Source organism: Burkholderia sp. MSh2, from assembly GCF_000731655.1.
Classification (GTDB): Bacteria; Pseudomonadota; Gammaproteobacteria; order Burkholderiales; family Burkholderiaceae; genus Burkholderia; species Burkholderia paludis.
In genome coordinates this window covers 1-111,307 of record NZ_JPGM01000034.1, presented here as the reverse complement: position 1 = coordinate 111,307, position 111,307 = coordinate 1, and the positions used below count along the sequence as shown (strand labels likewise).

Below are 111,307 nucleotides of genomic sequence, written 5' to 3'. Positions count from 1 at the left end.
CTGAGAGGTTCCATTCGAATTTCCTGAGGGCGGCGTAGCAGTACGTCTCGACGGTGGATCACGCTGATATCCGCGGATTGGCTACCGCATTACAGAGGTCCGCCCGATGAGCCTGCCGCTATCTAGCGTCGCAAGTCGAATCGGATTCGTTGCGTAGCCGTGGCGCGGGTTACTCGTGTGCCGGGCTACGCCGCCTTCAGGGAACTCCTTGCTCGGTGATTGAGGACTCGCGCTCGCCTGCTCAAGCCGCGCGCCTCTGCGGTTGCGAAGCAAGCGACATGGCAAGCTGGCTAATGTCCCAGATAAACCCGCTCAGTTCACGGGCAACCGCGACCACTGCAATGTTCTTCTGCTTGCCGCGTGCAACGAGCGTTCGATAGCGTCGGCACAGGCGTACCTGCGCGTCCCACGCTCGATCCACGATGGGTTTGGGAATCCCCTCGTGGCGGCGTTGAATCTCCGGACTGACACGGGCCGGATGCTGATAGCTCCATGCCGACTCGACGAGCAGCTTTCTCGCATAACTGTTGCCATTCTTGGTGATACTGCCCTGACGGCGCTTCTCGCCGGACGAGTGCTCGCTCGGCGTTACACCCAACCACGCCATCAATTGGCGGGGATGCGTGAAGCGTGACAGATCGCCCAACTCGGCAAGCATGCCGACCGCCGTGGTGAACTGCATGCCGCGCATCGTTTGCAGACCCAGTACTGCCGGATAAAAGCGCCAGGCAACCACTGCCTCGCGCAGTGCAGCTTCCAGTCGATCGCATTGCGCAAGACGATCCTCGATCGTGCGTCGATGTTCTTCGAACGCCAACTGCTGCCATGCGCTGTCGAACGCAAACGTGCTCAACCAGCGCCGGTGTGCTGCCCTCCAGTCGGCTCGTCCGGTATAGCTGACCCCGTGCGAAAGCAGAAAGGACTTCAGCCGCTGCCGCGCACGCTTCAGATCATCCTTGGCACCCACCCATGCCCGCGCCAGATCGCGAAACGCTTCGTCTTCGACGGTAGGGACATAGACTTCCGACAGGTCGTCAGCCCTGAGCGAACGCGCCAGTTTGATCGCGTCGCGCCGATCGGTTTTTACGCGCTCTCCCGGCTTCCTTGGAATCAGGGACGGTGCACACACCATGCAGTCGATCCCCTTCTGCTGAAGTTGACGGTAAAGCCCGTAACCACATGGGCCCGCCTCGTAGACAATACGGATGCGCGACGCCTTCGATTGCAGGCGCTTGCATAAGCGATCGATATCCGTCTTCGTGGTGCCGACCTTGCCGAGCAGTTCAACCTCGCCCATACCGAGCGCATAGGCGGCCGTGATCGACTCCTTATGGACATCGAGCCCGACGTACAGCGTGCTATCGTGTTCCATGCTGGCCTCCGTGCTGGAAATCGCCGGGTGCGGCCCTGTCCGCACCGTGCGGCTCTGGCAGCCATGCTAACCCGCGTTTGATTCCTCACGGCAGGCCAGCCTTTGCCCCACGGGAGTCATACTGACTAGCCCGCGCTCCGGTTGAACCGTGCGATCACGTCATCCGATGTCGTGACCTCGGCGTATTCGCCGTCGAGTATCGCCAGCGTCAGGCCGTGGACAGTCGCCGCATCCCACGATCGCCCGTCCTTTCCGGCCACCGGCACCGCTGTCGTGGTATCCGACGGCAGGATGATGCCGAATCCGAGTGCCTTGCCGGCGCGAACCGTCGCGTCGATGCTGTGGTGGACCACCACCCCCGTCAGTACCAACTGGCTCGCCCCCATGCCGCGCAGCACGCGCTCGAGATCGGTGCCGACGAACGCGCAGTTCTGGTGCTTGACGATGACGGGTTCGCCCGCAAGCGGCGCGACTTCCTTCTTGATGGCGTTCCACGGGCCGTGCGTGTGATAGCTCGAGGTGGGCGTCGGCTCGTCATGCTTGACGTGAAGCACCGGCCAGCCGTTTTGCCGCCAGTGCGCGAGGAGGCGCCGGATCGCGGCCAGATAACCGGGATGGCTCTTCCCTTCCCAGTTCGGCCGGTCGATCGCGTCCTGAACGTCGAGGACGACGAGGGGAATGGGGTGAAATTGATCGTTCATCGGTTGGTTGGCGATGGATGCGCTGGCGAAGGAATGCCGATCCGCGGACGCCGATTCGCGTGCCGGGCGGCAGGAACAACGACTGGATTTCCGGTTCGGCACCCACGATAGCAGATCGAACCGCAGGGCGATTGTCCGCGACGGGTACGACGCCGCGACGATGCCGGCGCGATCATCCGCGCCCGTCATCGAGCGGCGCAAAGCATTCGTCGTCGACGCTCAGGCAGCCGATACGCTGTACGGCGCCCTGCATGACGACTTGCCAGTCGTCGCCGATCCGCACGCGCAGGCGCCCGCCCGCCGTGTGCACGACGACGTCCGCCTCGCAGAAGCCGTGCAGGCGGGATACCGCGGCGGCCGCGCAACTGCTGGTGCCGGACGACAGCGTGTACCCCGCGCCGCGTTCCCAGATTTCGATCCGCAGATTATGTCGATCCAGCACTTTCACGAACTGCACATTGGTGCGCCGGGGAAACAGCGCATGCCGCTCGATCTGGGGGCCGAGCAGCCGGGCTTGCTCGCTGCTGACGTCATCCAGGAACACGACGCAGTGCGGATTTCCCATCGACACGGCGTTGATGCGCAGGTTCATGCCATTCAACGCCAGCGGCCAATCAATCGCTTCGGCGGCGGGCACGCTGACCGGAACGGCTTGCGCCGCGAAATCGGCTCTGCCCATGCGGACCTCGACGGATCGCATGTCCTGCGCGACGCGGGCCCCCACCAGGCCGCCCGGAGTCAGGATATCGAACCATTCGTCCTGAACCCACGATCGGTCGCGCAGGTAGCGCGAGAAAATTCGCAGCCCATTGCCGCTCTTCTCCGCATCGGAACCGTCCGGATTGACGATCCGCAGCTTGAATTGCGTCGACGTGCGCGCTTCCAGTACCAGGATGCCGTCGGAACCCAATCCATGGTGCCGGTCGCAGACGCGGCGGATTTGCTCGGTATTCAGCGCGAACTTCGCGTCGTCGGCATAGACCAGATAGTCGTTGCCGAGAGCGTGGTATTTGACGAATTGCATATGGAAATCCGTTAGCCGGCGCTGGCCGGTGGGGCCACCCAGACCGTCTCTCCCGGCAGGCGTCACGCACCTTCGGCCGGGCAGCGGCCACCGCGTAGCGCAAGCGTCGGAACAGGCATTGCCGTCCTGCCCGGGGGGCCGGCAAGTATCGCGGCCCGGTGGTTTGCGTACGCGCGCTTGCTGCCTTGCGCGTCGTGGTGGCCGGCTCGGCGAGAAAAGGCGTATCCGGGAGTCTATCGCGAAGCCAGCCAGACCGTGATTCAGGACGTGCGCGCAGCGCCCCGGAATCCGGGTTTGTCGCGACGGGCGTTCTTGCGTGCGTGGTTGAAGCCGGTCACGAGGAAACGCAGCAAGCCGTCCGCCTCGCGTCGCGGCATGCGCCGTCTCGATGCGGCGCAACCGATCAGGTCGGGCCCAGGTCGCGGCCGTCGCGATCGACGCCCAGCCGATCGCGAAAATCGTCGAAACCCGCGCCGAAGAAACCGAAGAACCGCGCCGTCGGCCGGTTCCGGTCGTCCAGCAACCCGAAATGCCGGCCGACGCCCCGCCCGACCGACATCAGCGTGCCCGCCGAATGGTTCGTGCCCGCGAAACCATTGCGGATCAGGCGTTGCTTGCGTGCGTCGGGCGTCGTTTCGACCAGCTCGCAATATCCGGTCAGTCCCGCGCAAACGAAACACACCTGTTCGCGCTCGTCGCCGGCGACGAATTCAGGCTCCCCATGGTTCGCCGTCGTCAGGTCGCCCTCGCCCTCCGCATCGGCCGCGATTGCCCGAATCTCCTCGAGCGAGCGCTCATGCAGATCGAGTTCGCGCTCGCCGAGCGGAAAACAGTAAGCCTGGAAATTCCGCCTGAAGGCATCGTCCAGTCCGGCCTGTGCCGGCTCGTTCAGCCACTGCTCGAAATCGGCCGGATCGGGATGCGCCGGCTCGGTTTCGCGATAGACGCGATAGGCGCGCAACACACGGCCGAACGGATGCCCGGTCGGCACCCAGTTCCCCCCTTCGTCGCGCACCATCGGCATGTCGTCGGAAACGGCGGCGGCGGCGGTGCCACCGCCGCTTCCGCTGGCATGGGCCAGGCTCCGGAGGTCGTACCCGATCATGAAGAGCGCAGCCTCGAACGCATGACACCGCGCCGCCATCGGGCTCACGCCGTCAACCTGCGGCTCGTCGTCAAACCACGCCGTGCGCCCGAGCACCTCACGGAGGATCCAGCCGGTGCGCACCTGCCAGCGCGCCCAGCATGCCCGCGGCACCTGGTTCGTATAAAACTGCGGCGCCCGCGCAAAACCGAGCGCGCCCGGATCGCGGATCTGCGCGCCGCGCGCTTGTCCCGACGGGAACCCGAGAAGCTCGTGCCGGATGCCGGTGCTCTCGGCATCCCGCCGGAACAACTCGTACAGCATGGCCAGTGCCGCGCCGACCCGGCTGTCGTAGATCGGCGATCCCGTCACGTCGAATAGCGCATGCACCTTGGTCATCCCGGCATCGAAGCGCTCGACGTTGCGGGCGTGCAGGTCGTCCGTCTTCTGCGAACCCGCCAGCGCGAACAGCGGCGCAAGCGACTGCAGGTACGTGCAGAACGCGCGTCGCCGAACCTTCGACCGGATGAACGGAATCGCGCTGTGGACACCGCCCCAGCGCAACACCTCGCGCGCCGCCGCGCCGGCCCGCGCGTCGTCGCCATCGGCAACGCTCGTGCGCAGCAGGACGCTCAACCGGTGGAGGGACGACCGCGTCGTTGCCCAGTCCTGCGACGCAACCCGTCGCCCCGTGCCGGGATCGAGCCATTCGTTGCGCCAGCAGTAATGCGCGAGAACGTCCTCGATACCGTCCACGCGTACGTCGAGCCCGCCCGGCACGAACTTGCTGCGGGCAAATCGCAGGTGTACGGGCAGCGTCGGCAGATGCTCGACGAGCCAGGACACGAAATCCGCTACCGGACGTTGTTCCAGAAATGCATGGCGGTCCATCGATTCTCCGGGTTCGACGATCGGGACGGTTTTCATCGAGTATCGAATCCGGCCGACGCGCCGGTTGCGAGATCTCTCGCCAGACGAAGCGCGACGGCGACGGCAACGACAGCCACGCGGTGGCGCACCCTGCGCGAATGACGCGTGGTCGCGAATCGGCGCCCCGCGCCGTCCGCGCTCTCGTTGCGGGTCGATGCGCTCGACTGCCGGCAACCGCTGGGCGCGCGTTGCGTCATGCCGCGGCCGGCCCGCCGAACTGCTGCCGGAACTGCTGCGGCGTGCTGCCGAACGCGCGCTTGAACATCACGGTGAAGGTGCGCACGTCCGCGTAACCGAGTTCCTCGGCGACCTGCGCGACCGGCACGCCGATCGAGAGCCGCGACATCGCTTCCGCGAGCCGCAGTTGCTCGCGCCATTTGCCGAAGCTCATCGACGTCTCCTGCCGGAACAGCCGCGCGACCGTGCGCGAGCTGGCGCCGATCCGCTCGGCCCAGCGCTCCAGCGTATCGGCGCTGGCGGGCTCGGCGATCAGGTTGTCGCAGATCTGGCGCAGCCGCGCGTGAGCCGGCAGCGGCAGGCGCGCCGCCGACGGCTCGTGCTTCGCGTCCTGCAGCAGCCGCAGGATCAGCGGCACGATCAGCTCCGCGCGGTTCTCCTCGGCGTCGTCGGCGCGGGCGTCGAACAGGCCGAGGATCAGCGCGCGCAGCAGATCGCCGACGGGAATCGCCCGGCACTCCTGCTCTTGCGGCGCGAGCACGTCCGGATCGATGTAGAGCGTGCGCATCGCGACCTGTCCGACCATATGCAACGCATGCTCGACTTGCGAACCGATCAGCAACGCATTGCCGGGCGTCAGCATCCAGAGGCCGAGCGGCGTGACGACCCGCACGATGCCGCTGGTCGCATACACGAGCTGCGCGCGGTGATGCACGTGCGCGATTTCATGGGTGCCGTCGACGTAGTCGATCGCCTGCGCGATCACCTTCCGCGTGGCGAAACCGTCGCCGAAGGTCTGTAACACGGGCTTGCTCATGGCTCAATCAGCTACTCTTTTCGAGATAATCCATCAAACCGGACAAAAATGTCCATTCTTGTGCCGAAGTTGTCCTGACTGACGACAAGACCCCGGATTATAGTGGCGGCTGGTCCGGTTCAGGACCGCGCGTTCCGCGCTCAGCAGTCATACCCCCACCCGCGTTTCCACCCTGCCGATGGCCGTCAGAGCCCTGGCAGTGCAACACCTTGAAAGTTAGTGCGAATCATTCGCGCCATCATTTACCAACGATTGAAGGAAGCAACATGAGCACCGGGGTGTATCGAGCCGTCGCGTTGAACAACGCTTTATTGATCTGTCTGCTGGGCGGCCTCTCGGCCGCGCATGCGCAAACGCCGCCGAACGAGGCGCCCGGGAACGACGGAACGCTGCCCGCCGTGCGCGTGACGGGCCAGCGGGCCGCGTCGCAGACCGGCGACGCCGCCGGCTACGTGCCCGTCACGGCGGTGACGGCGACCAAGACGGACACCCCGCTGATCGAGACGCCGCAGTCCGTGTCGGTCGTCACGAGCGACCAGATGACCGCCCAGGGGGCGCGCAGCGTCGCCGAGGCGCTGCGCTACACGGCCAGCGTGCTGCCGGAAATCTACGGCGATTCGTCGGGCGGCTCGCCATACCTGTACAGCCGCGGCTTCGTGCTCGAACAGTTTCTCGACGGCACGCGCATGCCGAGCGACTCCGGGTACGGCTACGCGATCCCGAACTTCGATCCGTACGGGCTCGAGCGCATCGACGTGCTGCATGGCCCGTCGTCGGTGCTGTACGGGCAGGCCAACCCCGGCGGCCTCGCGAACCTGGTCAGCAAGCGGCCGACCACGACGCCGGTCCACGAGGTGTTCTTCTCGACGGGCAGCCACAATCGCGCCGAACTCGGCTTCGATCTCGGCGGCGCGCTGACGGCCGACGGCAAGCTGTCCTACCGCCTGACCGGCACGGGGCTCGACGCGGACACGCAGGTCAACGGCGTGAAGCAGCAGCGCATCTACATCGCGCCGGCGCTCACGTGGAAACCGGACGCGGACACCACGCTGACCGTGCTCGCGAAATACCAGCACGACCCGAGCGTCGGCTACTTCAACTACGTGCCGGCGATCGGCAGCGCGCTGTTCAACCCGAACGGCAGGATCTCGAGCCACACGAACGTCGGCGATCCCGATTTCGATCACCATACGCGCACCCAGTATTCGGTCGGCTATACGTTCGAACACCGCTTCGATCCCACCTGGACGTTCCGCCAGAACCTGCGCTACACGGTGGTGAGCGACGATCTCGCGAACGTGTTCCCGTTCCCGAACGGCTACGTTGCCGGCTCGACCACGACCATCAACCGTTACGCATTCAGGAACGAGGAAACCGGCAAGTTCTTCGACGTCGACAACCAGGCCCAGGCCCGGTTCTCGACGGGGCCGCTGGCCCACACCCTGCTGTTCGGCTTCGACTTCCAGCGCGTGCTGTACAACGAGACGGTGGGCTCGAACTTCGTCGAGCCGTCGCTGAACCTGTTCAACCCGGTGTACCTGCCGATCACCGCGCCCAAGACCACGTCCGACGACATGGTGCGCATGAAGCAGTTCGGCACGTATGCGCAGGACCAGATCGCGTACGGCAAGTGGCGCTTCCTGGTCGGCATGCGCGAGGACTGGACCTCGTCGGAAGACAACAACCCGCTGCAGGGCTACGACATCGCGCAGTCGTCGCGCGCCTTCACCTGGCGGACCGGCGTCGTCTACCTGTTCGACAACGGCCTCGCCCCGTATGCGAGCTACGCGAAATCGTTCGATCCGCAGATCGGCCTGACCTACGCCGGCGGCCCGTTGCGACCGCGAACCGCGCAGCAGTACGAAATCGGCGTGAAGTTCCAGCCGCAGAACTACAACAGCTTCGTGACGGCGGCGCTGTTCGACCTGCGCGAGCGCAACGTCGCCAGCAGCGATACCGACCACCCCGGCTACAGCCTCCAGATCGGCGAGGTCCGCGCGCGCGGGCTCGAACTCGAAGGCCATGCGAGCCTGAGCGACAACCTCGACATCGCCGCGTCGTACACGTACCTCAGCAGCGTCACCACGGAATCGAACCTGACCGGCACGACGCTGGCCGGCGCGGCCGTGTCGCTGCAGGGGCTGCAGATGTGGGGCATTCCGCGCCACGTGGCCGCCGCCTGGTTCGACTACACGCTGCATGGCGGCACGTTCCGCGGCCTCGGCTTCGGCAGCGGGCTGCGCTACATCGGCGGCAGCTACGACCAGACGAACACGGTCCACGTCGGGGCGCGCACGCTGGTCGACGCGACGGTTCACTACGACACCGGCACGCACTGGCTGTTCTCGCTGAACGGCAAGAACCTGTTCAACCGCACCTACGTGGCGTCGTGCCGCACGGGCACCATCTGCCAGTACGGCGACGGCGTGGAAGTCCTCGCCACGGCCCGCTATCGCTGGTGAGCAGGGAGAATCGAACGTGCTGACCGACATGCGCGCATCGTCGCCCGAACGAACGCCGGACCCGCGCGCGGCGCCTGCGGGCGCCGCCGCCGCGCCCCCGCTGTACCGGCTCGACGGCGTATCGTTCCGGGCCGACGGCCGCGTCCTGCTGCAACCGCTCGACCTGACGCTCGGCGCCGGACGCATGATCGCGCTGATCGGCCACAACGGCTCGGGCAAGAGCACGCTGCTCAAGCTGCTCGCCCGCCAGCAGCGGCCGTCGGGCGGCTCGGTGCGGCTGCACGGCACCGGGCTCGACGCATGGCCGGCGCGCGATTTCGCGCGGCAGGTCGCGTACCTGCCGCAGCATCCGCCGCTGGAAACCGGCATGACCGCACGCGAACTGGTGGCGCTCGGCCGCTACCCGTGGCGCGGCCCGTTCGGCCGCCTGCGCGCCGACGACCATGCGCGGATCGACGAGGCGCTGCGCGTGACCGACACGCTGCGCTTCGGCGACGCGCCCGTCGACCACCTGTCGGGTGGCGAACGGCAGCGCGTGTGGCTCGCGATGCTGGTCGCGCAGGGCGCATCCTGCCTGCTGCTCGACGAGCCCACGTCGGCGCTCGACATCGCGCACCAGATCGAGGTGCTGCGGCTGCTGCGCGAGCTGACCGACGCCCAGCGCCTGACCGTCGTCATCGTGCTGCACGACATCAACCTCGCCGCCCGCTTCTGCGACGAACTCGTCGCGCTGCACGGCGGCCGGCTGCTCGTCAGCGGCACGCCGGCCGAGCTGATGCGCGGCGACGTACTCGAATCGATTTACGGTATTCCCATGGACATCGTCATGCATCCGCATAGCGGCAGCCGTCTCGGCGTGGCGCGCTGACATGCGGCGCCGCCCTTTCCTGAGCACCGCGCTGCTCGCGCCGCTGCTCGCCGCGACGTTGCCGGCGGCGCGCGCCGCGCTGCCCGCGCGCGAACCCCGGATCGTCGTGCTCGACTGGGGCCTCGCGGAAACGCTGCTCGCGCTCGGCGTCACGCCGGCAGGCGTCGCCGAGATCGACGCGTACAACGACAGCGTGGTCGCGCCGCGCGTGCCGGCGCGGGTGCCCGACGTCGGCCTGCGTCTCGCGCCCGACCTCGAACTGCTTCAGCAGCTCGCCCCCGACCTGATCCTGATCAATTCGAGCCAGGAATCGCAGCGCGCGATACTCGAACGCGTCGCGCCGGTCCGTGCGTTCGCGGTGTATACGGATGCCGGCGCGCCCTATCGCCACTCGGAAGACATCACGCGGCAGCTCGCCGCGCTGTGCGGCCGCGCGAGCGCGGGCCAGGCGCTGATCGATGAGGTCGCAGGCGCGATCGCGGCAGACCGCGCGCGCCTCGCCGCGCACCGGCGCACGCTGCAACCGACGCGCGGGGCGCCGCGGCCGCTCTACCTGATCCGCTTCTTCGACAGCCGCCACATCGGCATCTACGGCGCGCGCAGCCTGTTCCAGGACGTGCTGGACGCGCTCGGCGTCGCCAACGCGTGGCGCGGCCCGACCGACTACTGGGGGATCGGCGTGGCCGGCATCGAGCGGCTGGCCGCCACGCCCGACGCCGACGTGCTGTGGTTCGATCCGCTGCCCCCCGGCGTCGCGCGCACGCTGGCGGCCAATCGCCTGTGGCACGCGCTGCCGGCGGTAAGCGCCGGGCGCGTCGCGTCGCTGCCGCCGTTCTGGGGCTTCGGCATGCTGCCGTCGGCGGCCCGCTTCTCCCGCGTGCTGACCGCGTCGCTCACGCGCCCGGGCGCCTCCGGCGCAGGGAGCCGCGCATGAACGTCGTCAGTGTGCGCGCGCCGCGCCTGCCGTCCCGCGCGTGGCTGCCGGTGCTGGGTACCGCGATCGCGCTGGCGCTCGCCGTCTCGCTCAGCCTCGCAAGCCTGTCGGCGCTGCTGCCGCCCGCGCTCTGGTGGCGCGCGCTGTGGTCGCCGGACGCGCATGCGCTGCCGCAGATCGTCGTGCACGACAGCTGGTTGCCGCGCCTGCTCGTGAGCTGGCTGTGCGGCGCCGTGCTGGGGCTGGCCGGCACGGTGTTCCAGCAGGTGCTGCGCAATCCGCTGGCCGAGCCGATGACGCTCGGCGTGTCCGCCGGCGCCCAGCTCGCGCTGACCGCGGCGACGCTCTGGGCCCCCGTGCTGCTCGCAAGCGCGCAATGGGTCGCGTTCGGCGGCGCGCTGCTGGCCGCGCTGATCGTGTTCGGCCTGTCGTGGCGCAGCGGCTTCGCGCCGGCCGGCGTCGCGGTCGCGGGGCTCGTCGTCACGCTGTACTGCGGCTCGATCGTCGTCGCGTTGCAGCTGTTCCATGCGCCGTACCTGCGCGGCCTGTTCATCTGGGGCGGCGGTTCGCTCGTCCAGCAGGACTGGAGCAACGTGACGCTGCTCGCGTCGCGCCTCGCGATCGGCGGCCTGTGCGCGTTCCTGATGCTCAAGCCGATGACGCTGTTCGGCCTCGACGACGCCAACGCCCGCAGCCTCGGCCTGCCGCTGCAGCACATGCGGCTCGCCGCGCTCGCGCTGGCGGTGGCGTTGAGCGCGGCCGTCGTGGGGGCCGTCGGCGTGATCGGCTTCGTCGGTCTCGCGGCGCCCGCGCTCGCTCGCCTGTCCGGCGCGCGGCGCCTGCCGCAGCGCCTGCTGAGCGCGCCGCTGTACGGCGCGCTGCTGCTCTGGCTCGCGGACCAGGCCGTGCAGCGCCTGTCGGGCGCGATGGGCGACCTGTTGCCGACCGGCGCCGCGACCGCGCTGTTCGGCGCGCCGCTGATGCTGCTGCTGCTCGCCCGTGTGCATCGCGCGACGCATCTGTCTGCCCGCCCGGAGAACGCGGGCCGTGCTGGCGTCGTCGGTACGCGGGTGCTGCGCCGGCGCGCGCTCGCGCTCGTGCTGCTGACGATCGCGGCGGGCGCGCTCGCGCTGGACTTCGGCCGCGGCGTGCAAGGCTGGCACTTCAGCACGCTGGACGAACTGTCCCGCATCGCCGTCTGGCGCGTCCCGCGCGCCGGCGTGGCCGCCGCCGCCGGCGCGATGCTCGCGGTCGCGGGCACGCTGATGCAGCGCCTGACCGGCAACCCGCTCGCGAGCCCCGACGTGCTCGGCGTCAGCAGCGGCGCGGCGCTCGGCCTCGTCGTGCTGGTGCTCGCCGGCTGCGACACCGGGCATGCCGCGCGTCTCGCCGCGACGTCGGCCGGCGCATTGACGGCGCTGGTGTCGATCCTGTGGTTCTCGCGGCGCTCGCGATTCGCGCCGGACCGCGTGCTGCTCGCCGGCATCGCCGTCGGCGCGCTGTTCCAGGCGGTCGTCGCCGTCGCGATCGCGGGCGGCGGCGAGCGCGCGGTCGCGCTGCTGCAATGGCTGGCCGGCTCGACCTACACGGTCACGCCCGGCGACGCGCTGCATGCCGCGGCATTCGCGCTCGTGCTGTGCGCGCTCGCGCCGCTCGGCGATCGCTGGCTGCAGATCCTGCCGCTCGGCGACGCGTCCGCGCGGGCGCTCGGCGTCGCCACACGCGGCGCCCGCCTCGCGCTGCTGATGCTGATCGCGCTGCTGACCGCGGCCGCCACGCTGATCGTCGGGCCGCTGTCGTTCGTCGGCCTGACCGCGCCGCATTTCGCGCGCCTGCTGGGCGCGCGCCGCCCGCGCCAGCAGATGCTGATGGCCGCGCTGATCGGCATGCTGACCGTCGTCACGGCCGACTGGCTCGGCCGCGTGCTGCTGATGCCGCGCGAGCTGCCGGCCGGCCTCGTCGCGACGCTGATCGGCACCCCTTACCTGATATGGCTGCTGGGCCGGCGCCGCTGAACGCGGAAGCCGGCGGAAACGAGGAACCTTCGATGCTTGTGCAACTTTTCAGACTGCTCAAACGGCTCTGGCCGATCTGCGTGCTCGCCACCACGATGGGCGCGGCGAGCGGCATCGCGACCGCGGCGCTGCTCGCGCTCACCAACCGCTCGCTGCACGAGGGCGGCGCGGCGCTGCCCGGGCTGCTGTGGGGCTTCACCGGCCTGTGCGCGCTGGCGCTGGTCGGCGAGATCGTGTCCGACATCGGCAACAACCTCGTCGGCCAGCGCGTGATCGCCGCGCTGCGGCGCGATCTGTGCGGCAAGATCATCGCCGCGCCGCTGCGCCAGATCGAGGCCTCCCGCACGCACCGGCTCGTCACCGCGCTGAACCAGGACATCGATACGATCAGCGCGTTCGCGTTCCTGTTCTCCAGCCTGGCGATCGCGACCGCGACGATCGTCGGCTGCCTCGGCTACCTGTGCGTCCTGTCGCCCGCGCTGCTGGGCGTCGCGCTGGTCGCGCTCGCGCTCGGCTCGGTCGTGCAGGCGCTGGCCCGGCGCGTCGGCATCCGCCGCTTCGGCGCCGCGCGCGAGGCCGAAGACCGCCTGCAGAAGCACTACCGCTCGATCACCGACGGTGCGAAGGAACTGCGCCTGAACCGCCCGCGCCGCCGTTTCGTCTACGAACACGAGCTGTCCGGCACCATCGACGCGATCAGCCGCCTGCGGGTGCGCGCCGCCAACGTGTTCGTGAGCGCGAATGCGTTCGGCTCGCTGCTGTTTTTCGTCGTCGTCGGCCTGATGCTCGCGCTGCAGCGCTGGACGCCCGGCGCCGACCGCGCGGTCGTCACGGGGTTCGTGCTGGTGCTGCTGTACATGAAAGGACCGATCCAGGAGATCGTCTCCGCGTTGCCGTCGATCGGCCGCGCGCAGGTCGCGCTCCAGCGCATCACGGAACTGTCCGCCCGGTTCTCGACCCGCGAGCCGTCGCTCGTCGACAGCGCGCCGGCGGCCGACGCGGCAGCGCGCGCCGACGCCTTCGGCGCGCTGTCCCTCGACGCGGTCCGCTACCGCTTCGCGCAGCCGCAGGACGAACGCGACATGCCGGCCCAGGGCGGCGGCGGCTTCGAACTCGGGCCGCTCAGCCTGACGATCGAGCGCGGCGAAACGCTCTTCATCATCGGCGAAAACGGCTGCGGCAAGACGACCCTGATCAAGCTGCTGCTCGGCCTTTACCGGCCCGACGCCGGGCAATTGCGGCTCGACGGCGAGCCGGTGGGCGACGCGCAGCTCGACGCCTATCGCCAGCTGTTTTCCGCCGTGTTCTCCGACTACTACCTGTTCGATACGCTGCTGCCCGGCGAAGCCGACCTCACCGCCGAGGCGCGGCGCTACCTGGAGCGGCTCGGGATCTCGCACAAGGTCGCGATCCGCGACGGCGCGTTCTCGACCACGGACCTGTCGACCGGCCAGCGCAAGCGGCTCGCGCTCGTCCATGCGTACCTGGAGCGCCGCCCGGTAATGGTCCTCGACGAATGGGCGGCCGATCAGGACCCGACGTTCCGGCGCATCTTCTACACCGAGATCCTTCCGGACCTGAAACGCCAGGGCAAGACGCTGATCGTGATTTCCCACGACGACCGCTATTTCAGCGCCGCCGATCGCTATATCCGCCTCGACGAAGGGCGCATCGTCGAGGACGTGCGGCTTCGCCCGGTGGCGCCCGCCGCGCCGGCGGCGGTGCGTGTGTCGTAACGGGGGCGAGCGGCGCGGGCGCACGCTTCGGCGTTGCGCCGGGCCTGGCGCGACGCTGCCTCGCCGGGGCGGCCCGGGCCGTGTTCCGCACGCCAGCGGGCCGCGTCCGCCACGCTCGCGTGACGAACATGGCCGGCGACGGCGCGAAAGGCGCACGTCGCCGCTCGCGCGGCGCCCCCGTCAATCGCCCGCCCGCCGATACCGGAAATACTGCTTGTCCACCCACTCGACGCCACGCCGCCCTTCGCTGAGCATGTCGTTCGGCACCTTCACCGACCCGAACGGCTCGAACCCGAGCCGCACATAGAGCCGGTGCGCGGCGAGCGCATTGCCGTTGCTGCGCACGATCACGTCCCGGCAGCCGGGCGCCGCTTCGTCGACACAGCGCCGCACCAGCGCTTCGCCGAGCCCGCGCGAACGCCAGCCCGGCGCAACCGCCAGTTCGGCGATCGACCTCACGGGCCCGTCGCCGAGCGTCGCGCGCAACGACGCCGGCAGCTTGCGGTCGTAACCCGAATCGGCCGACAGCAGGAACCCGGCGAGCGTGTCGCCGGCCAGCCACAGATGGCAGCGCGCGGCGTGCTCGTCGAACAGCCGGTAGATCCAGCCGCGCTCGCCCGCCTCGTCGAGATAGTGTCCGGCGTACGCGCCGGTCGTGAACGCCTCCATGTACAGGGCGAGCACCGGCCTCTCCCACGCATGGAACAAGCCGATCCCGCCGGAGTGCAGCTCGCACGTCGTCATCCCGCCCTCCTACCGTTCGAGCGCATAGGCCGTGCTCACCAGCAGCGACGAGCACAGCGACGCCAGCCGCACCAGCGGCAGCCCGGCCGCATCGAAGCCGTAGTTCGGATAGAAGTACTGCCCGAGCCCCTGCACCTGCCGCTCGATCACGATCACGCGACGATCGCGCGGCGCCGTCTCGACGATCCGTCTGACGATCTCCACCTTGTTCTCGATGTGGATCGACAGGATGACGATGTCGCACGCGCCGTAGTCGTACGCCGCGCCGTCCGCGTGGACCATCGCGATCGCATCGCGGCGATAGCGCGCCGGGTGCAGCGCGCACAGGTGATCGACGAAACGCTCGCCGGTCCTGAGCGATTCCTCGCTGAGATCCAGCCCGACGATGCGCGCGCCGCTGAACGACTGCATGAACAGCAGCGACAGCGGCATCCCGCCCGAGCCGACCATCGCCACCGTCGCATCCGCGGACATGTCCGACAGGAACATCTCGGTTCGCGCGAGCAGCCGGTAAATTTCCGCGTAGTACTCCTTGATGATCAGCAGCAATCCCTCGCTCGACGGCCCGGCGCGCAGCACGTCGCTCATCTGCCGCTCGAAGCGCACCTCGTTGTCGAGCGACAGCGCCTGGAAGCGCTTCATGTACTCGCGCACCGTCGCGTCGCGCAGGAAGCGCTCCGTCTCGTGTGCATCGAGCAACGGGGACAGCAGGTAGTTGCGGATCAGCAGCGTCTTCGCGAAACACGCGCGCAGATCGTGCCGGTCCGGCGACTCGAACAGCTCGTCGATCCAGCGGTGGATCTGGGTCTTCACGAAGTCGATGCGGTGCTGGGTATCGTTGGCCGCGCAACGCGGCGCGAGCGGCAGGGTGGTCGGCATGTCGGTGTCGATCCGGTCTCGGGTTGAGGGGTGCCGGCGGGCCGGCGTCAGATCCAGGCTTTCGGCAGCGCGGCCAGGCGCTCGCGCGCCATCGGGCGGGTCTGGCCGAACGGCGGATGGGCCTTCTTCTGCAATGCGTGCGCGAGCATGGTCGGCATGCGTGCGAACAGGAATACCGGCGTGGCCAGCACGGCGGGCACGCCCAGTTCGAGCAGGATCGCCGCGGCGGCCGCGTCGATGTTCGGCGGCAGGCCGCGCAGGTCCCGCATCGCCTCGCACACCGCCCGATACGCATCGAACGCCGCGCCGTCGACCCCCAGCCGCGCGGCATGGCGCTCGAGCGCGGCCGGCCGAGGATCGCGCTCGAGCAGCGGGTGGCCGAAGCCGGGAATCCGGTCGCCCGCTTGCACGCGCTGCGCGATGCGCTCGCGGATCGCCGCGGGCGCCTGGCCGACGAAGCTCGCGAACAAGCGCGTCGCGTCGCTGCAGGCGCCCACGTGCGCGGGGCCGCTGCCCGTCAGGCCCGCGATCAGGTTCAGGTCGACGCTCGCATAGGTGCTGGCCGAGAAGCGCGGCAACGCGATGGTCGGCGCGACGAGACCGAAGCCGCCGTGCAGCGCAACCAGCAGGACGTCGAACAGGCGGGCGTGCGCATCGCCCGGCGCACGGTCGACGAGGCAGTCCAGCACCGCCGCGCTGAAACCGCGCGCGGCGTCTGCCGGCGGCGGCCCGGCCGTCGCGCCGCCGGCGCCCTCGCCGGCCGCCGCGCGCCACACCGCCAGCAGGCGCGGCAGCGCGGCGACGATGCCCAGGCCCGCCGCCACGTCGTCGGCCTGCCCGATGCCGCGCAGTGCATCGGGCAACGCGACCGGCCGCGCCTGCGGGCCGGCGGCGAGCCCGGCCGCGATCGCCGCGACGAGAAACGCCTCGGGCCGGCGCTGACGGCCGGCCAGTTGCGCGACGAGCCGGCGGTCGTCGGGCGGACCGTCGTCGGCCAGCGTCGCCGCCAGCGCGCGATCGAGCGCGAGCACGTCGCCGGCGTCCGGCATCCGGCCCGCGAGCACGTGCAGGATCGCGGCGGTGAAATCGACGGAATCGATCAGTTGCAGCAGATCGACGCCGCGCACGGCAAGCCGGTCGGGCGCGATCGATACGGCGTCGATCTCGCCTTCGTCGGGCGCGGCGCGCGGGCGGGTAGCATCCCGCACCGGCAGGTCGTGGTCGGTTCGCATCGGCGCGCCCCGTTTATTGTCGCGCCGGCTTCGCGATCAGCACCTCGAAGCCGATCGCGAGCATTCCCGAGCCTTTCGACACGGTGGCGTACTCGCCGATGCCGGCCTCGCGCAAGTGCTCGACCGACTCCGCGACCGTGAACTTGCCGTCGAGGTGGACCGGGTGCACGCCCGCGGCCGCGCGCCGCTCGTTGAAGAACGCGAGCGCTTCCGGATCGGGATCGCTGCAGGGCTCGTGAATCAGTGCGAAGCCGCCGGGCGCGAGCGTGCGGAAAATCTCCCGGTATGCGCCGACGGGATCGGCCCAGTGATGCACGACCGAACGGCCGATCACCGCGACGAACGTCCCGTCGTCGAACGGCAGCGCGTGCACGTCGCCCGCGCGGATCTCGATACGCTCGCCGAGCCCTTCCGCGCGCACGTTCTGCTCGGCGCGCCGCACCATGTCGTCGTAGTAGTCGACCCCGACGAAACCCAGCGGCGCGAGCGACGGCACACGGGCCAGCTCGATCAGCGTGCGCGCGGTGCCGGTGCCGACGTCGAGCAGCCGCCCCGACGCGATGCGCCGCTGCGCGAGTTCGTGCTCGACGCGCTGCACGAGGTTACGGTTCCATTCGAGCGTAAACGTGTCGACGTAGTGATCGTAGGTATCGGCGTTGACTTCGGCGGGGGTGTTGGTGCGCATGCGGGTCTCCAGTCGTGAGGTCGAGGGGTAAAGCGGTCGCGGCATCATCCGGCCGCGGGTCGCGCGCCGGCCGGGGCGGCGCCGGGCGCCGCGCCGAGCCTGCGCATGAGCCGCAGGAAGATCGTCAGGTACACCGCCTGGCGCACGACGCTCACGCCCGCCAGCAGCGCGAACAGCTGCGCGAGCGCGAGATGATGCGTGACGCCGAGGTAGATCGCGCCCGGCGTGACGGCCCAGGAAAAGAACAGCCCGAGCGCCATCGCGCGCGCCGGGCGCTCGAGGATCTGGAAGCAGCCCGTCACGAGGTTCGTCAGCAGGTAGCTGAAGACGAACAGCGGCACATAGTCGAGCAGCGCGGTCGCCACCTCGATCACGCCGGCGTCGGACGCGAGAAAGCGCAGCGCGAGCGGGCGCAGCAGGAAGAACGCGACGCTGATCGCGGCCGTGAACAGCACGCCCAGCAGCATCACCGACTGCAGCGCCGCGCGGGACGGCGCCCGGCTGCGCACAAGATGGCCGATCCGGATCATGAACACCATGCTCAGCCCCTTGATGAGGATGAAGCCGATCGTCATCAGCTCGAAGCCGATGCCGTAGCCGCCGATCGCGCGCACGCCGTAGCGGGCGATCATCGAATAGACGGCCGTGTTCGCGAGGAACGTCAGCGATTCGAGCGCGGCCGACGGCAGGAAGATGTTCAGCAGCCGTCGCTGCGTCGGCCATTCCAGGCCGGGACGCGGCAGCGCGACCTGTTCGCGGCGCAGCCGCGGGCGGATGCAGCGGATGCTCCAGCCGAGGTACAGGCTCTTGGTGATCCACGAGGTCAGCGCGAGGCCGAACAGTTGCAGCGACGGATGCTGGCCGAACAGGCCGAACACGAGCAACGGATCGAGGAGGTTGTTGACCACGCCGCATGCGATGCTGATGCGCGCGGGCGACTTGGTATCGCCATACGTGCGCATCGCCGCCGACAGCGCGGTGCTGAGCAGCGTGAGCGGGAAACTGCCGACCACGAGCGCGTAGTAGCCGAACATGCGCGCGTCGCGGAAATGGCCGCCGGAAATGAAGGTCATCAGCGGCGCCCGCGTGCCGATCAGCACCAGCACCACCAGCACGCCGACGCCCGCCGCGAACACCAGGCTCTGCACGAACAGCCGCCCCTGCTCCTCGCGCGGCGCCTTCGCGAACACCGCGACGAACGACTCCTCGAAACTCTTCGCGAGCAGGAACAGAAAGGTGGCCACGCTGCCGTTGACGAGCGCGAGCAGCGCCATGTCCTCCGCCGGCAGGTCGCGGATCCATCGGTAATCGAACAGCGTCATGCAATAGCCGAAGATCGACGACAGCACCATCGGATAAAGCATCAGCCAGGTCGCTCGCACCTCGGCCGCGAACAGCCGCATGCGCTCGGCCCGCGATGCCGACGCGGTGCTCGCGGTGCTCGCGGCGGTCGCGGCGGTCGCGGCGGGCAGGACGGTCGCGCGATCGTCAGACATCGGCATGCCTCTCGTCAATCAGGCGCGGCAGCTTCTGGCGCACCGAGAAGCGCAACGCGTCGCGGCCGAGCACGTCGATGCGGCCCTCGCCCTTGTCGATGCACTCGCGCACGTCCTCGATCTCGCACAGCGCACCGGCCAGCAGCGGCGCGAGCGGCTCGAGTTCGTCGTCGCCCAGGTCGACGGCGACCGTCAGGCAATCGCGCCCCTGCGCGTCGGCGTGCAGGCGAAACTGGCAGTCGAGCGGCCGGCCGGCGCGCGCCGCGAGTCGCCCGGCCAGCAGTTCGACGCTGACGAGATTGCCGGCGAACTTGAAGCGCTGATCCGCGCGGCCTTGCAGCACGACGACCGACCCGCCCTCGCCGCACGTGCAGCGCACCGACGGCCCCACGCGCACGCGATCGCCGACACGGTAGCGCAGCATCGCGAGGCCCGGGTTGGCGCGGCTGGTCACGAGCAATTGCCCGTCCTCCTCTTCGAGGAAGAACCAGTCGTCGAGCACGTGGTAGTGCCCGTGCGCGCAACGCGGCGTGTGATAGCCGAGAAACCCCGTCTCGGTGGTGCCGTACAGCCCGTGGAACGCGGCATCAGGCCAGCGCCGCAGCACGATCGCGCGCTTGCGCTCGGCAAACGCCTCGCCGGTGTAGAGGATCTTCGTCACGTCGAGCGCGAGGCCGTGCGCGTCGAGCAGCCGCAGGCACTGCAGCACGCTCGTCGGCGTGCCGACCAGGACGTTGGGGCGGGCGCGGCCGAGCAGGTTCAGCATCGCCGGCAGGTCGGCGCCGTACGCGTCCAGCCGCCCGACCGGCAGCACGTTCGCGCCGATTGCTTCCAGCAGCCGGTTCACGCCGTCGTACAGCGTCGAGAAGCCGCCGGCCGTAAACAGGTTCGCCACCCGGTCGGTCGGCGCGATCGCCCGGCCCGCCAGCGCGTTCGCGAGCGCCCGGCCGTACGTCGCGTCGGGCCGCTTGCGCGCCGGCGCGCTGAGCAGCAGCTTGACCTCGCCGCTCGTGCCCGATGTGGTGTAGAACGTCGCGCCGGCAAGACCGTCGTGGTCCAGGCGATCCAGCACGCGCCGCTTCAGGTCGTCGGCCGTCTCGATCGCGACCTGCGCGCGGAACGCCGCGTAGCTGGCCACGCCGGCCGGCAGCAGGCGCGCATAGCGGGCATCGTACGAAAGCGCCTCGCTCACGGCGGTCGAATCGAAGCGGGTCGTGCGGTCGGACATCGTGGGCTCCAGGTTCGGGCAGCGGTCACGCGCTTGCGCGCAGGAGACGCAATGAGATCTTGCCGGTGCTCGTGACGGGCAGGTCGTCGACGAACTGCACGTCGGCGATGCGCGGATACAGCGGGAACGCGGCGCGGTAGCGGCTCAGGATCCGCGCCTTGAAATCCACGTCGGCGCCGGCCGGCGCCTGGCAGGGCACGACGAACACGGTCAGCGCGCCGGTCTGCGGATCGGCGAGGAAATAGCTTTTCGCGATGTCGTCGAACGCGTCGAAGTACTGGTGCAGCAGGCTGACGTTGATGAGCCGGCCGTTGCACTTGACCGTCTCGTCCTTGCGGCCGACCCAGAACACGATGCCGTCGTCGCGGCGAAACACCAGGTCGCCCGATTCGAGCGTCGAGAAGCGCTGCAGGCTGCCGTCGGGCAGCAGGTAGCCGTGCATCGCATATGGCGTGCGGTAATGCAGATGGCCGGTCTCGCCGGGGGCGCACAGCCGGCCCTGCGCGTCGACGATCCACAGCTCGATGCGCGGATCGATCGGACGACCCGGAGCGAGCACCCCCTCGAAGCAATACGAATCGAGACGCGGCAGATCGTCCGGCGTGAGCGGCAGCGCGAAGATCCGCGGCCCGGACTCGGTCTGGCCGAAGTTGTTCCACACGCACGCGCCGAGCGCGAGCAGGCGGCGCACCTGCGCGGCGTAGATGCGGTCGGACGCGTTGAGCACGACGATCCCGTCGAGCCGCATCCCGCGCGTCGCCTCGACCAGGTCGCACACGCGCTCGGCAATGCTGCGGATCAGCGGCACGAAGCGGATCCGGCCGCTGCCCAGGTAGCCGAGCACCTCCGGCGCGGTCAGCGACACCCGTTCGAGCCAGACGGTCGCGCCGGCCAGCAGGCCGTTCATCATCGTCGAGAAGCCGTACATGTAGTGCGTGGGGAACATGCACAGCACGCCGTCGCCGGGCCGCACGCCCAGATAGCGGCCCACCGCCAGCGCGTTCTCGACGAGCTGCGCCTCGTCGTAGACGACCAGTTTCGGCGCGCTCGTCGTGCCCGACGTCATGAACACGATCTGCGCGCGCGGCGCGTCGGCGCCGGCCCACGCGGCCGCGTCGGGTCCGGGCGCTTCGGCGTCGGCCGCCGCCGGGTCGAGCACGACGACCGGCAGCGCGTCGCATGCGATCGAGCGGGTCGCGACGACCGCGAGCGCGTCGAGCCGGTACTGGCGCAGCGCGGCGGGCAGCATCTTCGGGTCGCACAGGACGATCCGGCAACCGAGCGTCGACGCGAGCAGCGTGAACAGGAAATAGTCGAACCCCGAGAACCCGACCGCGATCAGGCAGCCGCGCCCGAGCAGTTGCGGCTCCAGCACGCCGAGCGCGCGCCGGGCGGCCCTCAGTCGCGCGCGCAGGTCGTGCGCCGTGAGGCGCGCTCCATGCAGCACGATCTGCCAGTTCGCATCGCGGGCAAGCAGCGACGTGAACTTCATGCGTCCGCTCCTTCCAGCACGAGCGAGGCCGCGAGCCCGCCCATGCCGAACGAGTTCTTGAGCACGCGCCGCGCGTCGCTCGGCGTTGCGGTGCGCACCACGTTGACGGGGCACTCGCGGGCCTGCTCGTCGAGGTTGATGGTCGGGGGAATGAAGCGCTCGCGCAGCCCGATCGCCGTGTTCAGCACCTCCATCGCGCCCGCCGTCGCGATCAGGTGGCCGTGCTGCGACTTGTTGGCGGTAACGGGCATCTCCGGCTGCATCGGGAAGATCGCGCGGATCGCCTCCGACTCGTGCCTGTCGTTGAGGATCGTCGAGGTGCCGTGCGCATTGACGTAGTCGATGTCGGCCGGCGCGCATCCCGCATCGTCGAGTGCGCGCTGCATCGCCAGCCGCATCTCGAGCGACTGCAGGTGCGGGATGACGATGTGCTCGGCGGCCAGGCTGGCGCCGTAGCCGGCGACGCGCGCGAGCGGCGTCTCGCCGCGAGCGCGCACGGCCGATTCGCGCTCGATCAGGAACAGCACCGCGCCCTCCGCCAGCACGAAGCCCGAGCGGCGCACGTCGAACGGCCGCGAGCGATGGCGGGGATCGAGATTCAGGTCGGTCGAGATCACGTCGAGCGATTCGAGCCGCGCGAGGTTGAGCGGATTGACCTTGCCGGACACGCCGCCGACGATGGCCGCGTCGACGCGCCCCTGGCGCAGCGCGAGCATGCCCATCCCGATCGCCTGCAGCGACGCGGAGCACAGGCCCACGTGCGCGAGCGCGCAGCCGCTGAACGGAATGTGCCGGTGAATCGCGCCGAATACGGAAGTCGCGTCGCCGCTCACGAACTCGCTCATGCGCATGTGCGACACGAGCACGCGGATCAGCGCATCGCGCGACTTGTCGCCGTTCACCCGGTCGACCAGTTCGAGCGCGCTCTGCACGTCGGTGGCCGGCACGTCGACGCCGACCAGGCAGCCGATGCGCTCCGGCGCGTAGTCGCGCACGACGAACGGCGCCTGCTCGAGCAGCCGCGCGGCGGCGAGGTCGCCGTAGAGCTGCTCGGCCGGAATCCGCCGCGCGGCGGGCCAGCGCACCCGCTCGTTGCCTTCCTCGGGCACGCCGGCGTGGCGGGTCGTATAGGTCGAGCAATCGAACTTCTCGATCGGGCGAATGCCCGAGCGGCCTTCGCGCAACGCGGCATGCAGTTCGTCGTAGCTGCCGCCGAGCGGCGTGACGGCGCCGAAGGCGCTGATGACGATGGCGTCCGATCGCGGCTTCATCGCCCCACCCCGCCCAGTTTGCGCACCAGGATCGCGCCGAGGCCCGACGACACGCCGATGCCGTTCACCAGCACGGGCGCGCCGGCCGGAATCGCCGGATCCGCAAGGGCCAGCACCAGATCGATCAGGTTGTTCGCCCGGCCGGTATAGCCGACATGCGGCTTGTACGCATGCAGGACGGCGTTCGGCCAGGCCTGCTGCACGGCATGGCGCTCCGCCCTGCCCAGCGACGGCTCGCCGTTCTGGTACAGCACGACGTGCGGCACGCCCAGCGCGGCCTCGCCGGGGAAGCGGGCGAACAGCCTCGACCAGTCGCCGCTCGACACGGACGTGTCGGGCTTGTACAGCGAATGGACGTCGAGCACCTGCGCGCAGGGTGCGACGCCGTCGCGCGGCGCGCGTTCGACGATCGCGCCGGCGGCCCCGAATGCGGGAATGATGCCGACCGGGTGCGTCGCCGTGCGCAGCAGGCCCATCTTCTCGAACGCGCCGAGATTGTCGGCGGACGTCATGTCGCCGACGGCCGCGATGACCGCCCGGTCGATCGCGCCGCCCTCGATCTGCCGGTGCGCCTCCTCGAGCGCGCACAGGCTGGTGAGCGACATCCGCTGCAGCGGATAGCCTTCGCCGCGCAGCCCGTACAGCTTCGAGATCTGGTACAGCGCATTGGTCGTCAGGAGGCGCAGCATGTCGAGCGGATTCAGGTGCGTCTTGACCTCGCCGAAGTATCCGCAACTGTCGAGGCCGCGCCGCTCGTGCAACGGCGCGAGCACGGCCATCGTCGCGTCCTCGCCCTCGACGCCGGTAAACACCGCGAACCGTTCGCGCTCCCCGGCCGTATAGGGCCGGCCGGCCGACGCCGCGTCGAACGCCTCGGCCGCGACCTGCAGCGCGAGGCGCGAACCGGGGTTCAGCAGCGAACGATCCTCGCGCGCCATGCGCTGCACGAGCGGAAACGGCAGGTTGACGCGCGCATAGTCGGCGGCCCGCGCGGCCGGCGCGAGCGGCGCGCGCGCCGCGAAGTCGACGCCCTGCAGCGACGCGATGTCGGGAAAGACGGCCGTCGCGATGCCGAGGCCGGTGATGTACGACATGGCAAGTCCCCCTTCACGTGAGTCTGAAACCGGGCGCGCGCGGTCGCGCCGCGCGGCGTGCCTGCGAGGCGGCGTAACGGCGCGGCTCAGCCGAACTGCGCGATGCGGCGCTCGATGTAGTTCACCGAGAAGTGCTCGTAGAGATCCTGCAGGCTGCACTTCTCGTGGCCGTTCCAGCTCATCACGTCGCACACCTGACGCCAGCCGTCGTCGGTCCATTCGGTGCCCGTGTGGCATTGCGGGTCGAGCAGCATCCGGTTGAACGGCCACAGATTTTCGAGGCTGATGCGGTTGTCGACCTTGTCCTTGAGCTCGTAGCACAGGTCGACGTAGTCGATCGAGCTCATGTTCAGTTCGCGGAACAGCGACGCGGAGTCGGCCACCTGCTCCGGACCGCTCAGATAGAGGATTTGCGCGACGATGTTCTTGATGTCTTCCTTCATGATCCACTCTCCTTGAGTCACGGGTTCAGCCACTGATGTTTTCGCCATTGCCGAGATCGATCACGCTTCCGGTCGTTTCGAGCGAGCCGTTCGCGAGCAGGACGACCGCGCGCGCCACCTGGTCGGGTTCGAGGATCTTGCGCATCGGAATCTGGCGGTAGAACGCCGCCGCGTCCTGCGACGCGAGAAAGCGCTCGAACAGGTCGGAGCGCACGAAGCCCGGCGCGACCGCGTTGACGCGCACGCCGAAGCGCGCCATCTCGAGCGCGAGAGTCTTCGTGAAACGCTCGATGGCCGCCTTCGACGCGCCGTACGCGCCGTTGCCGATCTTCGGCTTGCGCGCGGCAATCGACGACACGTTGACGATCGCCCCGTGCCGGCGCGCCTGCATCCCTTCTCCGAACGCATGGCAAAACGCCATCGTCGCGCCGAGGTTGATCCGCAATGCTTCCCAGTAGCGGGCGAACGGGCTGCCGAGCAGCATCGCGTCGTCGTTGATGCCCGCGTTGTTCACGAGCACGTCGACGGCCGCCTCCGCGTTCACGCGATCGGCGAACGCCTGCACGGCTTCCCAGTCGCCGCCGTCGACGCGAAAGCCGCGCGCCGCGCCGTCGTGTGCGTGCGCCAGCGCGTCGGCCAGCTCGGGATTCGATCGATAGGTGAAGTAGACGGTATGGCCGTCGGCGATCAGCGCTTCGACGATCGCGCGCCCGATCCCGCGGGTGCCGCCCGTCACAATGGCGAGTTTGCTCATGCGCGGTGCTCCCAGCTGAGGATGCCGTCCATCACGCTCTGGCCGTTCGCGTTGCGCAACTCGACGTGCGCGGTCGTGCGCGCGCCGTCCTGCTGCAGGCGCCGCAGGCGCGCACTCAGGCGCTCGCCCGGCCGCACCGGGCAGATGAAGCTGACCTTGCGCAGCGTGAGCGGCGGATGCGGCCGGTCCGCCGCGAGACCGAGCGCGTCGAACAGCATCGCGATCGCGAGGCTCAGGCTGAACGAACCGGGCAGCACCGGAAAGTGCTCGAAGTGCTCGTCGAAGAGCGGCGCCTCACTCGCCACGTCGATCACGCCGAAGTGTTCGCCGGCGATCGTGGGCGCCGGCGTCGCGGTGGCGGGCATCACGGCCGTTCTCCCGGCACGGCGGACGCGGGCAGGCGAGCCGGCATCAGCGCGACGAACACGGTGCCCGACGCGACGGCCGGATACGCACCGGCGCCGGCGCCGGCGTCGGCGTCGGCGTCGCGCGCCGATACCTCGACACGGTATCCGTCGCCGTGTTTCGCGACGGTGCCCGCCAACGCGAGCCGCGGGTAGCCGTCGACGCGGCCGAGCGCCAGTTCGCGCAGTTGCGCGGGCACCATCAGCGCCGGCTCGCCGTGCATCGCACGCGCCGCCTTGACCGCGAACTGATGCAGCGCTTCGATGACGAGCAGCGCAGGCCGTGCGCTCGACCAGTCGCGATAGCGCCGCGGATCGGCATCGCCCGCGAAGCGTGCGGGATCGGACGGATCGCGGATCACTCGACAAAGGGCAAGAAAGCCAGGCCGCGCCGTCTCGCTCCCCCTCTCAAACCTGGTATGTCTCATTGTTATGCCTTGTTATGTCTGTGTCTTGGCTTCCCGGCATCCGGCGACCGCTCTCACATCGGCCGGTGTCGTGCGGATCGACTGCTGATCGGCTGCGAGTGTATCGATTCGTCGCGGAAAGAAACGATCATGCGACCAATTGCAGAAGCGGGCGACGAACCGCGCATGGAGCCGATGGAATGCAGCGCGGGGCACCCGGCCGCGCGCCGAGCCAGTGCGCGCCGGTGCGCGCCGGCGGGCGCGGCCGGCCGCCGTTCGTCGCGGAGGAATACCGTTCGTCCGCGCGTCCCGCCATTCGTCGCACCGCGTCATGCCGGGTGGCGGATCCCGCTAAGGTGGCGGCATGGAACAGATACCCCGGGAGGTGCCCGTGTTGGCGGCCAGCTTGAGTCATGTCACGAAAACATATGGAAGCGGCGCGCTCGCCATCCCGGCGGCCGACGACGCGTCCCTCGATATCGTCGCGAACCGCTTCACGGTGCTGTCGGGCCCTTCCGGCAGCGGCAAGACGACGCTGCTCAACCTGCTCGGCGGCATCGATCGCCCGACGCGCGGCGTCATCGCGGTCGCGGGCGAGCGGATCGACACGATGAGCGAAAACGCGCTGGCGGATTTCCGCGCGCGTCACATCGGGTTCGTGTTCCAGTCGTTCAACCTGCTGCCCGTGTTCAGCGCGTTCGAGAACGTCGAATATCCGCTGACCCTGCTCGGCGTCGCCCGTGCGCGACGCCGCGAACAGGTGCTCGCGCTGCTCGACGCCGTCGACATGGGCGACAAGGCGCATCGCCGGCCCGGCCAGTTGTCGGGCGGCCAGCAGCAGCGCGTCGCGATCGCGCGCGCGCTCGTCACCGAGCCGGCGCTCGTGCTGGCCGACGAGCCGACGGCCAACCTCGACAGCGCGACCGGCGCCGCCATCATCGGGCTGATGCGCACGATGCAGCGCGAGCGGGCGACGTCGTTCGTCTTTTCGTCGCACGATCCGCAGGTGATCGCCGCCGCGGACGACGTGGCGATGATCCGCGACGGGCGCGTGGTGGAAGTCCGCTCGATCGCACCGCGCGAGGAGGCCTGCCAATGAGCCTCTGGGTACTCGCGTTCCGCAACCTGCTGCGCAACCGCCGCCGCTCGGCCACGACGCTGCTCGCGATGATCGTCGGCCTGACCGCCATCCTGCTGTTCGGCGGCTATGCGCGCGACATCAACTACGGACTCCAGACCAGCTACGTGCGCCAGGGCGGCCATCTGCAGATCCAGCACCGCGACTATTTCCTGTACGGCAGCGGCGACCCCGTCTCGTACGGGATCGGCAACTACGGGAAGGTCATCGATACCGTGCTCGGCGACCCCGCGCTTGCGCGCATGGTCACGGTCGTGACGCCGGTGCTGACGATCAACGGGATCGCCGGCAACTTCGGCGCGGGCGTGTCGCGCACCGTCTCGGGCAGCGGGATCGTCGTTGCCGACCAGAACCGGATGCGGCAGTGGAACGACTACGGTTTCGCCGACCGGCCGACGCCCGTCGCGCTGACCGGCAGCGCGCCGGACGCCGCCGTGATCGGCACGGGCGTCGCGCGCGTGCTGCGCCTGTGCGACGCGCTGCGGGTGCCCGATTGCCGCGATCCGGCCGCCGCCCCCGCCGGCGCATCCGACGCGTCCGACCTGCCCGACGACATCGCGTCGCTTTCCCGCGCCGAGGCCGCCGCGAAGCCCGTGCGCCGCGCCGGCCTCGCGCGTCTCGAACTGCTGACGTCGAATGCGTACGGCGCGCCGAACGTCGCCGAACTGTCGGTGATCGCGGCGCAAAAGCAGGGCGTCAAGCAGATCGACGACATGTTCGTGCAGGTGCACCTGCCGCAGGCGCAGCAGCTCGTGTACGGCAGCGGCCCGAACGCGAAGGTGACGTCCATCGTCGTGCAGCTCCGGCATACGGCCGACCTGCCGGCCGCGCGCGCGCGGATCCAGGCGCTGCTGCGCACCCGGCTGGCCGGCGAGCCGCTCGAGGTGCTCGGCTTCGCGACGCTCAATCCGCAGTACGGCCAGGTCACCGGCATGTTCGGCGCGATCTTCGGCTTCATCGCGGTGCTGATCGCCACGATCGTGCTGTTTACGGTCGGCAACACCATGAACATGGCCGTGATGGAGCGCACGCACGAGATCGGCACGCTGCGCGCGCTCGGCCTGCGCGGCGCCGGCATTCGCCGCCTGTTCGTCTGCGAAGGCTGCCTGCTCGGCCTGTGCGGCGCGGCCGCGGGCACCCTCCTCGCACTCGCGGCGGGCGTCGCGATCAATCGCGCCGGCCTGCACTGGACGCCACCCGGGCAGACCGATCCGGTCGCGCTGTCGGTGCGCGTGTGGGGCGAATTCGGGATGATCGTGCGTTATGCGCTCGGCGTGACGGCGGTCGCGACGGTCTCGGCGTGGCTGCCCGCGCGCCGGGCGGCGCGCCTGCCGATCGTCGATGCGCTGCGCTTCGCCTGACCGGAGACCGCCATGACCTCGCCCCTCCGGATCGCACGCGCCGTCGCGCTGCTGCTGGCCCTCGCCGCCGCCACCGCCGCCGTCGCGGACCCCGCGGCGCAACAACTGCTCGAGCAAAGCGACGCCGTGCGCAACCCCGACAAGCCGTTCGGCCTGACGACGACCCTGCTCGAATTCCGCAACGGCCAGCAGACCGACGCCGAGACGCTGAAGGTCTACTCGAAGGCCGACCCGGCAACCCGCCAGTTCCGTACGCTGGTGCAGTTCGTCGCGCCCGCGCGCGACGCGAACAAGCTGATGCTGAAGAACGGCAACGATCTGTGGTTCTACGACCCGTCCAGCCAGGCCAGCGTGCGGATCTCGCCGCAGCAGCGCCTGCTCGGCCAGGCCGCCAACGGCGACGTCGTGACCGTCAACTGGGCGAGCGACTACGACGCATCGCTCGCGGGCGAGGAAGACGTTGCGGACGGCGAGCATCAGACGCGACACTGCTACCGGCTGCACCTGACGGCGCGCGCACCGGACGTCACGTATCACGCGATCGACCTGTGGATCGCGAGCGACACGAAGCGGCCCGTCAAGGCGCGCTTCTTCGCGGCGAGCGGCAGCGTGCTGAAAATCGCCTACTACCGGCACTACCAGGAGCAGCTCGGCGCGGCGCGGCCGACCGAGACCGTGATCATCGACGGCCTCGATCCCGGCTGGGTCACGGTGATGCGCTACGCCGACTACGCGTGGCGCGACATTCCGGACGCGTGGCTGCAGCGCGCGTACCTGTCGCGCTTCAAGGCCGACTAGGCGATGGCGCGGCACCGGGTCGCGGCGCTGGTCTGCGCGGCGGGCCTCGCGGCCGCGCAGACGGCCGTCGCGGCCGACGACGCCGACGGCGACGCGCTGCGGCTCGCCGATACGGCGACGGCCGCGCCCGTGACGCCGGGCAACTGGCGCGGCACCTTCGAGGCGGCCGTCGCGAATTACACGGCGGCAAGCCAGACCGGGCCCGTGACGCTCGACGACAACGCGCGCGTCTCGAACACGCTGTCGTACGACGGCACGTCGGGCAACTGGCGGGCGATCCTGTCGAACCGCTTCGACGCGGGATGGCGCGCGGGCACGTCGCAATACAACGCGGTCGACACGCTGAAGCAGGCCTACGTGAGCTGGCAGGCGAGCCCGAACGCGCTCGTCGACGTCGGCCGCGTGAACCTGCGCGAAGGCGTCGCGTCGGGCTTCAATCCCACGGATTTCTTCAAGGCCGGCGCACTGCGCTCGGTGGTGTCGATCGATCCCGAGAGCCTGCGCGAGAACCGGCTCGGCAGCGTGATGGCCCGCACGCAACTGTTGTGGAGCAGCGGCTCGGTGACCGCGCTGGTGTCGCCGCGGCTCGACACGCACCCGAACGACGCGACCTTCAATCCCGACCTCGGCGCGACGAACGCGCGCACCCGCTACATGCTGAGCGGATCGCAGCGCCTGTTCGGCAACTTCTCGCCGCAGTGGCTGCTGTACGGCGGCGAAGGCATCGCGCCGCAACTGGGCGTGAACGCGACCACGCTGATCGACGACGCGACGGTCGGGTTCGTCGAATACGCGATCGGACGCGGCAGCGCGATCGCCGACTTCTCGCAGGCGACCTCGTCGTGGACGTCCAGGCTCGCGACGGGCGTCACCCATACCTTCGCGAACAAGCTGTCGCTGACGCTCGAGTACGACTACGACGGTGCGAGCGCCAGCGCCGCCGCGTGGCGGGCGCTGCAGAACGACCCGTCGCGATACTGGCGCTATCGCGACACGGCGAGCGTCGCGCAGGAACTGATGACGCGGCGCTCGCTGTTCGTCTACGCGTCGATGCCCGACGTATTCGTCCAGCACCTCGCGCTGACCGCGATGGCGCGCTACAACCTCGACGATCACAGCTACTTCACGTGGCTCGAGGCGCGCTATCACTGGCCGCGCACCGATTTCGCGGTGCAGTGGCAGAGCAACCACGGTGCGGCGCGCAGCGTGTACGGCGCGCAGGCGCAGAGCGAGATCGTGCAGGCGATCGCGACGTTCTTCTTTTGAGCGGCTGAGGGTGGAACGCGGGCGTCCGGCATGACGCGCCCGGCGCGATGCGGCGGGCGCGAAAGGTGGGCTGGCGGCTTGTGCAGGGATTGGCGGCGGGAGCATGCGACAACGGGACAAGCCCGGCTCGCCGGCTCGCCCGGCGGGCGGCCCGCCAGGCCCGCCCTCGCCGCCCGGCGCCCGGGCTCAGCGCGACTCGAACGCGGAGCCGGCGTCGTCTTCGGCGGCGCCGTTCGCGTGACGGATGCCGCGCATGACCACGTTGAGCGCGCGTCCGAGCGGCATGCCGACCAGCAGGCCCCAGACCGCGAACGACAGGATCGCGAACGCGCCGGTCGCGGCCCACGGCCGCGCGGCGGCGATCGCGTAGTGAATGAACGTTTCGGCGACGAACGTCAGCAGCAGCGTAACCAGCAGGCTCGCGTCGCCCGGCAGGCGCACGAGCAAGCCTTGCGGCCCGTTGCGGAACTGCAGGCGCCAGCGGCGCGCATGGAACCAGCCGCCCGTCGCGCCGATCACGAGCGCCGCGAGCGCCGCGGCAAAGGCATCCGCTCCCGCGTGCGGGAACAGGCGCCCGAGGCTCGACAGGCCGAGCCCGACGAACACGAGGGGAAACAGCAGCGGGCGCACGGGCCGTACTTCGCGCGCGAAGCAGCGCTTGATGCCGATATAGACGAGCGCGCAGAACAACACGTAGACATAGGTCGGGAGATGTTGCATGGGGTACCTGTTCGGAAGTGCCGCGTACGGCGGCCATGTCGGCGACTATAGCGGCCGGACGGGGCACGCGCCGCCCGTTGCGACGAACGGTGGAAATCGGCCGACGAACGGCGCTTGCGTCCGGCGAACGTCGATGCGGGCCGCCGACGCCCCGGCGCGTCCGCGCCGCCTCGCCACCGCCCGGCGACGCGGCGCTCGGGCCGCGCGACCGATCGACGATGGCATTGCCGGCGCGAATTACGCTACCATCTGCGCAATCCGCCCCCGCTCGCTGCCATGCCAAGCAAGCCGCTCTCCTTCCTGTCGTCCGCGCCCTCCTTCGGCCCCGCGCATCGGGGCCGGTCGCTGCTGGGGCTGTTCTGCTTCAACTCCGTGGTCGGGCTGATCTTCTGGGCCACGCGCCGCAACGAGGCGTTGCTGCCGTACCTGGTCGTCGCGAACGGCATCGGCTTCAGCGCGACGCTGCTCAGCGTCGCCGCCGACCGGCTGGTGCGCGGCAAGCTGGCGCTGGTGCCGAAGATCCTGATCGTCGCGCCGGCCAGCGTGTTCATCGGTTTCGAGGTCGCGGCGTCCACGATCGGGCACGTCCCGCACCTGATCGGGCGGGCGGGCGTCAAGGTCTGGCTGGCCTACGGCTCGTCGTTCGTCGTCGCCGGCGCGGCCTGCGCGTTCGTCTCGGTGTTCGTGCAGGCCGCACGCATGCGCGCGTCGCTCGAAACGCAGCGGCGCGAGGCCGCCGAGGCGCGCCAGGCCGAAACGGCCGCGCGGCTCGCGCTGCTGCAGGCGCAGATCGAGCCGCATTTCCTGTTCAACACGCTGGCGAACGTGCAGAGCCTGATCGAGCGCGATCCGACCCGCGCGACGACGATGCTCGACAGCCTGAACCGCTATCTGCGCGCGAGCCTGGGCCGCACGCGCAAGGCCACCGCCACGCTGGAGGAGGAACTGGAGCTGGTCGAGGCGCTGCTGAAGATCGCGACGCTCCGGCTCGGCGAGGAGCGCCTGCGCTACGCGATCGACGTGCCGGACGCGCTGCGGGCCCTGCCGCTGCCGCCGCTCCTGCTGCAGCCGCTGGTCGAGAACGCGCTGCTGCACGGCATCGAGCCGTCGGTCGACGGCGGCGACGTGCGCATTCGCGGCACGCGCGACGGCGACCTGCTCGTGCTGAGCGTGAGCGACACGGGAGTGGGGCTCGGCAACGCCGGCACGAAGCTGCACGGCGGCGTGGGGCTCGCGAACGTTCGCGCGCGGATGATCAGCCTCTATGGCGAGCGCGGCCGCGTGTCGGTCGGCGCGAATGCCGACGCCATGCGGGGCGTGACCGCAACCTTGCAGATCCCGATTCCCTGACATGCCGACCGCCCTGATCGCCGACGACGAACCCAACCTGTCCGCGGAACTCGCCGCGCGCCTCGCCACGCTGTGGCCCGAGCTCGAGATCGTCGGGATGCCGCGCAACGGCATCGACGCCCTCGCCGAGCTGAATGCGAAACGCCCGGATTTCGCGTTTCTCGATATCCGGATGCCCGGCCTCGACGGCCTGAAGATCGCGGGCCTCGTGCCGCACGTGCACGTGGTGTTCGTGACGTCCTACGACGAGTACGCGGTCCAGGCGTTCGACCAGTCGGCGATCGACTATCTGCTGAAGCCGGTGACCGACGATCGCCTGCTGCGCTGCATCGCCAAGCTGCAGCGCGGCGGCCCGGCGCCCGCCGACACCGCGCTGCTGGCCAGCGCGGGCGAGCAGCGCGACGCCGCGCCGATTCGCTGGCTGACCGTGGGCCTGCGGGACACGACCCGGCTCGTCTCGGTCGACGAGGTGCTGTATTTCCAGGCGGCGGACAAATACACGGAGGTCGTGACCGCGAGCGAGCGGCACGTGATCCGCACACCCCTCAAGGAAATGCTGCAGCGGCTCGATGCCGAGCGGTTCGCGCAGGTCCATCGCGGCGTGATCGTCGCCTATGCCGCGATCGATCACATCGAACGCGATCTGCTCGGCCGCCAGCGCATCCATTTGCGCGGGAGCGACGACGTCCTGCCCGTCAGCCGCACTTGTGCGGGCCTCTTCAAGCAGATGTGATGGCCGGGGCGGCGCATCCCGATGCCGCCGCCGCGAACCCGCAAGGCGCGACTCCGGTCCCGCCTACCGGCCCATGACCTTCAGCCGCACCACGAGCCACGTCAGCGCCCCCAGCACGAACACGGCGAGCGTCCACGTGCCGCCGTGATGCTGCAGCACGGCGGCCGTCGCGGCGATGCCCGCGAGTCCCTGCTGCAGGAAGCCGCACAAGGCCATCGCATGCGCGCCATGTTCATGCGCGTCGCTGACGGCCGTTGCCATGCTGTTGGGAAACAGCACGGCCTGGCCGAAGATCGCCAGGCAGTACAGCGCGATGAAACTCCACAGGCCGGCGAAATGGGTCAGCAGGCCGCCCAGCCACGACGCCAGCATCAGCGTGGTCGCGAGCGCCAGCAACGCCGCGCCGCCATGCATCAGCCGCACGCCGCCGAGCCGCCTCACGAGGCGGTTCACCAGCATCGCGCCGCTGAAATAGGCGAGACCGAGCAGCAGGCCGATACCGCCGAAGCTCGTCACGGCCAGCCCGAAATGCGACTGGAACACGAACGGGCTCACTTCCTGCAGCGTCACGGTCGTCGCGAACCCCAGGCCGCCCGCGCAGGCCGGCCACAGAAAACCCGGCCGCCGCAGCAGGAGCCCGTAGGTGCCGGCCATGCCCGACGTGGCGGCGGTGCGGTTTCCCGCCTTCAGCGGCAACGCGTACGACAGGCCGATCGCCAGCGCGGCCGTGACGGCCATCAGCACGAAGCCCGCCTGCCAGTGGCTGTAACGGCCGATCAGCCCGCCGATGAACTGGCCGCCGCCCAGCGCCGTGATGAAGGCGATCGACAGCACGGAGAGGCGCCGCGCCAGTTCGTCGCCGCGCCAGTTGTCCCGGACGACGATGCGCGCGATGATCGCCGCGCCGCCGCCCGCGATGCCCTGCAGGCCGCGCAACGCCAGCAGCGCCGGCGCGAACGTGCAGACGGCGAGCAGCAGGCTGCTGGCAATGAACAGCAGCAGCGAGATCAGCAACGGGCCGCGCCTGCCCCAGCGTTCCGCGGCCGCGCCCCAGAACGGCACCGGCAGCGCCGCGCCGATCACGTAGGCGGAAATGGAGAATTCGGCGCCGCCTTGCGTCATCCTCAATTCGCGCATGACGACGGGCAGCGACGGCAGGTACACCGTCGTCGCCATTTGCGCCATGAAGACGATCAGGCACGCCAGCGCCATCAGGGAGAAAGTCGACGCGGCGGGTTCGCGCGGCGCGCCGGCGGCAAGCGCGGATTTGTCGCTCATGCGGCGCCTCCATGTGCCCGGGACGCGCGAACGGCCCCTGCCCGTTCAGCCCCGCACGACGGAATTCCGCCACGGCCGTCACCCGTGTGCATGCCCGCCCCCGATCCCGGTTTGGTCGCCATCGCTTCTCTCATTCGATCTCGTTATCGTTCGCCGCGGCAGCAGGCTGCCCGACCTTTGCGCCAGATTGTACAAAGCGCGAAACAGGTCTGCACGAGACCCTGCCGATATCGTTGCCATCGCATCTGTTACGCGTGCGGAAACGACGTCGCAACGTCGCGCATACCGTCGGATCGGGACAGGAAAGATCCGGGCGCGCCCCGGCAGTGACGCTACAACGCTGCGTGACGACCGGGAAATGCGGGAAAGGCCGATCCGCGGACTGCGCGAATCCGTCAGAAGACGCCGCACGGCCGCGCGGCATCGGGCACAATACGCGGCCTTCAAATTCGATCGCGGTCAAACCCATGCGCTTCGTCGTCGTCGGAACCAGCGGAGCGGGCAAGTCGACCTTCTCCAGCGCGCTGGCGGCTGCCGCCGGCTGCCCGTACGTCGAGCTGGATCGGCTCTACTGGGGCCCCGGCTGGACGGCCGCGCCGCCCGAGGAATTCGAGCGCGGCGTGCTCGCCGCGACGGCCGGCGACCGCTGGGTCGCCGACGGAAACTACAGCGCGGTGCGCGACGTGCTCTGGTCGCGCGCCACGCACGTGATCTGGCTCAACTTCGGGCGCCGGACGGTGTTCTCGCGGGTGCTCTGGCGCACGTTGCGCCGCGGGCTCATGCGCACCGAGCTGTCCCACGGCAACCGGGAATCGCTGCGGATGGCGTTCTCGCGCGACTCGGTGCTGGTGTGGTCCTTCACCACGTTCGCCAGGAACCGCGTCAAGTTCGCGAACCTGCGCGACGACCCGAAATACGCGCATCTGCACTGGACGGAAATCACCCGGCCGTCGCAGGCCCGCGCGGTGATCGACCGGCTGGCCCGCGCCGGCGGCTGAACGCGGTACGACACGCCCCGCTGCGGTCGTCGAACGCACCGCGACATGCAGACGCGCCGTCCGGGAGAGATGCAGAAAAGATACGGACGCACGGCAGGCGACACCGCCACGCCACGCTTCATCACGCATCGAACGACAGCGGCCCGGGGTCGATAAACGCACCCCGGACCGCGGATTTCCTGCCGAGGCCGGGCAACGCACGCGCTGCCCGGCTCGCCGGTCGACCGACCGGCGCGAACGACGTCAGAACTGGTAACCGGCGCCCACCACCGCGCCGAAGTCCGAACGCGTGTTGCCCGTCACCGACGCCTTGACGACCCAGCGGTTGCTCTCCGTCACGTACGAATACCCGGCGGCGAAACCTTGCTGGCCGTGATAGTTCGACGTGGCCGCCGAGACCATCGAGCGGCCCGCGCCCGTCGGTTGCGGCAGGCCGGCCACCGCCATCGCCGATGCCACGCCGCCGTACATGTCCTTCTTCAGGTCGTTGAACGAGTTGTACACCTGGCCGATGCGCTGGTCGGTGTAGCCGTTCGCCTGCGAGGACGCCGCCGAGATGTTGTCGTTCAGCTGCTGCACGTTCACCGCGTCGGTCGGCGCCGAACCGGCCGCGACGTTCGTGACCTGGCGCTCGCTGCCCTTCGCGCCGACCGAGAACGAATTGTCGCGATCCGCCACCGAGCCCGGGCCGACCGCTACCGAGTTCTTGCCGGTTGCCGACGCCGTCGTCCCGATCGAGCCCGAATCGGCACGCGCGATCCACGTCGTGTTCGCGTCGGTCGCCGCCGTGCGGATCTGGTCGTTCGCCGCCGCGTTCTTCAACGCGCTGTTGAACTGGCCCATGTTGACCGCGTCGTTGTCGTTCACGCCCGCCGCGACACCGGTCAGCACGCGGTCGCCCGCCGTGCCGGTGAAGCTCACGCTGGTGCCGCCGGTGGTGCTCCCGACGGTGATCGCGCCGTTCGGATCCTGCTGCTGCACGAGGCCGGCCTTGCCGTTCGCGATGTTGGTCACGCTGCCCTGCAGGTTCGTGATGTCGGTCGTGTTCTTCGACACCTGCTGGTTGGTCGCGTAGAGCTGCGAGCCGTTCACCGCGTCCGTGCTGGTGGCGCTGAGCGTGCCTGCCTGCACGTTGGTGATGCGGGTGCCGCCGGCGCCGCCGCCAAGCGTGATCGTGCTCTTCGAGCTGTCGTCGTACTGCACCGCCAGCGCACCGAGCTGGTTGAGGTTCGCCTGCACGCCCTTCAACTGCTTCACGTTCACCGCATCGGTATCGTCGGTGCCCGCCGCGACGTTCTTCAGCACGACGGCCGCATTCGCGTCGCCGCCGACCAGCGAGACCGAATTCAGCCGGTTGCCGTTCGTGTCGACGTCGTACTTGACGACGTTCTTCACCGCCTCGCCCGCCTGGTTGGACACCTGCGTGATCTGCTGTTCGAGCGACGATTGCACGCCCGACAGCTGGCCGCCGTTCACCGCGTCCGTGCTGCCCGCGGCGACATTGCCGTCCGCCACGTTGGTCAGCTTGGTCGGCGCACCGTCGCGCGCCGCGTTGTAGGCGCCGACCGTCGGGTCGAACTGCAGCGCGTTCTGTTGCAGCCCGGTGATCGCGACCGTATTGCCGGCAATGTTGGTTTCGGCGTTGGTGATGCGCGTTTCGTGGTTTGCGAGCGTCGTCGTGTTGCTGCCGACGCGGCCGTCGAGGTTCGTGAGCGCGTCGCCGACGTTGTTGTACGAGCCGCCGCCGACCTTGTAGTCGGGCGCGCCGATCGAGCCGTCCGGATTCGCCGTCGCGCCGCCGCCCAGTGCGGCCGCGGTGCCGTCGGCCGCGCGGCGCAGCTGCGCACCGTTCACCGCATCCGTGCTGCCGGCCGCGACGGTGCCTTCCGCGATGTTGGTCAGGCGCACCGCGGTCCCGCCGTTGCCCGCGCCGAGCGAAACCTGCCGCTTGCTCGCGTCGTCGTACTTCACCGCGAGCGCATCGAGCTGGCTCGTGCCGTCCTGGACCGCCGCGTTCAACTGGTCGACGTTGACCGCATCCGTACCGTTCTTGCCGGCCGCGACGTTGCCGATGCGTTGCGGGCCGTTGCCGCCGTGGCTCGCATCGTAGGTGCCGAGGTTCGCGTTCCACTGCAGCGCGTCCTGCTGCAGCGCCGCGATGTTGCCCGTGTTCGTCGTCACCTGGTTGCCGATCGTGGTGACCTGGTTGCCGAGCGCCGTCACGTTGTTGCCCACGTTCGTGATCGACTGGTTCAGCGTGTCGGTCGCCTTGCCCAGTTGACCCACGTTCACGGCGTCGCCCGCGGCCACGCCGTCCGCGACATTGCCGATGCGCTGCGGGCCGTTGCCGCCGTGGCTCGCATCGTAGGTGCCGAGGTTCGCGTTCCATTGCAGCGCGTTCTGCTGGAGCGACGTGATGTTGCCCGTGTTCGTCGTCACCTGGTTGCCGATCGTCGTGACCTGGTTGCCGAGCGCCGTCACGTTGTTGCCGACGTTCGTGATCGACTGGTTCAGCGTGTCGGTCGCCTTGCCCAGTTGACCCACGTTCACGGCGTCGCCCGCGGCCACGCCGTCCGCGACATTGCCGATGCGCTGCGGGCCGTTGCCGCCGTGGCTCGCATCGTAGGTGCCGAGGTTCGCGTTCCATTGCAGCGCGTTCTGCTGGAGCGACGTGATGTTGCCCGTGTTCGTCGTCACCTGGTTGCCGATCGTCGTGACCTGGTTGCCGAGCGCCGTCACGTTGTTGCCGACGTTCGTGATCGACTGGTTCAGCGTGTCGGTCGCCTTGCCCAGTTGACCCACGTTCACGGCGTCGCCCGCGGCCACGCCGTCCGCGACGTTGTGCAGCGCGACCGGCGCCTGCGCACCCTTGCCGCCCAGCGTCACGCCGCTGTGCGCGTCGTCGTCGTATTGCACCGCGTTCTTCGTCGCGCTGCCGATCTGGTTGCTGATCGACGTGCTCAGGTCGCCGATCGTCGTGCTGATGTTGTTCGTCACGCTCGTGCTGAGCGACGCCAGCCCGCCGTTCAGTTGACCGACGTTCACCGCATCGGTGTTCGCGACACCCGCCGCGACGTTGTGCAGCGTCGTGCCGTTCGGGCCGGCGAACGTCACCGAATCGAACCCGCTCTGGCCGTCATACTTCACGTTGCGTGCGTCGGCCGCCTGCAGGTTGCCGATGTTCGTCGTTGCCGTGCTCAGCGATGTGTTGATGCCCGTGACGCTCGTCTGCAGGTTCGTGATGTTCGACGCCGCCGTCGAAATCGACGTCTGCAGCGGCGCAACGCTGTCGTTCAGTTGACCGACGTTCACCGCATCGGTATTCGCGACGCCGGCCGCGACATTGCCGATGCGCTGCGGACCGTTGCCGCCGTGGCTCGCGTCGTAGGTGCCGAGGTTCGCGTTCCATTGCAGCGCATCCTGCTGCAGCGCCGCGATGTTGCCCGTGTTCGTCGTCACCTGGTTGCCGATCGTCGTGACCTGGTTGCCGAGCGCCGTCACGTTGTTGCCCACGTTCGTGATCGACTGGTTCAGCGTGTCGGTCGCCTTGCCCAGTTGACCCACGTTCACGGCGTCGCCCGCGGCCACGCCGTCCGCGACGTTGTGCAGCGCGACCGGCGCCTGCGCGCCCTTGCCGCCCAGCGTCACGCCGCTGTGCGCGTCGTCGTCGTATTGCACCGCGTTCTTCGTCGCATTGCCGATCTGGTTGCTGATCGACGTGTTCAGGTCGCCGAGCGTCGTGCTGAGGTTGTTCGTCACGCTCGTGCTGAGCGATGCCAGCCCGCCGTTCAGTTGACCGACGTTCACCGCGTCGGTGTTCGCGACACCCGCCGCGACGTTGTGCAGCGTCGTGCCGTTCGGGCCGGCGAACGTCACCGAATCGAACCCGCTCTGGCCGTCGTACTTCACGTTGCGTGCGTCGGCCGCCTGCAGGTTGCCGATGTTCGTCGTTGCCGTGCTCAGCGACGTATTGATGCCCGTGACGCTCGTCTGCAGGTTCGTGATGTTCGACGCCGCCGTCGAAATCGACGTCTGCAGCGGTGCGACGGTGCCCTTCAATTGCCCGACGTTCACCGCATCGGTATCGGCCGCACCGGCCGCGACGTTGTGCAGCGTCGTCCCCTTGGTGCCGGCGAACGTCACCGAATCGAACCCGCTCTGGCCGTCGTACTTCACGTTGCGCGCGTCGGCCGCCTGCAGGTTGCCGATGTTCGTGGTCGCCGTGCTCAGCGACGTGTTGATGCCCGTAACGCTCGTCTGCAGGTTCGCGATGTTCGACGCCGCCGTCGAAATCGACGTCTGCAGCGGTGCGACGGTGCCCTTCAATTGCCCGACGTTCACCGCGTCGGTATTCGCGACGCCGGCCGCGACGCCGCCGATCGTCGTGCCGTTGCTGCCGTCGAGCGCGATGGCCGCATGCGAATCGTCGGTGTACTTCACGACGTTCTTCGTCGCCGACACGATGCTCGTGCTGAGGCTGCTGCCCACGTTCGTCACGCGCTGGTCGACGTTCGAGATCGAGGTCGACAGCGAATTGCCGACCGACGTCACGCGCGCATCGACGTTGGCGATGCTCGTGCTGAGCGTGCCGTTCACGTTCTTCAGTTGCTGGACGTTGACCGCATCCGTATCCGCCGCGCCCGCCGCGACGTTCTTGAGCTGGCGTTCCTTGCCGAGCGAACCGAACGACACCGCGCCGCCGACCGGCGCGGCCGTGCCGCCGAACACCGGCGTGCCGCCGTTGTTCGCGCCGACGCTGCCCGAGCCGATCGCCACCTGGTTGTTGTCGCTCGTCTGCGCGCCCGCGCCGATCGCCACGGATTGCGAGCCGGCCGCGCGCGTCTGCGACGCCGCGTCATAGGCCGCGCCGCTCGACACGCCGTCGCTGGTCGTCGGGTTGGCGCCGCCGATCGCGACCGAGCGATCGCCGCTGGCGAGCGCCGAGTGGCCCAGCGCGATCGAGCTCGTGCCGTGTGCATCGGCGACGTTGCCGAGCGCCATCGAGAAATCGCCCACCGCCGCCGACTGGCGACCGACGGCGAGCGAGGTATTGCCTTGCGCGAGGGCCACCGTGCCGATCGCGGTGGCCGAGTTCGCCAGCGCCTGCGAGCCGATGCCGATCGCAATCGCGCCGCCGCTGCTGTTGCCGCCCTTGCTGCTCGCATTCGACTGGTCGCCGATCGCGATGCCGCTGGTGCCGGCCCGGGCATTCGTCCCCATCGTCACGTTCGTGGTGCTGACCGCCACGTAGCTCCCGCTCTTCGTGGCGACGCAGAGCGGGTTCGTGCCGTCGATGCACTGGCCGCTCAGCGCGTTGTCCGGGTTGCCGCGATCGACGAAATTGTCCGCCTGCGCGGCCCCCGAGATCAGGACGCCCGCACCCGTGAACATCGCGGCGGCCAGCGCCGAAATCTGCTTCCTCTTCATGGTCTTCTGCTCCGTTATTAGCGTGGTTTGAATATGGACTACTTACTTTTATTGAAGACTTCAGATGCGACTGCGATAACGACTTCCGTGCGGAACCCGCTTCCCGTGTCAGGCCATGCCGTATCGAAGGCGATACGCATCGAACGCCTGCCGCGACAGGACGTACGACATCGCCGGCACGCCGCGATAGCGCGACCGTTCCGTCAATCCGGGCGATACATTAGGAATGCATACTGTTTTCCATGGGCGAACACGCCCCGCGCCGGAATCCGGAGATTCAACGCGCTTTATCTGGATACCCCTGATTTGATGTCGCGCCGACCGCGACCAACCCCGCTCTTTTATTTCATCTTCGACAACCGCATTTCCACTTTCGCGTGACGGACATATGCCCGGATGTGCATCTATCGATGCCCCCGAATCCGGATCGCACAATTCCTGTCACATTCCGCCGCGCCTGGCGTCGCCCTGCGCGGCCCTGTATTCAAAGTTCGGACGAATTATGAGACACGATGAAAAATTATCAAAGGCAACATTCTTTATAGATTGTAAAATTCCATGAATTCATGTAGTTACGTTAAAAAAGGCCATCTCGCAAACGATTTCGCCACGCTTGATTTATTCGAAATGTTTTGCCGGGAGGACAATTTCTTTGATGGAGCGGATTAAAATTAAATGTGCAAAGTTCGGCCACATCCGTAAAATTGTCGGGAGCGGCGATTGAGAATCGAATGCAAAATGAAAATGGCGGAATTGGACAGGATTTGATCCTCAACCCTGTTGCACAAACCGCAATTCCCGGCGGGAAACTTGAAATTCAGGAAAACGGAGTTCCGTGAATCGAGTCGATGCGTCTGGCGTGAATTGAAATATACCCCTACAATTCGGCTCGCATCGATACCCGGCGGCCGCGTAGATTTCAGCGCGTAACGGCGACAGCGCTTCGCGTCGTTGCCGGCCCGGCGATCGGGACTACCCACGTCCCGCATGACGCCTGCCGGTTGCCTGCCGTGCATGCCGGCGAAATCCGAATATCGATGCGAATATGCGCCGTCGTCGTACGGCATCCGTCGATTATTCCGAACCGGGCCGGACGCCCGCGGGAACGCAGCCAGCAGCCATTCCAGGACAGGTGCACGATGCCTTCACCGATCTCCGCATTGGGCGACGCCCATATCCTGATCGTCGACGATCAGCCCGACCAGCTTCATTTGCTGATCGACATCCTGCGCGGCACGGGGTGCCGGATCAGCATCGCGTCCGACGGGGTGCAAGCGTGCCAGCGCGCGCAGGCGCTCATGCCCGACCTGATCCTGATGGACGTCCGCATGCCGCGGATGGACGGCTTCACCGCGTGCGCGCTGCTGGCCGCCGATCCGCAAACGAGCGCGATCCCGGTCATCTTCCTGACCGTGGCGGGCGCATTGCACGAGCGCCTCGAGGGGTTCGACATCGGCTGCGTCGACTACGTGGTCAAGCCGTTCGAGCCCACCGAAGTGCTGGCGCGGATCCGCGTGCAGCTCGCCCGGACCCGGCGCGACCCGCCCGTCGATACGGACGGCCCGCTCGTGGCCGGCAAGGACGACGACATCATCGTCCGCGCGGCCATTCGCCATCTGGCGCGGACGCTGCACGATCCGCCGACGGTCGAACAACTGGCGCGCGCGGTCGGCACGCACGAAAAACGCCTGTCGCGCGCGTTTCGCGACAATCTCGGCCAGACGGTGTTCGAGTATCTGCGCCAGGAGCGGCTGCGCGTCGCCCAGGATCTGCTGGATTCGACGTCGCTGAGCATCGCCGGCATCGCGAAGGAGATCGGCTTTTCCACGCCGGCCAATTTCGCGACCGCATTTCGCGAGCGCTTCGGCCTCACGCCGACCGAATGGCGGCGCAAGAGCCGGCACCAACGCCAGCGCCAGCCCGGCGGACAGGCCGCGAGCCGGGAGCCGCAGCGCGGCGCGTAACCCGCGCGACCCCGTCGCATCGCGCGCCGGCCGGCACGGTCGGCTCGTTGCCGAACCCGCGCGCGCGCCCCGGCGGCGAATGCCGCGCGACCCCGATCCGCATGCAGGGGCCGAGCGGCCGCGCCGATCCAGCCATGGCTGCAGGGCACCGGGAACGCCGCACGAACCGCAGCCGTGCTGCGGCACCCGACGCCGCGCGAACCGCAGCCGCGCTGCGGCACCCGTTGCGGCGCCGCAGCACGGAGCGATGCCGGCACACCTCGCCGGCATGCGGAGCAGCGGTAGGGGGCCGCCGGTGCGGCGGTGGACTACGGCTCGTTCCATGGCCGACCATGCGTCCAGGACGCGTTGACGCCGCTATGGTCGACCTGTCTCGCGGCGCCGCCTGGGAAGGGAGCCTTCATGAAGCCGGTTGCCGTGCCGGCCGGCGGTCGTCCGGCACGCGGAACCCTGCGGGGCGATCCCGGCGCGACGCCGGTCCGCCGTTCACGGCGCGATGCCGACGAACGTCGGCAGCAGCACGCGATAGACGTGGATCAGCGCCGGCCCGAGCAGCACCATCATCAGCGCGGGAAAGATGCAGAAGATCAGCGGGAACAGCAGTTTCAGCGCGATTTTCGCGGCGCGCTCCTCCGCGCGCATCCGGCGTCGCGTGCGCAGCAGGTCCGACAGCACGCGCAGCGATTCGCTGATGCTCGTGCCGAAGCGGTCGGCCTGGATCAGCATCGCGCAGAACGATTCGACGTCCTCCACACCGGTGCGCAGCGCGAGATTGCGCAGCGCCGTCTCCTTCGTGAAGCCGGAGCGCATCTCGAGCAGCAGCAGGTCGAGTTCGCTCGAAACCACCTCGCTGCCGAAGCGCAGCTCCTCGCTCACCTTCATCAGCGCCGCGTCGAGCCCCAGCCCGGCCTCGACGCACACCGTCAGCAGATCGAGCGCATCCGGGAAATCCTCGAAGATCTTCTGCTGGCGCACCTTGACGCGCTGCGACAGCACCGCGTTCGGGATGTAGTAGCCGATCCCGGCGAGCGCGACGAGGATCACCGACAGCAGGACGCGCTCGTCCCCGAGCCGGGTCGTGACGAGCCCCAGCAGCGCGGCGCACGGCAGCGCGAGCGCAAGCGCCGTCTTCGCGGTGAAATACAGCGCGGCCGCGTTCTGGCCGCGCCAGCCGGCATTCATGAGCCGGATGCGCAGCGGCGAATTCTCCCAACCCTCCTTCGGCACCGACAGCTTCGAGATCGGGGTGGACATCGCCACCAGCTTCTCGACCCAGCGCGACGCGACATCGTCGCCCGGGCCGGAGCCCGCGACGGCCGCCGCACCGGCCCCGGCGCCGCCGGCCTGCCGGACCCGGCGCTGGATGCTGCGCGGCGCGAACAGCAGCATCGCGACCAGCGCGCCGCCGGACACGAAGATGAACAAGCCGCCCAGCATCACGGCCTGGACCACGCTCAGGTTTTGCATGACAGCCTCGCAACGGTTCGTGATCGGGTTCGCGCGTCAGACGCGAATCCGGACAATGCGGCGAATCCACAGCACGCCGAATATCATCGACACCAGCATCGTGCCGACCATCCTGACCCCGGCCGGATCCTCCCAGAGCACCGACAGGAACTCGCGGTTCAGCAACACCATCGCCCCCGCGGTGCCGAACGGCAGCAGCCCGAGGATCCACGCCGACAGCCGCCCTTCCGCCGACAGCACGCGCACCTTGTCGAACAGCTTGAAGCGCTCGCGGATCAGCGAGGCGATGCTGTCGAGCAGCTCGGCCAGGTTGCCGCCGGTCTCGCGCTGGATCAGCACCGCGATCACGAAATAGCGCAGGTCGTGCACCGGCACGCGCGTCGCGAGGTTCATCAGCGCGTCGTGCAGCGACACGCCGTAGTTGACCTCGTCGAACGTGATCCGGAATTCGCCGCCCATCGGCTCGGGATACTCGTCGCCGATCATCCCGAGCGTGCTCGTGAACGAATGACCGGAGCGCAGCGCGCGCGCGATCATGTCGCAGACGTCCGGCAACTGCCGCTCGAGCTTGCGCAGGCGGCGCCGCCGGCAGCGCAGCACGTATGCGGTCGGCGCGCATGCGGCCAGCCCCGCGACCGGCAGCACGGCCAGTTGCGGCAGCGCGGCAAAGCTCGGCGCGAGCCACGCGAACGCCCCGAACGTCAGGCTGAGCACGATCAGCTTCGGGATCGACCAGTCGAGCCCCGACTGCTGGATCACGAGATCGAGCGTCTGCACGCGCGGCACGCGCAGCAGCAGGCGGTCGAACGGCTTCGTGTCGTCGAGCATCCGCTTCTTGAGGATCGACAGCCGCTCCTGCTGCACGTTGCCGCCGGCCGACATCGCGCGAATGCGCGACTCGATCCGGCGCGCGGCGGCGCCGTGCCGCGCGTTCCACCATTGATAGGCGCCCTCGATCGCCAGGACCACCGCGACGAAGGTGAGAATCAGAAAAGCGTAAAGGACCGTGTTCATGAAACCTCCCCGGGTTCGGGCGGCGGCAGGCCGTCAGTTCGGTTCGTAGCGCCGCGACGGGTCGTAGAGCGCATCCGGCAGGTTGATGCCGAACGCCTGCAGCCGCTCGGCGAACTTCGGCCGCACGCCGGTCGCGCAGAAGTGGCCGCGCACCGCGCCGTCGCGGTCCACGCCGGTGCGCCGGAACGTGAAGATCTCCTGCATGTTGACGACGTCGCCCTCCATCCCGGTCAGCTCCTGGATGCTGACGATCTTGCGCGAGCCGTCGGTCAGCCGCGCCGCCTGCACGACCACCGAGATCGCCGACGCGATCTGCTGGCGCATCGTCTTCGGCGGCAGCGACAGGCCGGCGACGCTGATCATGTTCTCGAGCCGCGTCAGCGCGTCGCGCGGCGTGTTCGCGTGGATCGTCGCGAGCGAGCCTTCGTGGCCGGTGTTCATCGCGTTGAGCATGTCGAGCGCCTCGGCGCCGCGCACCTCGCCGAGGATGATCCGGTCGGGCCGCATCCGCAGCGCGTTGCGCACCAGCGTGCGCTGGGTGATCTCGCCCTTGCCCTCGATGTTCGGCGGCCGCGTTTCGAGCCGCAGCACGTGCGGCTGCTGCAGTTGCAGTTCGGCGGCGTCCTCGATCGTCACGATCCGCTCGTTGCGCGGAATGGCGCCCGACAGGATGTTGAGCAGCGTCGTCTTGCCGCTGCCCGTGCCGCCCGACACCAGCACGTTCACCTTGGCGCGCGACAGCGCGTCCAGCAGCTCGGCCATCGGCGGCGTCAGGCTGTGGAAGCGCACCAGGTCGTCCATCTTCAGCGGATTGACCGCGAAGCGCCGGATCGACATCAGCGGCCCGTCGATCGCGGACGGCGGGATGATCGCGTTCACGCGCGAACCGTCCGGCAGCCGCGCATCGACCATCGGGCTCGATTCGTCGATGCGGCGCCCGACGCGCGACACGATCTTCTCGATCACCTTCATCAGGTGCGCGTCGTCGTAGAACGTCACGTCGGTCAGTTCGAGCTGGCCGCGACGCTCGACATAGACCTGCCGGTACGTATTCACCAGGATGTCCGACACGCCCGGATCGCGCAGCAGCACTTCGAGCGGGCCGAAGCCGAACATCTCGTCGTACACGTCGATCGCGAGCTGGCGCCGCTCGATGTCGTTCGCGGGCATCCGTTCGTCGTCGAGAATGCGCGAGATCAGCGCGCCGATCTCCTGCCGGACCTGCTCCTGCGGCAGCCGCGACAGGCGCTCCAGCTCGACGCGCTCGAGCACCGCCAGGTGAATTTCGCGGCGCAGCTTCTGGTACGCGTCGCGTACCGACGCGTGCGCCGGGCCGGCCGGTTCGCCGCCCGCCGTCAGCGGCGGGGTCCGTTGCAACGACATCTGTTCGCGCAGTGACATGATCGATTCCCCGAACGGATTACATGGACTTGAGCTTCGGTGTGGCCTTGCGGCCGAAAAGCCGGGACATCAGCGGTTCGCCGCGCACGGCTTCGTGCCCGGCGCGCACGTCGCCTTCGACGAGCCGCTTCGCATAGCCCTGCAGCGCGCGCGTGACCGCCGTGCCGCGCGCGAGCCGCGACACCGGGTGCCCCTGGTTGATCGCTTCGAGCACGGTGTCGGCGTCGTCCGGAATCGTGCAGGCGGCCGACAGGCCGAGCACTTCCTCGAGCGCGGTGCGGGTGCGCTCGCTCGCGCGCGTCGCGCGATTCACGACGAGCCGCAACCGGTCGGCCGGATAGCCGAGCGACACCAGGATCTCCAGCAGCCGGCGGCCGGCGCGCACGTGCGGCATCGCGGGCTGCAGCACGACATGGATCGGGTCGCTGCGGTCCAGCGCGACCATCGACAGCGGATTGATGCCGACGCCGGCGTCGAAGATCACGAAGTCGTAGCGCGGCGCGGCGACGCCCAGGATCCATTCGACCGCGTCCTCGCGTATCCCGGCGGCCTTGACCGGATCGCCGGCGCCCGCCAGCACGTGGAAGTTCTCCGTCACGTGCGCGACGCTCGCGTCGAGAAACGCGCTGTCGAGCCGCTCGATCTGTGCGCAGACCTGCGGCAGCGTCGACGGCGGGGTTTCGTCGCTGACGAGAAAGGCCGCGTCGGCGAACTGCTGGTTCAGGTCGATCAGCAGCACGCGGCGCTTGAAGCCTTCGGCGATCTCGAATGCGACGTTGCCGGCCGTGAAGCTGGTGCCGGCCCCGCCCTTGCACGACATGAACGACACGATGCGGGTGTCGTCGGTATCGCGCCGCGTGCTTTGCACGGCCGCGCGTTCGAGCGCGCGGCCGAGCGCCTGCGGGTCGAGCGGCCACTGCAGCACGTCGCGCGCGCCGGCGCGCATCGCATCCAGCAGCACGCGCGGCGACGAGTCCGCCGCCGTCAGGATGCAGGTCAGCCCGGCGTGGGCGCGACAGATCCGCTCGATCGCCGACAGCTCGGACGCATCGAGCGACGTGCCGTCGACCAGCAGGATGTCGAATGCGTCGAGCCCGTCGGTGCGATGCTCGATCTGGGACGGACGGCCCGCGGCGCGCGTCGCGCGATAGCGTCCGCAGTCGGCCACGTGACGCGCGATCTGCGCGAGCCGCGCGGTATCGTCGGAAGCTACGAGGATGTTGATCATGTCGTGTGCCTCGCCGGTTCGATCAATGACAATGGGCGCCGCCGGTCGCGGCGCATGACTTCGGATGACGCACGGCGCGGGTCATGGCGTTCCTCCCCGGGCATGCGGCCGTTACTGGCCGGACTTGCCGACGCCGATCACGAACGCATTGGCGGCCGGCTCGATCTGCTTGAACGACTTGTCGTAGCCGTCGAGTGCGGCCGCGACCGCGCTGCCGTCGGCCACCGCCGGCCCCGCCGCGTGCGCGGCGGCGTTCGGATCGATGATCTGGGCCTGCATCACGGTGCGGACCGAGTCGCCGAAGCGGCTGTCCCACACCGGGGTCGACGACATGCAGCCTGCAAGCGCGAACGCGAGCGGTGCGGCGAGCGCCGCGCGGCGCACGAATACGAGGAAGGCGGATTTCATGAGTGTCCCCTTGGATGGCTTCAACGATCGCTGGACTCGGGTTCCGTACGCGTGACCTGCACGGCCGGCGCGTCGGGGCCGGCCGCCGCCACGCGGGTGGCCGCGTCGACAGGCGCGGTGCGGGCCGGGCCGGCCGCGTCGGGGCGCGGCGCGGCGGCCGCCACCGGCGCGCTCGCCTTCTGCGGCTCGGCCGGCGCCGGCGGCGGCGTGTCCGCGCCCAGCGGCGCGCGCGGAGCGGGCAGCGCGGCGGCCGGGCCCGCGGGCGCGGCCGGTTGCGGCATCGGAGCCGGCGGCGCGGCGTCCGCGCCGTTCGCCGGCCGGGCGCCCGGCTTGCGGGCGCCGCCGCGGCCCTCCATGTCGCCGGTCGCATACACGTCGGCTTCGCTCGGCTTCGTGAAGCTGTCGGTCGGCAACGGCACGTCGGCGGTCTGCAGCGGCTTCACGAGGTGCGGCGTGATCAGGAAAATCAGCTCGGTGCGGTCCTGCTGGAACGACGTGCTGCGGAACAGCGCGCCGAGCACCGGCACTTCGCCGACGCCCGGGATCGCCTTCAGCGCGCCGGTCACGTTGTCCTTGATCAGCCCGCCGATCGCGAACGATTCGCCGTCGCGCATCTGCACCGTCGTCGACGCGCGCCGCGTCGTGATCAGCGGCAGGATCGACGTGCCGCCGATGTTGGACGCGCTCAGCGTGACGCCCGTCTGCGACAGCTCCGACACTTCCGGCGCGACCTTCAGGCTGATCCGGCCGTTCGCCAGCACGGTCGGCGTGAACTTCAGCGCGACCCCGTATTCCTCTTCCTGCAGCGTGATCGACGAGGTGCCGTTGCCGCTGCTCTGCGGGATCGGAATGAAGATCTTGCCGCCGGCGAGGAACGTCGCCTCCTGGCCGCTGATCGTCACGAGATTCGGCTCCGCGAGGACCTTGACCAGGTTGTCGGTATTCTGCGCATCGGCCGAGATGTTGAACGGCTTGTTGTTCGCCTTGCTGAAGGCGACGCCGCTGGCCACGCCCGCGAGCAGGTTGCTGACCAGCGCGCCGCTCCACGATCCGAACCCGCCCTGGATGTTGAGCGCGCTGCCCATCTGGTTGATCAGCGTCTTCGACACCTCGGCCACCTTCACCTCGAGCATCACCTGCTGCGGCGACGTGACGGCCAGCATGTTCAGCACGCCGCCGCCGGGCTTGCCGCCCGCGGCCGGGTCGCCGCCGCTGTCGCCGTATGCGCGGGCGATCTGCACGGCCGCCTGCGCGGCCTGCGAGCTCGACACGGTGCCCGACAGCACGATCGTGCCGGCCGCGGTCGTCACGCGGATGTCGCGCTCGTCCGGCATCAGCTGCAGCAGCGACGCCTGCAGGCCGCCGGCATCCGCGCCGACCGCCACGTCGATCACCCGGCAGGCGCCGCTCCGGCCCTGCACGATCATGTTGGTCGTGCCGACCGACAGCCCGAGGATGTACAGCGTCTGCGGCGACACCATGGTCGCCTGCGCGACGGCCGGATTGCCGATCGTGCGGTTGCGGACCGGCTCCGGCATCGGCACCAGCAGCGACTTGCCGAGCGGCACGCTGACGCTGCTCGACTCGCGCACCGCGCCGACGCAGTTCGGCCCGCGCAGCGGCCCGGACGATGCGGCCGGCGCGGCGGCCGGCGCCGGCGTCATGCTGATCGTCATCTGCACCGGCCCCTTGCCGATCGCGGCCGGCGCGCTCGCGCCGTTCTTCGCCGGTGCGGCCCCTTCGCCGCCTTCCTGGGCCACTGCGCCATGGACGACGAGCCATCCTGAACAAAGGATCGCGGCCATCGTCGTGCCGCGCGCGACGCGCGTGCGCAGCGGGCCGGTACCTGTACGTTGCGGTTTGATCTTCATTTCGTCTGATCCCCGAGAGACCGGCGTCGTGCCGGTGGTCGACTTCCGGGGCCGCCATGCGTTGCCGGCGGCCGGGTCTGTTTGTCTGGATGAACGCGCGTGCGTCAGAAGCACTCGACGCTGCCCTTCACGCCCGTCAGCACGCCGACGCAGTCGTGCCGCGCGTCCGGCGCCGCATGCGACGCGACGTGCACGCGCACGGTCCGCACGCGGACGGCCGGCGGCGGCGCTTCGGGCGCGGTGTCCTTGCCGAGCAGCGTCAGCTTGGTCGCGCCGTCGGTGTTCAGCGTCTTCTGGTCGACCTGGTTGCGCAGCACGAGCGACAGCGTGCCGACGCTGCGCGCGAGGTCGAGCCGTTCCGCCTGATCGGGCGTGACTTCCAGCGTGACCGCGTTGACGACCTTGGGCGCCGTGTCGTCGCGGCTGACCTGCTGCGCGACGGCCAGCACGAGGATGTGCTCGAGCACGATCTTGGAGATGCTCTGCCCGTCGGTCTTGCCCTGCTGCTCCTGCGTATTGACGATCACGTCGACATAGTTGCCCGGCAGCGCGAAGCCCGCGACGCCGACCACGTCGTTCACGCGCACCGTGATCGCCCGGCTGCCGTCCGAGATCACCGCCGACAGCCCGCCCTTCGTGCCGACCGGCGCGAGCTTCGCCTCGATCACCGGCTCGCCGCGCGACAGGCTGGCGCGCACGACGCGCCCTTCGAGCGCCTTGGTGTCCGTGAACGCGCCGATCGGCACGCTGCCGGACGGCCAGCTCACCATGTGGATCTGGTTCGGTCCGAGCGGCTCGCCCAGGTTCAGGTCGGTGCTGGCCACCGCGACCGGCGTGACCGAGCTCGTGGATGTCTGCGCCAGCCAGTGGGACGCGAACACGACCGCGGCAAGACCCGCGATCATCGCGACGACCAGCATCAGGATCGCTCGACTGTTTTTCATGGCAATGCTCCTCGACGAATCGTGAATGGAACGGCTCAACCGGTGACGTAGGTGCGCCCGCCGCGCTCGACGGTCGGCGGATCGCCGCCGTCGCGCTCGGGCGCCGCGCCGAAATAGCTGGCCCAGGCTTCGTGCAGCGCGTCGCGCGTGACTTCGGGCGGGCCGCCGCGATACCGTGCGCCGGCGGCCGCGAGGCGCAGCAGGTCCATCGGGAAGCACGCGAGAAACGCCTTGCCGGTCGGCAGATGCAGCCGGTGCAGCAGGTAGTCGAACGCGTCGCCCGCCGCCACGACGCCCAGCGACGCGCAGGCCGCGTCGAACAGCGCGCGGTAGTCGTCGATCGGCAGCGGGCCGATCCGCAGCTTCGAGCCGAGGCGGCGCAGGAACGCGTCGTCGCAGAACTGTTCCGGCGACAGGTTGCTCGAGAACACCGGCCAGACATCGAACGGCAGCACCAGGCGGTTGCCCGAATCGAGCGTCATGAAATCGACGCCGCGGTCCAGCGGGCGCAGCCAGCGATTGAGCAGGTCGCGCGGCGCGACGCGCTGGCGGCCGAGATCGTCGACGACGTACATGCCCATGTTCGCCTTCATGTGCGGCGGCGCCTGATAGAAGCCCGCGGCGGCGTCGCGGCGCAGGTCGAGCTCGTCGAGCGTCAGTTCGCCGCCGGACGTCACGACCGGCCGTTCGCACAGGCGCCAGCGACGATCGACCGACTGGCCGCCGGGTTGCGACGCCGCGTCGACGTGCACCAGCGGGTCGTAGATCTGGATCACTTCGCCAGCCGCGCAGATCGCGTGCGGCACCGGCACGCAACCGCGCATCAGCGCGCCGAGCCGTTCGGCGAAAAAGGTCTTGCCGCTGCCGGCCGGGCCGTGGATCAGCAGCGGACGGCCCGCGTTCAGCGCCGCGGTGGCCGCATCGAGCACCGCCCGGTCGATCACGACGCCTTCGAACGCGGCCCATGCGTCGTCCCGGCCGACCGTCAGCTTGCGCACCGAATGCGCGGCCACGCTGGCCAGATACGCGTCGAGCGTCACCGGCGCGGGCCCGCTGTAGCTGCTGCGCGCCCGCTCCTCGAGCGCGAGCACGCGGCCCGACTCGGTCAGGCGGAACGTCACGTCGAGATCGGTCGCGCCGCGATGGGCGAGCTCGACGAGATGCTCGCGCACCAGGAACGAGAAAACGTCGTCGAGCACCGCGAGCGGCAGGCAGTGCCGCTCGACGAGGTCGCCGTACGACGGGCGGCCCAGCAGCAGCGTCGACTTCAGCACGAGCCCGGCGACGAACGTCCTGCTCAACCCGGTTTCGTCGAGCGAACGCGGCGCGGCCGGCAGGAGCGCGCCCGGCTTCGCGTGCGCCTCCCGCGACGGCAACGGATCGGGCAGGTGCGTCACCTGCGCGTTGTGGACCGGTTCGGTGGGATTCGGGTTCATGGTCGCTCCGTCCTCGGTGCGGATGCGTCGCGCTACGCGCACGACGCGAACAACATGGCCAGCGTGCCGGCCGCGATCGCGACGCCGTACGGCAGCGAGCCGACCGACGCGATGGGCGCGCCGCCGTCGACCGACGCCGTGTGCGCGCCTTGCGCACGCCGCGCGATCAGCACGCGGACGTTCGCCCAGATCCGGCGCATGCGCCCGCGCGACAGCGCGAACGCGACGGCGCCGACCCCGCCGGCCAGGAAGGTGGCCAGCACGATGTAGCACGTCATTTCCGCGCCGACCCACGCGCCGATCGCCAGCATCAGCTTCACGTCGCCGGCCGCCATCCCGCGCAGCAGGTAGAGCGGCAGCAGCAGCGCGAAGCCGGTCGCCGCGCCGGCAAGCCAGCCGAGCGCACCGGCCGACACGCCGTGCAGCACGCATTGGGCGACCAGCGCGCCGGCCAGTCCGGCCGCGACGAGGCGGTTCGGAATGCGGCGGGTCGCGAGGTCCGTGCTGGCCGCGGCCACCGCGAGCAGCGTCACGCACAACGGAATCGGGTAAGGCGGCGCAACAGGTAGCATGGCGAACCTCGCGAGCGAATCGAAAAATCAGGAAACCATGGCCAGCGCGGTGGCCGCTGCGGCCGCGACGGCCGTTGCGATCACCCCGGGCGGATCGGCCGGCGGCCCCTGGAACATGACGACGCTGCCGAGCACGGCGACGGCGAACGCCGCCGCGAGGAACGCGCACTCGATCGACGTCACGCCCGTTTCGTCGCCGGGCAGGCGGCATGCCGCACGCACCCTGTCTGCCATGATGGTCTCCGGTTCCGGCTGGATCGGGATACCGGGGACGGCTCGAACGCTGCACCGGCCGAGCCGCCCACGGTACGGTTCATCAAAGGCCCGAGACCGCCGAATTCAGGTCGGCCGCGATCGTGCTGAACACGGTCTTCAGATCCGTACCGATCGTCGACAGCGCGGCGATGATGCCGACGGCGATCAGTGCGGCGATCAGGCCGTATTCGATGGCGGCCACGCCGTCTTCGTCGCGGATGAAATCACGGGTTTGTTGAATGAACTTGGACATGTCGATCTCCTTGTGTGGTGAATTTCAAAGCCCTCGCATACCGGCCGGTCGTCGACCGTGCATCGATACGCCGAGGAATGCTGCCGATGCCTGGATGACGCAGCGAACGATCCCGTTGAGGTTCGCCCCGCCTTCCGTCAAATGCCTGCGACTATCGAGCTCAGATCCGTGGCGACCGTACTGAACGCGGTCTTCAGGTCCGTCCCGATCGTCGTCAACGCGACGACGATGCCGATCGCGATCAGTGCGGCAATCAGGCCGTATTCAATGGCCGCCACGCCGCCCTGATCCTGGATGATCCACGCGATCTTTTCGATGACTCTTCGCATATGCACTCTCCCTTCGGACTACTATGAAATTCCCTTCGTCGCTCGGACGTCGGGGATGGGCACCACCGGTACTGCTGGACAATCGGGACGCGACGCTCCGCGGCCGGGACAGGGATGCGTGCACCTGTCCGTGCGAACGGAAGTCGATCAGCGGGAAAGCATGAGACGCCCGAGCGATTCGGCCGGCCGGATACCCCCGGCGTGCAGGCCGACCGGAACGGCGCGACGGCCGTTCGATGCGCTCGATTCAATTGAACCGGATAAAAACGCCCGGTAATGCAGCAAGTCGTTTCTGATTCTATTGCGACTTGCAAACCGCGATGTGCTGTGGTCTTTCATTCTTATTCCCCGTAGGCGGCCATGCCGACTTTTTATTGCCCGGACGAAACCGGGTATCACGCGCCATTCGACGAAAGCCTGTGCGGTACATCGGCCTGGCGCGGTGTAGGTGCTGCGCGCTCCGGCCTTGCTTTCCCCTGGTGATTCCGCGGCCGGTTCCGTTTGCCTGTTGCCTGTTGCCGGAACCGCCCGGTCGTCACCGCGTCGACTGCCGTGCCAACGCTTACGCAAAGAGCAGGCCACCTTCAGCCGAATCGAGGCCCATCAAGGGTGACGGCGATGCCGGCGCACGCCGTCCGGCCTGCCGGCGCGAAAAATGTTTCAGATTTGATCGCTGTTTTTCCGCAAGCGTTGTAAGCCGGAACGCCCGCCGCCGCGCTGCGACAAGGCGCGAAAATTTCTGCTCGGGATTTTCCCGGACGCGGAAAGCCGCCCGCGTCGCACCGGATCGGCGGGGCCCGGAACCGGCCCAAACGTAAGAATGTTTCAGCGCGGAAACATAAAGGCTGGCCGCGCGAATTTCTCATACCAGAAAATGCCGTTTTCACGCGTGTTTTCAACCGATCTCAATTTCTCCTTTCAACTGCCGATTTGCCACGCAGGATTTTTTCTTCAACAATGAATTCACCGGACCACGCCAATTCAGAGCGAATCGATCCGCAGGCATGACCGCACGAAACGGTTGCGACAGACCACGCAGCCTCTACCGCATACGGGGAATCATGTACACGGCCAATCGTGGAACGCGCGAGCGTGCGACGCATCGCGCTCAATGGCTGACAGCCGACCGGATCGTTCCGTACAGCTGCATCATGCTGATGCTCTTCGCTGCATTGGCAACCGTCTGGGGCATCGTGACGAACGGCTTCACGTCGAACGCCACGGTCCGCCCCGCCGTCGACTTCTCGGTCTTCTGGACCGCCTCGCACCTGGTGTTGCACGGCCATGCCGCGGCGGCCTACGACCCGTCCTCCTTCATGCAGGCCGAGCTTGCGCAGTTCGATGCGTATCTGCAGCACCGGCCGCTTCCCTGGCTCTATCCGCCGACGATGCTGCTGTTCGTCGCGCCGGTCGCCCTCGTGCCTTTCCTGCCCGCATATTTCCTTTTTTTCGCGGGCAGTCTTTTATGCTACGCGTTCGCCGTCTCGCGCTTGTCGGGATTGCGCGCGCATCTTCCCGTGCCGCGCGCCGCGGCGCTCGTCGTCGTCGCGTATTCGGCGGTATGCATGGCGGCCCTGTTCGGCCAGAACAGCATCCTCACGGCCGGCATTGCCGCGCTCGCGCTGCATCTGCTCGGCCGGCGCCCGATCGTCGCCGGCCTGCTGATCGGGCTGCTCGCGATCAAGCCGCAACTGGCCGTGGTGTTCCCGTTCGTGCTGGTCGCGGCGCGCGCATGGCGCACGTTCGCGGCGGCCGCCCTCAGCGCGACGCTGTTCGCGGCCGCCGGCATCGCGCTGGCCGGCCCCGGCGCGCTGCACGGGTTGAGCCTCGCGCTGTCGACGGTGCGCGACCAGCACTTCATGCTCCCGTCGTACTGGCTCGCGTCGCCGACGCCGTTCGCCGCGCTGCGCCTCGCCGGCGCGCCGGTCGCGGCCGCGCTGGCCGCCCAGGCGGCGGTCGCGCTGCTCGCGCTCGCCGCGGCCGTCGACGTCTGGCGCCGCACGCGCGACATGCGGCTGCGCGGCGCGGTGCTGGCGGTCGCCACCCTGCTGACCACCCCGTACCTGTGGAACTACGAACTGACGTGGCTCGGCATCGCGATCTTCTGCCTGATCGCATGCGGCCTCGACGAAGGCTGGCTGCCGGGCGAACAGGGCATCCTCGTGCTCGCGTGGCTGCTGCCGATCTTCGAGATGTTCAACCGGCTGATGAAGCTGCCGCAGGTCGGGCCGCTCGTGCTGCTCGCGGTGCTGTTCGTCGTCGTGCGCCGTGCGGCGCTCACCTCCCGGAGCGCGCGATGAAACCGTCGAACGCCGTCCACCATGCGCATCCGGATGCCGGCGTGCATCCGGCACTCCCGATCGCCGGCCCGCGCCGTTACCCGCACTGGCTCAATCGCCGGCGCGTGTGCCTCTATGCGGGCGCCGCGCTCGTGGCCGAGCTGCTGTTCATCGGCATCTACGTGATCCGCGTGTGCCTGTCGCACAACGGGGCGCTGGAACCGCTGTCGCAGGATTTCTCGCCGATCTGGAGCGCCGCGTGGCTCGCCGCGCACGGGCGGGCGGCCGATGCGTGGCAGTTCTCCGCGCTGTTCGCGATCCAGAAGCTCGCGGTCCCGACCATGACGCTCGCGGGCGGCACGCTGCCGTGGCTCTATCCGCCCAGCATGCTGCTGCTTGTCCTGCCGCTCGGCTGGCTGCCGTACCTGCTGGCGCTCGTGCTGTGGCTCGGCGTCACGGTTGCGCTGTTCGCGGCGACGCTGCGCGCGACCGTGCAGCACGACCCCGCCTGGCTGTGCGCGCTCGCGTTCCCCGGCGCCTTCCTCACCGTGATCGTCGGGCAGACCAGCCTGCTCACCGCGACGCTCGCCGGCGCCGGCCTGCTGCTGCTGAACCGCCGCCCCGTGTACGCGGGGATCTGCTTCGGCCTGCTGACGATGAAGCCGCAGCTCGCGGTGCTGTTTCCGTTCGCGCTGCTGTGCGCCGGCCAATGGCGCGCACTGGCCGCGTGGGCCGCGACAATCGCCTGCAGCGTCGCGCTCGCGACGCTCGCGTTCGGGTTCGGCCCGTGGGTCACGTTCGCGCACGTGATCGGCGGCGTCTACACGATCATCGGCCACGGCCAGGCCAGGGTCGCGCGCATGCCGTCCGCATTCGCGCTCGCGACGATGGCCGGCTGGCCCGCGATCGTCGCGAACGGCCTTCAGCTGCTGTCGGCGGCAACCGCGGCCGCCGCCGTCGCCTATGCATGGCGCGGCAACTGCGCGTACGCGCTGCGCGCCGCGACGCTCGCCTGCGCGTGCCTGCTCGTCAGCCCGTACCTGTACGACTACGACCTGACGTGGTACGGCATCGTGATCGCGTGGTACGCGCGCTATGCGTGGACGCGCGGCTGGCGGCGCTTCGATCGCGAATGGCTGCTGCTGCTGTGGCTGATGCCGCTCGCGGGCCTGCTGGCGGTGCCGCATCTGTCGTTCCAGTTCATGCCGCTCGTCACGCTGGCGTCGCTCGGCCTGCTCGTCAGCCGGATCGCGCAGGAGCGCCGCGACGTGCCGGCGATGCCGGACGCGCGCGACGATTCGACCGGGACCGCGTTCGCGCATCCGGCCAGAACCCATCACCGCCCGGCGTACGGCTTGCGCCGCGCGGGCCGCCCGACCGCCGGCGCCGTCCGGTGACGCACCATAACAAGGGGAGAACACCATGCGGGAATCGCTCTATACGCCGCTCGTATCGCTGGTCGTGCCGTTCTACAACGAAGGCGAGGCCGTCGAACGCTTCTTCGACGTCGTGCTGCCGTTGCTGACGGCCATCGACGGCGTGCGCTTCGAGATCGTCTGCGTGAACGACGGCAGCCGCGACGACACGCTCGAGCGCCTGATCCGGATCGGCCTGCGCGAGCGGCGCGTGCGCGTGATCGATCTCACCCGCAACTTCGGCAAGGAGGCCGCGCTGACGGCCGGCCTCGACGAAGCCGCCGGCGACGCGGTGATTCCGCTCGACGCCGACCTGCAGGACCCGCCGAGCCTGATTCCCGTGATGATCGAGCACTGGCGCAACGGCGCGGAAGTGGTCGCCGCGAAGCGCAGCAGCCGCGCGTGCGATTCGTTCGCGAAGCGCACCGCGGCCGCGATCTACTACCGCGTGCACAACATGCTGTCGGACGTGAAGCTGCCGGAGAACGTCGGCGACTTCCGGCTGATGGACCGCAAGGTCGTGAATGCGCTGCGCAGCCTGCCCGAGCGCCATCGCTTCATGAAGGGGCTGTTCGCGTGGGTCGGCTACCGCACCGTGATCGTCGAATACCAGCGCGACGCGCGCAGCGCCGGACAGTCGAAGTTCTCGGGATGGAAACTGTGGAATTTCGCGCTGGAAGGCATCACCAGCTTCAGCACCGTGCCGCTGCGCAGCTGGACCTACATCGGCGTCGGCATCGCCGCGCTCGCGTTCCTGTACGGCACTTTCATCATTTTCCGCACGCTGCTGTTCGGCAACCCGGTGCTCGGCTACGCGTCGCTGATCTCGGTCACGCTGTTCATCGGCGGCATCGAACTGATCGGGATCGGCGTCGTCGGCGAGTACATCGGGCGGATCTACGACGAGTCGAAGCAGCGGCCCGTCTACCTGATCCGCCGCCGCTACCAGACGCACGGCAAGGTGATCGAACTCCCGGTCGCGCGCGATGCGCGCCGCCAGATCGCCCGCCGCCGCACGCAGCCGGCCCGTGCGCGGCTCGGTGCACGCTGACGCGCGCGGGCCCGCCATGCTCGCGCGGCTGATTGCCGAGCGCACGCGGCTCGTGCGCTTCGGCATGTCGGGGCTCGGCTCGACCGCGATCCACGCGCTGGTCGCCGCGTCGATGTTCGCGCTGTTCGATGCGACGCGGGTGACGGCGAACGCGATCGCGTTCCTGTGCGCGACGGCGTTCTCGTATCTCGCGAATACGCTGTGGAGCTTCTCGTCGACCGTGTGCACGCGCAGCGTCGCACGCTTTCTCGCGGTCGCGCTCGCCGGCTTCGCCGAGACGATGCTGCTCGCGCACGCCACCGCGACGCTCGGCGTGTCGCGCGGGATGAGCATCGTCGCGATCGCGCTGCTGATTCCGCCCACGACGTTCGTGCTGCACCGGCTCTGGACATACCGGTAGCCGCGCGGCCCCTGCGCGCCGCGGCCGAAACCCATCGGCCGATCAATTAACAGATTCAATTACACAATATTATCGAAACGCATCAACTGGATTGATTCCGATTTTAAAATTACCGTCTGAAATAGTATTAAACACCCTGTTTACTTTTACAGCTTCCATAATTAACCGAACGGGATAATCTGCATTCGCCATCGCGCCGGGATGTGCCAGGATCGGCACAGAGCCTTGCAGCACAAGGCGATGGCGGCCGCACGAAGAAATTCGCGCAACAATAAGTCCCATTCCTTCAAACGGGAGCTTCTATGTCACGCGTTACCGATGTGCTCGTCTCTTTCGATACCGAAACCATTCTCAAAAAATATCCGAATCCCAGCAAGAATCCGAATAGTCCGACGCTGATCGACTGGAAGCACGTGTACATGGTCACCAACCAGGACAACGTCGTGTCCGGTCAGGCCGGTGGCGAACTGGACCTGAAGGCGCAGGTCGGCGACCTGATCCGCTGGCGTGAAACGAGCCTGTCGCTGGGCTTCGAGAACCAGGTGGTGTTCTACAAGTTCATCGGCAACGTCGGCAACGAGCTGATCTCGACGCCGACGCCGCGCGTCGCGGAAGCATCGATCCCGGTGCCGAACACCAGCAAGCCCGAGGTGCCGACCTGCCAGAAGGTTTCGAACTACTACTGGTCGTCGGAATGCCTGAAGGTCGGCCGCGTGACCTACCACTTCCAGTTCCAGATCATCGACCGCAATTGCCAGAGCCAGGGCTGCTTCTCCTGGGATCCGTTCATCTCGATCCATAACTGATCGCGGCAGGCGGGCGGCCGCGCGGCGGCTGCCCGCGTCATTCACTTGTTGCGGAGGAAGCGCTCATGCCTGGTGTTCGTTGCGATGTGCTCGTGATCGTCGACGCCGTCACGCTGCTGTCGGCCTACCCTGAAGCGAGCAAGGACCCCACCGCGCCGACCGCGATCGACGGCCGGCACCTCTATGTGGTGAGCCCCGGCGACGCCGCGCAGCTCGGCCACAACGACAGCCGGCTGTTTGCCGGCCTCGCGCCGGGCGACCAGTTGCGCCTGCGCGAGACCGCGCTGGCGCTGCGCGCCGAGGTCAGCGTGCTGTTCGTCCGGTTCACGCTGAAGGAGGCGGGCATCGTCGCGCCGATCGAACCCGAAGTGCGCGATGCGGCCGCGCCGGTGCCGGAGACCGACGACCTGCTGCACCCGCCGTGCCGGCCGATGAAGGATCACTACTGGCGCAGCGACGTCCTGGCCGCCGGCACCACCGCGTGTACGGCCGATTTCGCGTTGCTCGACCGGGACGGCACGGTCTCGGGCTATTTCCGCTGGGAGACGACGATCGAGATCGCGGGCGGCCAGCCGGACACGAAGCAGCCGGGATTCAAGCCCTCGTCGGATCGCAACGGCAACTTCACGCTGCCGCCGGATACCGCGTTCAAGGCGATCTTCTACGCGAACGCCGCCGACCGCCAGGAGTTGAAACTCTTCATCGACGATGCGCCGGAACCGGCCGCGTCGTTCACCGGCAACAGCGAGGACGGCGTCCGGATGTTCACGCTGAACTCGAAAGGCGGCAAGATCCGGATCGACGCATCGGCCAACGGCAAGCGATCCGCGACCGATGCGCGCCTCGCGCCGCTGTCCGCCGGCGACACCGTCTGGCTCGGCTGGCTCGGCTCCGAGGATGGCGCCGACAGCGACTTCAACGACGGCATCGTGATTCTGCAGTGGCCGATCACCTGAGCATCGCGGCGTGCGGCGCTCAGGTACGCGGCAGCCCCGGCGGATTCGTCTGTGACCGGTCGATCGCTTCGGCGTCGAGGCGCCAGCGGTCGAGCACTTTCCGGTAGCTGCCGTTCGCGATCAGCGCATTGATCGCGACCGTCAGCGGATCCGCCAGGCCGCTGCCCTTGCGCGTCGTGATCGCGATGTCCGCGGTGCGCGGCCAGCCGCCGCTGACGGTGCCGATCAGCTTCGCGTCGCCGCGCAGCGATGCCTGGTATGCGAGCATCGAGTTCACGCTGAAGATCGTATCCACGCGCCCCGACTGCAGCGCGACCCAGCGCTCCGCCGCATCGGCGTAGTACTGGATCTCGACCGGCGCGAGGCCGCGTGCGACGTTCTGCCGGTTCCATTCGAGCAGGACCTTCTCCTGGTTCGTGCCCGAATCGGTCACGACGCGCAGCCCGGCGACGTCCTTCGGCTCGCGGATCGCGGCGAGCCGGCTGTTCTGCTTCACGTAGAAGCCGAGCTGATCCTTCCGGTAGGTCGAGAAGTCGAATTTCTCCTTGCGCTGCTCCGTCACCGTCACGTTCGAGATCACCGCGTCGACCTTGCCGGATTGCAGCGCGAGCGGCCAGTCGGCCCACGCAAGCGGCACGATCGTCAGCTTGCGGCCAACGCTGTCCGCGATCAGCTGCGCGAGATCGGGATCGAAGCCGACCACCGTGCGCGCGTCGGTCGCATAGGTGCTGAGCGGCGGCAGGTTCGGCGCGATGCCGACCGTCAGCGTGTTCGCCTCGGCGAACCGGAAGCCGGCCGGCCACGCCTGCACGACCGCCGGGTCCGGGGTGCCGCGCGGCCGGCCCGACTGCTCGGGGCTCAGGTCGAACGCCGCGGCGTGCACGGCGGCGGCGCCGCCGATCAGGGCCACCGCCAGAAAACGAGCGGCGCGCGCGACGGGGAATGCGGTTCTTCTCATCGTGTGTGGATTCCTTCCTGTTTGACGATGCGAGGGGCAGATGCGGGCGAAGCCGGCGCGAACGCACGCCCCGCCGCCTGCCCCGCGTTGCCGGCCCGCTTACGCGGGCGTCGCTTCGAGCTCCGCCGCGGCGGCCGCACGGTGCGTCGCCGGCTGCGCGACCGGCGACGGGCGGCCCGCAGGCGACGCGTCGCCCGCATACAGCGCCTTCGGATCGAACACGCGCGCCTGCAGCGGCGTGAACGCACGGAAATTCCACAGGCTGCGCGCGACGAACACGCGCTGCACCCAGCGCAACGCACGGTCGTTCTCGTCGTACTGCGGCTCGAAGCGGTCGCGCGAATGCAGCGTGAAATGATTGTTGATCAGCACCAGCTTGCCCGGCTGCACCTGGACGCCGAACGACACCTCGCGCACCGCGCGATACAGGTTGGCCAGCGCTTCCTGCGCACGCGTATTGACCGCCAGCACCATGTCCGGATAGAACGCGACCGTCACGCGCGGCGCATCGATCGGCCCCGACAGCACGGCGCTCAGGTCGGTGTTGTCGCGCGGCGTCGGCGCCGCGCCGCGCCACCGGTACGGCACGCGGATGATGTAGTGCTCGCCGTAGAGCTGCGCGATATCGTCCGCCGACAGCAACTGCAGCGCGCGGCGCGCATCGGCGAGGCGCGTATACGGGCCGCCGCCGGCCTCGCTGCGCACGCCGAGCAGCAGCAGCGCGAACGGCGACGTGTCGCCCTCCGGCATGTGCGCCTGCGCGGCGTTCTCGATATGGAAGTCGAGTTCGACCTCGGAGCCGAGCCCCGTGTATTCGCGCGCGGTTGCCTTGTGCGGCGTGAGGTTGTTCACCAGTTCGCGGCCTTCGTGCGCGATCGAATACGGTTCGCCGGCCAGCGTGCTCAATGCGACGAGCACGTTCTCGCTCAACACGCCGGCCTTGAACGAGCGGCCGGTTTCCTCGAACCTCGGGCTGCCCTTCACGTCGTCGTCGATCGGCAGGTTGTCGATCTCGATCGAGCCGTGCGCGTCGGCGGTCGGCGCTTTCGCGCGGTCGAACGCATCGACGATCCGGTCGGGAAACGCGTTGTACGCGAGCTTGCGCACCGCGCTGATGTAGCCCGCGCCGCCGGCCGGATCGTAGGCCAGCGCGCCGAGCGTCTTGCGGATGTGGCCGGACTCCGTTGCCGTCAAGGCGATGCGTTCGTCTGCGAGATAGGTCATAGGTCTCTCGTATAAAGATCGTGGATCGAAGGGCGGTAGCGCACCACCGCCGCGCGTTGCCGTCCTCGGTGCGCAGCGCTCGACAAGACTAGGAGACCGTCATTCCATTTCGAAATGATATTAATTCGATTGCTAACAAAAATTTTGGATATATGTTCAGCAATGCGGGCACCCTCGCCCCGAACCTGGCGCCCCCTCCTTTAACACGATCAGTTGTTAAAAAATCGCTGGTTATTATTTGTATTCGTTAGCAGGTCGATGCTAGTTTTCTGTCGGATTCGACGATGCGACCGGCGCCCGAGCGGCGGCCGGCGCCCTCCATCCGCCCTACGGAAACCTGCCCGATGACCCGATTCCGCCTGCCGCCCCCGTCGTTCGGAAACGCCCCGCCCTTGCCCGCGCGCCGCACCGCAAACCGCGCGGCACGGAGGCCGCAATGAGCGAACACGCCTCGACGCTCGACGTCGCGCCGAGCGCCGCCGCGCCGCCGCATCGCACGTCGCTGCGCGCTATTTTCCCGACCGTCGCGGCCGCGAGCCTCGGCTTCGCGATCGTCCAGCTCGACGTGACCGTCGTCAACGTCGCGCTTCCGAGCCTCGCGCATTCGTTCGGTTCGAGCGTCCACGGGCTGCAGTGGATCGTCGACGCCTACACGCTGTCGTTCGCCGCGCTGCTGCTGACCTCCGGCACGCTGGCCGACCGCTTCGGCAGCCGCCGGCTGTTCGCCTGCGGCCTCGCGCTGTTCCTGCTCGCGTCGCTCGGCTGCGCGCTCGCGCCGTCGCTGGCCGCGCTGATCGCCGCGCGGGTCGCGCAGGGCGTCGGCGCCGCGCTGATCCTGCCCACCTCGCTCGCGCTCATCACGCATGCGTGCGCGAACGACGCCGCCGCGCGCGTGAGGGCCGTCGCATGGTGGAGCGCGACGGGCGGGGCGATCAGCGCGGCCGGGCCGACGCTCGGCGGCCTGCTGATCGATTCGCTCGGCTGGCGCGCGATCTTCTTCATCAACCTGCCGGTCTGCGTAGCCGGGCTGTGGCTCACGCTGCGACACGTGCGGGATTCGGCCGCCGCGCGCACGCGGCTGTTCGACCCGGCCGGCCAGATCGTCGCGGTGCTCGTGCTCGGGTTGCTGACGGGCGGCATCATCCGGGCCGGCGCGCAGGGTATCGGCGATCCGTATGCGGCCGGCGCGCTGGCCGCGTCGGTCGTGCTCGGCGCGCTGTTCGTCGCGATCGAGCGGCGCGTGGCCGCGCCGATGCTGCAGCTCGCGTTCTTCCGGGTCCCGCGCGTGCCGGGCGTGCTAGCGATCGGCGCGATCACGAATGCCGCGTTCTACGGGCTGATCTTCTCGCTCAGCCTCTATTTCCAGAACGCGCGCGGGTTCTCGGCCACCGAGTCGGGGCTCGCGCTCGCGCCGCTGACCGTCATCATGCTCGCCAACATCGCGAGCGCGCGCCTGGCCGTCCGGTACGGCTTCCGCGCGACCGTCGTCATCGGCCTCGCCGTTTCGCTCGCGGGTTACGTGTGGCTGTGGCGAACGCTCGGCGCGCAGGCGCCCTACCTGCTGCTGGCGCCCGGGCTCGCGGCGATGGCGATCGGCGGCGGCATCGCGATTCCCGCGCTGACGTCGACGCTGCTCGGCAGCGTCGAAGCCGGCCGCTCCGCGACCGCGTCGGCCATCCTCAATACCGCGCGCCAGGTGGGCGCGGCCGTCGGCGTCGCGGCGCTCGGCGCGCTGGTCGCCGGCCAAGGCGCCGCGATCGCGGCCGGCGCCGCGCGCGCGTTCGCCGTCGCGGCCGCGCTCGTCGCCGTGTGCCTCGTGCTCGCCGCACGCTGGCCCGGCGATGCGCCGGACGCCGGCGGCACGCGCGCCTGACCCCATGCGCTCCCTTCATCCGATCCCACAGCCGAGCGAGGAATCCATGCCCCATCGCTTCATCGATACCGTCCTGATCGTCGACGGCGCATCCACCGCCGCCTATCTGGCGCCCGCGTTCCGCGCATACGGCATCCGCTGCGCGCACGTGATCAGCGACCCCGACCTGCCCGAAATCTACCGGAACCAGTTCGTGCCGTCGGACTATATCCGCGAGGTCCAGCATCGCGGCGACCTCGACGCGACGCTCGCCCAGCTGCGGGACCTGCGCATCGGCGCGGTGCTGCACGGCCTCGACGCGGCGCTCGAACTCGCCGACACGCTGGCCGAGCGGCTCGACGTGCCGTACCGCAATCCGCTCGCGACGTCGGCCGCGCGGCGCGACAAGTACGCGATGAACGAGCGCATTCGCCAGGCCGGCCTGCGCGCGCCGGTCCATTTCCACAGCACGTCGGTCGACGCGGCGCTCGACTGGGCGCGCGCTTACGGCAAGCTGCCGCTCGTGGTGAAGCCCGCACGCAGCGCGGGCGTGGCCGGCGTGAAGATCTGCCGCACGCTCGCGCAGGTCGAAGCCGCCGCGCGCGACGTGCTGGCCACCCGCTCGCTGTACAACCAGCCGAACGACGACATCGTGATCCAGAGCTATTCCGAGGGGCAGGAATACATCGTCGATTCGGTGTCGTTCGAGGGCCGTCACCGGGTAGTCAGCCTGTGGGAAGTGCACCGCGACCGCACGCATGCGCCGCGGCTCGACAAGATGCTCGTGCTGAACCATGCCGATCCGCGCTACGCGCCGCTGCTCGACTACGCGGCCGACGTGCTCGATGCGCTCGACGTGCGGTTCGGACCGACCCATCTCGAGCTGTTCGACACGGCCGACGGCCCGACGATCGTCGAGCTGAACGCGCGGCTGCACGGCAGCCTCGATCCGCGCCTGACGAGCGCGGTCAGCGGCGAGAACCACGTGTCGTCGGCCGTCGAAGCCGTGCTGCATCCGGAGCGGCTGTTCGGCGACGCCGTCGCGCCGGCGGAGTTTCGCGGCTACTGCGGCCATGTGCTGCTGCTGTCGTCCCGCAACGGCGTGCTCCGGCAGGACTTCACGTGGCAGGCGATCCAGGCGCTGCCGTCGTTCGTCGGGCTCAAGCAATGGGCCCGGGTGGGCGACACGCTGCGCGTGACCACCGACCTGCAGACGGCGCTCGGCACGGTCGGCCTGTACAGTCCGACGTTCGAGCGGCTGCTCGAGGATTGCCGGCGGATCCGCGAAATCGAGGCCGATTTCTTCGCGGACGAACGCGCGGTCGCGCCGGCCTAGCGTGCGAGCAGCGCGCCCGCCTGCCGGCCGAGCACCGCGCGCAGCGCGTCGAGTTCGGCCGTCGCGGGCGCCGCGTCGGGCGTGACGAGATAGGTGGTCACGCTGTCGAGATCGTCGAACGCGTACGCACGCAACTCCTTGCGCGCCACGTGCCCGGTCGTGATCCGCTTCGGCAGGATCGCGACGCCCATCCCGGCCGCCACGCAGCCGAGGATCGCGCCGAACGTGCCGAACGACGCCACCGACTCGATCGCGATGCCGCGCGCCTTCAGCCAGTGCTCCGCGACCGCGCGATACGGGCAGCCGTCGTGAAACGCGAGCAGCCGCACCGCGTTGCCGGCCAGCACCTGCCGGCGCGTGACCGTGGCCGCGCTCACCAGCACCATGTCTTCCGCGAACGCGGGCTCGTAGTGCAGCCCGGGCCGGACGACCGCGCGCGCGGTGAGCGCGGCGTCGATCCGGCCGCGCAGCAGCGCGTCGGCCAGATCCGGCTCGCTGGCGACCTGCACCGCGAGGCCGAGCGCAGGATCGTGCGCCTTCAGCGCGGCCGCCAGCGCCGGCAGCCGCGTGGCCGCCGTGCTTTCCATCGAGCCGAGCCGGAAGCTGCGCGCGACCGGCGTCTCGCGCACGACCTGCGTCGCTTCGTCGACGAGGCGCAGGATGCGGTCGCAATACGGAATCAGCCGGCGCCCGGCGTCGTTCAGCACGAGCCGCTTGCCATGCCGGTCGAACAGCGGCGCGTCGAGCGATTCCTCGAGCTGGCGCAGCCGCGCCGTGACGTTCGACTGCGTGCAGCCGAGCCGTTCGGCCGCGCGCAACGCGCTGCCTTCCTGCACGACCGCCCGGAAGGTTTCGAGCAGAGGTATGTTCATATCACTTTCTCTTGTTACGCGATCAGTTTATATCATTTTACTTCGCCATCCATCGGGATTAGCCTGACGGATATGCCGTGCCGGCCCGCCCTTCCGAGGAATCCGCATGCTCCCTGCCGTCTGTTCCGGCCCCGCCTCCGTTCATCGTTCCGCCGAGGTCCGCCGTTGCGCGCGCTGATCGCCGCACTGGTGCGGCGCGGCCCGACGGTGCTCGCGTGCGGCGTCGGCCTCGGGCTGCTCGCACCGCCGCTCGCGAATCTCGCGCGGCCGCTGATGCCCGTCACCGTGTTCCTGTTCGTGCTCGGCACGCTGCTGCGCGTCGAGCCCGCCGCCGTGCGCGCGGTCGCGCGGCGCCCGGCCGTGTCGCTGCTGCTGCCCGCCGCGACGATGATCGCGTGCCCGGTCGCGCTCGGCTTCGCCGCGCGGTTCGCCGGCATGCCGTACGACTGGGTCGTCGCGCTCGTGATCGCGTACTGCGCGCCGCCGTCGAGCGGCACGTCGACGATCGCGCGCATGCTGTCGCTCGACGCCAGCGTCGCGCTCGTCGCGACTCTCGCGTCGATGGTATTCGTGCCGCTCACCGCGCCGCTGCTGACGGCCTGGTTCAGTCACGACGCGGCCGTGTCGATCTCGCCCGCGAGTCTCGCGGCGCGGCTCGCGCTGCTGATCGGTAGCGCCGAAGGCGTCGCGCTGCTCGTGCGACGGTTTGCCGGCTCGCGGCTCGATCGCCACGCCACGGCGATCGACGCGGTCATCGTCGCCGCGCTGCTGGTGTTCGCGCTCGGCACGATGGCCGGCATGCAGCAATCGATCCTCGATGCGCCGCACCGCGCGCTGGGCGCGATCGCCCTCGCGTTCGCCGTCAACGCGGGCTTCCAGATCGTCGCGTACGGGCTCACGCCCGGCGACGTCCGCACGCGGCTCAACGTCGCGCTGATCGTCGCCAATCGCAACGTCGGCCTGATGTGGGCCGCGCTCGGGCTCGCCGCGACGCCCACCATGGCGCTGGTGTTCACGTGCGCGCAGTTGCCGATCTATACGCTCCCGCGCGTCGTGCAGCACCTGCTGCCGCGCCTCGAGGCGCAGCGCCTGCGCCGGCGCGCGCGTTAGCCGGCGCAGGCCGCGGCTTCGTTTCCCCGCTCTCGATCAAGGATCCAGCATGAAGCGACTCATCGTGATCGGCGCCCGCGCCACCGGCAGCAGCATCGCGCTGGTGCGCGCCGCGCTCGCGCGCCAGGCGGCCGTGACCGTCATCACCGCGCCCGGCCATCGCCTCGACGGCGTGTTTCCCGACGGCGTCGAGACGGTCAACCTCGAACCGGACGCCGACACGCTTGCCGGCTGGCTGCGCGCGCGCTTTCCGGACGCAACCCGCACGCTGCGCGTGACGACCGCGCACGACACCTATGCGCGCACCGCCGCGTGGGTCGCCGACGCGCTCGGCCTGCCCGGCCCCGATGCCCGCCGCGTCGCGCACGCGGTGTCGAAGTCGAACCAGAAGGCGCTGCTCGCCGCGCACGGGATCCCGGCCGCGCAGTTCGTCACGGGCACGCTGGCGGCGCCGGCGGCGCTCGCGGCCGCGGCCGCCGCACTGCGCTTTCCGGTCGTCGTCAAGCCGTCGGAGGGCTCCGCCAGCGACGGCGTGCGGCGCTGCGAGGATCCCGCCGAAGTACGGGCGCAACTCGATGTGCTCGCCTCCGGGGAAGCCGATGAAACGGCGCGCGCGGCCGGGCGTATCGTCGTCGAGGAATTCCTGGCCGGCAGCGAATACTGCGTCGAGTACTTCGACGGCCGTTACGTCGGCGCGATTCGCAAGCTGAAACGGCATGGCGCCGGCTTTCTCGAACGCGGCTATACGTCCGAACTCGACCTCGACGCCGGCACGCTGCGCGCGCTGATCGACGTCGGCGCGCGTGCGACCGCGGCCGCCGGGCTCGCGTGGGGGCCCGTGCACCTGGACTGCATCGTGCACGACGGCGTGCCGCACGTGATCGAACTGAATCCGCGCATTGCCGGCAGCTTCATCTGCGACATCGTGCGCGACGGCTATGGCTTCGACGTGGTCGAGGCGTTGCTCGACAAGCTCGACGATCGCCCGGTGGCGATTCCGGACCTGTTCGAGCCGCACGCGTATGCGCGCGCCGAGTTCCTCCTCGACAGCGATCCCGGCGCGTGGCGATTCGCGCAGGCCGGGACGATCCGCGACGGCGCGGTGACGCTCAGCTACGGGCCGCAAGTGCTGCCCGATCGCGAGCGACGCGCATTCCTGTATGTGCGGGTCGCACTGCCGGTCGCGCACGAGACGCACGCGCCTCTCGGCGCGTCGGCCCGCGAGGCGTCCGTCGGGCAGCAGGTCTTTACCGGCTAACCTGCTCGGTATGTGCGGGTCGCACTGCCGGCCACGCACGAGACGCCCGCGCCTCGCGGCGCGTCGGCCCGCGAGTCGTCCGTCGGGCAGCAGGTCTTTACCAGCTAACTTGCTCGTCGCGACCGGCACGCGGGCGCCGGAAGCATGCACCGCCGAGCCGGGGGCGGCAGGCGGCAGGACGAACCGCGCCGGCAGGACGCACAGACGGCGACCGTCCGCCTCCCCGCCGCGACCGCCAACCGTCGCGCCGCGCGGCTTCGTCCCGGCCCCGTTACAGACTGCGCCCGAGCAGTTGCCCCGGCCAGCCATCCACATCGAACGTCGAGATCCGCTCGTACCCGCAGGATTCGTAGAAGCGCACGAGCGCCCCGGTCCCGCCGCCGTAGCAGTCCACGCGCAGGCGCGCCACGCCGGCGGCCCGCGCGCGGTCGTCCGCGAAGGCCAGCAGACGCCGTCCGACACCGCGCGCCCGCGCGTCGCGCGAGGCGACCAGCACTCGCACATAGATTTCCGGCTCGGTCGCGGGCGGCACGTAGGGCATCGATTCGCCCAGGATCAGCGCGCCCACGATGCGGCCGTCCCGCCCTTCGGCCACCCACGCTTCCGGCAGCGCACAGGCGTCGGTCACCAGCGCAATCCGCCGGGGCGAAGCCGACCACGGTTCGCGGCCCCATTGCCCGTCGTTGCCCACCTCGACGAACCACGCAATCACCTCATCGAAGATCCGCAGCACGGCAGGCGCATCCTGTGCGCTGGCGCGACGAATCGCCGGCTCGTCCGTTCCCGTCACCGTCACGTTCCCCTCCCTTTCGCCGGCAATGCCGACCGGCGCGCAGTTGTCAGGCCGATCCGCGGGGGACGTGCGACGCCCCTGCGCGGCCAAGCCTGCCACGGTACCGAAATTCCCCCCTGACAAGCAAGGCGCGACGGTCCGCGATTCGACGCGAGGGAGGGTCGTCGCGGAACGCCGGGCAGGCAGTGACGGACACGACGTCGATCGCCCCCGCAAGCCCGGGCGTTGCCGGCCGCCGTCGATGCGCCCGGCAGACTCACCGGGGCACAAACCGTCCAGCGACGCGGCACCGGCGCCCCTCCTTCCGCATGCCTCGCGACGATGATCGGCGCGCCGCCCGTTCCTGACGGGCGACAGACTGGCCTCCACACGAACGCCGTCTTGCGCGGCAAGCCTATACAATCGACGCGACGCCTGGATCGCACGAGACGTCGGCCGCCCACTCCTGCCCGCCACCATGAACGCACCTGCTGACCGTCACTCCTCCGCCCCGTCGGTTCTCGGCGTCTATCGGCAACCGGCCGAGCCGTCCGCCGGACAATGGGTCGTGAGCCGCTCCGAACGCGCGCACATGTACCGCATCCAGCATCACCGGCCCGACGGCAGCACGTCGGTCGATACGGTCGTCGACGCGGACAACCTCGACGCGAAGCTGCACAAGTGGCTCCAGGAAGGCTTCGTCCGGCGCGAAGCGGGCGAGCGCGCGACGCCCGCCCATCGCGGCCGCTTCATGCAGGAGCTGCGCCGCGCGCACGCGTCGCGGCCGCCCGCGGCCGTCGGCACGGCGCCCGTCGTGCAGGTGGGCGACGTGCCGATGCCGCGCGGCCCCGGCGGGCCGCTGGTGCCGCCGCCGAACCCGGCCTATCTGTTCACCGCGCGCGCGACCAACGTGCTGGAGGACATCGTCGAGAACCGGCGCATCCTGCTGATCGGCCATACCGGCACCGGCAAGACGAGCCTCATCGAGCAGGCCGCCGCGCTGGCGGGCCACGGCGTGCTGCGCTCGAACATGAACGGGCAGACGACGATTGGCGATTTCGTCGGCTTCTGGACCGTCAAGGGCGGCGAAACGATCTGGGTCGACGGCGTGCTGCCGACCGCGATGCGCGAGGGGCTGTGGCTCATCGTCGACGAGATCGACTTCGCGGAGCCGGCGATCCTCGCGGTGCTGACCGCCGTGCTCGAACCGGCCGGCCGCCTGCTGCTGAAGGAGAAAGGCAACGAGATCGTCGTCCCGCATCCGTCGTTCCGGCTGTTCGCGACCGCCAATGCCGTCGGCGCGATGGGGCAGTTCCGCCACCTGTACCAGGGCGCCAACGTGATGAACGAGGCGTTCCTCGACCGCTGGCGCGTGTACCGCCTCGACTACCTGCCGCCGCCCGACGAGGCGCGCGTGCTGCAGCGCACCTTCGGCGCGGCGATGACCGCGACGATGGCCGACACGCTCGCGGCGATCGCCGCCGACTGCCGCGCCGCGTTCGTGCGCGAGGATCTCGCCAGCGCGTTCTCCACGCGGCGCCTCATCGACTGGGCCGAGCTGATGCTGCGCACCGGCGACCCCGAATCGGCCGCCGGCCCGACGATCTATGCGAAGGTCGGCGCGGAGGACGCCGAGCTGATCCGCAGCATCATTCGCCACCACATCGACGTCGAGGCGTGATGCGATGGACCGGGACGACGACGCACGCGCGCTCCACCTGACCCGGCTGGCCCGCACGCTCGCGCAACGGCACGGTCTCGAGGTGCGGTTCGCGGCCCACGGCCCGGCGGCCGCGCAGCGCGACGTCCTGGTGCTGCCCGACGCGCTGCTCGCCGGCACGGTCGACGACGACGCGCTCACCGGCCTCGTCGACCTCCACGCGGCCCGCGTGCGTTTCGGCGCGCCCGACGACATCGCCGCGCTGACCTCGCCCGTCGTGCGGGACCTCGCGCAGACGATCGACGACCGGCGCGCGGCCGGCCGCCTCGTCGCGATCTATCCCGGCGCGAAGACGTTCCTCGCGCGCATGCGGGCGGCCTCGGCCGCCGACACGCTCCGCCGATGGCCGCGCATGGCGTGGCGCGACCGGCTGCTGTCGCGCATCGGGCGCACGCTGTGGGACGAACCGCCGTCCCCGGTCGAGCGCGTTCCGTCGCTCGACGCCACGCTGTCCGCGCTGGACGACCTCGTCGCCGCCGCACGCGCCGCCGCATCGACGGCCGACAGCATCCGCGCCGCGTACCGGATCGTCGAACGCGTGCGCGCGCTGGCGTCGGCCGGCGCGAACAACATGATGTTCACGGCCGACCCGGGCGACACGATCGACAGCGACGCCGTCGCCGCGACGTTCGACGCCGATGGCCAGGGCGCGCCGGACGACGCTCGCGCGCCGGCCACGAGCGAATCCGGCGGCGGTGCGATCGCCGACACGCAATCGTCGGCCGCGTCGCCCACGCCGGGCGACGCGGCGCCCGGCGCGATCCGGCTCTCCGCCGACAAGCGGCCGCTGATGTCGGTCCCGCTGACCACCGCGTTCGACACGGTGACCGACTTCACCGGCAGCGGCGAGCCGGCACGCTGGCGCCGGCTGCGCAGCGCGGCCCGCGCGCAGACGGAGCCGCTCAAGCAGCGGCTCGAGCGCGCGTTGAAAGTGGACGAGCAGACGCGCTGGAAGCGCGAACAGGAACGCGGCGAACTCGACCGGGCCTCGCTCGCCCGCCTCGTCACGTCGCCCGGCTACCGCACGCCGTTTCGCGTCACGCGCGCGGCGCCCGGGCGCGACGCGGCCGTCAGCCTGCTGATCGATTGCAGCGGGTCGATGGCAGGCAGGAAGATCGAGCTCGCGACACTCTGCGCGGCGGCGCTGTGCGATGCGCTGACCGGGCTCGGCTTCGCGTGCGAAGTGCTCGGCTACAGCGCCGTCGAGGATCCCGCGATGCGCGCGCACTACCAGCGCTGGATCGACGACGGCCGCGACACGTTCGGCTACAACCGGTTCGTCGAGCGGCTCGACCTGCGCGTCTACAAGCGATTCGATTCCGACAACCCGAGCGGCCTCGCCTGCATCGAATGCGGCCACGAAAACCCCGACGGCGAGGCGCTGGGCTGGGCCGCCGAGCGCTTGCTGTCGAGGCGCGCGCGGCGGCGGATCCTGATGGTGCTGTCGGACGGCTACCCGGCCACCGGCGACGGCCATCCGGAAATCCTGCGCACGGACCTGCGCGCCCGCGTCGAGGCGCTGCGCGAGCAGCGCGTCGAGCTGATCGGCGTCGGGATTCTCGACGATGCGGTCGAGGCGTTCTATCCGGTCAGCAGCGTGGTCGAGCGTCTCGACGAGCTGCCGGGCGCGGCCTTCAGCGTACTGAGCGATACGCTGCTGGACCGTCGATAGCCGCCGCCGTTTCCGGGGCGGTCTTCGCGCCCGCGTTGCCGCCGGCGGCGCGCCGCACCGGCAGCCGGATGCAGAACGTCGTGCCGCGCCCGGGCTCGCTCGTCACGTCGATGGTGCCGCGATGGCGCTCGACGATGCCATGCGACACCGACAGTCCCAGCCCCGTCCCCTGCCCGACCGGCTTCGTCGTGAAGAACGGATCGAAGATCCGCCGCAGGACCTCGGGCGTCATGCCGACTCCGGTGTCGCTGATCGCGATCGACACCTGATCGCCGTCGCCCGACGTGCGGATCGTGATCGTGCCGCGCCCGGGAATCGCCTGCGCCGCGTTGACCAGCAGGTTCATGAACACCTGGTTCAACTGCGACGGCAGACATTCGACCGGCGGCACGTCGCCGTAGTCGCGCACGATGTCGGCCTTGTACTTCAGCTCGTTGTGGACGACGTTCAGCGTGCTCTCCAGGCCCGCGCGCAGGTCGACCACGCTCCACTCGTCGCTGGACGGCCGCGAGAAATCGAGCAGGTCCTGCACGATGCGCCGCACGCGCAGCGCGCCGTCGATCGATTCGTCGATCAGCGTCGCGATCTCGCCGCGCACGTAGGCCAGATCGGCGGCTCGGCCCGCCGCCGCCAGCGTCTCGCGGGCGGCGGGGTCGAGCTGCGGCAGTGCGGCTTCATGCGCGGCGACCACCTCGAGCAGGTCGTGCACCCACGTCTTCAGCGTATGGAGGTTCGCACTGACGAAGCCGATCGGATTGTTGATCTCGTGCGCGACGCCGGCCGCGAGCTGACCGATCGACGCGAGCTTTTCCGACTGCAGCAACTGCTCGTGGGTGTCCTCGAGCGCATGCAGCAGGCGCCGCTGTTCCTCCCTCTCCCGTTCGAGCCGCGCCTGCGCGGCCTTGCGCTCGTCGATCTCGGTCGTCATGATCTCGCGCGTGCGCTGCAGCGTCGCCGTGGTCTGCTCGTAGCGCTGCAGCGCGCGTTCGAGTTCGTCGGTCCGCAGCCGCACCAGCCGCTCGAGCGTATCGGTCATCCCGCGCAGGAAGGTGGTGCGCGCATCGAAGCGGCTCAGCAGCAGCGTGACGACCAGCGTCGCCGTCGTGAACAGCGCGACGGTCGTCGCGAGCCACGGCGCGTCGACGCCGTTCGCGGCCCCGCAGCGGGCGTCCGGCGCGAAATGCGCGGCCGCCATCGCCGTGTAGTGCATGCCGGCGATGGCCGCGCCCATGACCATCGCCGCGCCGGTGCGCTGCACGGTCGCATGGCGCGCCTGCTGCACGCGCAGCGCCTGCGCGATCCACAACGCGGCGGTCGCGGCGCTCACCGCAATGCCGATCGATGCGGCGCACAGCACCGCGTCGTAGCGAATCCCGGGCTGCATGCGCAGCGCGGCCATGCCCGTGTAGTGCATGCCGGCGATTCCGCCGCCCAGCAGCGCGCCGCCGGCCCACAAGCGGCGCCAGCCCGGCCGCCCGCGCGTGACGACTTTCAGCGCGACATACGACACGAGCACCGCGATCGCCAGCGACGCCCCGGTATCCGGCAACGCGTAGCCGAGCGGCACCGGCAGCGCAAACGCGAGCATGCCGACGAAATGCATCGACCAGATCCCGGTTCCCATCGCCACCGCGCCGCCGGCGAGCCACGCGCGCTTGAGCTTCGGCTTGTCGAGCAGCGCGATGAACGCGGCCAGATCGAGGGTCGTGTAGGAGGCCAGCGTCGCGATCGCGAGCGACAGCAGGACGAGCGGGAGGTGATAGGAGCCTTGCATGGTCGAGCGCCCGGTTCGAGGTGAGTGCGTCGCCGCGGCCGGCGTCACGCGGACGGCTCGTCCCCGTTCGGCGCCTGCGTCGTCGCCCCCTTGCCCGCCAGTACGAGGATGTCGAACGGCGTCCCCTCGCGCGTCTCGAAGCGCCGCACGAGTTCGATCTGGTGTGCCGACATCACGCTGCCCTTCGTCATCAGCAGCACGCCGCGATGCGTGCGCAGATCGTCGGCGAGCTGCATCCCGTCGCGCAGTTGCGCCGACTTGATCGACGCCACGGACGCCGCGATGCCGAGGCTCGCCGGATCCCGCATCAGCTCGCCCAGCCGGTCGACGATCCGTGGGTCGTAGCGCAGGCCGGCCTGCGAGCGCATCGCGTCGAGCGCCTGCTCGACCGAATGCGGCGCGCCGATGTCGCCCTTGCGCAGCCCTTCGAAATCGCGCACGACCGCCACGATCCGCGAGCCGAACGGGATCGAATCGCCCGCCAGCCCGTCCGGCGTGCCGCGCCCGTTGAATCGTTCGTACTGGTGCAGCACGATCGACGCGACCCGGTGCAGTTGCGCGACCGGCATCAGCACCATTTGCGCGCGCAGCGGATGCTGCTGGAACAGCCCGTGTTCTTCCGCCGTCATCCGCCCGGGCGGCTTGCGCAGCAATTCGTCCGGCAACGACAACTTGCCGATGCCGTGCAGCAGCCCCGCGAAATAGACGTCCTGCGCGTGCAGCTCGCCCAGCTCCAGCGACAGCGCGAGCCGGCGCGAGATCTCGCCGACCCGCATCGCGTACCCGCCCGCGTCCCCGCAGCGCAACTCGATCATGCTCGCGCACACCTGGACCATCGCGGTAAAGCTGCTTTTCAGGTCGCGTTGCGCGGCCTCGAGGAACAGCACCGTCTGGCCGAGTTCTTCCGTGCGTGCGCGCACCTGCGCTTCGAGCGCCGTGTTGAAACGGCGCAGCGCTTCGTTCTGCGCCTCGTTCTGCGCGGCCAGCCGCGCCGCTTCGCGCCGCAAGCGCCGTTGCTCCAGCGCCTGTTCGATGGTCAGCAGCAGGTCGTGGTCGTCCCACGGCTTGTTCAGGTAGCGATAGACGCCGCCTTCGTTGACGGCCTGCACGACCGACGCGATCTCCGCATAGCCGGTCAGCAGGATGCGCATCGTGTCCGGGTAGCGCGCCCGTGCGACGGAGAGGAACTCCGCGCCGCTCATGCCCGGCATCCGCATGTCGGACACGATCAGGTCGACTTCGGTCGACGCCAGTATCTCGAGCGCGGCCTCGCCGCTTTCCGCGATCAGGATCTCGTAGCCCGCGGGCCGGAACACGCGCCGGAGCGCCGACAGCACGCTCGGCTCGTCGTCGACCAGCAGGATCGACGGCACGCCGCCCGCATCGCCGGATGTCGCTGCCGCGCCGGTCGCGTCAGGCGCTGGCGCAATCGGCCCGCTCGTTGCGGATATCGTCATGATTGGCCTCGGGTCATGAAATCTGGACTCTCCCTGCAACATCGGCCGGCGCCGCGCATTCCGTATCCGGGAAAACGCTGATGCAACCGTCCGGTGCGGCGGTGCGCCGGATGCGGCAACGCGCGAACTACGCCGTTGCCGGCCCCGGTTCGCGCACGTAGTAGATGTCCCATTCCGCCTCGTCGGTCTGCACGAAGCCGTGGCGTGCGTAGAAGCGGTTCGAGTCGCTGCCGCGCAGCGCGCCGACGCGAACGGGCACGCGCCGCGCGTCGGCCTGCGCCAGGACGTTGCGCAGCACGGCCGCGCCGATGCCCTTGCCCTGATGCGCGGGCACGATGTACAGGTGATCGAGCAGCCAGTGGTCGTCCTTCGGACGGACCACGAAGAAGCCCGCGCGCACGCCGTCGGCTTCGATGAAGCGGCACAGCGCCGGGTCGAACGACGCGAGAAAGCGCTCGCGCGCCCGTTGCGGATCGAAGCGGCCGATGCGCTCGAGGCTGTCGCGCATCGCCGCGATGCGGATCGCCACCAGCGTGTCGGCGTCGGATGGCGTGGCAAGAGGGAAGGTCAGGTTCATGGGCAGGTCGCGCTGGGGCGGAGAAACGTCCGGCACCGCCGCGCGGGCATCGCAGGCCTCGCGCGGCGCGAGCCGGCGGCGGAACGGACGGCGCCCGTCAGGGCGTCTCGATGCCTTCCGCCCGGGTGGCGAGGAATCGCAGGTACTTGCCGTCCTCGTCCTCGAACAATTCCGGCCCGCCGCCCATGTAGGCGCGCATCAGCTCGTCGGCCGCGCGGTCGAGATCGCCCAGTTCGAACCGGCACTGACCGAGCCTCAGGTGCAGGAACGGATTGCCGATCGCGTTCGGAAAATGCATCGAATCGCTCAACGCGTCGCGGCCGGCCGCGTAGTCCGCCTGATGGAAATTCACGTCGCCGATGGCGGCCATCAGCCAGGTACCGGCTTCCCATTGCGTCCGGGGTTCGGGCAGCAGGTCGAAGCCTTCCCGGAATTTCGCCAGCGCGCCGTCATAGTCCCCGTCTTCCATCAGTGCGTCGCCCGCGTCGCTCAGCGCGCCGATCCGTTCGTACAGCGCGTTGTCCAGTTCTGCCATGTCGAGTTCCTGTTCCGGAGTGGAGTGAAGGCCGGCCTGTGCGGCCGATGGTTGTGTCGTGTCGTGTTCGTTGCGTTGCGATCGCCGCGTCGCGCGCGGCGCGGCACGCCGTTGCGCCGGCGTGCTTGCGTTCCAGCATACCCGAGCGCGATGACCCGCGCGTTTCGACTTTCGGCCAACCGGCCCGGCCGCCGGCGGACGACCGATCGTCGCGACCGCGACGTCGGCGCAGTTGCCTGTCGCACCGGACTCGGCACGGCGCGCTGCACCGGCGCATTCCGGGAACTACCCTGAACGCCCTGAACGCCCGCCGGCACGACCGATGCGGCACCTCCACGCACCCGCTTTCCGGCGACACCGCACGATGCAATCGACCGCCGCCGCCCCGGTCGTGCGCGCGACCACGCACCGTCAGCCGACGACCGCGGCGGTTGTGACGCGGCGATCGGCGTGGCAGGATGCCTGTTCGTCTGACGGTTACCGGGAGCCGGAAACGATGTTGTCTTGCCGACTGAGGTGGTACGCAATCGCGACCTCGAACCTGCTGCGCAGGCACTGGCAGGCGTTGCTGCTGCTGGCGGCGCTGCTGCTGCCGGCGATGCCGGTGTTCTCGCAGACGCGGATTCTGGGCGCCCCGGTACTCGCGGCACTGGCGCCGTCGCACGACATCGAATGGCGCTTCGCATGGGTGATCCTGCTCGAGGCGGTGGGCATCCTGTGGGTCCTGGCGCAGCGCACCGCCATCACCGGCGGCCCGTTCGCCGCCTTCCTCGCGTCCCTGCCGGTGCCCGACGGCCGCCGTCGCGCCGTCGACGCCGTCGTCGTGATCGTCGCGAGCACGCCGCTGCTGCTGCCGGTGGCGGCCGCCGCCGTTGCGCTCGCGTTTCTGCCCCAGAAGGCCGTCAACTATCTGTTCGTTCTCGGCCTGTTCCTGAGCACGCTGGGGTGGCAGTTGACGGCGCTGTCGCGCCATGCGCGCAACGCCGTCGCGCTGATCGTCGCCAACGTGATGCTGGTCGGCGGCTTTCACGCCGACGGCGCGTTGCGCCTGGTGCTGCTGACCATGGCGTCGTTGCTCGCGGCATTCGCGATCATCCATACCGCCCGGCGCTCGGCCACGCGGTCGGGTGCGTTCTCGCGCCGCGTCACCGCTTCCGTCCGGCCGCGGATGCGAAACGCGCTTTCGCCGATGGCCCGCCTGCAGATCGGCATCGTGCGGGACCGTGCCGCGAGCACGCTCGGACACTGCCTGATGATGGGCGCGGTCGCGGCGGCCACGTGCTTCCTGCTCGTCCTCTGGGATTTCGACAGGCGCGCCGTTCCGCTGACGCTGATCGCGCAGGCCGTCGTGGCCCTGATCGCGGCGACGACCTACCGCGACTTGCGGGCGGCGCACGAGCGGGCCGCCCACTTCATGCGCTCGCTGCCGCTATCGGCCTTCGCGAAGCGTCGGGCCGACTGGCTGACCGTGGCCGCGCTCGCGCTGCCGTTCGCCGCCGTCGCGCCGCTGGTGCTGGTGGCGCACGGCGTGCTGTCCTGGGCGATGGCGGCGGCGCTCGTGGGTTCGGCCGCGCCGCTCCTCGCATTGCACTACTTGCCGCAACGTTATGCGTCGCGGCAATCCGTGTTGCTTGGCATACTGTTGACCGTGACCTGGGTCACGCTCACCTGGCCAATCTTCGTCTGATCAACCGCTCCATGCTCCGCTTCGACAATCTCGGCAAGCGCTACGACAAGCGCATCATCTTCAACGGGCTCAACTACACCTCCGGCGCCGGATGCGTGGCGCTGTGCGACGAAAACGGCAGCGGCAAGTCGACGTTGCTCGGCATTCTCGCCGGCGCGATCGAGGCAGACGAAGGCGAGGTATGGCTCGGCGGCCATTCGCTGCGGACCGCGCCGCTCGACGCGAAATCCGTGCTGGCGTACGTGCCGGACGATTGCCTCGCGTATCCGTTCCAGACGGGGCGGGCGTTTCTCGACCTGGTGGCGACCGCCAAGAAGACCGTCGTCGATTCCCGCGTGCTCGAGCTGGCCGACCGCTTCGGGCTGGCTCCGCACCTGGACAAGCGTTTCGAGCAGATGTCGCTCGGCACGCGCAAGAAGCTGTTCCTGACGGCGACGACGCTCGGCGCGCCCGCCGTCGTGATCGCCGACGAACCGGGCAACGGGCTCGATGCCGCCGCGCGCGCCGTTCTCGTCGACCTGTTCAAGACCCTGGCCGCCGACCGCGCGGTCTTTTTCTCGAGCCACGACCTGGCGCTCGCGCGGGCCTGCGACGCGACGATCACGAACTTCGCCGGGCTCGGCATGCGCGGATAGGCGGCGCCGCTGCCTGCGGCAAAGCAGAAGGCATGCGACACGGCCGTGCCGCATGCAGGCGCAAGGACGATCCGACCGGCCGGCGGCCACGCGCCGCCGCCGGTTGTCGTTCGCCCCGCGCATGCGCGCCGCCGTCAGCCCTTCAACGCCCCGAACACCTCGTCCAGCATCTTCTTGGCGTCGCCGAACAGCATCCGGTTGTTGTCCTTGTAGAACAGCGGATTGTCGACGCCCGCGTAGCCCGAGGCCATGCTGCGCTTCATCACGATCGAGGTCTTGGCCTTCCACACTTCCAGCACCGGCATGCCGGCGATGGGGCTGGCCGGATCTTCCTGCGCCGCCGGGTTCACGATGTCGTTCGCGCCGATCACCATCGACACGTCGGCCTCGGGGAAATCGGCGTTGATCTCGTCCATCTCCATCACGATGTCGTAAGGCACCTTCGCCTCGGCCAGCAGCACGTTCATGTGGCCCGGCATGCGGCCCGCCACCGGATGGATCGCGAACCGCACGTCGACGCCCTTCTCGCGCAGCACCTTGGTCAGTTCGTGCACGGTATGCTGGGCTTGCGCCACGGCCATCCCGTACCCGGGCACGATGATCACGCTCCGGGCCTCGCGCAGCATCTCGGCCGTTTCGAGCGCGCTCACGGCCACCACTTCGCCGGCCGGTTGCGCACCGCCGCCCGCTGCCGCGGGTGCGCCGCTGCCGGTGCCGAAGCCGCCGGCAATCACGCTGATGAAGTTGCGGTTCATCGCGCGGCACATGATGTACGACAGGATCGCACCCGACGAGCCCACCAGTGCGCCGATCACGATCAGCAGGTCGTTGCCGAGCATGAAGCCGGTGGCAGCCGCCGCCCAGCCCGAGTAGCTGTTGAGCATCGACACCACGACGGGCATGTCCGCGCCGCCGATCGCCATCACCATGTGCACGCCGAACAGCAGCGACACCACCGTCATCACGACGAGCGGCGTCATGCCGTCCTGGATCGTCTCCGCATGCAGGAACGCGCGACCGTAGTAGATCACGATCAGCAGCGCGGCGAGGTTGAGCCAGTGCCGCGCCGGCAGCAGCAGCGGCTTGCCGCCGATCTTGCCGGAGAGCTTGCCGAATGCGATGACCGAGCCCGCGAAGGTCACCGCGCCGATCAGGATGCCGACGTAGATCTCCACTTCGTGGATCGCGTGCTCGGCACCCGTGAACTGAACCGACGTATCGATGTAGCTCGCGAAGCCCACCAGGCAGGCCGCCAGACCGACCAGGCTGTGCATCAGCGCAACCAGTTCGGGCATCTGCGTCATCTGCACCTTTTTCGCGGCGAACAGGCCGACGGCGCCGCCGACGACCAGTGCAGCCACGATATACGGAATGCCTTCGACCGAGACGCGCGGGCCGAGTACCGTGGCGAGCACGGCGATCAGCATGCCGATCATGCCGAGCAGGTTGCCGCGGCGCGCGGTCTCGGGGTTCGCCAGCCCGCCGAGGCTGAGGATGAAGAGGATGGCCGCGCCGATATAAGAGACGGTAGTCAGGTTGGAAGTCATCGTTGTCGTCTCCTTACTTGCGGAACATCGCCAGCATGCGCCGCGTCACCGCGAAACCGCCGAACATGTTGACGGCCGTGAGCGTCAGCGCGCCCACCGCCAGGCCCAGGATCAGCCCCGACGGACGCCCCTCCGCCGCGGCCTCGCCCAGCGGCGGCGCGACCTGCACCAGCGCGCCGATCGCGATGATCGACGAGATCGCGTTGGTGACGCTCATCAGCGGCGTATGCAGCGACGGCGTGACGTTCCAGATCACCATGTAGCCGATGAAGCAGGCCAGCACGAACACCGTGAAGTGCGACAGGAACGTGGCCGGCGCAAACTGGCCGACCAGCAGGAACGCCAGCGCGCCGACGGCGAACACGATCGCGAGCGACTTCGCCGACATCGGCGCGCCGCTGCCGTGACCGTGGCCCTTGGACGCGGCAGCGGCAACCGGCGCCGCCGCGGGCTTCGGTGCCGCGGCCGGCTGCTGGAGCGGCGGCGGCGGCCAGGTCACGTTGCCTTCCTTGATGACCGTGAGGCCGCGGATCGCGTCGTCGTCGAAGTTGACGTCGATCGTGCCGTCCTTGGCCTTGCACAGCTCCTCGACCACGCGCAGCAGGTTGGTCGCATACAGCGTCGACGACTGCCGCGCCAGGCGCGATGCGAGATCCGTGTAGCCGACGATGGTCACGCCGTGACAGACCACGGCTTCGCCCGGCACCGTCAGCTCGCAGTTGCCGCCCTGCTCGCCGGCCATGTCGACGATCACGCTGCCCGGCTTCATCGACTGCACCATCTCGGCCGTGATGAGCTTCGGCGCCGGCTTGCCGGGAATCAGCGCGGTGGTGATGATGATGTCCGCTTCCCTGGCCTGCTGCGCGTACATCGCGCGCTGCGCCTGCTGGAAGCCCTCGCTCATCACCTTCGCATAACCGCCGCCGCCCGAGCCCTCTTCCTCGTAGTCGACCTTGACGAATTCGCCGCCGAGCGACTTGACCTGGTCGGCCACTTCCGCACGCGTGTCGTTGGCGCGCACGATCGCGCCCAGGCCCGCCGCCGTGCCGATCGCCGCGAGGCCCGCGACGCCCGCGCCGGCGATGAACACCTTGGCCGGCGGCACCTTGCCCGCGGCCGTGATCTGCCCGTTGAAGTAACGGCCGAACGCGTGCGCCGCCTCGATGACGGCACGGTAGCCGCTCACGCCGGCCATCGACGTGAGCGCGTCCATCTTCTGCGCGCGCGACAGCGTGCGCGGCAGCGAATCGATGGCCAGCACCGTGGCCCGCTTCGCGGCCAGCTGCTGCATCAGTTCGGGATTCTGCGCCGGCCACACGAAGCCGATCAGCGTGCCGCCTTCGCGCATCAGCGCGACTTCCTCGCTGCTCGGCGGACGGACCTTGAGGACGATGTCGCTGCGGCCCCACAGATCGGCGGCCGACGGCACGATTTCAGCCCCGGCCGCACGGTAGTCGTCGTCGCTGAAGTTTGCATCGGCGCCGGCGCCGCTTTGCACGGCCACCGGAAACCCCAGCTTGATCAGCTTCTCGACCACATCGGGAACGGTCGCTACGCGCCGCTCCTCGTGGGCCGTCTCCAGAGGGACCCCAATCAGGTTTGTCATATCGTGAACTGTCAGTAGTGGCCGTCGCAAGGAGTCACGGCCTGCGTTTCAAGTCACCCAACTCAATCCGTGTACGACTACGCCCGGCGGCCGCCAGCACTGCGCCCGCCGGATTCACACCCTGCCCGCCCCGCGATCGACCGTCTCCGGCAGCCGAACCGGTTCGTTACCGTGCCCGATCCCCCTGCCGGGCATCCGGCGTGCAGCTCCGATCCGACAAGAACTGCGAAGCATATCGGGGGCCAGATTACTCCCGAAATTTATATTTTGAATAGGCGGGCATTCAATCCATGAATCCCCTGTATGGACGCATCGGGACCACAACCGCCCGTTCGTGCGCCCGCGCGGCCCCGGTCACCCGGCATCCTGCGTCAGCCGGCGCGCCATCTTCACGATTTCGAGCCGGACCTGGCTGCGCCCGTGCGAGAAATGCCCCGACCCGACGACCTCGAATCCGTGCCGCTCGTAGAACGACCGCGCATTCGTGGTGGCTTCGAGATATGCGCGCGCATGACCGTTGTCCGCAATCGTCGAGACGGCATGTTCCAGCAGCGTGGCGCCGATTCCGCCGCCCGCCGACCGGCCGCGAACGAACAGCTTGGTGACCTCCTCGCCCGCCGTCTCGACGAAACCGCGGATTCCGCCGTCGTCCGCCACCCAGATCGAGCAATTCTCGACGGCCGCCAGGTACATCGACGGATCGCGCCCGTCCAGCCAGCCGTCGATCTGTTCATGCGTATAGTGCCCGGCGCAGAGCTGGATGACGGAGTCTCGGTGGACGGCGTAGATGTCGTCAACGTCTTGTGCGGCGGCGGCCCGAATCACCGGGGAATTCATTCGTTCGGCTCCCTATGACAGGTTGATCGAAGTTTTGTACGACAACGCGTTGCTTCAGGGGGTCGCGCACGCGCAACCTTGCGACAGGAATCGGTTTCATGCCCCACGCGGTTCGTCGCGCGAGGCCGGCGTTCGCAACGAGACCGCAAAACGCCGGTGCAGCCGAGTTTAAAGGAGAACGCGGCGCATGCCGAACCGGCCCGGCCGCGCTCATTCGCGCTGCGCATCGATGTGCGCGCGGATGCGGCGTGCGCCGTCCTCCGGCGTGCAGGTCGACGTGTCGATGCACATCGCATACGGCCGCGTATAAGCGGGATGCCCGAACTGGGATCGCGCCATGCCTTCGCCGCGATCCGGCCTCGTGCGCTCGCGCCGCTCGAGCACGTCCAGCGGGCACGACACGCCGATGACGAAGGTGCGACGCGGCGACAGCGCGGCCAGGCATTCAGCTAGATCAGCTCGGCGACGCGCACGATGACGAGCGCGGCCGGCACGAGCACCGCCTGCGCGCACAGCGTGCCGAGCACGCGCGCGCCCGCGAGCGTCGTGATGGCCCGCCGGAAGCTGTTCTCCGATATCCGGCCTTCGATGACGTCGTCGGTCATGACGGAAACCTGCGGGTCGATGACGACCGCCAGCACGACGGTCGCGAAACCGTTGATGACGGACGACAGGTTCGCGCACGTCACGCGCAGATCGGGCTTCAGGTAACCCGCATACAGCGACGCGAACACGCCGACCGTCCAGATCGCCATCGCGGCGACGTTCAGCGCGATGACGCGCCAGGACACGCCCGCGCTCGCGGCCAGTTGCGTGACGTTCTGGCGGGACGGCAATCGCGCGCCGACGCGGAGGTAGTTGATCCCGGCGCGGCTGCACGCGTCCAGCAGCAGGCGGGGAATCGAGCGGTTCACCTGGAAGTGCTCGACCGCGCGGCTGAAATAGCGCTGGAACGTGGGAATCAGGAACGATCCGGCGATGGTCGCCGCGGTCGCGGATAGAAGGAACCATCGAAAATCGGTCAGCAGCCCGCTCCCCATCCGGTGCGCGATGTCCATCTCGACGCGCTTCGCGATGAACGGCCCCTGGAAGGAATTCGCCGTCCGCGAGACCAACGCGATGATCCCGAACAGCGAGAACGACAGCGCGATGCGGCGCGTGCGCACGCCCGCGATCCGCACGGCATACGCCAGCGTCGCGATCACATGGATGACGAAGGTGAGCCCGAAAATGATCCAAAGCTGACTGTCCATGCTGTTGCCGCGTGCGTGACGGGACTCCGAGTGTACCCGAGCGCCCGGCCCGCGCCCGGACAATCAACCGGGCAACGCGGCCGCCGCGCGCATGACGGCCGCGCGATGCATGTCGGGCGTCGTCACGCGCCGTCATGCGGCGTCGTGCCCCGCGCTTCCTGCAGCACCCATCTCGCAAATGCCTGCACCGGCCCTTCGGCCAGTTCGAGCGGCTCGGGCAGGACGAGGCAGAAGTGCTTCGTCACCGTCTTGCCTTCGGGCCAGGGCGCGACCAGCCGGCCCTGCTCCAGCTCGGCCCCGATGTAGAGGCGCGGCACCAGCGCGACGCCCAGGCCGGCCAGCGCCGCTTCGATCAGCATCGAATGAAGGTCGTAGCGCGCGCCGACCGCCGAATTGGTCAGCGCGATGCCGCACGCCTGGGCATATGCCTGCCACGCGTCCGGATTCTGGCGCCGGTGAAGGCGCGGCAGCGCATCCAGCGACGCCGCCGCCCCGGCGCCGGCCAGCAGCGCCGGGCTGCACACGGGCACGAGCACTTCCTCCAGCAGCGGATGCAGATGCATGCCCGCCCAGGCCGGATGCTCGAAATGAATGGCCGCGTCGAAACCGCTGCCGGCCAGCAGGAACGGCTCCATCCGTTCGGCGACATGCACCGTGATGTTCGGATGCCGATCCTGGAACCGCTTCAGCCGCGGGATCAGCCAGCGGGTGGCGAAGGTCGGAATGGCGGCGATATCGATGCTCGCGCCTTCGACCGGCTGGCCCATCAGGTAAAGGCTGTCCCGTTCCAGCCGGTCGAGGATCTCGCGCACCTGCGCCGCGTAGCGCACGCCGTTCGGCGCCAGCCGCACCCGGTTGCCGATCCGCTCGAACAACGCGACGCCCAGAAACGCTTCCAGCCGGCCGATCTGGCGACTGACGGCGCCCTCGGTCCGCGCCAGCTCCTCGGCGGCGCGGGCGAAGCTGCCGTGTCGGGCCGCGGCCTCGAACGCCTGGAGGGCGGCATTGCTTGGAATCCTGCGGGTCATGGGCGTCTCGTCGGTCGGAGTGCGGCTGGATCGCCAGCTTGAGCAAATATCACTGAAGGCTGACTTTATTTCGTTTTATGCGGTGTAAACACGAGCTTAGCATTACGTTACCGCACTGAACATCAGACGTTCGCAGCGGAATGTACGCCATCCTCAAAGGACAAACCGGATGATCTATACCGTGGAATGCAGCTTCGCCGATCCCGCCAGCGAAGCCGAATGGAACGACTTCTACAGCCTCCAGAAACTGCCCGCCCTGATCTCGGTGAGCGGATTTCACACGTCGCAGCGGTTCAAGGCGATCGGCGGCGGGTGCCCCGTCTATCTGGCCGTCCATACGATCGACGACCTCGACGTCCTGACCGGCGACGACTATCGCCGGAAAGGCGGCGGCAATTTCGCGAAGTGGCAGCAGCACATCACCGACTGGCACCGGAATCTCTACGACGATATCGGCCTCGCGCCGGCGGTCGCGCACGACGAACGCCTCGCGCTTTGTACGGACGGCCCCGATCCGCTGGTCCGGCTGGGCCTCGAACCGCTGGCCCTGCAGGCCGTCGCGCTGGAGCAGCATCCGGCGCGCCGCTGGCTCGCGGTGCTGCCGCGCGATCGCGCGCCGCGCGACGAACCTCTCCCCGACGGCGTTCACCTTTACGCGCCGATGACGGACCAACTGACGAGCGCCCGCCCTCTTTCGACCGTCCGGGAGTGAGCCTGCGATGCCGAACGTCACTTTCTCGATCGATGCGACGCGGATGCCGGCCGACGCCAGCCTTGCCGAGCTGTCGCGCGACTGCGTCGAACTCTGCACGCAGGTGCTCGAAGCGGAACGCCGGAACGTTCACGTGATTTTTCTGGCGGTTCGGCACGGGTACGGGCATCCCGCCTTCGCCGACGTCCGCTACCGCATCGCGCCGTTTCGCACGCCGGCGGTCATGAACCGGTTCATGGAGGCGCTCGACCGCGCCGTCGTTCATCGCACCGGCCTCACCGCGCGGATTCGATGCGCCGGTTACACCGAGTCGTCCCTTCACGCACGCAACTAGCCGAACCGGAGCAGCATGATGTCCACCCTCACCTTTCCAGGCCAGGCCGTCGGGGATTTCACGATCACCGCCATCAGCGACGGCTACCTCGACGCCAGCCTCGACGTCCTCGCGAATATCGATCCGTCCGACGCGTCGAACCTGCAGCGCGCCGCCGGGCAGCAGCCCCCTACCGCCGTGCATATCAATTGCTACGTCGTGCGCGGCGCGGGCCGCACCGTGCTCATCGACGGCGGCGCGGGCGGCTTCCGGCAATGGGGCGGCCGCCTCGGGGCAAACCTCGCGCTTGCCGGCATCGACCCCGCCGCGATCGACACCATCCTGCTCACCCACGCGCATCCCGACCATGTCGGCGGGCTGGTGAGCGGCGCGGGACAGGTCGCGTTTCCGAATGCGGAGCTCGTTGTGCATCGGCGTGAAATCGCGTTCTGGCAGGACGACGGCAACCTGAGCCGCGCCAGCGAGCGGGCGCGCGGCAATTTCATGATGGCGCGCCGGGTGTTCGACGCCTATCGCGACCGGCTCCGCCTGTTCGACGACGGACAGGTGCTCCCCGGCATCCGCGCGCTGCCGCTGCCGGGGCACACCGACGGGCACACCGGATACGTGGTCGAATCCCGCGACCAGGGCCTGCTCGTGTGGGGCGACGTGGTTCACTTCCCGCACATCCAGATTCAACGGCCGGAGGTATCGATTGCGTTCGATCACGATGCGTCGCTGGCAGTCGCCACGCGGTCACGGATTCTCGACCGGGTCAGCTCGGACGGCCTTCTGATCGCCGGCATGCATCTGGGGGAACTCGGGTTCGCACGCATCGAACGAATCGACGGAGGCTACGGCTTGCGCTACGCAACGGACGCGTGACGCCGCAAGCCGGCGGCGAGTGGCGCGTTTTGAGGGTTATACGACCTTTGCGCCATTCACGCCGCATTCCATACTGCGTGTGGCAGATCGAGCCGGTCACGGCAAAGCGCACGAACGCAACGGCGCTGCGCACTTCCGGCCCGATCCATCACAACGTGGAAAGGAATGGAAGATGAGACTCAGGAACAAATCGGCCTTGATCACGGGCGGCACCAGCGGCATCGGCCTCGCCACCGCGAAGCTGTTCATTGCGGAAGGCGCGCGCGTCGCGGTAACCGGCCGCGACGAAACCGTGTTTGAGCGCGTGAAGGCCGAGCTCGGCGAACACGCGATCGTTCTCAAGGGCGACGTGCGCTCGCTCCAGGACATGCGCGCGATCGCCGCGGAGACCCGGAAGACGTTCGGCGGCCTGGACGTCGTGTTCGCCAACGCCGGCTGGGCGTTCCCGTCCGCGCTCGACGACATCGACGACGCACTCTACGACGAGATCATGGACATCAACGTCAGGGGCGTGGTGTACACGCTGCAAGCGGTGCTGCCGGACTTGCGCGCGGGTTCGTCCGTCATCCTGAATACCTCGTTCGTCGCGCAGACCGGCAAGCATGGCATCTCGTTGACCGCGGCCGCGAAGGCCGCCGTGCGATCGCTCGCCCGCAGCTGGTCCCACGAGTTTCTCGACCGGAAGATCCGCTTCAACGCGATCGCCCCCGGCGCGATCGACACGCCCCTGATCGCGAAGTGGGGCATGCCCGACGACTGGGTTCGCGACCGCAAGGCCGAATTCGCCGCAGCCATCCCGGTGGGCCGCATGGGCCGCGCCGACGACATCGCCCACGCGGCGCTCTATCTCGCCAGCGACGAATCCGCTTACGTCGTCGGCGCCGAACTGGTCGTCGACGGCGGCGCGTCGCAGCTATAGGCCCGCGAGCCGCGACGCCCGGGCCGGCCCGGCACATCGTCCGGCCCCGTCCACACCCCGATCTCACGTTCGCCACGCCTGCCGCCGTGGCGCTCGTTCAATCCGGCCCGGCCTGGTTACGCCCGCACGGCGGGCCACTGCACAAGGAGCAATCATCTTGACCGACCATCGCGACAACCCGTCTTCCGTCACGCCCCTTACCCAGCCCGGGCGCTCGCGCCGCGACATGCTCAAGCTTGGAGGCGTCGCCGCCCTGGGCGCCGTCGTGGGGGGCGGCGCACTGCTCGGACACGCCACGCCCGCGTTGGCGCAGGCTGGCGACGGCGGACTGCTCGCCCCGAACGACCCGCTCGAGATCCTGATCGTCAATTACGACGGTGGCACGCTTCTCGACTTCGCCGGCCCCAGCGAGATTTTCCACCGGCTGCCCAATACGAACGTTCGCTATGCGAGCCTCGACGGCGGCAACGTGACGCTCGAATTCGGCGTCGTGTACGGCAAGACCGAACGGCTCGCCGATATCGAGAAAGCGGACGTGATCCTCGTGCCCGGCGGGTCCGATCTGAGCGTGCCGATGCGGCCGGCGTACCAGGCGCAAATCCGGCGTCTCGCGGAAAGCGCCCGGCACGTGACGTCGGTGTGCAACGGCTCGCTCGTGCTCGCCGCCACGGGCATTCTCCACGGCAAGCGCAGCGCCTGCCATTGGGCCTTCGTCAACAAGCTCGCCGAATACGGCGCCATTCCCGTTCCCGATCGCTTCGTGGAGGACGACAACGGCCGCTTCATGAGCGGAGGCGGCGTAACGGCGGGCATCGACTTCGCGCTGCGCGTCGCCGCGAAACTGCGCGGTCGACAGGCCGCCGAATTCACGCAGCTCGTGATCGAATACGATCCCGCGCCGCCGTTCCACTCCGGCCATCCGAGGGACGCACGGCCGGAAGTCGTCGCGATGGTCGACCGGGAACTGCCCGGCGCATCCCGTGGGCTCGCGCGCATCCCCGGCGTGCGCTGAAGCGCCTGCCGGCAAAGGTACGCACGCCTCGCCGACGGTCTCGATGAAGGCCTCGGCCGGCATGGCCGGCTCCACCGGCCCGTCGGTTCCACCCGTTCAATTCAAGCCAGGTTTCCCATTACGTCATGCGACAGATTCGTCTTTGCACCGCTGCGCTCGCAGCCTGCGTTTCCTTTTTCGCGTTCGCGACGCCGGCCACCGCCGGCGATTCGCGACGTCCACCCGAAGCAGCCATCAAGGCCGAGAACGCGCGATGGGCAGACGCCTTTGCGCGCGGGGATTATGAGGCGATAGGCCGCCTCTATACCCGCGACGGCGCGCTCCTGCCGCCCGGCGGCGACAAGGTGACGGGCGGCAGCGCGATCGCCGCGTACTTCACCAAAGGGTATGCCGGCTCCCGCCCCGACACCGTATCGTTCAGCCAATACGAGTTCTACGGCGACGATCGGGCCGTGACGGAGGTGTCGGATGCGGAGATCCGCGACCACGATGGCAAGCTCAAGCTCCGCGCGAAACAGACGCTCGTCTTTCTGAAGCAGGACGGCGTCTGGAAGCTGCATCGCGACATCTGGAACGACTACCCGCCTGTCAACGCGGCCGGCCATTGAACATCCGGCGCCCCGGATAGTCGCGTATCCGCGCACCGCCCGGCCGCCGGTGCGCCGGGCGGCCGGCGGGCGCTCAGCGCGTTCCGCCCGATCGGCTCTCGCGTCGAATCGCTTGCGGCGGGTGCCCGTGCAGCTTGATGAAGGCTCTCCGCATCCGTTCCGGATCGGTGAACCCCACTGCCAGCGCGATCTGCTCGATCGGCTCGCTGCCGCCCTGCAGGCGCAATCGCGCGGCTTCGACCCGCAGGCGCTCCACCGCCCTCGCGGGCGTCTCGCCGGTTTCCCGGCGAAAGGCTCGCCCGAACTGACGCAAGCTCAAGCTTGCGGCATCGGCCAGTCGTTCGACGGGCAACGCTTCGGTCAGATGCTCGCGGGCGAAATTCAGCGCGATGCGGATGCGATCCGATTCCGGCTCCATCTGCGACATCGCGGAAAACTGCGACTGCCCGCCCGGCCGGCGATACGGAACGACCAGCAGCCTGGAGACCGCGCGCGCGGTCTCCGCGCCCATATCGCGCTCGATCAGGCCGAGCGCCAGGTCGATGCCCGACGCGATCCCCGCCGACGTCCAGACGCGGCCATCCTCGATATAGATGCTGTCGCCGTCGACCCGGGTGAGCGGGAAGCGCGACTGCAACAGCGCAGCGTAGCGCCAGTGTGTCGTGGCCCTCACGCCGTCCAGCAAGCCGGTTTCCGCCAGCAGAAAGGCGCCCGTGCAAACGCTCGCCACCCGCGACGCCCGCGCGGCCAGCTTGCCGGCGGCGGCGATGTTCTCCGGCGTCTGCATCGGCTCGACATCGCCGCCCACGAAAACGACCGTGTCGAACGTGCGCCTCGCGCTCGGCTTCGTCTCGATCGAAAGGCCCGCATTGCCGGAAACCGGGCCGCCGGCTTGCGAGATCACATGCAGGTCGTAGGGCGTGCGACCGGCAACGGTGGCCACCTGATTGAACGCCGACAGCGGGCCGCCGAGATCGAGCGCGTCGTAGCCGCGGCAAACGTAGAATCCGATTCGATGCATGACGAGGCAGTTGCCGATGAAGTTCGGGAAGGCGTATTTTACAGGGAACCCTCGAATAGCGTCATTCGCATCGAGCGTGCAAGGACCAGCGTCGGAGTCGACTTGCGCCGGCTACGCGTGGCAGCCGGCAGCCGGCGGCGCGCTATGCATCGCGTGACAGGCGCTTGGTCATCGGCACGCAAGCCAGCTCCAGTCCGAGCGCGGTCCGGTACGTCGAAATCGCATCGCCCGTCCAGCCGCAGCGCCGATAGAACGGCGCGGCGTTCAGCGTTGCGTCGAGGTGCATGTCGGGCAGACCGTGGTCGCCGGCCCGCGCTTCGAGAAATTGCAGCATCGTGCGGCCGACGCCGCAGCCCATGTGCGAGGGTCGGACGAAGATGGCGTCGACTTGCCCGCTCGCGATTGTCAGCATGCCCGTACCGACGACCAGCCGTTCGTCGACGACAACGTGGAAATCGTGCTCGACGAGGTGAGCCCATTTGTCCGTAGGCATACCGTCGACCCATCCGGAAAGCGCGGCGTCGGAATAATATCCGGCACATGCGGCGTGCACGGACGCACGGCGGATCTCCCATGCGTCGAGGACGTCATCGGCATTCGCTTTTCGTATCGTCAGCACGTTGCGCTCCTTGGCTCGTACCGTCGCGTCGGTGCGCCGGAGACGTCCCGGGCAACGGAAAACCATGCGATGTCATGCATGCGATCACTCCTGTCAGTGCCAAGCCATTCCGGAGCGGTCGAAAAGACACGGCCCCGTCATGACTGGCGGGGCCGTAGAGGAAATTCGTGTGTGAGGGATGAACGTCACGATTCCCACGACTCGCCATCGGCGGTCATGGTGCACATCATGAATTGAAGGGCTGCGGCGTTCATGCACGCATCTTGCCTGCCCGACGACGCTGCCGTCAATGGCATGCCGACGGATGCCCATGATGTCGGCGGCCGGAACGTGCGTCTCGACGCGAGCGGCTCCGCCCGCTCCTTTCCGACTGCGACGCCCCGGGCGTGGCAGCCGATCCGGGCGGGCCGATGTCGCACGTGCGAGGACGAGTCGCACGACTGCGGAAGCGGTGGACGGCCTCGCCCGGCGCGTTCATGTACGGCTGCGGCAAGAACGAAGCCACGACAACTGCAGCAGCGATCCCAGCACGAAAACGCCCAGCCATGCCGCGAGGGAACCGCGCACGACGGGAGAATCAGGGCCGTTCGCGAGCGGATGACCAATCGGCAATCGTGTCAGCGTCTCGTTGATCCCCGGGATCAGCAGCAAAAAGAAGCTGAACGTGAATGCAAACTGGGAAAGGTACTGTCGCGCAGTCCCCAGGACGTTGATTCGCGGGACGCGTAGTCCACCCCACGTTGCAAGAAGCGCCACGATGCCGAGCGCGTGCCCGACATTGAAGCCTCCGGTACTGGACAACCCGAACGATGTGAACACGGACGCCGCCATGCCCGCCACGTAGATCCGCGCGGACCGGGTTGAGCTGTCGATCCCTCGATATCGGGAAAAACTGTAGAGACCCGCGGCGACCGTCACCAGGCTGACAGCGGTGTGTATCGCACCCAAAGTGGAAACGGGATGAGGCATGGTATCAGGACTCCTTTTGAAAATGCGTCCCCGGATCGCCGTAGCACCGATGACATGGAGAAACGCCGAGACTGGTCGATACGCGCGAACGATCCGGCCGGCCGGTTCCGACACTCGAAGCGGTCATCCGCCTCAAGTTTCCAGCGAATACCACGCGACGTCGCCGTCATCCAGCTCGCACTTCACCACGCGCGTGGCAATGAGATGGTTCATGCAGGCCACTGCCTCGCCGGTCGCAAGACTCAGTTGCTGTACATCCTGTTCCCCGATGGGACGACCGAACAGCGGGACAAACGCATCGACGATCCGCAGGGGGCCGGCCGCCATCGATTGGCGCAGCCGGTCGAGGGCGCGATCCTGTGCGGATTCGAGCGCGTGCAGGCGCTCATGCAACCCGTAGAAAGGCTCGTTGTGAGAAGGCAGCACCAGCACATCGTCGGGCACGCCGCGCATCAGCTTCCCGAGCGATGCGTACCACTCCTGCAGCGGGTTGGCTTCCGGTTCGCTCGCGAACACCGACACGTTCGACGAAATCTTCGGCAGCGCCTGGTCGCCGGAGATCAGCAGCTTCAGATCCGGGCAGTACAGGCTGACATGCTCGGGCGAATGGCCGCCGGTCGTGATGATTCGCCAGTCGCGCCCGCCCAGCCGGACCGTGTGGCCGTCCTGCAGGCGCCGATAACTGTCGGGCAGCGCGTGAATATGCTTGCCGAAGCTGCCGAAGCCGCTGCGATAGCCCTCGACGGCCGCCTCCGACCACCCTGCGCGCCGGCAAAACCGCACGCCGTCGGGCGGAGCCTCGCGGTTCGTGTCGGCATGCAATACCCGGCACGACAGGTATTCGAGGCGGCTCATGTGCAGCGGCACGCCGGCGCGCCGCGTCAACCACCCTGCCAGGCCAGCGTGATCCGGATGCATGTGCGTCGCGTACACCCCCTGGAGCGGCCGCGACAGGGGCCCCTGCGCCATCAGCGCCAGCCAGTCCGCCATGGTGTCGGGGGCGTTCAGGCCGGTGTCGACCAGCACCCAGCCGTCGGACGTGTCGATCGCCCATACGTTGATGTGGTCGAGCCTGAACGGCATCGGCAGCCGGATCCAGCGCACGCCGGGGGCAACCTCGACAGGATGGCGCGGCAACGGAGGGGCGAACGGGTAAAGAAGTGCCATGGCGTCGATCGAGAGCGTCGAATTTCCGTGGAGCCGACCTGCACGGAGTGCGGTTCGAGCACCCTCGCAGGCTGGCTCCGGGATCTGGAGAAAAGAGGCCGCGCCGACGTCGTTCGGCGCGGCCGGTGCGTCCCCGACGGATCGTCGTCCGAGCTGTCGGGGGAGGTGTCGTGCATGGTGGTCGATGATAGGGAGCAAATCGTGCGCACTCCGGTCCGTGGGGCCGGTTTTCCGGTCCGCGCGGCGCTCCGGCGCTCCGCCGCCTTGACTTCTTCCGTCGTCGCCCGCCCCGATCGGCCGGCGTCACCGCAAGCCGCTCGCGCGCGGCTTGCGGTGTGTGCGGATCAACCGCAACGTCGGCACGCGCACCCGGCAGCGAGCCCCGCTGGATACCGCGCGACCACCGAGAAAGCAGGGGCTGCCCGGTGCGCCCATTCGTCGAAACTGGCGACGACGCAGCCGCTAGAACGCATGACGGACGCCCAGCATGACCGCCGTCGTGCTCATGCCCGCCGCCACGGGCTGGCCGAACGTGATGGGCTGGTTCATCGTTCCGCGGTTGTTCACATGGCCCACCTGCCCGTAGACGAGCGTTGCCTTCGACAGGCTGTACTCCGCGCCGACGGCCACTTCGGTCGACTTGTTGGCCTGGTTGTTGCGATCCTTCAGGTAATACACGCCACTGGTCACCTTGAAGGCCGGCGAGAACTGATAGCCGAGGCCGGCCGAGTACAGGTCGAGGTTGACCAGTTCGGCATGCGCCGGATCCCTGCCGTTGGAATACGATGCGGAAGCGGAGAACGCGCGATACGTGTACAGCGCCCCCACGTAGACCAGGCGGTTGTTGGCCAGTCCGGTGGCCACCGTCGTCGGGCCGGGGTTCGTGTCGTGGCCGGCGTAGTAGCCCGCCGCGAGGCGAAGGCCATAGTTCGAGTATTTCAGCACGACGGATTCCCGCGTCCCCGCCTGGAAGCTGCCCGGCACCCCTCCCGGGGCATACTCGAGTTCCGCGGACACGCCGGCGAACTTCGGCGATTCATAGACGATCGCATTGCTGTCGTACAACGCGCCGAGTGGCGCGTTCGTGCTGATGCCCTGCCAGCCCGCCGCCTGGTTCATGCCGAGCCACGCGGTCAGCGTGCTGCCGAAGTAGTGGGCCCCTCGTACGTCCGTCTCGGCCATGGCATAGGCAATCGGCACGATCTGTCGACCGAAATTCAGTGTTCCGAACGGTCCGGATACGCCGACCATCGCAACCTGGTTGAACGGTGCGACCCCGCCCGGCGTGTCGGACAGATTGAACTTGCCGCTGCCGCTGTCGAATTCGCCTTGCAGCTTGAAATTGACGTGATACCCGCCGCCGATGTCCTCCGAACCCTTGAGTCCCCAGTAGCTGGCATAGATACCGCCATCCTTGTAGCGATAGACCTTGCCGAGGTTCGGCGCCGTCGGGCTCAGCGTGGCCGCCGATGTGCTCTGATAGAGCATCCCGGCATCGAGGACACCGTACAGCGTCACTGACGACTGTGCGTGAACGGCACTGCCTGTTGCCGCCAGAACGGCAGCAACGATCCATTTCAATTTCATTGCGTCTCCATTTTTTGCTTTGAAGCGGCCTGTCTCGACCGCTGTACCGACTGAATACGTCGACTACTTCGCCTCGGCGCCAACCACGCGCGCCGAGGTCGTCCCGGCCGCGTTCCGCGACTGGTTCGAGGTGGCACGGGAAACGGCGTTGTCCCTCTACGCTCCGTGCCAATACAGGTACCCGATCAACCCGGTGACGGCCCCCAGCGGGACCGCCGTTCCGGCCAGCGCGATCCGGCGCGCAAGCCGGATGCGCTCCATGTCGTCGTCCACACAAATGCGGGGTGCGACCAGCCAGACGCGCAGCTTGCTGGCAGCAGCTGCGACGAGGCCCAAAGCGGCCTTGACGAGCACCAGTGTCGAAACCGGCCACATGCGCACCATCAGCACCAAGCCCGTGACCACGGTGACCGCGATCAGCGGCGCCTCCGCGACGAGACCGATCCATCCATGCACGGCGCTGGCGGTACGGTGCGCCCCTGGCGCTCGCACGCGCGCCTCGACCGCCGCTTCCGCCGCCAGAACGACACACCATGCGGCGACGGCAGCGCCATGCAGTTCCTGCAGATTCATGTTCCATCCTTCGACGCGCGCATGCGGACGCAGCCTCCGATGCATGCCGCCGGTTCGACCCGGCCCCTGGTCAAGACACTATTCCTGCGCGACAACTGTCGCCGGTCATTTGCGATCAACAGTCGGTCATCCGGAGGACATGCTTCCGGACGCGAATCCGATCCAGTCGCAAACAGCGGCCTTGACAGCCCGCGGGACGTGCAAAAGAATGAGATCTTTGTGATCGCACCGACGTCATGCCTGTCCCCCATTCGCCACTCGCGGCCAGCCCAAGCCCCCGGACGCGCTCGCTGACGACGATTGGCGGGTACGCATTGGCGATCGCGAAAGCCCTGAACCGCTATGGCGTGGACGCCGGGCCGATATTCCGGGCCTTTCATGTCGACACCGCCATCGCAAACGATCCGATGTCGCGCCTGCCGGTCGACACCGTGACGCGGTTGTACAAAGCCTGCGTGGACGTCACGGGAGATCCGTACTTCGGCCTCACCGTGGCTCGCTTCATCCACATCTCGAATCTGCACGCACTGGGTTTCGGGCTGGCGGCCAGCAGCACCCTGATGGACTTCCTGAAACGGGTCGAGCGCTACTTCAAACTCGCGTCGCAAGTCGGAGAAGTCGCCCTGCAGCAGCGGGACGACGAGGTCGTGATGCGCGTCGAGCATCTGACTACCGTCTGCGGCGAGACCGAGGACGCATTCCTGGGTTTCCTGGTGTTGTCGATGCGGATGCTTCATCAGCCGGACTTCAACCCGCTGCACGTCGCGATGCGTCATCCCGCGCCGCCGCAGGGCGACGACGCGTATGTCCGGCTGTTTCGCGCGCCCGTCACGTTCGACGCGCCCTGCTCGGCATTGACGCTGCCGATGAGCGCACTGCAGCAACCGCTTGCCGGCGCATGCCCCGAACTTGCCCTTCACAACGACAGTCTTGCGCGGGAGTATCTCGCGCGCCTCGACAAGGGCGACGTCGTCGCCGCGACCCGTCAGAAGATCATCGAATTCCTGCCCACGGGCGAATGCACGCGCGATCGCGTGGCCCATGCCATGCTCATGAGCGCGAGCACGCTGCAGGCGCGCCTTGCCCGTCACGACCGGAGCTTCCAGTCGCTGCTCGACGAAACGCGCAAGGATCTGGCCTGTCAGTACGTGTTGCAGCCGATCCGGTCGATTACCGAAATCACCTTTCTGCTCGGCTTCACGGACAGCAGCAATTTCACGCGCGCCTTCAAGCGATGGACCGGTCACTCGCCGTCGGACTTCCGCGGCAACAAGGCAGCCTCGCAATCGACGGACGAGCACGCCGCATCGGCCGCGGAGCGCGCCCTGACACCCTGATTCAATCGGGTTGCATGCACAACCGATCACGGCGCCGGACGTGGCATCCATCGCCGTCCGGCATGACGCACGTTCTCGACATCATTCGTCGACGGGCAAGTCGGGGAAACGAACGCGGCATGGCCTCGCGGTGGCGACGGGCCGGGCGACTCCGCTTCCGGAGCGCAACGCCGGCTCGAGCGACGCCCCTGCCAGCGATGCCGGCGAGGCACGGACAAGAGCCGCGCGTCATGAACGAGCGTGCCTGGACATCGGGTTCCGGACGCTGCCGGGCCACATCGCAGGCATGACTAGCGCCTTGGCCTGGAGCAGACGCCAGCAAAACGTGGAAAACCGCACGGGTTCCCGGCCGGGCGGCCCCGGCAGGTCGACTGCCGCGCCGGAACCCGCCGGCTCGGGCACGCTCATGCCGGTTTTCCCGATGTGCGAGCCGTTACGAACCGCCGAACGGCTTCTGCACGGTCAGCTTGTTGGTCACGGAGCTGACGCCGGGCACCCCCTTCGCGATCTCCGCGACCTCATCGACCTGCGCGGCGTCCGTGACCGTGCCGTTCAGCGTCACCGCGCCGCCTTTCGCGACGATGCTGATATTGCCGGCGCTGATCTTCTTGTGCTTGCCGATGGCGGCATACACCTTGCGGCGCAGTGCGCGATTGGCTTTCCTCGTGCTGACGGATGCGACCGTGCCTTGCGCAACGGACGCAGCCGGCACACTGGCGGAAGCGCCGGCAGCCTGGTTCGGCTGCGACCGTGCGTTGCCGGAAACGGCCAGAATCAAAGCGGCAATCGCCAACGCACGTACCTGAATCCTTGTCATCGAATACTCCGTTTGTCGTGAAGAGTGGAATCGGAACGGGACCGCCGTCAGTCGACGCCCGCCGGCGCGTCACGGCGCGCTGTCTAGCTGACCTTGCGCTGCATGTTTTGCCAGTACCGGTCCTTGACCACGCGCCGCAGAACCTTGCCGACCACCGAGGTCGGCAATTGCTCGACAAATACGATCGACTTCGGCGCCTTGTAGCTCCCGAGTTTTTCCTTGGCGTGTGCGACAAGTTCGGCGGCTTCGACCGAAGCACCAGGACGCAGCACCACTTCCGCATGCACGGCCTCCCCCCACTCCGGATGCGGAATGCCGACCACCGCACACATCATGACGGCCGGATGGGAGGCCAGCGCGGCTTCGACTTCGACCGCATAGACGTTGAAGCCGCCGCTGATGATCATGTCTTTCAACCGGTCGACGATGTACAGATAGCCGTCTTCGTCGATGTAGCCGAGGTCGCCCGACTTCCACGCCCCGTCGGAGAACTCGGCGGCCGTCGTTTCGGGATTGTTGTAGTACCCCTTGATAACAGCCCGGCTACGGATGCGGATTTCGCCGGATTGGCCGATGGGCAGCGGCTTGCCATGCTCGTCGGTGATATAAACCTCGACGCCCGGCGTCGTGCGTCCCGCCGAAGACAAGTGCTTGGTGCCGCTGCCCGTTGTACGCGCAATCTCGTGCCCGGCCTTGTCGAGTGCCGACACGAAAATGGGAACTTCGGTGGCGGCGTAGATTTGCGCGAAGATGAGGCCAAAGCACCCGATCAGTTCCTCGAGCTTCGCGGGACTCATCGGCGCGGCCGCGTAGATCAGGGTGTTCAGCGACGAGAGATTGCGTGGGTTCGCGCGCTGCAACTCGAGCAGACGGTACAGCACGGTCGGCACCAGGAACGAATGGGTCACGCACTGCCGCTCGGCCGTTTCCCGCCATTGCTCGAGATCGAGCTGATTGAGCGTGATGTTGGCGCCGCCGGCATAGAAAGTCAGTATGAAAGCGACCATGGCCCCATGCGAGAGCGGCGCCACGTGCAACATACGTGTGCGGTCGTCGAAGCCGAAATCCGGGTTGCGGAAGCCGCCATCGCGGCAAGCCATCAGATTGTCGATCGAATACATCGCGCATTTGCCCTGGCCGGTCGTGCCGCCGGTGAAGCGCAGCATGCAGATGTGCTCGTCGTCGTCCAGCTCCACATCGGCGTCGAGTTCGGACGCTGCGTCAACCAGATGCCGGAACGCACGCACGCCGGGCCGTGCGGCCTGTTCCGGCGTCAGGTCGTCCATGACGACGATCTCGCAACCGGCCGCACGCAGCATGTCGTAGTAGCCGTCGAGCAGGCGCGTTTCAATGAATACGACTTTCGGCCTGACCAGTTCGATCTGCCGCGCATGCTCTTCCGGCGCATCGCGCAGGTTGGTCATGACCACCGTGCCTTCCTGCTTGAGGACGGTCGGCAGCATCATCAGGCTCAGGTTGTCGTTTTCCAGGATGAGCAGGAACCTGTCACCCTTGCCGACCCCGAGCGCGTTGCGCAGCGCATCGGCGATGCGGTTGGTCAACAGGTGGTACTCGTGGTAGCTGTAGCTGCGACCGCGCTCCACATTGACGATCGCCTGCCGATCGCGAAAGCGCAACGTCATCAGGCGCATGACGCGGCAAAAGTTCATCTTCACCGATGTGTCTCCTTGGTTCTTTGCCCTCCCTCGCCCTGGAGGAAGGGCTGCCATGCCGCCGGCGGCGTGCGTTCAGCGCGCGCGCAGGCGCGATGCCGCGTCCAGACGGATGGTGTCCGCGTTGAGGTACGCGTTTTCGATGATGAACGCGCAGCAGTGCGCGAACTCCCGCATGTCGCCGAGACGTCGGGGCGCCTCGATCTGCGACGTCAGCGCATTGACGATCTTTTCGTCTAGCGACTTCACCATCGGCGTCAGGAACAGGCCCGGCGCGATGGCGTTCACCCGGATACCGACGTCACCGAGTTCCCGCGCCGCCGGCATGTTCATGCCGAGCAGCGCGGCCTTGGAGGCCGCATAGGCCACTTGACCGATCTGCGCCTCGTAGGCGGCGCCCGACGAGATGTTGATCACGACGCCGCGCTCTTCCCCGGCTTCCGGCTCGTTCGCGGCCATCTGCTCGGCGCACTTCGACATCACGTTGAACACGCCGTTGACGTTGACCGCCGTCACTTGCGCGAACTTCGCCAGCGGCGTGGCCTTGCCGTCCTTGCCCAGCACCTTGCACGGCGTGGGCAGCGCCGCGCAGTTGATGCAGACATGCACCGTGCCGAAGCGGGCGGTCACGGCCGCGACCGCGTTTTGTACGGACTCCTCGCTGGAGACGTCGGTCTGCACGAACAGTGTGCGTTCGGCGCCGATCTCTTCCACGGCCCGGGCGCCCGCTTCAGCGTTCAGGTCGAAGATGGCGACGCGCGCGCCCTTTTCCTGTGCCAGATAGCGCGCCGTCGCAAGGCCGAGGCCCGACGCGCCGCCGGTAATGACGACGACTTTTCCTTCGATACGCATGATGTTTCCTGTGACTGGGGGTCTTAGAACGCCGGTACGCCGGTCAACGCGCGCCCGATGATGAGTTGCTGGATCTGGGTCGTGCCTTCCGGAATCGGCGTGACGATTGCCTCGCGTGCGAGCTTCTCGACGAGGAATTCGGTCGTGACGCCGTTACCGCCGTGAATCTGCACCGCCTGGCGGGCGATCTTCACCGCCGCTTCGCACGCGAAATACTTGGCCATCGCCGCCTCCATCTCGGCCGGCACGCCGGCTTCGATCATCGACGCCGCGCGGTAGGTCAGCAGGCGCGCAGCGTCCACGTGGGTCGCCATTTCCGCGAGCATCGCCGCGATCAACTGGTGGCCCGCGATGACCTTGCCGTGCTGGCGCCGCTCCGTCGCATAGCGAACCGCCTCTTCGAGCGCCCGTCGGGCGATGCCCAGCCCCTGGGCCGCGACGAATACGCGCGACCGCTCGAACAGCGAAAGCGTATTGCGCAGCCCCTCGCCTTCGTTGCCGATCATGTTGGAGGCCGGCACCCGCACATCGGTCAGGAAGATCTGCGCGGTGGACTGGCTGTTGAAGCCGATCTTGTGGATACCGCGTACCTCGTACGGGTGTTCCTTGCGGTCGAGCAGAAAATGGGTCAGCCCCTTGCGCGGATCGTCGCTGGTACGGCACGTACAGATCAGGAAATCCGAGTACTCCCCGTTGCTGATCCAGGTCTTTTCGCCGTTGATGATGAAATGATCGCCGTCGCGGCGTGCCCGCGTCCTGATCTCCAGCACGTTGGAGCCGACATCGGGTTCCGAAATGCCCATCGAGACGAAGCTGTCTCCGCTCAACAGGCCGGGCAGGTAGCGCTCGCGCAAATGCGCGGGCGCTACCTTCTCGAGCAGCACGACGCCGAACGAATTGATCAGTACCGGCACCGAAAGATCCGCCGAAGTGGTCGCCACTTCCTCGAACAGCATCAGCGAGGTCAGCCAGTCCAGGCCCAGGCCGCCGTTGGCTTCGCTCGCGATGCCCGACACCAGCCCGAACTCCGTCAGCCGGCGCATGATGTCGGCCATCCTGTCGCGCGGCACGAACTGGTCGCGGTATTGCTTGCTGAAAACCGGATCGATCTCGGCGTCGAGGAAGCGTCGCAGTCCATCGACGGCCGCCTGCTGCTCTTCGGTGCGGAATACGTGTCCCATGGCGGTCTCCCTATTGTTTTGCCAGGATGTTGACGCCGACCACGGCCTCTTCGATGCCGTAAAGGCCGCCGCCGTTTTCCTGGATGGCGATCCGGGCGTCTTGAACCTGACGCTGCCCGGCTTCGCCGCGCAATTGCGTCACCAGTTCGTGAATCTGGCCGAGGCCGGTTGCACCGATCGGGTGGCCTTTCGATTCGAGCCCCCCGGACGGGTTGATCGGAATGCGTCCGCCAACCGTAAAGTCGCCGCGTTCGGCCGCGGGGCCGCCTTCTCCGAGGGGCACCAGCATCAGCGATTCGGCGTTGAGGATCTCGCCGATCGCCGATGCATCGTGTACCTCGGCGACGTCGACGTCCTCCGGCGCGACGCCGGCCTGTTCGTACGCTTTCGTCGCCGCCAGACGGGCGATGATCTTGTGCGGCTCATCGACGCCGCGCGTGATGCCGGTCTGAATGACGCTGGCCAGCACGCGCACCGCGCGACCCGCCTCGCCCTGCAGGCGCTTCAGGCCGGCGGCGGTGCACAGCACGGCGGCGGCCGCGCCGTCGCTGATCGGCGAGCACATGGCCGTCGTCAACGGATAGGTGATCGGCGGCGAACCCAGCACCTGCTCGATCGTCATGGGCTGCTGGAATTGCGCCAGCGGGTTGTGCACCGAGTGCTGGTGGTTCTTGGCCGCGACCGCGGCGATCTGGCGCTGCGTGGTGCCATGGCGCTTCATGTGGTTGCGGGCGATGGCCGCATAGACGTCCATGAACACGCTGTAGGGACGGTCGGACTGGGTGCCGGGCGGAGGCTCCACGCCTTCGCCCAGTGCCAGCAGCGTCTTCTTGTTTTCCTCGACGGTCGAGACGTCCCAGCCGCCGTCGAACACGGCAAACATCTTGGCCTTCTCGGCGATATTCATCTTTTCCGCACCGACGGCCAGCGCCACGTCGCAGGCCCCCGCGCGCAGCGCCTGCACCGCGAGGCTGAATGCCGACGAGCCGGAGGCACAGGCGTTTTCGACGGAGAACACCGGAATGCCCGCGATGCCGAGGCGACGCATCGCGATCGGCCCGGGAATCGCGCTCTGCCCCTGGAACGGGCCATTGGTCAGCGTCGCATAGAATGCCGAGCCGATGTCCGCGGCCTCCGCACCGGCGTCCTTCAATGCCAGCGTGACGGCCTCGCCGACCATGTCGTACACGCTGCGGTCGAGCAAGCGTCCGAACGGCGTCATACCGACGCCGGCAACATAGATATCGTTCATGTAATTCCGACTGAGGAATGAGAAAGGCAGGATGACTGAACCGGGCGGGCTCAACGGCCCTGGAATCGCGGCGCGCGCTTTTCGGCGAATGCCTGCAAACCCTCCTGCAGGTCGAAGCTGCGCAGATGGCGACGCAGCATGACTTGCTCGTGCAGCAACGCGTCGTCCCGGCTCTTGTCGCCGGAGGAACGCGCGACAGCCTTCATGCGCCGCAGCACGACGGGGCTCTTGCCGGCGATCTGGCCGGCCAGCTTCATCGTCGCGTCGGACAATTCGGCGTCGGGATGCACTTCGGAGACGAAACCGTACGCCTTCATCTCGGTCGCCGACAGCGTCTTGCCGGTCAACAGCAGATACATGGCGACGTTCTGGGGAATCAGGCGCGGCAAGACCGCCGCGCCGCCGGCGCCGGGATAGACGCCGAAGTTGGCATGGGCGTCCCCGATCGCGGCGCTCTCCGCGGCGACGACGATGTCGGCGCACATGGCCAGCTCCAGGCCCCCGGCCATCGTGACGCCGTTGAGTGCGGCGATCACCGGCTTGGAGAAATTGCGCAGGCGTGCGAGCGTTGCGTCGGCCCGGTCGAGGAAATCCGCTTCACCCACCTCCGCATGCTGACTTGCCAGCACCTCCTTCAGATCCGCGCCGGCGCAGAATGCGGGGCCGGTGCCGGTCAGGACCAGGACGCGAATGGCGTCGTCGGCGTCGATCTGGGCCAGCCGGCGGTCCAGTTCGGTCAGCAGCGCGATATTCAGCGCGTTCATCGCCTTGGGACGGTTCAGCGTCAGGCGCGCAACCGCGCCGGTGGTTTCAAACAGCAATGCGTCTTCGATCATGACGTCTCCGGGTTATCTTGGAATGGTGTCGTAGCGGAGAGGCGCAGACCTGCCCGCGATAGGAAACGATCATAGGCAGGGGGACATGAGCGCGCGGCTCTTTGGAGCGAAAAGTGCATTCCGCAAAGCGATCCGCCCCGACCGGCGACGGGATGCGCCGGTGAACGGGCGGCCATGGCCGGGAGGGGGCCGTTCCCGCGCGGTCGAATGGCGGCGGTCGCGAGCGCGCCGGGCACGGTTCGGCAGCGGTGTAGAATCGGCGTCACCCCGTCCATCGACATCGCCGCGCCTTGAAACCCGACCGCCCCCCCTCCCACGTCGCGACGCAGGAAGCGACGACCATAGGCGGGTACTGCACGGCAATTGCCAAGACCCTGCAAGCCAGCGGCATGGACAGCGAGCGCATTTTTCGCTCCGTCGGCGTGCAACCCCACATGGTGAACGGCCCGATGGTCCGGCTGCCCGTCGCCACGCTGACCAGGCTATACCGCGCCTGCGTCGAGGCGACCCACAATCCGTATTTCGGCTTGTCGGTGGCCCGCCATATCCATATCTCCCACTTGCATGCGCTCGGCTACGCACTCGCCGCCAGCAGCACGCTCCTCGACTTCTGCCGCCGGCTGGAGCAGTACTTCCGGCTCGTGTCGCAGGCGGCAACCGTTCGCGTGATCGAAGACGGCAATACGATCGCGGTGCGCGCCGCCGATTTCAGGATCGAGGTCTGCGGCGAAACCGAGGATGCGTTCGTCGGGTTCCTGGTGCATACGATGCGCATGTTGTACAAACCGGGGTTCAACCCGCTGTCCGTGGAATTCCATCGACCGATGCCGCTTGAAGGCGACGAGCCGTACCGTACATTGATGCGGGCGCCGGTCAGTTTTTCGAATCCGGCCACGACGCTGACATTCGACAGGCAGGAATTGATGCAGCCGCTCGGCGGCGCCTGCCCGGAGCTGGCGCAGGTCAACGACAACATCGCGAATCAATATCTCGCCCGTCTGGACAAGAGCGACGTGGTGACCGGCGTCACGCAGAAGATCATCGAATTGCTGCCCTCCGGCGACTGCAGCAGGGAGAAGGTGGCCGAAGCATTGTGCATGAGCCCCGCTACCCTGCAGGTGCGGTTGGCGCAGCGCGGCACGCATTTCCTGCAGATCATGGACGATACGCGCCGGGAACTGGCCTGCAATTACATCCAGCGCCGCACAAGCTCCGTAACCGAAATCGCGTTCTTGCTCGGATTCACCAGCACCAGCAATTTCGCCCGCGCATTCAAGCGATGGACCGGCTTGTCGCCGACGCAGTTTCGGGATGCGCCACCCGAGCAGCAGGTTTTGTCGCAGTAGCCACGATCCATCGACGCCCTGACGGCGGCTTGCACCTGTTCGGGCTCACGTGGAGGTGCGCATATCTGGCGCACACGTCAGGCCGACGATTGAACTTCGCTACCTCGCGGATAACGACCAGCGGATGCGAACCAGCGGACGGAAGCGTTACCGCGCGAGGCAATACAAAACGTCCGGACACCCCTCCTCGTTTCCACTTCCATCGCCATATGCGACGGCAACGAACCCGTGCCGCTCATAAAACGCGGCGGCGTCACGGTTCATCCGGAACGTATGGAGCTGGAGCCGGCCGTCGGTCCGCGACTTTACCGACGCCAGCAGGCGAGTGCCAATCCCTTGCCGTTTGAGCCCGGGGCACACGTACAGCTGGTCAACCCATGCCACGCCATCGGTGACGGAGTGCGCGGCCATGCCGACGATGCAGTCGTCGCTCACGGCGACTGTGACGTTACCCGACGGGACCAGCACGTTGGCGATCCACTCCCGGACGGCCGTTTCGGCGTGCGCGAGCGGCGCATACGATGCCAGCGTGTTGCGGGACCGCAGGTAGACTTCCGCCACTTCTGCGGCATCGGCCGGGGTCGCCCGGCGCAGGATCAACGGCATGTAACGGCCACGCCGGGATGATCGGCCATTGCGGAACGATCCCGACACGGTATCGGTTGCCCCGGAAGCTGTTCGCATTCAATGCGATGTGTTTGCATCTCGTTTCTTGCGTGGACACGCCAGGATGATCCGGGCGTTACCGGACCATGGGGTACGGGTAAGAATCGAATCGGTGTTATCCATCGGGCAACGCAGGCGAACGGCCGCTATGTTCCCGACACAAGCCGCTTGACCTCTTCAACTACTTCACCCGCCAGCGTTTCCGGCACGCCCCAGTAATCGAAGATTCCGCCATCGGCCTGATTCTGTCCGCATGTCACAAACAAGCCGGTGCCGAATCGATTCTTGAGATGCGAGGCCAGCCAGCCTACGAAGCCGCTGTTGTCCGCTCCCGCCGGAAAGTGGAACCGGAAGATGCCGAACCGTTCCTTCTGCGAGCCGTCGCTCGGAACAAGCTGACTCCACACGTTGTCGTCTCGTACCAGCGCGAGTGCGTCGGCCCGCACAGCCGCCGGAAACTGATCCAGCGGAAATTCAACGAACGCATACGTCCCGGAGTACACCCGTAGTCGCGACTCGGTCATGACGCGCCGGAGACGGCTCTCCGTTTGTTCGACGGTCTCATGCGAAATATCAACCATGGCTGCTCCGATCAAAAGTGGGGAATCGGTCAAATCATCAACATGCGCACGAAAGGAATTGATCTTATCAGCGATATAAAGCCATCACAGTCGAATGGTCGTCACGGGTAATCGGGCAAGTCTGGTCAGACGCGCCGTGAGAAGATGAGCGGCCTTTGGCCGGCTTTGGCCGAGGCACGTCGATGGGAATCCCTTGCCCGGAACTTAAAGCATGCGCGACCTCCAATCCGGGAAATCCGGAGAAATCCGCACTTTTCCGCACTCCGGGAAAGAAGCGCGATTTTCGACCGTGCATCAAGCGGTCATGCACACGATTTCACCCGTGCCCAATGCGGGCTGCCTGTATCGCATCACCCTTTCGCCCAAAGGCGGGTAATATCCCGTTCCGCGTTGCGACGGTAAAGCGCCTGTGAGAAAGTACCGATTCTTCCCGAGTCTGCGGCCATTCCATGACGTTCTCGTTCAAGTGCATAACCTGCGGTAAAACGCATCACGGCATGCCGAGCTTCGGCGCGAATGCGCCTTTCAGCTATTACGAGGTACCCGCCGCGGACAGGGCGCGTCGCTGTTCGCTCGGCAGCGACGACTGCGTCATCGATGAAAGCATGTTCTTCGTCCGCGGATGCATTGAAATACCGGTGCACGAGAGTAACGAGCCGTTCTCCTGGGGAGTGTGGCTCTCGCTGAGCGAGTCCAGCTTCATGGAATGGGTGCGGACATTCGATATCGCGCATCGATCGGATGTCGGCCCGTTTTTTGGCTGGCTCAATACGCGTCTCGACATCTATCCGGAAACGCTCAATCTCAAGACGATGGTGCATCTGCGCGACAACGGCATACGGCCGTATGTCGAGCTGGAGCCCGGCGAGCATCCACTTGCGATCGAGCAACGCAACGGCATTTCACCCGGGCGGGTCGAACAGATTTACCGCATACTGATGCACCCGGACAGCCCGGCGCAATAGCGGCTCAAGGCGAGTGTCGCGGTCACGCCCGGCGATTTCCGGTTGCCGGCCCCGCATGCGGTGTTCCGGCCATCCCGGCCGTGACAGGCGCCTTGCTTGCAGCGGCCGAACGACATCGCGCGCCGGGATCGCTTCGGCCACCTTCACGACCGTGCGGCCGATTGGAGATGCGTTGGGCGTCGCCGTCTTCGGTGCAAGCATTGCGGGCATTCCGTGCGTGTTCGTCGTTTGCGCGTGCGCGAGCGCCCTCGCCTGCATCGTCTCCCTGATCGGCATCGGCCGACCTGACGGCGCCGTCAAACCTGCTTGAACGACGCGCTTTCGTCACGAAGCGGATGCGGTAAAGCTACGTGCCCATGCCGAACCTGCCGAGGCACAAGCGCGCCATCGCCATTTTTCGGATCGTCAACGCCGACGGCATAGTCGGTGCCTCGCACGCTTTTTCAACCATCGGCCGATGCTCTGGTCCGGTTCCGGCTTCGATGCCCTGGTCGAACTGCACCAGCGTGCTTCGCCAGCGCAGGAATGGCGAAACCGATTACACCAGCACGCGCTGATCAAGATACGGCTTGCCGCCGCGCGAATGAATGACCGATGCGCCCCGCGATTCGAGGACGGGCAGGTCAGCCAGTGCATTGACCACATGCTGCAGGGTCGGCAGATCGCCCCAGGTTGCACGGTGGAACTGCACGGCACCGATGCCTTCCTGCCGGCGCTCGATCGTCCTGTCGGGATCGGCGGACGGTGTAAGCGTCACCTGATTGATCTCGGCTTGCCCCCATGCGCCCGTTTGCGGGACATATTTCAGCATCAGCGTGCCATCCGCGTGAGCCGCCGTCGATGCAGACGGCGCATCGCTCAGTTCGGCAACCGACAGATCCAGGAAACGGAACCCCATCCAGCCGGCGGCGCATGTCTGTGTTCCGTTCCACAGGCGCGGCTCGGCTATCTCGGCATAGAGCTTGGGATGTCCGATCTCGTCGCGACCGGAAATGATCGGGTCGGCGAGGTTTTCCCAGACGACCGCGAGAAACCGGCCGGTCGCCCGATCCCGCCGGCCGGTAAAGCTCGCCGGCCAGCCGACGTGAATCATGCTGTAGCCGCGCCCGGCTAACCAGTCGATTTCCGTCAGGTAGTGAAATTCGATTGAAACGACAGGTTCGCCGGCAAGCGTGAAGCCCTCCGGCAGGTGTCGTTCGAGCATCTTTGCATCGGTCAGGAAGTTCACGGCGACCGACAGGCGACGTGGGCTGAGTTTCGGATCGGTCGAGACGCCGTCGGGTAACTGCCGTGGCCCTGGCACAGGCCCGAAATGCGTAGGCATCCGATATATTTTTCCTGCCTTGAACTGATAGCTCACGTGGTGGCTCCCGGCGTTGATGTATTGAGAATCGGTTGAGACGGATGCGTCCGGATAAAGCCCGGACTCCGCTGGTTCTGGTCCGAAAGGCGTCGAGTGCAGCAGACATCTCGATGGCAGCGTGCCCGAGGGACGCCTTGACGATCTGGTCGTCAGTTCGCTCCAGCCAGTCACGACGCGCGCTCGATCAATCAATCAAGCAGTAGCACGGTCAATTCCGATTTTCCTCGAACCGAGCATCGGTCAAAAGAATAGCGGCGAGTGCGCTGCCTGGAAACCGCATGAGAAATATTTCAGTGATTTTGTTTTTCAATGGATATCGAGGCGATGCAGGGGTAATACCCCCGCTTTTAACGCGAGTCAGAAGTAGAGGCTAAGCGGCCATGGCCAGCCGCTGTTTTGGCGTTACGCCACCAAGGCCCATGTTGGGGCGCTCATGATTGTATTGCCACATCCATTCCGTGGCGAACTGCTGGATGTGCTCAAGGTCGTCCCAGTAGTACTGGGACAGCCATTCATAGCGTACCGTGCGGTTGAAGCGCTCCACGTAGGCGTTCTGCTGCGGCTTGCCCGGCTGGATGTAGTTCAACGCGATACCGTGCTGGCCGGCCCATTGCGTGATCGCCTCACTCAGGTACTCCGGTCCGTTGTCGCACCGTATCGCCGCCGGCCTTCCCCGCCATCCCATGATCTGCTCCAGGGCTCTTATGACACGGGCAGAAGGTAGCGAGAAGTCGATCTCGATGCCCAGGGCTTCCCGGTTGAAGTCGTCTATGACGTTGAGCAGCCGAATACTTCGGCCGTCCTTCAACTGGTCGTGCATGAAATCCATCGACCACACAGCGTTCACCGACATCGGTACGACCAGTGGCTCCGGCGCCTGCCGCACAAGCCGCTTACGCGGTTTGATGCGGAGATTCAGCTCGAGCTCGCGATAGATGCGGTAGATCCTCTTATGATTCCACCCGAAGCCCTTCAC

Annotated in this window: 101 protein-coding genes; 38 read left to right on the top strand and 63 right to left on the bottom strand. The window is 68.3% G+C overall.

The features are described from left to right. Positions 1-241: 241 nt before the first annotated feature. The 5 genes from GQ57_RS22330 to GQ57_RS22310 form a co-directional block, all read right to left on the bottom strand. Positions 242-1,372, bottom strand: coding sequence for an IS110 family transposase (locus GQ57_RS22330; protein WP_034199022.1), 1,131 nt, complete (start codon positions 1,370-1,372; stop codon positions 242-244). A gap of 125 nt (positions 1,373-1,497) precedes the next feature. Next, on the bottom strand, positions 1,498-2,274 hold the full coding sequence (locus GQ57_RS22325) for an isochorismatase family protein (RefSeq protein ID WP_200877972.1): 777 nt from the start codon (positions 2,272-2,274) through the stop codon (positions 1,498-1,500). Further along, positions 2,246-3,097, bottom strand: coding sequence for a diaminopimelate epimerase (gene dapF, locus GQ57_RS22320; RefSeq protein WP_034199021.1), 852 nt, complete (start codon positions 3,095-3,097; stop codon positions 2,246-2,248). The genes GQ57_RS22325 and dapF overlap by 29 nt, the downstream gene beginning before the upstream one ends. Positions 3,098-3,500: 403 nt before the next feature. Further along, entirely contained in the window at positions 3,501-5,285 is a 1,785-nt protein-coding gene (locus GQ57_RS38270) for a hypothetical protein (protein WP_175190410.1), read from the bottom strand. A gap of 19 nt (positions 5,286-5,304) precedes the next feature. Beyond that, positions 5,305-6,105, bottom strand: a complete 801-nt coding sequence (locus GQ57_RS22310) for an AraC family transcriptional regulator (protein ID WP_052001430.1) — start codon at positions 6,103-6,105, stop codon at positions 5,305-5,307. Positions 6,106-6,371: 266 nt separating this feature from the next. Here GQ57_RS22310 and GQ57_RS22305 point away from each other — a divergent pair, with 266 nt between their 5' ends. Genes GQ57_RS22305 through GQ57_RS22285 form a run of 5 tightly spaced genes read left to right on the top strand, consistent with a single transcriptional unit; the run spans position 6,372 to position 14,120 of the window. After that, complete coding sequence (locus GQ57_RS22305; RefSeq protein WP_034199020.1) at positions 6,372-8,567, top strand: TonB-dependent siderophore receptor; 2,196 nt, start codon at positions 6,372-6,374, stop codon at positions 8,565-8,567. Positions 8,568-8,595: 28 nt separating this feature from the next. Beyond that, on the top strand, positions 8,596-9,435 hold the full coding sequence (locus GQ57_RS22300) for an ATP-binding cassette domain-containing protein (protein ID WP_152603326.1): 840 nt from the start codon (positions 8,596-8,598) through the stop codon (positions 9,433-9,435). Between the two features lies 1 nt (position 9,436). Beyond that, positions 9,437-10,369, top strand: coding sequence for an ABC transporter substrate-binding protein (locus tag GQ57_RS22295; RefSeq protein WP_031397815.1), 933 nt, complete (start codon positions 9,437-9,439; stop codon positions 10,367-10,369). Then, positions 10,366-12,384 (top strand): Fe(3+)-hydroxamate ABC transporter permease FhuB, encoded by a 2,019-nt coding sequence (gene fhuB / locus GQ57_RS22290; RefSeq protein WP_081896739.1) that lies wholly within the window; start codon positions 10,366-10,368, stop codon positions 12,382-12,384. Before GQ57_RS22295 ends, fhuB begins: the two co-directional genes overlap by 4 nt. Before the next feature lie 32 nt (positions 12,385-12,416). After that, complete coding sequence (locus GQ57_RS22285; protein WP_034199033.1) at positions 12,417-14,120, top strand: cyclic peptide export ABC transporter; 1,704 nt, start codon at positions 12,417-12,419, stop codon at positions 14,118-14,120. A 180-nt stretch (positions 14,121-14,300) separates the two neighbouring features. Here the strand turns inward: GQ57_RS22285 and GQ57_RS22280 are convergent, their stop codons facing one another. The 13 genes from GQ57_RS22280 to GQ57_RS22220 all read right to left on the bottom strand — a co-directional run bounded on the left by GQ57_RS22280 (position 14,301) and on the right by GQ57_RS22220 (position 26,204). Continuing rightward, positions 14,301-14,864 (bottom strand): GNAT family N-acetyltransferase, encoded by a 564-nt coding sequence (locus GQ57_RS22280; protein WP_034199019.1) that lies wholly within the window; start codon positions 14,862-14,864, stop codon positions 14,301-14,303. Between the two features lie 9 nt (positions 14,865-14,873). Beyond that, positions 14,874-15,743, bottom strand: a complete 870-nt coding sequence (locus GQ57_RS22275; RefSeq protein ID WP_031397819.1) for a hypothetical protein — start codon at positions 15,741-15,743, stop codon at positions 14,874-14,876. 47 nt (positions 15,744-15,790) lie between these two features. Then, positions 15,791-16,975, bottom strand: a complete 1,185-nt coding sequence (locus GQ57_RS22270) for a citrate/2-methylcitrate synthase (RefSeq protein WP_034199018.1) — start codon at positions 16,973-16,975, stop codon at positions 15,791-15,793. A gap of 13 nt (positions 16,976-16,988) precedes the next feature. Then, positions 16,989-17,660, bottom strand: coding sequence for a class I SAM-dependent methyltransferase (locus tag GQ57_RS22265; RefSeq protein WP_031397821.1), 672 nt, complete (start codon positions 17,658-17,660; stop codon positions 16,989-16,991). A gap of 44 nt (positions 17,661-17,704) precedes the next feature. Continuing rightward, positions 17,705-19,156 carry an MATE family efflux transporter gene (locus GQ57_RS22260; RefSeq protein WP_034199032.1) on the bottom strand — a complete coding sequence of 484 codons (1,452 nt, stop codon included), beginning with the start codon at positions 19,154-19,156 and terminating at the stop codon, positions 17,705-17,707. Continuing rightward, the gene (locus GQ57_RS22255) at positions 19,149-20,384 is read right to left on the bottom strand and encodes a hypothetical protein (RefSeq protein WP_034199017.1); all 1,236 of its coding nucleotides are present in this window, start codon (positions 20,382-20,384) and stop codon (positions 19,149-19,151) included. Before GQ57_RS22255 ends, GQ57_RS22260 begins: the two co-directional genes overlap by 8 nt. A gap of 25 nt (positions 20,385-20,409) precedes the next feature. After that, a complete protein-coding gene (locus GQ57_RS22250; protein WP_034199016.1) occupies positions 20,410-21,876 on the bottom strand; it encodes a class I adenylate-forming enzyme family protein in 1,467 nt (488 codons plus the stop codon). Then, positions 21,873-23,147, bottom strand: a complete 1,275-nt coding sequence (locus tag GQ57_RS22245) for a beta-ketoacyl-[acyl-carrier-protein] synthase family protein (protein ID WP_034199015.1) — start codon at positions 23,145-23,147, stop codon at positions 21,873-21,875. Before GQ57_RS22245 ends, GQ57_RS22250 begins: the two co-directional genes overlap by 4 nt. Beyond that, positions 23,144-24,241, bottom strand: coding sequence for a beta-ketoacyl synthase N-terminal-like domain-containing protein (locus GQ57_RS22240; protein ID WP_034199014.1), 1,098 nt, complete (start codon positions 24,239-24,241; stop codon positions 23,144-23,146). Before GQ57_RS22240 ends, GQ57_RS22245 begins: the two co-directional genes overlap by 4 nt. 86 nt (positions 24,242-24,327) lie before the next feature. Next, the gene (locus tag GQ57_RS22235; protein ID WP_031397827.1) at positions 24,328-24,684 is read right to left on the bottom strand and encodes an acyl carrier protein; all 357 of its coding nucleotides are present in this window, start codon (positions 24,682-24,684) and stop codon (positions 24,328-24,330) included. A gap of 25 nt (positions 24,685-24,709) precedes the next feature. After that, positions 24,710-25,438, bottom strand: a complete 729-nt coding sequence (locus tag GQ57_RS22230; protein ID WP_031397828.1) for an SDR family NAD(P)-dependent oxidoreductase — start codon at positions 25,436-25,438, stop codon at positions 24,710-24,712. After that, positions 25,435-25,803 (bottom strand): hotdog fold domain-containing protein, encoded by a 369-nt coding sequence (locus GQ57_RS22225; protein ID WP_235212650.1) that lies wholly within the window; start codon positions 25,801-25,803, stop codon positions 25,435-25,437. The genes GQ57_RS22230 and GQ57_RS22225 overlap by 4 nt, the downstream gene beginning before the upstream one ends. After that, the gene (locus GQ57_RS22220; protein ID WP_235215107.1) at positions 25,803-26,204 is read right to left on the bottom strand and encodes a hypothetical protein; all 402 of its coding nucleotides are present in this window, start codon (positions 26,202-26,204) and stop codon (positions 25,803-25,805) included. Before GQ57_RS22220 ends, GQ57_RS22225 begins: the two co-directional genes overlap by 1 nt. A gap of 436 nt (positions 26,205-26,640) precedes the next feature. Between GQ57_RS22220 and GQ57_RS22215 the strand changes: the two genes are divergently transcribed. From GQ57_RS22215 to GQ57_RS22200, 4 genes are read left to right on the top strand one after another with little or no spacing between them, the layout of a single operon-like run. Further along, entirely contained in the window at positions 26,641-27,348 is a 708-nt protein-coding gene (locus GQ57_RS22215) for an ABC transporter ATP-binding protein (RefSeq protein ID WP_162836096.1), read from the top strand. Continuing rightward, on the top strand, positions 27,345-28,748 hold the full coding sequence (locus tag GQ57_RS22210) for an ABC transporter permease (protein WP_034199012.1): 1,404 nt from the start codon (positions 27,345-27,347) through the stop codon (positions 28,746-28,748). The genes GQ57_RS22215 and GQ57_RS22210 overlap by 4 nt, the downstream gene beginning before the upstream one ends. Before the next feature lie 12 nt (positions 28,749-28,760). Continuing rightward, complete coding sequence (locus GQ57_RS22205) at positions 28,761-29,546, top strand: outer membrane lipoprotein-sorting protein (protein ID WP_034199011.1); 786 nt, start codon at positions 28,761-28,763, stop codon at positions 29,544-29,546. Between the two features lie 3 nt (positions 29,547-29,549). Then, complete coding sequence (locus GQ57_RS22200; RefSeq protein ID WP_031397834.1) at positions 29,550-30,812, top strand: hypothetical protein; 1,263 nt, start codon at positions 29,550-29,552, stop codon at positions 30,810-30,812. A gap of 186 nt (positions 30,813-30,998) precedes the next feature. Here the strand turns inward: GQ57_RS22200 and GQ57_RS22195 are convergent, their stop codons facing one another. After that, entirely contained in the window at positions 30,999-31,532 is a 534-nt protein-coding gene (locus GQ57_RS22195; RefSeq protein WP_031397835.1) for a DUF6622 family protein, read from the bottom strand. A gap of 276 nt (positions 31,533-31,808) precedes the next feature. Here GQ57_RS22195 and GQ57_RS22190 point away from each other — a divergent pair, with 276 nt between their 5' ends. Both GQ57_RS22190 and GQ57_RS22185 read left to right on the top strand, forming a co-directional pair. Continuing rightward, positions 31,809-32,882 (top strand): sensor histidine kinase, encoded by a 1,074-nt coding sequence (locus tag GQ57_RS22190; protein ID WP_034199010.1) that lies wholly within the window; start codon positions 31,809-31,811, stop codon positions 32,880-32,882. 1 nt (position 32,883) lies between these two features. Continuing rightward, a complete protein-coding gene (locus GQ57_RS22185) occupies positions 32,884-33,615 on the top strand; it encodes a LytR/AlgR family response regulator transcription factor (protein WP_031397837.1) in 732 nt (243 codons plus the stop codon). Positions 33,616-33,678: 63 nt separating this feature from the next. Here the strand turns inward: GQ57_RS22185 and GQ57_RS22180 are convergent, their stop codons facing one another. Next, a complete protein-coding gene (locus GQ57_RS22180) occupies positions 33,679-34,893 on the bottom strand; it encodes an MFS transporter (RefSeq protein WP_034199009.1) in 1,215 nt (404 codons plus the stop codon). A gap of 467 nt (positions 34,894-35,360) precedes the next feature. On the opposite strand from GQ57_RS22180, the gene GQ57_RS22175 reads away from it, so the two are divergent. Continuing rightward, positions 35,361-35,891, top strand: coding sequence for a toxin (locus tag GQ57_RS22175; RefSeq protein WP_034199008.1), 531 nt, complete (start codon positions 35,361-35,363; stop codon positions 35,889-35,891). Positions 35,892-36,134: 243 nt separating this feature from the next. Here GQ57_RS22175 and GQ57_RS39945 read toward each other — a convergent pair whose 3' ends face one another. After that, positions 36,135-41,318, bottom strand: a complete 5,184-nt coding sequence (locus GQ57_RS39945; protein ID WP_034199007.1) for a YadA-like family protein — start codon at positions 41,316-41,318, stop codon at positions 36,135-36,137. A gap of 1,139 nt (positions 41,319-42,457) precedes the next feature. On the opposite strand from GQ57_RS39945, the gene GQ57_RS22165 reads away from it, so the two are divergent. Then, entirely contained in the window at positions 42,458-43,282 is an 825-nt protein-coding gene (locus GQ57_RS22165) for a response regulator transcription factor (RefSeq protein WP_031397841.1), read from the top strand. A gap of 486 nt (positions 43,283-43,768) precedes the next feature. Here GQ57_RS22165 and GQ57_RS22160 read toward each other — a convergent pair whose 3' ends face one another. From GQ57_RS22160 to GQ57_RS22105, 12 genes are all read right to left on the bottom strand, one after another. Further along, positions 43,769-44,749: a type II secretion system F family protein gene (locus GQ57_RS22160; RefSeq protein ID WP_031397842.1), complete on the bottom strand. Its 981-nt coding sequence runs from the start codon at positions 44,747-44,749 to the stop codon at positions 43,769-43,771. A 36-nt stretch (positions 44,750-44,785) separates the two neighbouring features. Further along, positions 44,786-45,763: a type II secretion system F family protein gene (locus GQ57_RS22155; protein ID WP_031397843.1), complete on the bottom strand. Its 978-nt coding sequence runs from the start codon at positions 45,761-45,763 to the stop codon at positions 44,786-44,788. Between the two features lie 33 nt (positions 45,764-45,796). Further along, positions 45,797-47,164, bottom strand: a complete 1,368-nt coding sequence (locus GQ57_RS22150) for a CpaF family protein (protein ID WP_031397844.1) — start codon at positions 47,162-47,164, stop codon at positions 45,797-45,799. Between the two features lie 19 nt (positions 47,165-47,183). Then, positions 47,184-48,392 (bottom strand): AAA family ATPase, encoded by a 1,209-nt coding sequence (locus tag GQ57_RS22145; RefSeq protein ID WP_031397845.1) that lies wholly within the window; start codon positions 48,390-48,392, stop codon positions 47,184-47,186. Between the two features lie 111 nt (positions 48,393-48,503). Continuing rightward, entirely contained in the window at positions 48,504-48,800 is a 297-nt protein-coding gene (locus GQ57_RS22140) for a hypothetical protein (RefSeq protein WP_031397846.1), read from the bottom strand. Between the two features lie 20 nt (positions 48,801-48,820). Further along, positions 48,821-50,671, bottom strand: coding sequence for a type II and III secretion system protein family protein (locus tag GQ57_RS22135; protein ID WP_052001428.1), 1,851 nt, complete (start codon positions 50,669-50,671; stop codon positions 48,821-48,823). 104 nt (positions 50,672-50,775) lie between these two features. Then, positions 50,776-51,615 (bottom strand): Flp pilus assembly protein CpaB, encoded by an 840-nt coding sequence (cpaB, locus tag GQ57_RS22130; RefSeq protein ID WP_031397848.1) that lies wholly within the window; start codon positions 51,613-51,615, stop codon positions 50,776-50,778. 35 nt (positions 51,616-51,650) lie between these two features. Further along, positions 51,651-53,051 carry an ATPase gene (locus GQ57_RS22125; RefSeq protein WP_034199006.1) on the bottom strand — a complete coding sequence of 467 codons (1,401 nt, stop codon included), beginning with the start codon at positions 53,049-53,051 and terminating at the stop codon, positions 51,651-51,653. A gap of 32 nt (positions 53,052-53,083) precedes the next feature. Continuing rightward, positions 53,084-53,623 carry an A24 family peptidase gene (locus GQ57_RS22120; protein WP_034199005.1) on the bottom strand — a complete coding sequence of 180 codons (540 nt, stop codon included), beginning with the start codon at positions 53,621-53,623 and terminating at the stop codon, positions 53,084-53,086. A 27-nt stretch (positions 53,624-53,650) separates the two neighbouring features. Then, on the bottom strand, positions 53,651-53,857 hold the full coding sequence (locus GQ57_RS22115) for a hypothetical protein (protein WP_031397851.1): 207 nt from the start codon (positions 53,855-53,857) through the stop codon (positions 53,651-53,653). Between the two features lie 82 nt (positions 53,858-53,939). Continuing rightward, positions 53,940-54,131 carry a Flp family type IVb pilin gene (locus tag GQ57_RS22110; protein ID WP_031397852.1) on the bottom strand — a complete coding sequence of 64 codons (192 nt, stop codon included), beginning with the start codon at positions 54,129-54,131 and terminating at the stop codon, positions 53,940-53,942. 137 nt (positions 54,132-54,268) lie between these two features. After that, a complete protein-coding gene (locus GQ57_RS22105) occupies positions 54,269-54,460 on the bottom strand; it encodes a Flp family type IVb pilin (protein ID WP_031397853.1) in 192 nt (63 codons plus the stop codon). A 1,061-nt stretch (positions 54,461-55,521) separates the two neighbouring features. Here GQ57_RS22105 and GQ57_RS22100 point away from each other — a divergent pair. The 6 genes from GQ57_RS22100 to GQ57_RS39940 all read left to right on the top strand — a co-directional run bounded on the left by GQ57_RS22100 (position 55,522) and on the right by GQ57_RS39940 (position 61,367). Then, positions 55,522-56,760: a glycosyltransferase family 87 protein gene (locus GQ57_RS22100; RefSeq protein WP_034199004.1), complete on the top strand. Its 1,239-nt coding sequence runs from the start codon at positions 55,522-55,524 to the stop codon at positions 56,758-56,760. Continuing rightward, complete coding sequence (locus GQ57_RS22095) at positions 56,757-58,136, top strand: glycosyltransferase family 87 protein (protein WP_034199003.1); 1,380 nt, start codon at positions 56,757-56,759, stop codon at positions 58,134-58,136. Before GQ57_RS22100 ends, GQ57_RS22095 begins: the two co-directional genes overlap by 4 nt. Before the next feature lie 25 nt (positions 58,137-58,161). Continuing rightward, a complete protein-coding gene (locus GQ57_RS22090) occupies positions 58,162-59,205 on the top strand; it encodes a glycosyltransferase family 2 protein (RefSeq protein ID WP_031397856.1) in 1,044 nt (347 codons plus the stop codon). 16 nt (positions 59,206-59,221) lie between these two features. Next, positions 59,222-59,605, top strand: coding sequence for a GtrA family protein (locus tag GQ57_RS22085; protein ID WP_031397857.1), 384 nt, complete (start codon positions 59,222-59,224; stop codon positions 59,603-59,605). A 302-nt stretch (positions 59,606-59,907) separates the two neighbouring features. Further along, positions 59,908-60,411: an inclusion body family protein gene (locus GQ57_RS22080; protein WP_031397858.1), complete on the top strand. Its 504-nt coding sequence runs from the start codon at positions 59,908-59,910 to the stop codon at positions 60,409-60,411. A 65-nt stretch (positions 60,412-60,476) separates the two neighbouring features. Next, positions 60,477-61,367, top strand: a complete 891-nt coding sequence (locus GQ57_RS39940) for an AidA/PixA family protein (protein WP_081896738.1) — start codon at positions 60,477-60,479, stop codon at positions 61,365-61,367. A gap of 19 nt (positions 61,368-61,386) precedes the next feature. On the opposite strand, the gene GQ57_RS22065 is transcribed toward GQ57_RS39940, so the two are convergent. Next, on the bottom strand, positions 61,387-62,325 hold the full coding sequence (locus GQ57_RS22065; RefSeq protein ID WP_034199002.1) for an ABC transporter substrate-binding protein: 939 nt from the start codon (positions 62,323-62,325) through the stop codon (positions 61,387-61,389). A gap of 99 nt (positions 62,326-62,424) precedes the next feature. Next, positions 62,425-63,549, bottom strand: coding sequence for a TauD/TfdA family dioxygenase (locus tag GQ57_RS22060; protein WP_031397861.1), 1,125 nt, complete (start codon positions 63,547-63,549; stop codon positions 62,425-62,427). 436 nt (positions 63,550-63,985) lie between these two features. Between GQ57_RS22060 and GQ57_RS22055 the strand changes: the two genes are divergently transcribed. Together GQ57_RS22055 and GQ57_RS22050 are read left to right on the top strand one after the other, a co-directional pair. After that, positions 63,986-65,422: an MFS transporter gene (locus GQ57_RS22055; RefSeq protein WP_034199001.1), complete on the top strand. Its 1,437-nt coding sequence runs from the start codon at positions 63,986-63,988 to the stop codon at positions 65,420-65,422. 46 nt (positions 65,423-65,468) lie between these two features. After that, a complete protein-coding gene (locus tag GQ57_RS22050; protein WP_031397863.1) occupies positions 65,469-66,737 on the top strand; it encodes an ATP-grasp domain-containing protein in 1,269 nt (422 codons plus the stop codon). Here GQ57_RS22050 and GQ57_RS22045 read toward each other — a convergent pair. Beyond that, on the bottom strand, positions 66,734-67,609 hold the full coding sequence (locus GQ57_RS22045; RefSeq protein ID WP_031397864.1) for a LysR family transcriptional regulator: 876 nt from the start codon (positions 67,607-67,609) through the stop codon (positions 66,734-66,736). The two genes, GQ57_RS22050 and GQ57_RS22045, sit on opposite strands and share 4 nt — an antisense overlap. 165 nt (positions 67,610-67,774) lie before the next feature. Between GQ57_RS22045 and GQ57_RS22040 the strand changes: the two genes are divergently transcribed. Both GQ57_RS22040 and GQ57_RS22035 read left to right on the top strand, forming a co-directional pair. After that, on the top strand, positions 67,775-68,719 hold the full coding sequence (locus GQ57_RS22040; protein WP_034199000.1) for a hypothetical protein: 945 nt from the start codon (positions 67,775-67,777) through the stop codon (positions 68,717-68,719). Between the two features lie 49 nt (positions 68,720-68,768). Next, the gene (locus GQ57_RS22035) at positions 68,769-69,977 is read left to right on the top strand and encodes an ATP-grasp domain-containing protein (RefSeq protein ID WP_052001427.1); all 1,209 of its coding nucleotides are present in this window, start codon (positions 68,769-68,771) and stop codon (positions 69,975-69,977) included. 271 nt (positions 69,978-70,248) lie between these two features. Here GQ57_RS22035 and GQ57_RS22030 read toward each other — a convergent pair whose 3' ends face one another. Further along, the gene (locus GQ57_RS22030; RefSeq protein ID WP_034199029.1) at positions 70,249-70,773 is read right to left on the bottom strand and encodes a GNAT family N-acetyltransferase; all 525 of its coding nucleotides are present in this window, start codon (positions 70,771-70,773) and stop codon (positions 70,249-70,251) included. Between the two features lie 454 nt (positions 70,774-71,227). On the opposite strand from GQ57_RS22030, the gene GQ57_RS22025 reads away from it, so the two are divergent. Beyond that, a complete protein-coding gene (locus tag GQ57_RS22025) occupies positions 71,228-72,430 on the top strand; it encodes an AAA family ATPase (RefSeq protein ID WP_031397868.1) in 1,203 nt (400 codons plus the stop codon). A gap of 4 nt (positions 72,431-72,434) precedes the next feature. Further along, positions 72,435-74,141, top strand: a complete 1,707-nt coding sequence (locus GQ57_RS22020; RefSeq protein WP_034198999.1) for a cobaltochelatase CobT-related protein — start codon at positions 72,435-72,437, stop codon at positions 74,139-74,141. Here GQ57_RS22020 and GQ57_RS22015 read toward each other — a convergent pair. From GQ57_RS22015 to GQ57_RS22000, 4 genes are all read right to left on the bottom strand, one after another. After that, positions 74,104-75,915, bottom strand: a complete 1,812-nt coding sequence (locus GQ57_RS22015; RefSeq protein WP_052001426.1) for a histidine kinase — start codon at positions 75,913-75,915, stop codon at positions 74,104-74,106. The genes GQ57_RS22020 and GQ57_RS22015 overlap by 38 nt on opposite strands. Before the next feature lie 44 nt (positions 75,916-75,959). Continuing rightward, positions 75,960-77,372, bottom strand: coding sequence for an HD domain-containing phosphohydrolase (locus tag GQ57_RS22010; protein WP_034198998.1), 1,413 nt, complete (start codon positions 77,370-77,372; stop codon positions 75,960-75,962). A gap of 127 nt (positions 77,373-77,499) precedes the next feature. Then, a complete protein-coding gene (locus GQ57_RS22005) occupies positions 77,500-77,949 on the bottom strand; it encodes a GNAT family N-acetyltransferase (protein ID WP_031397872.1) in 450 nt (149 codons plus the stop codon). A gap of 97 nt (positions 77,950-78,046) precedes the next feature. Beyond that, positions 78,047-78,484: a tetratricopeptide repeat protein gene (locus GQ57_RS22000; protein WP_031397873.1), complete on the bottom strand. Its 438-nt coding sequence runs from the start codon at positions 78,482-78,484 to the stop codon at positions 78,047-78,049. 391 nt (positions 78,485-78,875) lie between these two features. Here GQ57_RS22000 and GQ57_RS21995 point away from each other — a divergent pair, with 391 nt between their 5' ends. Beyond that, positions 78,876-80,171 carry a DUF6136 family protein gene (locus tag GQ57_RS21995; RefSeq protein WP_152603324.1) on the top strand — a complete coding sequence of 432 codons (1,296 nt, stop codon included), beginning with the start codon at positions 78,876-78,878 and terminating at the stop codon, positions 80,169-80,171. A gap of 11 nt (positions 80,172-80,182) precedes the next feature. Further along, positions 80,183-80,806 carry an ABC transporter ATP-binding protein gene (locus tag GQ57_RS21990; protein ID WP_034198996.1) on the top strand — a complete coding sequence of 208 codons (624 nt, stop codon included), beginning with the start codon at positions 80,183-80,185 and terminating at the stop codon, positions 80,804-80,806. 134 nt (positions 80,807-80,940) lie between these two features. Here GQ57_RS21990 and pntB read toward each other — a convergent pair whose 3' ends face one another. The 6 genes from pntB to GQ57_RS21960 form a co-directional block, all read right to left on the bottom strand. Next, on the bottom strand, positions 80,941-82,353 hold the full coding sequence (gene pntB / locus GQ57_RS21985; RefSeq protein ID WP_034198995.1) for a Re/Si-specific NAD(P)(+) transhydrogenase subunit beta: 1,413 nt from the start codon (positions 82,351-82,353) through the stop codon (positions 80,941-80,943). Positions 82,354-82,366: 13 nt separating this feature from the next. Beyond that, positions 82,367-83,959: a Re/Si-specific NAD(P)(+) transhydrogenase subunit alpha gene (locus tag GQ57_RS21980; protein WP_034198994.1), complete on the bottom strand. Its 1,593-nt coding sequence runs from the start codon at positions 83,957-83,959 to the stop codon at positions 82,367-82,369. 354 nt (positions 83,960-84,313) lie between these two features. Continuing rightward, positions 84,314-84,796 carry a GNAT family N-acetyltransferase gene (locus tag GQ57_RS21975; protein ID WP_034198993.1) on the bottom strand — a complete coding sequence of 161 codons (483 nt, stop codon included), beginning with the start codon at positions 84,794-84,796 and terminating at the stop codon, positions 84,314-84,316. Between the two features lie 210 nt (positions 84,797-85,006). Further along, positions 85,007-85,309: a phosphotransferase-like protein gene (locus tag GQ57_RS39935; protein WP_081896737.1), complete on the bottom strand. Its 303-nt coding sequence runs from the start codon at positions 85,307-85,309 to the stop codon at positions 85,007-85,009. Continuing rightward, a complete protein-coding gene (locus GQ57_RS21965; protein WP_034198992.1) occupies positions 85,246-86,049 on the bottom strand; it encodes a lipid II flippase Amj family protein in 804 nt (267 codons plus the stop codon). Before GQ57_RS21965 ends, GQ57_RS39935 begins: the two co-directional genes overlap by 64 nt. A 122-nt stretch (positions 86,050-86,171) precedes the next feature. Beyond that, the gene (locus GQ57_RS21960) at positions 86,172-87,077 is read right to left on the bottom strand and encodes a LysR substrate-binding domain-containing protein (RefSeq protein ID WP_031397881.1); all 906 of its coding nucleotides are present in this window, start codon (positions 87,075-87,077) and stop codon (positions 86,172-86,174) included. Positions 87,078-87,246: 169 nt separating this feature from the next. On the opposite strand from GQ57_RS21960, the gene GQ57_RS21955 reads away from it, so the two are divergent. The 6 genes from GQ57_RS21955 to GQ57_RS21930 all read left to right on the top strand — a co-directional run bounded on the left by GQ57_RS21955 (position 87,247) and on the right by GQ57_RS21930 (position 91,526). Continuing rightward, positions 87,247-87,789 carry a hypothetical protein gene (locus tag GQ57_RS21955; protein WP_034198991.1) on the top strand — a complete coding sequence of 181 codons (543 nt, stop codon included), beginning with the start codon at positions 87,247-87,249 and terminating at the stop codon, positions 87,787-87,789. Between the two features lie 7 nt (positions 87,790-87,796). Further along, positions 87,797-88,123 carry a hypothetical protein gene (locus GQ57_RS21950; protein ID WP_031397883.1) on the top strand — a complete coding sequence of 109 codons (327 nt, stop codon included), beginning with the start codon at positions 87,797-87,799 and terminating at the stop codon, positions 88,121-88,123. Between the two features lie 18 nt (positions 88,124-88,141). Further along, positions 88,142-88,987 (top strand): MBL fold metallo-hydrolase, encoded by an 846-nt coding sequence (locus GQ57_RS21945; protein ID WP_034199026.1) that lies wholly within the window; start codon positions 88,142-88,144, stop codon positions 88,985-88,987. A gap of 172 nt (positions 88,988-89,159) precedes the next feature. Further along, entirely contained in the window at positions 89,160-89,906 is a 747-nt protein-coding gene (locus tag GQ57_RS21940; protein WP_034198990.1) for an SDR family oxidoreductase, read from the top strand. 157 nt (positions 89,907-90,063) lie between these two features. Then, positions 90,064-90,918 carry a DJ-1/PfpI family protein gene (locus GQ57_RS21935; protein WP_034198989.1) on the top strand — a complete coding sequence of 285 codons (855 nt, stop codon included), beginning with the start codon at positions 90,064-90,066 and terminating at the stop codon, positions 90,916-90,918. Positions 90,919-91,043: 125 nt separating this feature from the next. After that, entirely contained in the window at positions 91,044-91,526 is a 483-nt protein-coding gene (locus GQ57_RS21930; protein ID WP_031397887.1) for a YybH family protein, read from the top strand. 73 nt (positions 91,527-91,599) lie between these two features. Here GQ57_RS21930 and GQ57_RS21925 read toward each other — a convergent pair whose 3' ends face one another. The 6 genes from GQ57_RS21925 to GQ57_RS21900 all read right to left on the bottom strand — a co-directional run bounded on the left by GQ57_RS21925 (position 91,600) and on the right by GQ57_RS21900 (position 97,462). Beyond that, on the bottom strand, positions 91,600-92,547 hold the full coding sequence (locus GQ57_RS21925) for a GlxA family transcriptional regulator (protein ID WP_034198988.1): 948 nt from the start codon (positions 92,545-92,547) through the stop codon (positions 91,600-91,602). A 142-nt stretch (positions 92,548-92,689) separates the two neighbouring features. Beyond that, positions 92,690-93,166, bottom strand: a complete 477-nt coding sequence (locus GQ57_RS21920; RefSeq protein ID WP_031397889.1) for a GNAT family N-acetyltransferase — start codon at positions 93,164-93,166, stop codon at positions 92,690-92,692. 474 nt (positions 93,167-93,640) lie between these two features. Beyond that, positions 93,641-94,135 carry a hypothetical protein gene (locus GQ57_RS21915; protein ID WP_031397890.1) on the bottom strand — a complete coding sequence of 165 codons (495 nt, stop codon included), beginning with the start codon at positions 94,133-94,135 and terminating at the stop codon, positions 93,641-93,643. Between the two features lie 132 nt (positions 94,136-94,267). Then, the gene (locus GQ57_RS21910) at positions 94,268-95,218 is read right to left on the bottom strand and encodes an MBL fold metallo-hydrolase (RefSeq protein WP_235215106.1); all 951 of its coding nucleotides are present in this window, start codon (positions 95,216-95,218) and stop codon (positions 94,268-94,270) included. A gap of 546 nt (positions 95,219-95,764) precedes the next feature. Continuing rightward, on the bottom strand, positions 95,765-96,889 hold the full coding sequence (locus GQ57_RS21905) for a porin (RefSeq protein ID WP_031397892.1): 1,125 nt from the start codon (positions 96,887-96,889) through the stop codon (positions 95,765-95,767). Positions 96,890-97,045: 156 nt separating this feature from the next. Continuing rightward, the gene (locus tag GQ57_RS21900; RefSeq protein ID WP_031397893.1) at positions 97,046-97,462 is read right to left on the bottom strand and encodes a hypothetical protein; all 417 of its coding nucleotides are present in this window, start codon (positions 97,460-97,462) and stop codon (positions 97,046-97,048) included. 236 nt (positions 97,463-97,698) lie between these two features. On the opposite strand from GQ57_RS21900, the gene GQ57_RS21895 reads away from it, so the two are divergent. Further along, on the top strand, positions 97,699-98,799 hold the full coding sequence (locus GQ57_RS21895; RefSeq protein ID WP_081896736.1) for an AraC family transcriptional regulator: 1,101 nt from the start codon (positions 97,699-97,701) through the stop codon (positions 98,797-98,799). A 433-nt stretch (positions 98,800-99,232) separates the two neighbouring features. On the opposite strand, the gene GQ57_RS21890 is transcribed toward GQ57_RS21895, so the two are convergent. The 6 genes from GQ57_RS21890 to GQ57_RS21865 all read right to left on the bottom strand — a co-directional run bounded on the left by GQ57_RS21890 (position 99,233) and on the right by GQ57_RS21865 (position 105,410). After that, on the bottom strand, positions 99,233-99,616 hold the full coding sequence (locus tag GQ57_RS21890) for a BON domain-containing protein (protein ID WP_034198987.1): 384 nt from the start codon (positions 99,614-99,616) through the stop codon (positions 99,233-99,235). 83 nt (positions 99,617-99,699) lie between these two features. After that, on the bottom strand, positions 99,700-101,286 hold the full coding sequence (locus GQ57_RS21885; protein WP_235215109.1) for a class I adenylate-forming enzyme family protein: 1,587 nt from the start codon (positions 101,284-101,286) through the stop codon (positions 99,700-99,702). A gap of 78 nt (positions 101,287-101,364) precedes the next feature. Further along, a complete protein-coding gene (locus GQ57_RS21880; protein ID WP_031397897.1) occupies positions 101,365-102,141 on the bottom strand; it encodes an SDR family NAD(P)-dependent oxidoreductase in 777 nt (258 codons plus the stop codon). 23 nt (positions 102,142-102,164) lie between these two features. Then, positions 102,165-103,322 carry an acyl-CoA dehydrogenase family protein gene (locus GQ57_RS21875; protein ID WP_031397898.1) on the bottom strand — a complete coding sequence of 386 codons (1,158 nt, stop codon included), beginning with the start codon at positions 103,320-103,322 and terminating at the stop codon, positions 102,165-102,167. A gap of 10 nt (positions 103,323-103,332) precedes the next feature. Beyond that, entirely contained in the window at positions 103,333-104,574 is a 1,242-nt protein-coding gene (locus tag GQ57_RS21870) for a thiolase family protein (protein ID WP_031397899.1), read from the bottom strand. Between the two features lie 50 nt (positions 104,575-104,624). Continuing rightward, positions 104,625-105,410, bottom strand: coding sequence for an enoyl-CoA hydratase/isomerase family protein (locus GQ57_RS21865; RefSeq protein ID WP_034198985.1), 786 nt, complete (start codon positions 105,408-105,410; stop codon positions 104,625-104,627). Between the two features lie 290 nt (positions 105,411-105,700). Here GQ57_RS21865 and GQ57_RS21860 point away from each other — a divergent pair, with 290 nt between their 5' ends. After that, on the top strand, positions 105,701-106,756 hold the full coding sequence (locus GQ57_RS21860) for an AraC family transcriptional regulator (RefSeq protein WP_034198984.1): 1,056 nt from the start codon (positions 105,701-105,703) through the stop codon (positions 106,754-106,756). A 147-nt stretch (positions 106,757-106,903) separates the two neighbouring features. Here the strand turns inward: GQ57_RS21860 and GQ57_RS21855 are convergent, their stop codons facing one another. Together GQ57_RS21855 and GQ57_RS21850 are read right to left on the bottom strand one after the other, a co-directional pair. Then, a complete protein-coding gene (locus GQ57_RS21855) occupies positions 106,904-107,362 on the bottom strand; it encodes a GNAT family N-acetyltransferase (RefSeq protein ID WP_034198983.1) in 459 nt (152 codons plus the stop codon). Positions 107,363-107,568: 206 nt separating this feature from the next. Then, on the bottom strand, positions 107,569-108,003 hold the full coding sequence (locus GQ57_RS21850) for a DUF6196 family protein (RefSeq protein WP_031397903.1): 435 nt from the start codon (positions 108,001-108,003) through the stop codon (positions 107,569-107,571). Between the two features lie 211 nt (positions 108,004-108,214). Between GQ57_RS21850 and GQ57_RS43100 the strand changes: the two genes are divergently transcribed. From GQ57_RS43100 to GQ57_RS43095, 3 genes are all read left to right on the top strand, one after another. Then, positions 108,215-108,379, top strand: coding sequence for a hypothetical protein (locus tag GQ57_RS43100; protein WP_160257547.1), 165 nt, complete (start codon positions 108,215-108,217; stop codon positions 108,377-108,379). A gap of 73 nt (positions 108,380-108,452) precedes the next feature. Continuing rightward, positions 108,453-108,968: a DUF2199 domain-containing protein gene (locus GQ57_RS21845; protein WP_034198982.1), complete on the top strand. Its 516-nt coding sequence runs from the start codon at positions 108,453-108,455 to the stop codon at positions 108,966-108,968. A gap of 172 nt (positions 108,969-109,140) precedes the next feature. After that, on the top strand, positions 109,141-109,278 hold the full coding sequence (locus GQ57_RS43095; protein WP_160257546.1) for a hypothetical protein: 138 nt from the start codon (positions 109,141-109,143) through the stop codon (positions 109,276-109,278). Positions 109,279-109,506: 228 nt separating this feature from the next. On the opposite strand, the gene GQ57_RS21840 is transcribed toward GQ57_RS43095, so the two are convergent. Continuing rightward, a complete protein-coding gene (locus GQ57_RS21840) occupies positions 109,507-110,328 on the bottom strand; it encodes an acetoacetate decarboxylase family protein (protein ID WP_152603323.1) in 822 nt (273 codons plus the stop codon). A gap of 373 nt (positions 110,329-110,701) precedes the next feature. Further along, positions 110,702-111,307, bottom strand: a 606-nt coding sequence (locus GQ57_RS21835; RefSeq protein WP_034198980.1) for an IS3 family transposase, incomplete at its 5' end; no start/stop codon positions are given.

What these genes read in the sequence shown, in the direction of transcription:
- GQ57_RS22330 (WP_034199022.1), bottom strand. Translation starts at nt 1,372, where the DNA reads ATGGAACACGATAGCACGCTGTACGTCGGGCTCGATGTCCATAAGGAG.
- dapF (WP_034199021.1), bottom strand. Translation starts at nt 3,097, where the DNA reads ATGCAATTCGTCAAATACCACGCTCTCGGCAACGACTATCTGGTCTAT.
- GQ57_RS22310 (WP_052001430.1), bottom strand. Translation starts at nt 6,105, where the DNA reads ATGAGCAAGCCCGTGTTACAGACCTTCGGCGACGGTTTCGCCACGCGG.
- GQ57_RS22305 (WP_034199020.1), top strand. Translation starts at nt 6,372, where the DNA reads ATGAGCACCGGGGTGTATCGAGCCGTCGCGTTGAACAACGCTTTATTG.
- GQ57_RS22300 (WP_152603326.1), top strand. Translation starts at nt 8,596, where the DNA reads ATGCGCGCATCGTCGCCCGAACGAACGCCGGACCCGCGCGCGGCGCCT.
- GQ57_RS22295 (WP_031397815.1), top strand. Translation starts at nt 9,437, where the DNA reads ATGCGGCGCCGCCCTTTCCTGAGCACCGCGCTGCTCGCGCCGCTGCTC.
- fhuB (WP_081896739.1), top strand. Translation starts at nt 10,366, where the DNA reads ATGAACGTCGTCAGTGTGCGCGCGCCGCGCCTGCCGTCCCGCGCGTGG.
- GQ57_RS22285 (WP_034199033.1), top strand. Translation starts at nt 12,417, where the DNA reads ATGCTTGTGCAACTTTTCAGACTGCTCAAACGGCTCTGGCCGATCTGC.
- GQ57_RS22280 (WP_034199019.1), bottom strand. Translation starts at nt 14,864, where the DNA reads ATGACGACGTGCGAGCTGCACTCCGGCGGGATCGGCTTGTTCCATGCG.
- GQ57_RS22275 (WP_031397819.1), bottom strand. Translation starts at nt 15,743, where the DNA reads ATGCCGACCACCCTGCCGCTCGCGCCGCGTTGCGCGGCCAACGATACC.
- GQ57_RS22270 (WP_034199018.1), bottom strand. Translation starts at nt 16,975, where the DNA reads ATGCGAACCGACCACGACCTGCCGGTGCGGGATGCTACCCGCCCGCGC.
- GQ57_RS22265 (WP_031397821.1), bottom strand. Translation starts at nt 17,660, where the DNA reads ATGCGCACCAACACCCCCGCCGAAGTCAACGCCGATACCTACGATCAC.
- GQ57_RS22260 (WP_034199032.1), bottom strand. Translation starts at nt 19,156, where the DNA reads ATGTCTGACGATCGCGCGACCGTCCTGCCCGCCGCGACCGCCGCGACC.
- GQ57_RS22255 (WP_034199017.1), bottom strand. Translation starts at nt 20,384, where the DNA reads ATGTCCGACCGCACGACCCGCTTCGATTCGACCGCCGTGAGCGAGGCG.
- GQ57_RS22250 (WP_034199016.1), bottom strand. Translation starts at nt 21,876, where the DNA reads ATGAAGTTCACGTCGCTGCTTGCCCGCGATGCGAACTGGCAGATCGTG.
- GQ57_RS22245 (WP_034199015.1), bottom strand. Translation starts at nt 23,147, where the DNA reads ATGAAGCCGCGATCGGACGCCATCGTCATCAGCGCCTTCGGCGCCGTC.
- GQ57_RS22240 (WP_034199014.1), bottom strand. Translation starts at nt 24,241, where the DNA reads ATGTCGTACATCACCGGCCTCGGCATCGCGACGGCCGTCTTTCCCGAC.
- GQ57_RS22235 (WP_031397827.1), bottom strand. Translation starts at nt 24,684, where the DNA reads ATGAAGGAAGACATCAAGAACATCGTCGCGCAAATCCTCTATCTGAGC.
- GQ57_RS22230 (WP_031397828.1), bottom strand. Translation starts at nt 25,438, where the DNA reads ATGAGCAAACTCGCCATTGTGACGGGCGGCACCCGCGGGATCGGGCGC.
- GQ57_RS22225 (WP_235212650.1), bottom strand. Translation starts at nt 25,803, where the DNA reads ATGCCCGCCACCGCGACGCCGGCGCCCACGATCGCCGGCGAACACTTC.
- GQ57_RS22210 (WP_034199012.1), top strand. Translation starts at nt 27,345, where the DNA reads ATGAGCCTCTGGGTACTCGCGTTCCGCAACCTGCTGCGCAACCGCCGC.
- GQ57_RS22205 (WP_034199011.1), top strand. Translation starts at nt 28,761, where the DNA reads ATGACCTCGCCCCTCCGGATCGCACGCGCCGTCGCGCTGCTGCTGGCC.
- GQ57_RS22200 (WP_031397834.1), top strand. Translation starts at nt 29,550, where the DNA reads ATGGCGCGGCACCGGGTCGCGGCGCTGGTCTGCGCGGCGGGCCTCGCG.
- GQ57_RS22195 (WP_031397835.1), bottom strand. Translation starts at nt 31,532, where the DNA reads ATGCAACATCTCCCGACCTATGTCTACGTGTTGTTCTGCGCGCTCGTC.
- GQ57_RS22190 (WP_034199010.1), top strand. Translation starts at nt 31,809, where the DNA reads ATGCCAAGCAAGCCGCTCTCCTTCCTGTCGTCCGCGCCCTCCTTCGGC.
- GQ57_RS22185 (WP_031397837.1), top strand. Translation starts at nt 32,884, where the DNA reads ATGCCGACCGCCCTGATCGCCGACGACGAACCCAACCTGTCCGCGGAA.
- GQ57_RS22180 (WP_034199009.1), bottom strand. Translation starts at nt 34,893, where the DNA reads ATGAGCGACAAATCCGCGCTTGCCGCCGGCGCGCCGCGCGAACCCGCC.
- GQ57_RS22175 (WP_034199008.1), top strand. Translation starts at nt 35,361, where the DNA reads ATGCGCTTCGTCGTCGTCGGAACCAGCGGAGCGGGCAAGTCGACCTTC.
- GQ57_RS39945 (WP_034199007.1), bottom strand. Translation starts at nt 41,318, where the DNA reads ATGAAGAGGAAGCAGATTTCGGCGCTGGCCGCCGCGATGTTCACGGGT.
- GQ57_RS22165 (WP_031397841.1), top strand. Translation starts at nt 42,458, where the DNA reads ATGCCTTCACCGATCTCCGCATTGGGCGACGCCCATATCCTGATCGTC.
- GQ57_RS22160 (WP_031397842.1), bottom strand. Translation starts at nt 44,749, where the DNA reads ATGCAAAACCTGAGCGTGGTCCAGGCCGTGATGCTGGGCGGCTTGTTC.
- GQ57_RS22155 (WP_031397843.1), bottom strand. Translation starts at nt 45,763, where the DNA reads ATGAACACGGTCCTTTACGCTTTTCTGATTCTCACCTTCGTCGCGGTG.
- GQ57_RS22150 (WP_031397844.1), bottom strand. Translation starts at nt 47,164, where the DNA reads ATGTCACTGCGCGAACAGATGTCGTTGCAACGGACCCCGCCGCTGACG.
- GQ57_RS22145 (WP_031397845.1), bottom strand. Translation starts at nt 48,392, where the DNA reads ATGATCAACATCCTCGTAGCTTCCGACGATACCGCGCGGCTCGCGCAG.
- GQ57_RS22140 (WP_031397846.1), bottom strand. Translation starts at nt 48,800, where the DNA reads ATGAAATCCGCCTTCCTCGTATTCGTGCGCCGCGCGGCGCTCGCCGCA.
- GQ57_RS22135 (WP_052001428.1), bottom strand. Translation starts at nt 50,671, where the DNA reads ATGAAGATCAAACCGCAACGTACAGGTACCGGCCCGCTGCGCACGCGC.
- cpaB (WP_031397848.1), bottom strand. Translation starts at nt 51,615, where the DNA reads ATGAAAAACAGTCGAGCGATCCTGATGCTGGTCGTCGCGATGATCGCG.
- GQ57_RS22125 (WP_034199006.1), bottom strand. Translation starts at nt 53,051, where the DNA reads ATGAACCCGAATCCCACCGAACCGGTCCACAACGCGCAGGTGACGCAC.
- GQ57_RS22120 (WP_034199005.1), bottom strand. Translation starts at nt 53,623, where the DNA reads ATGCTACCTGTTGCGCCGCCTTACCCGATTCCGTTGTGCGTGACGCTG.
- GQ57_RS22115 (WP_031397851.1), bottom strand. Translation starts at nt 53,857, where the DNA reads ATGGCAGACAGGGTGCGTGCGGCATGCCGCCTGCCCGGCGACGAAACG.
- GQ57_RS22110 (WP_031397852.1), bottom strand. Translation starts at nt 54,131, where the DNA reads ATGTCCAAGTTCATTCAACAAACCCGTGATTTCATCCGCGACGAAGAC.
- GQ57_RS22105 (WP_031397853.1), bottom strand. Translation starts at nt 54,460, where the DNA reads ATGCGAAGAGTCATCGAAAAGATCGCGTGGATCATCCAGGATCAGGGC.
- GQ57_RS22100 (WP_034199004.1), top strand. Translation starts at nt 55,522, where the DNA reads ATGTACACGGCCAATCGTGGAACGCGCGAGCGTGCGACGCATCGCGCT.
- GQ57_RS22095 (WP_034199003.1), top strand. Translation starts at nt 56,757, where the DNA reads ATGAAACCGTCGAACGCCGTCCACCATGCGCATCCGGATGCCGGCGTG.
- GQ57_RS22090 (WP_031397856.1), top strand. Translation starts at nt 58,162, where the DNA reads ATGCGGGAATCGCTCTATACGCCGCTCGTATCGCTGGTCGTGCCGTTC.
- GQ57_RS22085 (WP_031397857.1), top strand. Translation starts at nt 59,222, where the DNA reads ATGCTCGCGCGGCTGATTGCCGAGCGCACGCGGCTCGTGCGCTTCGGC.
- GQ57_RS22080 (WP_031397858.1), top strand. Translation starts at nt 59,908, where the DNA reads ATGTCACGCGTTACCGATGTGCTCGTCTCTTTCGATACCGAAACCATT.
- GQ57_RS39940 (WP_081896738.1), top strand. Translation starts at nt 60,477, where the DNA reads ATGCCTGGTGTTCGTTGCGATGTGCTCGTGATCGTCGACGCCGTCACG.
- GQ57_RS22065 (WP_034199002.1), bottom strand. Translation starts at nt 62,325, where the DNA reads ATGAGAAGAACCGCATTCCCCGTCGCGCGCGCCGCTCGTTTTCTGGCG.
- GQ57_RS22060 (WP_031397861.1), bottom strand. Translation starts at nt 63,549, where the DNA reads ATGACCTATCTCGCAGACGAACGCATCGCCTTGACGGCAACGGAGTCC.
- GQ57_RS22055 (WP_034199001.1), top strand. Translation starts at nt 63,986, where the DNA reads ATGAGCGAACACGCCTCGACGCTCGACGTCGCGCCGAGCGCCGCCGCG.
- GQ57_RS22050 (WP_031397863.1), top strand. Translation starts at nt 65,469, where the DNA reads ATGCCCCATCGCTTCATCGATACCGTCCTGATCGTCGACGGCGCATCC.
- GQ57_RS22045 (WP_031397864.1), bottom strand. Translation starts at nt 67,609, where the DNA reads ATGAACATACCTCTGCTCGAAACCTTCCGGGCGGTCGTGCAGGAAGGC.
- GQ57_RS22035 (WP_052001427.1), top strand. Translation starts at nt 68,769, where the DNA reads ATGAAGCGACTCATCGTGATCGGCGCCCGCGCCACCGGCAGCAGCATC.
- GQ57_RS22025 (WP_031397868.1), top strand. Translation starts at nt 71,228, where the DNA reads ATGAACGCACCTGCTGACCGTCACTCCTCCGCCCCGTCGGTTCTCGGC.
- GQ57_RS22020 (WP_034198999.1), top strand. Translation starts at nt 72,435, where the DNA reads ATGGACCGGGACGACGACGCACGCGCGCTCCACCTGACCCGGCTGGCC.
- GQ57_RS22015 (WP_052001426.1), bottom strand. Translation starts at nt 75,915, where the DNA reads ATGCAAGGCTCCTATCACCTCCCGCTCGTCCTGCTGTCGCTCGCGATC.
- GQ57_RS22010 (WP_034198998.1), bottom strand. Translation starts at nt 77,372, where the DNA reads ATGACGATATCCGCAACGAGCGGGCCGATTGCGCCAGCGCCTGACGCG.
- GQ57_RS22005 (WP_031397872.1), bottom strand. Translation starts at nt 77,949, where the DNA reads ATGAACCTGACCTTCCCTCTTGCCACGCCATCCGACGCCGACACGCTG.
- GQ57_RS22000 (WP_031397873.1), bottom strand. Translation starts at nt 78,484, where the DNA reads ATGGCAGAACTGGACAACGCGCTGTACGAACGGATCGGCGCGCTGAGC.
- GQ57_RS21990 (WP_034198996.1), top strand. Translation starts at nt 80,183, where the DNA reads ATGCTCCGCTTCGACAATCTCGGCAAGCGCTACGACAAGCGCATCATC.
- pntB (WP_034198995.1), bottom strand. Translation starts at nt 82,353, where the DNA reads ATGACTTCCAACCTGACTACCGTCTCTTATATCGGCGCGGCCATCCTC.
- GQ57_RS21980 (WP_034198994.1), bottom strand. Translation starts at nt 83,959, where the DNA reads ATGACAAACCTGATTGGGGTCCCTCTGGAGACGGCCCACGAGGAGCGG.
- GQ57_RS21975 (WP_034198993.1), bottom strand. Translation starts at nt 84,796, where the DNA reads ATGAATTCCCCGGTGATTCGGGCCGCCGCCGCACAAGACGTTGACGAC.
- GQ57_RS21965 (WP_034198992.1), bottom strand. Translation starts at nt 86,049, where the DNA reads ATGGACAGTCAGCTTTGGATCATTTTCGGGCTCACCTTCGTCATCCAT.
- GQ57_RS21960 (WP_031397881.1), bottom strand. Translation starts at nt 87,077, where the DNA reads ATGACCCGCAGGATTCCAAGCAATGCCGCCCTCCAGGCGTTCGAGGCC.
- GQ57_RS21955 (WP_034198991.1), top strand. Translation starts at nt 87,247, where the DNA reads ATGATCTATACCGTGGAATGCAGCTTCGCCGATCCCGCCAGCGAAGCC.
- GQ57_RS21950 (WP_031397883.1), top strand. Translation starts at nt 87,797, where the DNA reads ATGCCGAACGTCACTTTCTCGATCGATGCGACGCGGATGCCGGCCGAC.
- GQ57_RS21945 (WP_034199026.1), top strand. Translation starts at nt 88,142, where the DNA reads ATGTCCACCCTCACCTTTCCAGGCCAGGCCGTCGGGGATTTCACGATC.
- GQ57_RS21940 (WP_034198990.1), top strand. Translation starts at nt 89,160, where the DNA reads ATGAGACTCAGGAACAAATCGGCCTTGATCACGGGCGGCACCAGCGGC.
- GQ57_RS21930 (WP_031397887.1), top strand. Translation starts at nt 91,044, where the DNA reads ATGCGACAGATTCGTCTTTGCACCGCTGCGCTCGCAGCCTGCGTTTCC.
- GQ57_RS21925 (WP_034198988.1), bottom strand. Translation starts at nt 92,547, where the DNA reads ATGCATCGAATCGGATTCTACGTTTGCCGCGGCTACGACGCGCTCGAT.
- GQ57_RS21915 (WP_031397890.1), bottom strand. Translation starts at nt 94,135, where the DNA reads ATGCCTCATCCCGTTTCCACTTTGGGTGCGATACACACCGCTGTCAGC.
- GQ57_RS21910 (WP_235215106.1), bottom strand. Translation starts at nt 95,218, where the DNA reads ATGCCGTTCAGGCTCGACCACATCAACGTATGGGCGATCGACACGTCC.
- GQ57_RS21905 (WP_031397892.1), bottom strand. Translation starts at nt 96,889, where the DNA reads ATGAAATTGAAATGGATCGTTGCTGCCGTTCTGGCGGCAACAGGCAGT.
- GQ57_RS21900 (WP_031397893.1), bottom strand. Translation starts at nt 97,462, where the DNA reads ATGAATCTGCAGGAACTGCATGGCGCTGCCGTCGCCGCATGGTGTGTC.
- GQ57_RS21895 (WP_081896736.1), top strand. Translation starts at nt 97,699, where the DNA reads ATGCCTGTCCCCCATTCGCCACTCGCGGCCAGCCCAAGCCCCCGGACG.
- GQ57_RS21890 (WP_034198987.1), bottom strand. Translation starts at nt 99,616, where the DNA reads ATGACAAGGATTCAGGTACGTGCGTTGGCGATTGCCGCTTTGATTCTG.
- GQ57_RS21885 (WP_235215109.1), bottom strand. Translation starts at nt 101,286, where the DNA reads ATGAACTTTTGCCGCGTCATGCGCCTGATGACGTTGCGCTTTCGCGAT.
- GQ57_RS21880 (WP_031397897.1), bottom strand. Translation starts at nt 102,141, where the DNA reads ATGCGTATCGAAGGAAAAGTCGTCGTCATTACCGGCGGCGCGTCGGGC.
- GQ57_RS21875 (WP_031397898.1), bottom strand. Translation starts at nt 103,322, where the DNA reads ATGGGACACGTATTCCGCACCGAAGAGCAGCAGGCGGCCGTCGATGGA.
- GQ57_RS21870 (WP_031397899.1), bottom strand. Translation starts at nt 104,574, where the DNA reads ATGAACGATATCTATGTTGCCGGCGTCGGTATGACGCCGTTCGGACGC.
- GQ57_RS21865 (WP_034198985.1), bottom strand. Translation starts at nt 105,410, where the DNA reads ATGATCGAAGACGCATTGCTGTTTGAAACCACCGGCGCGGTTGCGCGC.
- GQ57_RS21855 (WP_034198983.1), bottom strand. Translation starts at nt 107,362, where the DNA reads ATGCCGTTGATCCTGCGCCGGGCGACCCCGGCCGATGCCGCAGAAGTG.
- GQ57_RS21850 (WP_031397903.1), bottom strand. Translation starts at nt 108,003, where the DNA reads ATGGTTGATATTTCGCATGAGACCGTCGAACAAACGGAGAGCCGTCTC.
- GQ57_RS43100 (WP_160257547.1), top strand. Translation starts at nt 108,215, where the DNA reads ATGCGCGACCTCCAATCCGGGAAATCCGGAGAAATCCGCACTTTTCCG.
- GQ57_RS21845 (WP_034198982.1), top strand. Translation starts at nt 108,453, where the DNA reads ATGACGTTCTCGTTCAAGTGCATAACCTGCGGTAAAACGCATCACGGC.